The organism is Pseudomonas sp. UW4, assembly GCF_000316175.1.
GTDB lineage: Bacteria > Pseudomonadota > Gammaproteobacteria > Pseudomonadales > Pseudomonadaceae > Aquipseudomonas > Aquipseudomonas laurylsulfatiphila.
In genome coordinates this window covers 1,258,014-1,371,720 of record NC_019670.1, presented here as the reverse complement: position 1 = coordinate 1,371,720, position 113,707 = coordinate 1,258,014, and the positions used below count along the sequence as shown (strand labels likewise).

General features: G+C 59.7%; 106 protein-coding genes and 2 tRNA genes (2 of these 108 only partly in view). 48 read left to right on the top strand and 60 right to left on the bottom strand.

Annotated elements, in window-relative coordinates:
• A protein-coding gene (locus tag PPUTUW4_RS05960; RefSeq protein WP_015093817.1) for an OmpA family protein crosses the window boundary here: on the bottom strand, positions 1-309 show its 5' portion. The gene continues 381 nt to the left of window position 1, outside the view; the window shows 309 of its 690 coding nt (coding positions 1-309); the start codon lies at positions 307-309; its stop codon lies off the left edge, out of view.
• A gap of 189 nt (positions 310-498) precedes the next feature.
• Here PPUTUW4_RS05960 and PPUTUW4_RS05955 point away from each other — a divergent pair, with 189 nt between their 5' ends.
• The 4 genes from PPUTUW4_RS05955 (at position 499) to PPUTUW4_RS05940 (ending at position 2,268) form a co-directional block, all read left to right on the top strand.
• The gene (locus PPUTUW4_RS05955; protein ID WP_007971634.1) at positions 499-996 is read left to right on the top strand and encodes a DUF6231 family protein; all 498 of its coding nucleotides are present in this window, start codon (positions 499-501) and stop codon (positions 994-996) included.
• Positions 997-1,000: 4 nt separating this feature from the next.
• A complete protein-coding gene (locus tag PPUTUW4_RS05950) occupies positions 1,001-1,477 on the top strand; it encodes a YchJ family protein (protein ID WP_015093816.1) in 477 nt (158 codons plus the stop codon).
• Between the two features lie 87 nt (positions 1,478-1,564).
• On the top strand, positions 1,565-2,059 hold the full coding sequence (locus PPUTUW4_RS05945; protein ID WP_015093815.1) for an LEA type 2 family protein: 495 nt from the start codon (positions 1,565-1,567) through the stop codon (positions 2,057-2,059).
• Entirely contained in the window at positions 2,056-2,268 is a 213-nt protein-coding gene (locus PPUTUW4_RS05940) for an SEC-C metal-binding domain-containing protein (protein ID WP_015093814.1), read from the top strand. Before PPUTUW4_RS05945 ends, PPUTUW4_RS05940 begins: the two co-directional genes overlap by 4 nt.
• Positions 2,269-2,439: 171 nt before the next feature.
• Here PPUTUW4_RS05940 and PPUTUW4_RS05935 read toward each other — a convergent pair whose 3' ends face one another.
• Positions 2,440-2,997 carry a cysteine hydrolase family protein gene (locus tag PPUTUW4_RS05935; protein WP_015093813.1) on the bottom strand — a complete coding sequence of 186 codons (558 nt, stop codon included), beginning with the start codon at positions 2,995-2,997 and terminating at the stop codon, positions 2,440-2,442.
• A gap of 235 nt (positions 2,998-3,232) precedes the next feature.
• Here PPUTUW4_RS05935 and PPUTUW4_RS05930 point away from each other — a divergent pair, with 235 nt between their 5' ends.
• The 6 genes from PPUTUW4_RS05930 (at position 3,233) to PPUTUW4_RS05905 (ending at position 10,288) form a co-directional block, all read left to right on the top strand.
• Positions 3,233-5,683 carry a penicillin acylase family protein gene (locus tag PPUTUW4_RS05930; RefSeq protein ID WP_015093812.1) on the top strand — a complete coding sequence of 817 codons (2,451 nt, stop codon included), beginning with the start codon at positions 3,233-3,235 and terminating at the stop codon, positions 5,681-5,683.
• A gap of 407 nt (positions 5,684-6,090) precedes the next feature.
• Positions 6,091-6,873, top strand: a complete 783-nt coding sequence (locus PPUTUW4_RS05925; RefSeq protein WP_015093811.1) for a transporter substrate-binding domain-containing protein — start codon at positions 6,091-6,093, stop codon at positions 6,871-6,873.
• Positions 6,874-6,929: 56 nt separating this feature from the next.
• Positions 6,930-7,658: an ABC transporter permease gene (locus PPUTUW4_RS05920; protein ID WP_015093810.1), complete on the top strand. Its 729-nt coding sequence runs from the start codon at positions 6,930-6,932 to the stop codon at positions 7,656-7,658.
• Complete coding sequence (locus PPUTUW4_RS05915) at positions 7,655-8,365, top strand: ABC transporter permease (RefSeq protein ID WP_015093809.1); 711 nt, start codon at positions 7,655-7,657, stop codon at positions 8,363-8,365. The genes PPUTUW4_RS05920 and PPUTUW4_RS05915 overlap by 4 nt, the downstream gene beginning before the upstream one ends.
• A 26-nt stretch (positions 8,366-8,391) precedes the next feature.
• Positions 8,392-9,510 (top strand): succinylglutamate desuccinylase/aspartoacylase family protein, encoded by a 1,119-nt coding sequence (locus PPUTUW4_RS05910; RefSeq protein WP_015093808.1) that lies wholly within the window; start codon positions 8,392-8,394, stop codon positions 9,508-9,510.
• Positions 9,511-9,523: 13 nt separating this feature from the next.
• Positions 9,524-10,288, top strand: coding sequence for an ATP-binding cassette domain-containing protein (locus tag PPUTUW4_RS05905; protein ID WP_015093807.1), 765 nt, complete (start codon positions 9,524-9,526; stop codon positions 10,286-10,288).
• A 131-nt stretch (positions 10,289-10,419) separates the two neighbouring features.
• Here the strand turns inward: PPUTUW4_RS05905 and PPUTUW4_RS05900 are convergent, their stop codons facing one another.
• Both PPUTUW4_RS05900 and dcd read right to left on the bottom strand, forming a co-directional pair.
• A complete protein-coding gene (locus PPUTUW4_RS05900; protein ID WP_015093806.1) occupies positions 10,420-10,629 on the bottom strand; it encodes a hypothetical protein in 210 nt (69 codons plus the stop codon).
• Between the two features lie 107 nt (positions 10,630-10,736).
• The gene (gene dcd, locus PPUTUW4_RS05895) at positions 10,737-11,303 is read right to left on the bottom strand and encodes a dCTP deaminase (RefSeq protein WP_007940589.1); all 567 of its coding nucleotides are present in this window, start codon (positions 11,301-11,303) and stop codon (positions 10,737-10,739) included.
• A 353-nt stretch (positions 11,304-11,656) separates the two neighbouring features.
• Here dcd and PPUTUW4_RS05890 point away from each other — a divergent pair, with 353 nt between their 5' ends.
• A complete protein-coding gene (locus PPUTUW4_RS05890; protein WP_002554837.1) occupies positions 11,657-11,866 on the top strand; it encodes a cold-shock protein in 210 nt (69 codons plus the stop codon).
• Between the two features lie 137 nt (positions 11,867-12,003).
• On the opposite strand, the gene PPUTUW4_RS05885 is transcribed toward PPUTUW4_RS05890, so the two are convergent.
• Positions 12,004-13,011 carry a DUF481 domain-containing protein gene (locus PPUTUW4_RS05885; protein WP_015093805.1) on the bottom strand — a complete coding sequence of 336 codons (1,008 nt, stop codon included), beginning with the start codon at positions 13,009-13,011 and terminating at the stop codon, positions 12,004-12,006.
• A 163-nt stretch (positions 13,012-13,174) separates the two neighbouring features.
• Here PPUTUW4_RS05885 and PPUTUW4_RS05880 point away from each other — a divergent pair, with 163 nt between their 5' ends.
• The 4 genes from PPUTUW4_RS05880 to PPUTUW4_RS05865 all read left to right on the top strand — a co-directional run bounded on the left by PPUTUW4_RS05880 (position 13,175) and on the right by PPUTUW4_RS05865 (position 17,964).
• Positions 13,175-13,528, top strand: a complete 354-nt coding sequence (locus PPUTUW4_RS05880; protein ID WP_007971652.1) for an MGMT family protein — start codon at positions 13,175-13,177, stop codon at positions 13,526-13,528.
• Between the two features lie 44 nt (positions 13,529-13,572).
• The gene (locus PPUTUW4_RS05875) at positions 13,573-15,132 is read left to right on the top strand and encodes an AmpG family muropeptide MFS transporter (protein WP_015093804.1); all 1,560 of its coding nucleotides are present in this window, start codon (positions 13,573-13,575) and stop codon (positions 15,130-15,132) included.
• Between the two features lie 143 nt (positions 15,133-15,275).
• Positions 15,276-16,991 carry a proline--tRNA ligase gene (locus PPUTUW4_RS05870; RefSeq protein ID WP_015093803.1) on the top strand — a complete coding sequence of 572 codons (1,716 nt, stop codon included), beginning with the start codon at positions 15,276-15,278 and terminating at the stop codon, positions 16,989-16,991.
• Between the two features lie 19 nt (positions 16,992-17,010).
• A complete protein-coding gene (locus PPUTUW4_RS05865; protein ID WP_015093802.1) occupies positions 17,011-17,964 on the top strand; it encodes a hypothetical protein in 954 nt (317 codons plus the stop codon).
• 110 nt (positions 17,965-18,074) lie between these two features.
• Here the strand turns inward: PPUTUW4_RS05865 and dinB are convergent, their stop codons facing one another.
• Positions 18,075-19,136: a DNA polymerase IV gene (dinB, locus tag PPUTUW4_RS05860; protein WP_015093801.1), complete on the bottom strand. Its 1,062-nt coding sequence runs from the start codon at positions 19,134-19,136 to the stop codon at positions 18,075-18,077.
• Positions 19,137-19,437: 301 nt separating this feature from the next.
• Between dinB and PPUTUW4_RS05855 the strand changes: the two genes are divergently transcribed.
• The 4 genes from PPUTUW4_RS05855 to PPUTUW4_RS05840 all read left to right on the top strand — a co-directional run bounded on the left by PPUTUW4_RS05855 (position 19,438) and on the right by PPUTUW4_RS05840 (position 24,038).
• Positions 19,438-19,514: transfer RNA gene (locus PPUTUW4_RS05855), tRNA-Met, on the top strand.
• Between the two features lie 232 nt (positions 19,515-19,746).
• Positions 19,747-19,823, top strand: a tRNA-Met gene (locus PPUTUW4_RS05850).
• 277 nt (positions 19,824-20,100) lie between these two features.
• The gene (gene mprF / locus PPUTUW4_RS05845; protein WP_015093800.1) at positions 20,101-22,743 is read left to right on the top strand and encodes a bifunctional lysylphosphatidylglycerol flippase/synthetase MprF; all 2,643 of its coding nucleotides are present in this window, start codon (positions 20,101-20,103) and stop codon (positions 22,741-22,743) included.
• Positions 22,743-24,038 carry an AcvB/VirJ family lysyl-phosphatidylglycerol hydrolase gene (locus PPUTUW4_RS05840; protein WP_015093799.1) on the top strand — a complete coding sequence of 432 codons (1,296 nt, stop codon included), beginning with the start codon at positions 22,743-22,745 and terminating at the stop codon, positions 24,036-24,038. Before mprF ends, PPUTUW4_RS05840 begins: the two co-directional genes overlap by 1 nt.
• 246 nt (positions 24,039-24,284) lie before the next feature.
• Here PPUTUW4_RS05840 and PPUTUW4_RS05835 read toward each other — a convergent pair whose 3' ends face one another.
• Complete coding sequence (locus PPUTUW4_RS05835) at positions 24,285-26,186, bottom strand: KUP/HAK/KT family potassium transporter (RefSeq protein WP_015093798.1); 1,902 nt, start codon at positions 26,184-26,186, stop codon at positions 24,285-24,287.
• 292 nt (positions 26,187-26,478) lie between these two features.
• Here PPUTUW4_RS05835 and rimO point away from each other — a divergent pair, with 292 nt between their 5' ends.
• The 6 genes from rimO (at position 26,479) to tsaA (ending at position 31,710) form a co-directional block, all read left to right on the top strand.
• Positions 26,479-27,816 (top strand): 30S ribosomal protein S12 methylthiotransferase RimO, encoded by a 1,338-nt coding sequence (gene rimO / locus PPUTUW4_RS05830; protein ID WP_015093797.1) that lies wholly within the window; start codon positions 26,479-26,481, stop codon positions 27,814-27,816.
• 112 nt (positions 27,817-27,928) lie between these two features.
• The gene (locus PPUTUW4_RS05825) at positions 27,929-28,402 is read left to right on the top strand and encodes a GNAT family N-acetyltransferase (RefSeq protein ID WP_015093796.1); all 474 of its coding nucleotides are present in this window, start codon (positions 27,929-27,931) and stop codon (positions 28,400-28,402) included.
• Positions 28,403-28,593: 191 nt separating this feature from the next.
• Positions 28,594-29,304, top strand: coding sequence for an rRNA pseudouridine synthase (locus PPUTUW4_RS05820; RefSeq protein ID WP_007971163.1), 711 nt, complete (start codon positions 28,594-28,596; stop codon positions 29,302-29,304).
• A 76-nt stretch (positions 29,305-29,380) separates the two neighbouring features.
• Positions 29,381-29,851, top strand: coding sequence for a DUF1456 family protein (locus PPUTUW4_RS05815; protein ID WP_015093795.1), 471 nt, complete (start codon positions 29,381-29,383; stop codon positions 29,849-29,851).
• Positions 29,852-30,055: 204 nt separating this feature from the next.
• On the top strand, positions 30,056-30,826 hold the full coding sequence (locus tag PPUTUW4_RS05810) for an SDR family oxidoreductase (protein ID WP_015093794.1): 771 nt from the start codon (positions 30,056-30,058) through the stop codon (positions 30,824-30,826).
• A 185-nt stretch (positions 30,827-31,011) separates the two neighbouring features.
• Positions 31,012-31,710 carry a tRNA (N6-threonylcarbamoyladenosine(37)-N6)-methyltransferase TrmO gene (gene tsaA / locus PPUTUW4_RS05805; protein WP_015093793.1) on the top strand — a complete coding sequence of 233 codons (699 nt, stop codon included), beginning with the start codon at positions 31,012-31,014 and terminating at the stop codon, positions 31,708-31,710.
• Between the two features lie 184 nt (positions 31,711-31,894).
• Here tsaA and fpr read toward each other — a convergent pair whose 3' ends face one another.
• Positions 31,895-32,674 (bottom strand): ferredoxin-NADP reductase, encoded by a 780-nt coding sequence (gene fpr, locus PPUTUW4_RS05800; RefSeq protein WP_003443014.1) that lies wholly within the window; start codon positions 32,672-32,674, stop codon positions 31,895-31,897.
• A gap of 145 nt (positions 32,675-32,819) precedes the next feature.
• Between fpr and PPUTUW4_RS05795 the strand changes: the two genes are divergently transcribed.
• Entirely contained in the window at positions 32,820-33,746 is a 927-nt protein-coding gene (locus PPUTUW4_RS05795; protein WP_015093792.1) for a LysR family transcriptional regulator, read from the top strand.
• Here the strand turns inward: PPUTUW4_RS05795 and PPUTUW4_RS05790 are convergent.
• From PPUTUW4_RS05790 to PPUTUW4_RS05780, 3 genes are all read right to left on the bottom strand, one after another.
• Entirely contained in the window at positions 33,743-34,105 is a 363-nt protein-coding gene (locus tag PPUTUW4_RS05790; RefSeq protein WP_015093791.1) for a diacylglycerol kinase, read from the bottom strand. The two genes, PPUTUW4_RS05795 and PPUTUW4_RS05790, sit on opposite strands and share 4 nt — an antisense overlap.
• A 76-nt stretch (positions 34,106-34,181) precedes the next feature.
• Positions 34,182-34,832 carry a response regulator transcription factor ErdR gene (erdR, locus tag PPUTUW4_RS05785; RefSeq protein WP_007971156.1) on the bottom strand — a complete coding sequence of 217 codons (651 nt, stop codon included), beginning with the start codon at positions 34,830-34,832 and terminating at the stop codon, positions 34,182-34,184.
• A gap of 220 nt (positions 34,833-35,052) precedes the next feature.
• Positions 35,053-35,811, bottom strand: a complete 759-nt coding sequence (locus tag PPUTUW4_RS05780) for a tRNA-uridine aminocarboxypropyltransferase (protein WP_015093790.1) — start codon at positions 35,809-35,811, stop codon at positions 35,053-35,055.
• A gap of 188 nt (positions 35,812-35,999) precedes the next feature.
• Here PPUTUW4_RS05780 and PPUTUW4_RS05775 point away from each other — a divergent pair, with 188 nt between their 5' ends.
• Positions 36,000-36,422 (top strand): quorum-sensing-regulated virulence factor family protein, encoded by a 423-nt coding sequence (locus PPUTUW4_RS05775; protein WP_007971154.1) that lies wholly within the window; start codon positions 36,000-36,002, stop codon positions 36,420-36,422.
• Here the strand turns inward: PPUTUW4_RS05775 and PPUTUW4_RS05770 are convergent, their stop codons facing one another.
• Positions 36,423-36,617: a hypothetical protein gene (locus PPUTUW4_RS05770; RefSeq protein ID WP_015093789.1), complete on the bottom strand. Its 195-nt coding sequence runs from the start codon at positions 36,615-36,617 to the stop codon at positions 36,423-36,425.
• Positions 36,618-37,103: 486 nt separating this feature from the next.
• On the opposite strand from PPUTUW4_RS05770, the gene PPUTUW4_RS05765 reads away from it, so the two are divergent.
• A complete protein-coding gene (locus tag PPUTUW4_RS05765; RefSeq protein ID WP_015093788.1) occupies positions 37,104-38,222 on the top strand; it encodes a TIGR00730 family Rossman fold protein in 1,119 nt (372 codons plus the stop codon).
• A gap of 44 nt (positions 38,223-38,266) precedes the next feature.
• Here PPUTUW4_RS05765 and recX read toward each other — a convergent pair whose 3' ends face one another.
• From recX to PPUTUW4_RS05740, 5 genes are all read right to left on the bottom strand, one after another.
• Positions 38,267-38,734, bottom strand: a complete 468-nt coding sequence (recX, locus tag PPUTUW4_RS05760; protein WP_015093787.1) for a recombination regulator RecX — start codon at positions 38,732-38,734, stop codon at positions 38,267-38,269.
• Positions 38,735-38,742: 8 nt separating this feature from the next.
• Positions 38,743-39,801 (bottom strand): recombinase RecA, encoded by a 1,059-nt coding sequence (recA, locus tag PPUTUW4_RS05755; protein ID WP_007971148.1) that lies wholly within the window; start codon positions 39,799-39,801, stop codon positions 38,743-38,745.
• Between the two features lie 83 nt (positions 39,802-39,884).
• Positions 39,885-40,385 carry a CinA family protein gene (locus PPUTUW4_RS05750; RefSeq protein WP_015093786.1) on the bottom strand — a complete coding sequence of 167 codons (501 nt, stop codon included), beginning with the start codon at positions 40,383-40,385 and terminating at the stop codon, positions 39,885-39,887.
• Positions 40,386-40,501: 116 nt separating this feature from the next.
• Positions 40,502-40,843: a phage holin family protein gene (locus tag PPUTUW4_RS05745; RefSeq protein ID WP_015093785.1), complete on the bottom strand. Its 342-nt coding sequence runs from the start codon at positions 40,841-40,843 to the stop codon at positions 40,502-40,504.
• A gap of 174 nt (positions 40,844-41,017) precedes the next feature.
• Positions 41,018-41,761 (bottom strand): XRE family transcriptional regulator, encoded by a 744-nt coding sequence (locus PPUTUW4_RS05740; RefSeq protein ID WP_083884609.1) that lies wholly within the window; start codon positions 41,759-41,761, stop codon positions 41,018-41,020.
• 201 nt (positions 41,762-41,962) lie between these two features.
• Here PPUTUW4_RS05740 and mutS point away from each other — a divergent pair, with 201 nt between their 5' ends.
• Together mutS and fdxA are read left to right on the top strand one after the other, a co-directional pair.
• Positions 41,963-44,542 (top strand): DNA mismatch repair protein MutS, encoded by a 2,580-nt coding sequence (gene mutS, locus PPUTUW4_RS05735; RefSeq protein WP_015093783.1) that lies wholly within the window; start codon positions 41,963-41,965, stop codon positions 44,540-44,542.
• A gap of 142 nt (positions 44,543-44,684) precedes the next feature.
• Positions 44,685-45,008, top strand: a complete 324-nt coding sequence (gene fdxA / locus PPUTUW4_RS05730; protein WP_007970729.1) for a ferredoxin FdxA — start codon at positions 44,685-44,687, stop codon at positions 45,006-45,008.
• 471 nt (positions 45,009-45,479) lie between these two features.
• Here fdxA and rpoS read toward each other — a convergent pair whose 3' ends face one another.
• The 8 genes from rpoS to PPUTUW4_RS05690 all read right to left on the bottom strand — a co-directional run bounded on the left by rpoS (position 45,480) and on the right by PPUTUW4_RS05690 (position 52,615).
• Positions 45,480-46,487 carry an RNA polymerase sigma factor RpoS gene (rpoS, locus tag PPUTUW4_RS05725; RefSeq protein WP_007990225.1) on the bottom strand — a complete coding sequence of 336 codons (1,008 nt, stop codon included), beginning with the start codon at positions 46,485-46,487 and terminating at the stop codon, positions 45,480-45,482.
• A 105-nt stretch (positions 46,488-46,592) separates the two neighbouring features.
• Positions 46,593-47,450 carry a peptidoglycan DD-metalloendopeptidase family protein gene (locus PPUTUW4_RS27795; RefSeq protein ID WP_015093782.1) on the bottom strand — a complete coding sequence of 286 codons (858 nt, stop codon included), beginning with the start codon at positions 47,448-47,450 and terminating at the stop codon, positions 46,593-46,595.
• 211 nt (positions 47,451-47,661) lie between these two features.
• The gene (locus PPUTUW4_RS05715; RefSeq protein WP_172435346.1) at positions 47,662-48,297 is read right to left on the bottom strand and encodes a protein-L-isoaspartate(D-aspartate) O-methyltransferase; all 636 of its coding nucleotides are present in this window, start codon (positions 48,295-48,297) and stop codon (positions 47,662-47,664) included.
• Between the two features lie 41 nt (positions 48,298-48,338).
• Complete coding sequence (surE, locus tag PPUTUW4_RS05710) at positions 48,339-49,088, bottom strand: 5'/3'-nucleotidase SurE (RefSeq protein WP_015093781.1); 750 nt, start codon at positions 49,086-49,088, stop codon at positions 48,339-48,341.
• The gene (gene truD, locus PPUTUW4_RS05705) at positions 49,076-50,134 is read right to left on the bottom strand and encodes a tRNA pseudouridine(13) synthase TruD (RefSeq protein ID WP_015093780.1); all 1,059 of its coding nucleotides are present in this window, start codon (positions 50,132-50,134) and stop codon (positions 49,076-49,078) included. The genes surE and truD overlap by 13 nt, the downstream gene beginning before the upstream one ends.
• Positions 50,131-50,604 (bottom strand): 2-C-methyl-D-erythritol 2,4-cyclodiphosphate synthase, encoded by a 474-nt coding sequence (gene ispF, locus PPUTUW4_RS05700; RefSeq protein WP_015093779.1) that lies wholly within the window; start codon positions 50,602-50,604, stop codon positions 50,131-50,133. The genes truD and ispF overlap by 4 nt, the downstream gene beginning before the upstream one ends.
• 44 nt (positions 50,605-50,648) lie before the next feature.
• Complete coding sequence (fghA, locus tag PPUTUW4_RS05695) at positions 50,649-51,494, bottom strand: S-formylglutathione hydrolase (RefSeq protein ID WP_015093778.1); 846 nt, start codon at positions 51,492-51,494, stop codon at positions 50,649-50,651.
• 8 nt (positions 51,495-51,502) lie between these two features.
• Positions 51,503-52,615, bottom strand: a complete 1,113-nt coding sequence (locus PPUTUW4_RS05690) for an S-(hydroxymethyl)glutathione dehydrogenase/class III alcohol dehydrogenase (RefSeq protein ID WP_015093777.1) — start codon at positions 52,613-52,615, stop codon at positions 51,503-51,505.
• Between the two features lie 107 nt (positions 52,616-52,722).
• Here PPUTUW4_RS05690 and PPUTUW4_RS05685 point away from each other — a divergent pair, with 107 nt between their 5' ends.
• Positions 52,723-53,619 carry a LysR substrate-binding domain-containing protein gene (locus PPUTUW4_RS05685; protein WP_015093776.1) on the top strand — a complete coding sequence of 299 codons (897 nt, stop codon included), beginning with the start codon at positions 52,723-52,725 and terminating at the stop codon, positions 53,617-53,619.
• Positions 53,620-53,795: 176 nt separating this feature from the next.
• Here the strand turns inward: PPUTUW4_RS05685 and ispD are convergent, their stop codons facing one another.
• The 23 genes from ispD to rpsB form a co-directional block, all read right to left on the bottom strand.
• Positions 53,796-54,503, bottom strand: a complete 708-nt coding sequence (ispD, locus tag PPUTUW4_RS05680) for a 2-C-methyl-D-erythritol 4-phosphate cytidylyltransferase (protein WP_015093775.1) — start codon at positions 54,501-54,503, stop codon at positions 53,796-53,798.
• Positions 54,500-54,778, bottom strand: a complete 279-nt coding sequence (ftsB, locus tag PPUTUW4_RS05675; protein WP_007970710.1) for a cell division protein FtsB — start codon at positions 54,776-54,778, stop codon at positions 54,500-54,502. The genes ispD and ftsB overlap by 4 nt, the downstream gene beginning before the upstream one ends.
• Before the next feature lie 171 nt (positions 54,779-54,949).
• Entirely contained in the window at positions 54,950-56,239 is a 1,290-nt protein-coding gene (eno, locus tag PPUTUW4_RS05670) for a phosphopyruvate hydratase (RefSeq protein ID WP_015093774.1), read from the bottom strand.
• A gap of 156 nt (positions 56,240-56,395) precedes the next feature.
• Positions 56,396-57,241, bottom strand: coding sequence for a 3-deoxy-8-phosphooctulonate synthase (gene kdsA / locus PPUTUW4_RS05665; protein WP_015093773.1), 846 nt, complete (start codon positions 57,239-57,241; stop codon positions 56,396-56,398).
• A 5-nt stretch (positions 57,242-57,246) separates the two neighbouring features.
• Complete coding sequence (locus PPUTUW4_RS05660; RefSeq protein WP_007970707.1) at positions 57,247-58,878, bottom strand: CTP synthase; 1,632 nt, start codon at positions 58,876-58,878, stop codon at positions 57,247-57,249.
• A gap of 274 nt (positions 58,879-59,152) precedes the next feature.
• Positions 59,153-60,481: a tRNA lysidine(34) synthetase TilS gene (gene tilS, locus PPUTUW4_RS05655; RefSeq protein ID WP_015093772.1), complete on the bottom strand. Its 1,329-nt coding sequence runs from the start codon at positions 60,479-60,481 to the stop codon at positions 59,153-59,155.
• Positions 60,482-60,612: 131 nt separating this feature from the next.
• Positions 60,613-61,560 carry an acetyl-CoA carboxylase carboxyltransferase subunit alpha gene (locus PPUTUW4_RS05650; RefSeq protein ID WP_007978369.1) on the bottom strand — a complete coding sequence of 316 codons (948 nt, stop codon included), beginning with the start codon at positions 61,558-61,560 and terminating at the stop codon, positions 60,613-60,615.
• Between the two features lie 139 nt (positions 61,561-61,699).
• Positions 61,700-65,221, bottom strand: a complete 3,522-nt coding sequence (gene dnaE / locus PPUTUW4_RS05645; protein WP_015093771.1) for a DNA polymerase III subunit alpha — start codon at positions 65,219-65,221, stop codon at positions 61,700-61,702.
• Positions 65,222-65,298: 77 nt separating this feature from the next.
• Entirely contained in the window at positions 65,299-65,925 is a 627-nt protein-coding gene (rnhB, locus tag PPUTUW4_RS05640) for a ribonuclease HII (protein WP_007978371.1), read from the bottom strand.
• An 11-nt stretch (positions 65,926-65,936) separates the two neighbouring features.
• Positions 65,937-67,067, bottom strand: coding sequence for a lipid-A-disaccharide synthase (lpxB, locus tag PPUTUW4_RS05635; protein ID WP_015093770.1), 1,131 nt, complete (start codon positions 67,065-67,067; stop codon positions 65,937-65,939).
• A gap of 2 nt (positions 67,068-67,069) precedes the next feature.
• A complete protein-coding gene (gene lpxA, locus PPUTUW4_RS05630; RefSeq protein WP_007978373.1) occupies positions 67,070-67,846 on the bottom strand; it encodes an acyl-ACP--UDP-N-acetylglucosamine O-acyltransferase in 777 nt (258 codons plus the stop codon).
• On the bottom strand, positions 67,843-68,283 hold the full coding sequence (gene fabZ, locus PPUTUW4_RS05625; protein WP_007978374.1) for a 3-hydroxyacyl-ACP dehydratase FabZ: 441 nt from the start codon (positions 68,281-68,283) through the stop codon (positions 67,843-67,845). Before fabZ ends, lpxA begins: the two co-directional genes overlap by 4 nt.
• Before the next feature lie 108 nt (positions 68,284-68,391).
• Positions 68,392-69,447 carry a UDP-3-O-(3-hydroxymyristoyl)glucosamine N-acyltransferase gene (gene lpxD / locus PPUTUW4_RS05620; RefSeq protein ID WP_015093769.1) on the bottom strand — a complete coding sequence of 352 codons (1,056 nt, stop codon included), beginning with the start codon at positions 69,445-69,447 and terminating at the stop codon, positions 68,392-68,394.
• Positions 69,448-69,450: 3 nt separating this feature from the next.
• Positions 69,451-69,954, bottom strand: coding sequence for an OmpH family outer membrane protein (locus PPUTUW4_RS05615; protein WP_015093768.1), 504 nt, complete (start codon positions 69,952-69,954; stop codon positions 69,451-69,453).
• A gap of 45 nt (positions 69,955-69,999) precedes the next feature.
• Positions 70,000-72,375, bottom strand: a complete 2,376-nt coding sequence (gene bamA, locus PPUTUW4_RS05610) for an outer membrane protein assembly factor BamA (RefSeq protein WP_015093767.1) — start codon at positions 72,373-72,375, stop codon at positions 70,000-70,002.
• Between the two features lie 72 nt (positions 72,376-72,447).
• Positions 72,448-73,800 carry a sigma E protease regulator RseP gene (gene rseP, locus PPUTUW4_RS05605; RefSeq protein WP_015093766.1) on the bottom strand — a complete coding sequence of 451 codons (1,353 nt, stop codon included), beginning with the start codon at positions 73,798-73,800 and terminating at the stop codon, positions 72,448-72,450.
• Between the two features lie 53 nt (positions 73,801-73,853).
• Positions 73,854-75,044: a 1-deoxy-D-xylulose-5-phosphate reductoisomerase gene (gene ispC / locus PPUTUW4_RS05600; protein ID WP_015093765.1), complete on the bottom strand. Its 1,191-nt coding sequence runs from the start codon at positions 75,042-75,044 to the stop codon at positions 73,854-73,856.
• Complete coding sequence (locus PPUTUW4_RS05595; RefSeq protein ID WP_015093764.1) at positions 75,041-75,847, bottom strand: phosphatidate cytidylyltransferase; 807 nt, start codon at positions 75,845-75,847, stop codon at positions 75,041-75,043. The genes ispC and PPUTUW4_RS05595 overlap by 4 nt, the downstream gene beginning before the upstream one ends.
• On the bottom strand, positions 75,847-76,602 hold the full coding sequence (uppS, locus tag PPUTUW4_RS05590) for a polyprenyl diphosphate synthase (protein ID WP_015093763.1): 756 nt from the start codon (positions 76,600-76,602) through the stop codon (positions 75,847-75,849). Before uppS ends, PPUTUW4_RS05595 begins: the two co-directional genes overlap by 1 nt.
• 13 nt (positions 76,603-76,615) lie before the next feature.
• A complete protein-coding gene (gene frr / locus PPUTUW4_RS05585; RefSeq protein ID WP_007978385.1) occupies positions 76,616-77,173 on the bottom strand; it encodes a ribosome recycling factor in 558 nt (185 codons plus the stop codon).
• Positions 77,170-77,913, bottom strand: a complete 744-nt coding sequence (gene pyrH / locus PPUTUW4_RS05580) for a UMP kinase (RefSeq protein WP_003222124.1) — start codon at positions 77,911-77,913, stop codon at positions 77,170-77,172. Before pyrH ends, frr begins: the two co-directional genes overlap by 4 nt.
• A gap of 209 nt (positions 77,914-78,122) precedes the next feature.
• Entirely contained in the window at positions 78,123-78,986 is an 864-nt protein-coding gene (gene tsf / locus PPUTUW4_RS05575) for a translation elongation factor Ts (protein ID WP_015093762.1), read from the bottom strand.
• A gap of 189 nt (positions 78,987-79,175) precedes the next feature.
• Positions 79,176-79,913, bottom strand: coding sequence for a 30S ribosomal protein S2 (gene rpsB, locus PPUTUW4_RS05570; RefSeq protein ID WP_007978390.1), 738 nt, complete (start codon positions 79,911-79,913; stop codon positions 79,176-79,178).
• Positions 79,914-80,206: 293 nt separating this feature from the next.
• Here rpsB and map point away from each other — a divergent pair, with 293 nt between their 5' ends.
• The 4 genes from map (at position 80,207) to PPUTUW4_RS05550 (ending at position 86,055) form a co-directional block, all read left to right on the top strand.
• Positions 80,207-81,067: a type I methionyl aminopeptidase gene (gene map / locus PPUTUW4_RS05565; protein ID WP_302470070.1), complete on the top strand. Its 861-nt coding sequence runs from the start codon at positions 80,207-80,209 to the stop codon at positions 81,065-81,067.
• A 41-nt stretch (positions 81,068-81,108) separates the two neighbouring features.
• Entirely contained in the window at positions 81,109-83,811 is a 2,703-nt protein-coding gene (locus PPUTUW4_RS05560) for a [protein-PII] uridylyltransferase (protein WP_015093760.1), read from the top strand.
• A gap of 158 nt (positions 83,812-83,969) precedes the next feature.
• Positions 83,970-85,169 (top strand): succinyldiaminopimelate transaminase, encoded by a 1,200-nt coding sequence (dapC, locus tag PPUTUW4_RS05555; RefSeq protein ID WP_015093759.1) that lies wholly within the window; start codon positions 83,970-83,972, stop codon positions 85,167-85,169.
• A gap of 154 nt (positions 85,170-85,323) precedes the next feature.
• The gene (locus tag PPUTUW4_RS05550) at positions 85,324-86,055 is read left to right on the top strand and encodes a M12 family metallopeptidase (RefSeq protein WP_015093758.1); all 732 of its coding nucleotides are present in this window, start codon (positions 85,324-85,326) and stop codon (positions 86,053-86,055) included.
• A 45-nt stretch (positions 86,056-86,100) separates the two neighbouring features.
• Here the strand turns inward: PPUTUW4_RS05550 and PPUTUW4_RS05545 are convergent, their stop codons facing one another.
• Complete coding sequence (locus PPUTUW4_RS05545) at positions 86,101-87,732, bottom strand: Na+/H+ antiporter (RefSeq protein ID WP_015093757.1); 1,632 nt, start codon at positions 87,730-87,732, stop codon at positions 86,101-86,103.
• Between the two features lie 318 nt (positions 87,733-88,050).
• Here PPUTUW4_RS05545 and PPUTUW4_RS05540 point away from each other — a divergent pair, with 318 nt between their 5' ends.
• The 4 genes from PPUTUW4_RS05540 to PPUTUW4_RS05525 all read left to right on the top strand — a co-directional run bounded on the left by PPUTUW4_RS05540 (position 88,051) and on the right by PPUTUW4_RS05525 (position 91,226).
• The gene (locus PPUTUW4_RS05540) at positions 88,051-88,413 is read left to right on the top strand and encodes an ArsC family reductase (protein ID WP_007978403.1); all 363 of its coding nucleotides are present in this window, start codon (positions 88,051-88,053) and stop codon (positions 88,411-88,413) included.
• Between the two features lie 32 nt (positions 88,414-88,445).
• Positions 88,446-89,480 carry a 2,3,4,5-tetrahydropyridine-2,6-dicarboxylate N-succinyltransferase gene (gene dapD / locus PPUTUW4_RS05535; RefSeq protein ID WP_015093756.1) on the top strand — a complete coding sequence of 345 codons (1,035 nt, stop codon included), beginning with the start codon at positions 88,446-88,448 and terminating at the stop codon, positions 89,478-89,480.
• 139 nt (positions 89,481-89,619) lie between these two features.
• Entirely contained in the window at positions 89,620-90,825 is a 1,206-nt protein-coding gene (locus PPUTUW4_RS05530) for a cysteine desulfurase (RefSeq protein ID WP_015093755.1), read from the top strand.
• Positions 90,822-91,226, top strand: a complete 405-nt coding sequence (locus PPUTUW4_RS05525) for a SufE family protein (RefSeq protein WP_015093754.1) — start codon at positions 90,822-90,824, stop codon at positions 91,224-91,226. Before PPUTUW4_RS05530 ends, PPUTUW4_RS05525 begins: the two co-directional genes overlap by 4 nt.
• Before the next feature lie 118 nt (positions 91,227-91,344).
• Here PPUTUW4_RS05525 and tcdA read toward each other — a convergent pair whose 3' ends face one another.
• A complete protein-coding gene (gene tcdA / locus PPUTUW4_RS05520) occupies positions 91,345-92,163 on the bottom strand; it encodes a tRNA cyclic N6-threonylcarbamoyladenosine(37) synthase TcdA (protein WP_015093753.1) in 819 nt (272 codons plus the stop codon).
• A 209-nt stretch (positions 92,164-92,372) separates the two neighbouring features.
• Here tcdA and PPUTUW4_RS05515 point away from each other — a divergent pair, with 209 nt between their 5' ends.
• From PPUTUW4_RS05515 to PPUTUW4_RS05500, 4 genes are all read left to right on the top strand, one after another.
• On the top strand, positions 92,373-94,964 hold the full coding sequence (locus PPUTUW4_RS05515; RefSeq protein WP_015093752.1) for a glycosyltransferase: 2,592 nt from the start codon (positions 92,373-92,375) through the stop codon (positions 94,962-94,964).
• 239 nt (positions 94,965-95,203) lie between these two features.
• Positions 95,204-96,355, top strand: a complete 1,152-nt coding sequence (gene dapE, locus PPUTUW4_RS05510) for a succinyl-diaminopimelate desuccinylase (protein ID WP_015093751.1) — start codon at positions 95,204-95,206, stop codon at positions 96,353-96,355.
• Positions 96,355-97,164, top strand: a complete 810-nt coding sequence (locus PPUTUW4_RS05505; protein WP_015093750.1) for a putative RNA methyltransferase — start codon at positions 96,355-96,357, stop codon at positions 97,162-97,164. The genes dapE and PPUTUW4_RS05505 overlap by 1 nt, the downstream gene beginning before the upstream one ends.
• Positions 97,165-97,248: 84 nt before the next feature.
• On the top strand, positions 97,249-97,626 hold the full coding sequence (locus PPUTUW4_RS05500; protein ID WP_015093749.1) for a hypothetical protein: 378 nt from the start codon (positions 97,249-97,251) through the stop codon (positions 97,624-97,626).
• 125 nt (positions 97,627-97,751) lie between these two features.
• Here the strand turns inward: PPUTUW4_RS05500 and PPUTUW4_RS05495 are convergent, their stop codons facing one another.
• Positions 97,752-97,961, bottom strand: coding sequence for a cold-shock protein (locus tag PPUTUW4_RS05495; RefSeq protein ID WP_007954750.1), 210 nt, complete (start codon positions 97,959-97,961; stop codon positions 97,752-97,754).
• A gap of 236 nt (positions 97,962-98,197) precedes the next feature.
• Here PPUTUW4_RS05495 and plsB point away from each other — a divergent pair, with 236 nt between their 5' ends.
• Genes plsB through PPUTUW4_RS05480 form a run of 3 tightly spaced genes read left to right on the top strand, consistent with a single transcriptional unit; the run spans position 98,198 to position 101,871 of the window.
• Entirely contained in the window at positions 98,198-100,699 is a 2,502-nt protein-coding gene (gene plsB / locus PPUTUW4_RS05490; protein WP_015093748.1) for a glycerol-3-phosphate 1-O-acyltransferase PlsB, read from the top strand.
• Between the two features lie 54 nt (positions 100,700-100,753).
• A complete protein-coding gene (locus PPUTUW4_RS05485; RefSeq protein WP_015093747.1) occupies positions 100,754-101,152 on the top strand; it encodes a YbaY family lipoprotein in 399 nt (132 codons plus the stop codon).
• A 29-nt stretch (positions 101,153-101,181) separates the two neighbouring features.
• Positions 101,182-101,871: a DUF4197 domain-containing protein gene (locus PPUTUW4_RS05480; protein ID WP_015093746.1), complete on the top strand. Its 690-nt coding sequence runs from the start codon at positions 101,182-101,184 to the stop codon at positions 101,869-101,871.
• 50 nt (positions 101,872-101,921) lie between these two features.
• Here PPUTUW4_RS05480 and PPUTUW4_RS05475 read toward each other — a convergent pair whose 3' ends face one another.
• The 4 genes from PPUTUW4_RS05475 to PPUTUW4_RS05460 all read right to left on the bottom strand — a co-directional run bounded on the left by PPUTUW4_RS05475 (position 101,922) and on the right by PPUTUW4_RS05460 (position 108,505).
• Positions 101,922-103,268 carry a Fic family protein gene (locus tag PPUTUW4_RS05475; RefSeq protein ID WP_015093745.1) on the bottom strand — a complete coding sequence of 449 codons (1,347 nt, stop codon included), beginning with the start codon at positions 103,266-103,268 and terminating at the stop codon, positions 101,922-101,924.
• Between the two features lie 144 nt (positions 103,269-103,412).
• Positions 103,413-103,694, bottom strand: coding sequence for a DUF6124 family protein (locus PPUTUW4_RS05470; RefSeq protein ID WP_015093744.1), 282 nt, complete (start codon positions 103,692-103,694; stop codon positions 103,413-103,415).
• Positions 103,695-104,332: 638 nt separating this feature from the next.
• On the bottom strand, positions 104,333-107,398 hold the full coding sequence (locus PPUTUW4_RS05465; RefSeq protein ID WP_015093743.1) for an efflux RND transporter permease subunit: 3,066 nt from the start codon (positions 107,396-107,398) through the stop codon (positions 104,333-104,335).
• Positions 107,399-107,404: 6 nt separating this feature from the next.
• Positions 107,405-108,505 carry an efflux RND transporter periplasmic adaptor subunit gene (locus tag PPUTUW4_RS05460; RefSeq protein WP_015093742.1) on the bottom strand — a complete coding sequence of 367 codons (1,101 nt, stop codon included), beginning with the start codon at positions 108,503-108,505 and terminating at the stop codon, positions 107,405-107,407.
• Between the two features lie 93 nt (positions 108,506-108,598).
• Between PPUTUW4_RS05460 and PPUTUW4_RS05455 the strand changes: the two genes are divergently transcribed.
• Complete coding sequence (locus tag PPUTUW4_RS05455; protein WP_015093741.1) at positions 108,599-109,237, top strand: TetR/AcrR family transcriptional regulator; 639 nt, start codon at positions 108,599-108,601, stop codon at positions 109,235-109,237.
• Positions 109,238-109,375: 138 nt separating this feature from the next.
• Here the strand turns inward: PPUTUW4_RS05455 and PPUTUW4_RS05450 are convergent, their stop codons facing one another.
• Positions 109,376-110,155, bottom strand: coding sequence for a class I SAM-dependent methyltransferase (locus PPUTUW4_RS05450; RefSeq protein ID WP_177325109.1), 780 nt, complete (start codon positions 110,153-110,155; stop codon positions 109,376-109,378).
• Positions 110,156-110,251: 96 nt separating this feature from the next.
• On the opposite strand from PPUTUW4_RS05450, the gene PPUTUW4_RS05445 reads away from it, so the two are divergent.
• Positions 110,252-110,872, top strand: a complete 621-nt coding sequence (locus PPUTUW4_RS05445) for a hypothetical protein (RefSeq protein WP_015093739.1) — start codon at positions 110,252-110,254, stop codon at positions 110,870-110,872.
• Between the two features lie 3 nt (positions 110,873-110,875).
• Here the strand turns inward: PPUTUW4_RS05445 and PPUTUW4_RS05440 are convergent, their stop codons facing one another.
• The 4 genes from PPUTUW4_RS05440 to tsaB form a co-directional block, all read right to left on the bottom strand.
• Positions 110,876-111,697, bottom strand: coding sequence for an isocitrate lyase/phosphoenolpyruvate mutase family protein (locus tag PPUTUW4_RS05440; protein WP_015093738.1), 822 nt, complete (start codon positions 111,695-111,697; stop codon positions 110,876-110,878).
• Positions 111,698-111,732: 35 nt separating this feature from the next.
• Positions 111,733-112,593: a DUF72 domain-containing protein gene (locus PPUTUW4_RS05435; RefSeq protein WP_015093737.1), complete on the bottom strand. Its 861-nt coding sequence runs from the start codon at positions 112,591-112,593 to the stop codon at positions 111,733-111,735.
• Positions 112,593-112,898, bottom strand: coding sequence for a hypothetical protein (locus PPUTUW4_RS05430; protein WP_015093736.1), 306 nt, complete (start codon positions 112,896-112,898; stop codon positions 112,593-112,595). The genes PPUTUW4_RS05435 and PPUTUW4_RS05430 overlap by 1 nt, the downstream gene beginning before the upstream one ends.
• Positions 112,899-113,131: 233 nt before the next feature.
• Positions 113,132-113,707: the 3' portion of a tRNA (adenosine(37)-N6)-threonylcarbamoyltransferase complex dimerization subunit type 1 TsaB gene (gene tsaB / locus PPUTUW4_RS05425; RefSeq protein WP_015093735.1), read on the bottom strand. The gene runs 99 nt beyond the window's last position; 576 of the gene's 675 nt are visible here — the last part of the coding sequence; the start codon falls outside the window, past its right edge; its stop codon occupies positions 113,132-113,134.

Sequence of the window (113,707 nt, the reverse complement as noted above, 5' to 3'; positions counted from 1 at the left end):
TGGTGGTGGGCAACCGTTGGCATCGACCTGAACGCCTTTAGGCGTGCCCGGGCACTTGTCGCGACTATCCGGCACACCGTCACCGTCTTCGTCGCCATCACCGTGCACCCAGCAATAAGCCGCTGCCGTACCGCCGACGAGCAGAGCACCATACCCTGCCCATGCCGAGCTTTCGGTCGCACCGAGGCCCGCACCCACGACACCACCAACCGCCGCACAGGTCGGCCAGTCGGTTTTCTGCAAACCTGCGCAACCAGTCAACACACTGGTTAGCAGAACCAAGGGTAATGCTGTCCGAACTATGCTCATCTAGTTTTCTCCTGAAGGATCGGCTTAGAACCGATTCAGGTAGTAAAGACCCGAGTATTAATCTCCGCCAGCAATAGGCCATGCTGTTTATTAAGGCATTAACGGCAGCTTGGCGCATTTGTCGCCAAGCCGCTCTAGGCCCGAACGGCCGGGCAGGCTAGTCTTGGCAGATCTGATTGAGGATCTTCGATGATTGCAGGTATTTCTTCACGCACGCCGCAGCAGGCACTGGCCGCTTTACTTGACCGATATGCCCCCGCGCGCCTGTTGTTGATCGGCGCCAGCGAATTCCCGGCACTGGAAGCATTCAAACTCGCGCACCCGGACAGCTGCGTGGCTTTCGCGGCCCCGGGCCCATTGCCCGACGAGTTGGCGGCCCGCCGATTCGACCTGGCCCTGGTGGTCGATTGCCTGGAGCATTTGCCCAAGCGCGACGGCCTGAACCTGTTGGGCGGCATCCGCAACCTCAACGCCAGCCGCATCGCCGTGCTGGCGGATCTGCCGGCCTGTGGCTGGCAGGAAACCGACTTTTTCTCCCTGGCCCTGCAAGCCAGCGAACGCTTCCAGCGGGACGAACAGGTCTTGACCCTGTTTACCTACGATCTGCTTGAATACAAACAAGTCCCCGACTGGCTCAACTCGCGCTTCTGGGCCAATCCGGAAAACTTCGGGAAATACTGGTGGTAAAGCAATGAGTACATCCATTTGCCCTTGCGGCAGCGGCACCCTGCTAGATGCCTGCTGCGGTCACTACCATGCCGGACACCCGGCGCCGTGCGCCGAAGCCTTGATGCGCTCGCGCTACAGCGCCTACGTGCTGGGGTTGGTCGACTATCTGGTGGCCACCACCCTGCCCGCCCAACAGGCCGGCCTGGACCGTCAATCGATCAGTGACTGGAGTGCGCAAAGTACGTGGCTGGGCCTTGAGGTGGAAAGCTCCGAAGTGCTGGGTGGCCAGCCTGAACACGCTTTCGTGACCTTCACCGCGCGGTGGCACGACAGTAGTGGCGAGCACAGCCATCGAGAGCGCTCATCCTTCGTACAGAACACCGGGCGCTGGTATTTCATCGACCCGACCGTGCCACTCAAACTCGGGCGCAATGACCCCTGCCCGTGTGCCAGTGGACAGAAGTTCAAGAAATGCTGCGCGGGTTACTTCAGCAGCTAGTCCATGGAATGACTGCCCACCACGCAGGAGCTGTCGAAGGCTGCGATCCTTTGGGTCTAGACTGGGACTCAAGGGAGAAACTCCACGATGATCATCCGCCGCTGCGCACGCTGTCTGCTTACCCTGTTCCTGACATTGGGACTTGGCGGCTGTGCGTCGTGGTTCGACGACGACTTGCCGGACCCCGAGGTCCATCTGGTGAAGGTCGAAGTGGTCAGCGCCAAACTGCTGGAACAGAAATTCCTCCTGCATTTTCGCATCGACAACCCCAACGACAGCGACCTGACGGTGCGCAGTCTGGAGTACCGCGTTCACCTGGGTGACATACTGCTGGCCGACGGCGAGTACGAACACTGGTTCACCATCAGCCCCAGGCACAGTGCCTACTTCAAGGTGCCGATCCGCACAAACCTGTGGTCCAAGGTCCGGGATCTGGCCAAACTGCTGAAAAAATCCGACCAACCCATTCCCTATCGTCTGGAAGGTGAACTGGAAACCGGTATATTCATCGCCCACTACGTGCACCTGGCGCGCAATGGCGTGATAATCGCCGCCGATTTAATTCCGGAGCAACACCGATGACCCAGCAACCCCATGTCCACGGCCCTGACTGCAACCACGATCACGATCATGACCATCACCACCATGATCACGACCACGGCCATGTCCACGGCCCGAACTGTGGCCACGCTCACCAGGAACCGGTGCGCAATGCCCTGAAAGACGTCGGCCGCAACGATCCGTGCCCATGCGGCAACGGCAAGAAATTCAAGAAGTGCCACGGCGCTTGATACTTCGGGCGAAGACTTGCTTCGCCTGTTGAATCGTCTTCGCGAGCAGACCTGTGCTGTGAATGCAGTTCCCTTGTGGGAGCGGGCTTGCTCGCGAAAGCGGTGTGTCAGGCAAAAACGATGTTGAAGCTGAGGCCCTCTTCGCGAGCAAGCCCGCTCCCACAATAGTTGTCAGTCATCCATCAGAAGGGTGGCAGCGCTGACCACCGTCGCATACTCGCCATGCAGATTCCCCAGCGACATCGCATGCACCTCTTCGGCACTATGGGCATGGCCAAAAAAGTCAGCCTTGTCGAAGGTAAAGCACGCATCCTCGGCCACCCAGGTATCAAACCCCAGGTTGCCCGCGGTGCGCGCCGTAGACTCCACCGAGTTGTGGGTCGCGACACCCACAATGATCAACTGCCCGATCCCCGCCTCGCGCAACTGCATCTCCAGCCCCGTCGAACAAAACGCATCCGGCACCTGCTTCTGGATCAAGCGTTCACCGGCCATCGGCGCGAACCGCTCCTGAAACTCCACTCCCGACTGCTGCGGCCAGAACACCGAGTCCTCCGAGCGGGACAGGTGCTGCACATGGATCACCGGCCGAGCGGTGCGTCGCCAATGCCCGAGCATTTCCAGCATGCGCTCTTCGGCCTGAGGATTATTCCTGCGGCCAAGCCTGGGGTGAAGGATGCCTTTTTGTTGATCGATGATGATCAGTGCCGCGTTTGCCTTGAGCTCCATGCCGGTTTTTCTCCCAGGATTGTTGACCGTGTCGCACTTCAACATCACCGGTTACGGCTGACAAGCCACCCTTGAGAGTCAAAAGATCGCAGCCTTCGGCAGCTCCTACCGGGATACGCCGATCTTTGACAAATCCCGAAATAACCTTGTACCCCGCTTGCGCGGCCACCTCCCGCTCACTAACGTAGCGCCTTTATTGCGCCCCACCGCCTCTACCCCCCGCAGGAGCTTTGCCATGGCCTCGCCAGCCCTTACTCATTTTCTACCCCGGTTCGGCGTTGCCGCAGCAGTGGCGGGCGTCTTGAGCCTGACCGGTTGTCAGAACTTCAACGCCCAGGACACCCTCCCGCCGACCTCCGGCGTGCAGCCGCTCAAGGGCCTGGCGCAGAACGTTTCGGTGCGCCGCAATGCCATGGGCATGCCGCTGATCGAAAGCAACAGCTTCCACGACGCGCTGTTCACCCTCGGTTACGTGCATGCCAGCGACCGCATTACGCAGATGGTCACCCTGCGCCTGCTGGCCCAGGGTCGATTGGCCGAGATGCACGGTGCAGACCTGCTCGATGCCGACCGTTACATGCGGGCGGTCAACCTGAAGAAAAGTGCCGGCGAGTTGTACAAGGCCTCTTCGCCGCGCCTCAAGCGTTTCTTCGAAGTCTATGCGCGGGGTGTCAACGCCTACCTTTTCCGCTACCGCGACAAGCTGCCGGCGGACCTCGCGGCCACCGGCTACCAGCCTGAATATTGGCAGCCGGAAGATTCGGCGCTGATTTTCTGCCTGTTGAACTTCAGCCAGTCGACCAACCTGCCGGAAGAGATTTCCTCGCTGGTACTGGCCCAGACCGTCACCACCGACAAACTGGCGTGGCTGACGCCGTCCGCCCCCGATGAAAAACTGCCGGTCGCCGAGAGCGAAAAACTCCAGGGCCTCAAGCTCAACGGGCAAGTACCGGGCCTGGCCGTACTCAGCAAAGCCACGGGACAACTGTCGGACCTGAACCTGCTGGGCGCCACCTCGTCGAACAACTGGGCCATCGCCGCGCAACGCAGCCGCAGCGGCAAGAGCCTGTTGGCCAGCGACAGTCACGGCCCGCTGGGCGTGCCTTCATTGTTCAGTTACGTGCAGATTCGCGCGCCGAAGTATCAGGCGTCCGGCGTGACCGTCGCGGGCCTGCCGATGGTGCTCGGTGGTTTCAATGGCAAAGTGGCGTGGAGCATGGCGTCCGTGATGGGCGACAACCAGGACCTGTTCCTGGAGAAGATCAAGCGCCAGGGCAACGGACTTGCCTACGAAAACGCCGGGAAGTGGCAGCCGGCGATCGTGCGCAACGAAACCTATTTCGTCAAAGGCCAGCGGCCGATTCGCGAAGCGGTGTACGAAACCCGCCATGGCCCGCTGCTCAACAGCGCCCAGGGCACCACGCTGGTCAATGGTTTCGGCCTGGCCTTGCAGATGCCGAACTTCACCGACGACAAGACCCTGGACGCGTTCTTCGACCTGTCCCGCGCCCAGAGCGCCGAGAGAGCATCGGATGCCAGCCGCGAAATCCGCGCCATCGCACTGAACCTGGTGTTTGCCGACGCCAGCCACATCGGCTGGCAGGTCACCGGCCGCTACCCGAACCGCCGCGAAGGCGAAGGCCTGCTGCCCTCGCCGGGTTGGGAAGGTCGATATGACTGGGACGGTTATGCCGACCCGATGCTGCACCCGTACGACCAGGACCCGGCCCAAGGCTGGCTCGGCACCGCCAATCAGCGGGTCATCCCCCATGGCTACGGCATGCAGCTGTCCAATTCCTGGGCCGCTCCGGAGCGCGGCGAGCGTCTGGCCGAACTGGCCGGCGCAGGCAAACACGACAGCCGCAGCCTGATCGCCATGCAGTACGACCAGACCACGACCTTCGCTGCCAAGCTGAAAAAAATGTTCGAAACGCCAGGCATGGCCCAGCCGCTCAAACAAGCCATCGACGCCTTGCCGACGGCCGATCGCGCCAAGGCACACGAAGCCTACAGCCGCTTGATGGCGTTCGATGGCAAGCTCAGCCCGACTTCCACCGATGCGGCCATCTACGAACTGTTCCTGCAGGAAAGCACCCGGCAGATCTTTCTCGACGAACTGGGTCCGGAAAGCAGTCCGGCGTGGAAGGCCTTTGTCGCCGATGGCAAGTTGTCCTACGCAGCCCAGGCCGATCACTTGCTCGGGCGTGAGGACAGCCCGTTCTGGGATGACGTGCGCACCGCACACAAAGAAGACAAACCGGCCATCCTCGCGCGTAGCCTCGCTGCAGCGATCAGCGCAGGCGACAGCCAGTTGGGCGGCGATCACAAAGCCTGGCAGTGGGGCAAACTGCACCGCTATGAATGGAAGAACGGCAGCGGCCAGACGGTACGCGGTCCGCTGCCGGCCGGTGGCGATCACACCACACTCAACACCGCCGCGTTCGCCTGGGGCCAGGACTTCAACACCACGCTGGCGCCCGCCATGCGCTTTATCGTCGACTTCGGCCAGTCCGAACCGCTGATGGCGCAGAACGGTACCGGTCAGTCCGGCAACCCGGCCAGTGCGAACTACCTCAACAGCATCGAACCCTGGCTCAAGGGCCAGTACATGAGCCTGCCGATGCAACCGCAGAACTTCGACAACGCCTATGGCAAGAATCGACTGACACTGACACCCGGCAAGTAACGCTGAACCCTGTGGGAGCAGGCTTGCTCGCTCCCACACTGGTTTTCATCCACTCATAAAGCCCGATAGTACTTCTCGCCCCGCGCCAACCTCATAGCTGACAAGTCACCGAGTCGACCTTTGGCCTGCCGATCTACCGCTGGCAACCCCAGGGTACAGGTGCTTGCAAATCTGCTCAGCTACCCCTCTATTCATCCTCAAATATTTTTCTTTTTGAGTCGCACTGGTGCAGCCATTTCCCTGCGCCCGTTTTCGTGCATAAATCTGTCTCCGGTTATTTCCAGACACCTTTTAAAACGCTTGTTCGGCACTCTGGTTCGGAAATTGCTACTTTCAACATGTCTTACGCTTTCCAGTAACAATAATTCTGCGCCACAAGCGCTCATATTGGTTTTAGGGATTGAATAATGAAAAAAGCATTGCTGACCCTTTCTGCACTGGCATTGTGCATGGCTGCTGGCTCCGCCATGGCGAAAGAATACAAAGAACTGCGTTTCGGCGTTGACCCTTCCTACGCACCGTTCGAGTCGAAAGCGGCCGATGGCAGCCTGGTAGGCTTCGACATCGATCTGGGGAACGCGATCTGCGCCGAACTGAAGGTCAAGTGCAAGTGGGTCGAAAGTGACTTCGATGGCATGATCCCTGGCCTCAAAGCCAACAAATTCGACGGCGTGATCTCGTCGATGACCGTTACCGAAGCCCGTGAAAAAGTCATCGACTTCTCCAGCGAGCTGTTCTCCGGCCCAACCGCTTATGTGTTCAAGAAAGGCTCCGGCCTGACCGAGGACGTCGCTTCGCTGAAGGGCAAAACCGTAGGCTACGAGCAAGGCACCATCCAGGAAGCCTACGCCAAAGCCGTTCTCGACAAGGCCGGCGTAAAAACCCAGGCCTATCAGAATCAGGATCAGGTGTATTCCGACCTGACTTCCGGCCGTCTCGACGCAGCGATCCAGGACATGCTGCAAGCCGAACTGGGTTTCTTGAAGTCACCAAAAGGTGAAGGCTACGAAGTCAGCAAGCCAGTCGACAGCGAACTGCTGCCAGCCAAAACCGCGATCGGCATTAAGAAAGGTAACACCGAGCTGAAAGCACTTTTGGATAAAGGTATCAAAGCGTTACACGATGATGGCACCTACGCCACCATTCAGAAGAAACACTTTGGCGATCTGAATCTGTACAGCGGCAAATAATGCCCGGCGCCCATCTTGCGATGGGCGCTTTTTTCATCCGATCAGGTTGCTGATTTATGTTCGAAAACCTATTAGAAAATCTGGGGCTCTCTGCCTTCAGCCTCAAGGGCTTCGGTCCGCTGCTGATGCAAGGCACCTGGATGACGATCAAGTTGTCGGCGTTATCGCTGTTGGTGGCCGTGTTGCTCGGGCTGCTCGGCGCCAGTGCCAAGCTGTCAAAAGTCAAACTGATGCGCGTGCCTGCCCAGTTCTACACCACCCTCATTCGCGGCGTTCCGGACCTGGTCCTGATGCTGTTGATCTTCTACAGCCTGCAAACCTGGCTGACCTCCTTTACCGATTACATGGAATGGGAATACATCGAGATCAACCCGTTCAGTGCCGGGGTCATTACCCTGGGCTTCATTTACGGTGCGTATTTCACCGAAACCTTCCGTGGCGCGATCCTCGCCGTCCCACGGGGTCAGGTTGAAGCGGCCACCGCCTATGGCCTCAAGCGCGGCCAGCGTTTCTGGATCGTGGTGTTCCCGCAAATGATGCGTTATGCCCTGCCGGGTATCGGCAATAACTGGATGGTGATGCTCAAGGCCACCGCCCTGGTGTCGATCATCGGCCTCGCCGACCTGGTCAAGGCTGCCCAGGACGCCGGTAAAAGCACCTATCAGCTGTTTTACTTCCTGGTGCTTGCCGCATTGATCTACCTGGTGATCACCAGCGCGTCCAACTTCATCCTGCGCTGGCTTGAGCGTCGTTACTCCGCCGGTACCCGGGAGGCCGTACGATGATCGAACTTCTGCAGGAGTACTGGAAACCCTTTCTCTATAGCGACGGCAACAACATCACTGGCCTGGCCATGACGATGTGGCTGCTCAGCGCGTCGATCCTCATCGGTTTTATCGTGTCGATCCCGCTGTCCATCGCCCGTGTATCGCCGAACTTCTACATCCGTTGGCCGGTGCAGTTCTATACCTACCTGTTCCGTGGCACGCCGCTCTATATCCAGTTGCTGATCTGTTACACGGGGATCTACAGCCTGGCCGCCATTCGGGCCCAGCCAGTACTGGACGCATTCTTTCGCGATGCGATGAACTGCACGATCCTGGCCTTTGCCCTGAACACCTGCGCCTACACCACGGAGATTTTCGCCGGGGCAATCCGCAGCATGGCTCACGGTGAAGTGGAAGCGGCCAAGGCTTACGGCCTGACAGGCTGGAAGCTGTATGCCTACGTGATCATGCCGTCGGCCCTGCGTCGCTCGTTGCCGTACTACAGCAACGAAGTGATTCTGATGCTGCACTCGACCACCGTGGCCTTCACCGCAACCATCCCCGACGTCCTGAAAGTCGCGCGGGACGCCAACTCGGCGACATTCCTGACCTTCCAGTCATTCGGCATCGCCGCGCTGATCTACCTGACCGTCACTTTTGCGCTGGTCGGCCTGTTCCGCCTTGCCGAACGCCGATGGCTGGCCTTCCTCGGGCCGACCCACTAGGTCTCAATCTGCTTCAGGAACAACAGATGCGCCACCAGAAACATGACCTGCTGGCCCCGCTGCCGGGGACCGCACGACAGATCCACAGTTTTCACTTCGGCCCACAACCGGCCAACGGCAAGATCTACATCCAGGCCTCTCTGCACGCCGACGAAATGCCCGGCATGCTGGTGGCCTGGCACCTCAAGCAACGCCTGGCAGAGCTGGAAGCCGCCGGTCGCCTGCGCAGCGAAATCGTGCTCGTGCCCATCGCCAACCCGGTGGGCCTGGAACAGGTGCTGATGGATGTACCACTGGGCCGCTACGAGCTGGAAAGCGGCCAGAACTTCAACCGCTGGTTCCTCGACCTCAGTGAAGAGGTCGGCAACGCGATCGAGGGCAAGCTCGGTGACGATCCGCAGCGCAACCAGCAACTGATCCGCAGCAGCCTGCGCGAAGCGCTGGCCCGACAGACTGCCGACACCCAATTGCAATCCCAGCGCCTGACCCTGCAACGACTGGCCTGCGACGCCGACATGGTGCTCGACCTGCATTGCGACTTCGAAGCGGTCGCGCATCTGTACACCACCCCGGAGGCCTGGCCGCAGGTCGAACCGCTGGCCCGTTACATCGGCGCCGAAGCCAGCCTGCTGGCGACGGACTCTGGCGGCCAGTCGTTCGATGAATGCTTCACCCTGCTGTGGTGGCAGTTGAAAGAGCGCTTCGGCGAACACTTCGACATTCCACCGGGCAGTTTTTCGGTGACCGTCGAATTGCGCGGTCAGGGCGACGTCAATCATCCGCTGGCGAACCGTGATTGCCAGGCACTGATCGATTACCTGATCCATTACGGCGCAATCGCCGGCGAATCCGCCCCCCTGCCCGACCTGCCCTATCCGGCGACACCGCTGGCCGGTGTAGAACCGGTAGCCACGCCTGCTGGCGGGCTGCTGGTGTTCACCGCACTGCCGGGGCAATACCTGGAAGCGGGGCAACTGATCGCCGAGGTCATTGATCCGATCAACGACCGCGTCACTCCCGTTCACTGCTCCGCCGCCGGGCTGATGTACGCCCGCTCGCTGCGCCGCATGGCCACTGCCGGCATGGTGATCGCCCACGTCGCGGGCACCGAAGCCTATCGCAGCGGCTATCTACTTTCGCCTTGAGGATGCACGCCCCATGTACAAATTGACCATCGAAGGCCTGCATAAAAGCTATGGCGACCATGAAGTCCTCAAAGGTGTTTCGCTCAAGGCCAGCACCGGCGACGTCATCAGCCTGATCGGTGCCAGTGGCTCGGGTAAAAGTACCTTTCTGCGTTGCATCAACTTCCTGGAACAACCCAACGACGGCGCCATGAGCCTCGACGGGCAGAACATCCGCATGATCAAGGATCGCCACGGCATGCACGTGGCCGATGCCGATGAACTGCAGCGGATTCGCACCCGCCTGGCCATGGTGTTCCAGCACTTCAACCTGTGGAGCCACATGACGGTGCTGGAAAACATCACCATGGCGCCGCGCCGGGTGCTGGGCTGCGACAGGAAAGAAGCCGAGGACCGCGCCCGGCGCTACCTCGACAAGGTAGGGCTGGCCTCCCGTGTGGCGGACCAGTACCCGGCGTTCCTGTCCGGCGGCCAGCAACAACGGGTGGCGATTGCCCGCGCACTGGCCATGGAACCGGAAGTCATGCTGTTCGACGAACCGACCTCGGCGCTGGACCCGGAACTGGTGGGCGAAGTGCTCAAGGTGATCCAGGGCCTGGCCGAAGAAGGCCGAACCATGATCATGGTGACCCACGAAATGAGCTTTGCCCGCAAGGTATCGAGCCAGGTACTGTTTCTGCACCAGGGTCTGGTGGAGGAAGAAGGCGCGCCGGAAGACGTGCTGGGCAATCCGAAAAGCGAGCGGTTGAAGCAGTTCCTCAGTGGCAACCTGAAGTAACGTCTACAGAAAAACCTGTGGGAGCGGGCTTGCTCGCGAAGACGGAGTATCAGTGGCATTCATGCCGCCTGACACACCGCTTTCGCGAGCAAGCCCGCTCCCACTTTTTTTGATCTATAGCGTCTGAACTATCAGACAACAGGCGCGGGCGGTGGCTCATCCGGCAAAGTAGGTTCGCCAGGTTCCATCGGCTGTTCATTCGGGGTATCAGGATCAGGCTGGCCGGGGATGCCCCCTGCCATGCTGACGGGCGGATGTGCCAACAAGGACCAGGCCAGAACGCCAACCTGATTGGGTTCAAGCCTTGCCAGTTCGGCACTGATTCGCGGATCGATCTTCATTCGGCACTCCTGGGCGATGGCCCGACCCGCCTTGCGCGGATCGGAACAGTACACTCCATAGAGTGTACCCCCGCCCAGGAATTCCCGACATTTGTCAGACGGTTGACTCAGGTGCGCGGCAGGGTCACGCCACGCTGGCCCTGATACTTGCCGCCACGGTCCTTGTAGGACACTTCACACTCTTCGTCCGACTCAAGGAACAGCATCTGCGCCACGCCTTCGTTGGCGTAGATTTTCGCCGGCAGATTGGTGGTGTTGGAGAACTCCAGGGTCACGTGACCTTCCCACTCAGGCTCGAGCGGCGTGACGTTGACGATGATGCCGCAGCGCGCGTAAGTGCTTTTACCCAGGCAAATGGTCAATACATTGCGCGGAATGCGGAAGTATTCGACGGTGCTGGCCAGGGCAAAGGAATTCGGCGGAATGATGCACACGTCGCTGTGGATGTCGACGAAACTGCCGGCATCGAAGTTCTTCGGGTCGACGATGGCCGAATTGATGTTGGTGAACACCTTGAAATGATTGGTGCAACGCACGTCGTAGCCGTAGCTCGACACGCCATAGGAGATCACACGGCTATCGTCGCTGCCGCGCATCTGGCGCTCGACGAAAGGCTCGATCATGCCGTGTTCCTGCGCCATGCGGCGAATCCACTTGTCCGATTTGATGCTCATGGCGGGTGTCCTGAATTGCGAGGTCGAAAAATTCTGTCCGGCATCTTACCGGGCGCGCCGCCGGGTTCAAAGTCCGGGGTGCAATTCTCACTGAACAGGCAGGAATTACGCGCATTGGCGACGAACCGTCACACCGCCGATCCTTAAAACAGAGAAACCTTCGCAAGAAGCATTGGCACGTCCCGGAAAAAGGGTTAAGGTGGCGTCACTGTGCTGCTTGTGTCACTGAGAATCTCTACACGATATGTTGAATTTCGATCCAACCATCTACAAGAATTTTTCCTGCTCTTTGCACTCAGTCTCGGCCAGGGTTCTTCCTGAGTCGCAGTTATCTTTGTTCAAGGAGTTACACCATGTCTAATCGCCAAACCGGTACCGTTAAGTGGTTCAACGATGAAAAAGGCTTCGGCTTCATCACCCCACAATCCGGTGACGACCTGTTCGTTCACTTCAAAGCTATCCAGTCCGACGGCTTCAAAAGCCTGAAAGAAGGCCAACAGGTTTCTTTCATCGCTACCCGCGGTCAGAAAGGCATGCAAGCTGAAGAAGTTCAAGTTATCTAACTTGTACTTGCTTTAGTAAAAAGCCCCGCCCTCAACAGCGGGGCTTTTTTGTGCCTGTGTGTTTTTCACAGGTAAAAAAAGATCGCAGCCTGCGGCGGCTCCTACAGAGCTGCCGCAGGCTGCGATCTTTTAACGTCTTACCAGGTCACGCCAAACCCTGCGGTGTAGCGCGTCTTGTCCAGATCCGCATCGTCAGTGCCACTGATGATGTCCCGCTCCGCCTTCAGGTTCAGCGAAGCCCAGTCAGTCACCTTGTAGCGCAACCCCATCTCGGCATCGAGTGCGTAGTCGGCCACACCCGACAGCGGCTTGGCGACCTCACCATTGGTGAAGAACTCGACACGCTTGCCGATCAGGTAGCGGTTGTAGTCCCAGGTCATGGCCAGGGCGTAGAAGTTTTCCTTGCTGCCATCGGAGAAATCATAGTCCGTGCGGTTGACCAGCGAGCCCAGGGAGAATGCCCCGAGCTCGTTATCCCAGAACTGATAGCCGGGACCCGTGCCAACGGTGCGTTGGCGGGAAAGGTCTTCGACCTTGTCGCGCTTGTACACCAGGCGCCCCTGCCAGAACCATTGCTCGGTCAGGAACCGGTCGATGGAGTACTCGGCCCGCCAGTTGTCCGTGGTCACCACGTCGTCCTGGAACTCGCGGTTGTATTCGCCTTCGGCGGTATGCCGCCAGCGACCGTGGCGCGCACTGGTCTTGAAATCGATGTCGTAGTCATCGGTATCGTTTTCCGCCCGCTGATAATCCAGCGCGACATCGACATTGCCTTTCCACACCAGATCCTCGACCACCGGTTTTGGTTTGAGAATCTGCTGAATGCTCGCCAGTTCGACCGTCTTCGGTGCCTCGCCGTTGGCCAGCGTGACCTTGCCGGCGTCCGCCGCTTTCAGCGACCTGGCTTTCTCGCCCGCGTAGGCATCCTGCTTGACCAGCAACTCCTGATCGCTGTCCAGGGTCTTGACCTGCTTCCAGTCGATCGTCACCGCACCGGCATACTCGGTCTGGATCAGCAGCTTGCCGCCATCGAACAGCGTAATCTTGCCACTGAGCTTGTCACCGTTGTTCAACCACACGGTATCGGCTAGCAAGGGAGTGGAGGCGCCAAGGACAGCGAGACATAGCAGGGATCTGGACAACATAAGCAAAATACAGGCTCGGGATTGCGAAAAAAATCGGCATTATCCGCAGGAATAAGGCCCTGACAAGGACTGACCCGGCTATTTCTGTTGAGTTCATTTCTCAAGCGCCCGTACAGGAATTACTCTACAGACGGTAAAGCAGACTTCTTCAGGACTGACGGACGTGACCGATCCAACCGATGAACCCGAGAGCGCAGCGCAAATCCGACGCACGGCGCTGTATCTGACTCTGGCGCAAGTTCCCGAGGGCAAAGTCGTCAGCTATGGCCAGCTGGCCGAGCTTGCAGGGTTGGGTCGCGCCGCTCGCTGGGTAGGCCGCACACTCAGCCAATTGCCGAGCGACAGCAAACTGCCCTGGCACCGCGTTCTGGGCGCAAACGGGCGTATAAGCCTGCCGGTCGGCAGCCCTTCAGGTGATGAGCAGCGCGCACGATTACGCATGGAGGGCATCAGTGTCCTGAATAATCGTGTTGATATTCAGCGCCATGGCTGGCGTCCGGTAGAGCACAGCGGTTAGAGTGCGCGCTTTGTTTCCGTATTTCTTGAGGCAGACTCCAGCCCATGCCCCGTAAAACCTGGCGCGCCGCGCTCGCCGCTTATGCCAGCCCCTCGACACTCGTGCTGTTGCTGCTTGGCTTCGCCGCCGGCCTGCCCTACATGCTGGTGTTTTCGACACTTTCGGTCTGGCTCCGTGAAGCCGGCGTGGCGCGTGAAACCATTGGCTATGCAAGCCTGATCGGCCTGGCCTATGCCTTCAAATGGGTCTGGTCGCCCCTGCTCGACCAATGGCGACTGCCTTTGCTCGGCAAACTCGGCCGACGACGATCCTGGCTCGTATTGTCCCAGGCACTGGTCATCCTGGGGCTGATCGGGATGGGTTTCTGCGACCCGCAAAAACATCTGTCCTGGCTGATCGCCATTGCCGTGGTCGTCGCTTTCGCATCAGCGACGCAAGACATTGCAGTAGACGCCTACCGCCTGGAAATCGCCGAAGACAATCGCCAGGCCGCCCTGGCCGCCAGCTACATGTCCGGTTACCGGGTCGCTGCGCTGCTGGCCACCGCAGGCGCGCTGTACTTCGCCGAAGGCTTTGGCTCCACCGGCTTCAACTACAAGCATTCGGCCTGGGCCGGCACTTACATCCTGTTCGGCGCACTGATGGTCCCGGCACTGCTGACGTCCCTGTTCATGCGCGAACCACCCGTGCCGTTGCGAACGCAACTGCAGGCCGGACGCTACAGCTTCATGCATCAACTGGCCTCGGTGTTCGTACTGATCATTTTGCTGGTGTCCGTGCCAGCCATGTTCACCCAGCTCTACAACACCGACTTCGCCAGCGTACTGTTCGAAGGTGTGAGCCTGCTCGACCTGCTGCTCGAAGACCGCGCACTCCTGAGGGCCATCCTCTACATCACGTTCACCGCCATGTGCCTCTCGGCCATGGGCCGGCGCGGCCTGGCGCCGGTGCTGACGCCGGTCAACGACTTCATCCTGCGATACCGCTGGCAAGCGTTGCTGCTCCTCGGCCTGATCGCCACCTATCGGATGTCCGATACGGTCATGGGCGTGATGGCCAACGTGTTCTACATCGACCAGGGCTTCACCAAGGACCAGATCGCCAGCGTGAGCAAAATCTTCGGCCTGATCATGACCCTGGTCGGCGCCGGCATGGGCGGCCTGCTGATCGTGCGTTTCGGCATCCTGCCAATCCTGTTCATCGGCGGCATCGCATCCGCGGCGACCAACATCCTGTTCCTGATGCTTGCCGACATGGGCCCCAACCTGAACATGCTGGTACTGACCATCTCCCTGGACAACTTCAGTTCAGGCCTGGCCACCTCGGCCTTCGTGGCCTACCTGTCGAGCCTGACCAACCTCAAGTTCTCCGCCACCCAGTACGCCTTGCTCAGCTCGATCATGCTGTTGCTGCCACGACTGATCGGCGGCTACTCCGGGGTCATGGTGGAGAAATTCGGTTATCACGATTTCTTCCTGATTACCGCCCTGCTGGGCGTCCCGACCCTGCTGTTGATCGCCTTGCACTGGTTCCAGGAGAACCGCCGCGCAGGCCCGACACCCACCCCGGAACCGGTGCAGACCCCGGTCGCCGAAGAATCGTAGGTTTTTTCTGCAGGAAGAATCGCGGAGGGCCGAGTGAATCGCGCCCTCCTGCCACACCACCGACCGCACGCCTGTACGCCAGCGGATCTCGCCCGTACAATGCTCCGTCATTTCTCGTCATCAGCAATCGATAACGGCCAACCATGCGCACCAGTCAATTTTTGCTCGCCACACAAAAAGAAACGCCTTCCGACGCGGTCGTGATCAGCCACCAGCTGATGCTGCGCGCCGGCATGATCCGCAAGCTTGCCTCGGGCCTGTACACCTGGCTGCCGATGGGCTTGCGGGTAATGCGCAAGGTCGAAGCCGTCGTTCGTGAAGAAATGAACGCCGCCGGCTCTCTCGAAGTGTTGATGCCGAGCACGCAACCGGCCGAGCTGTGGCAGGAATCCGGGCGCTGGGAGGAGTACGGCCCTGAATTGCTGCGCTTCAAGGATCGCCACGGCCGCGACTTCTGCGCCGGCCCGACCCACGAAGAAGTCATCACCGATCTGATGCGCAACGAGTTGAGCAGCTACAAGCAGCTGCCGATCAACCTGTACCAGATCCAGACCAAATTCCGTGACGAAATCCGCCCACGCTTCGGCTTGATGCGCGGCCGCGAATTCATCATGAAGGACGCCTACTCGTTCCACGCTGACCAGGCTTCGCTGCAGGTCACCTACGACCGCATGCACCAGGCCTACTGCAACGTGTTCACCCGTCTGGGCCTGAAGTTCCGCCCTGTTGAAGCCGACAACGGCTCCATCGGCGGTGCCGGTTCCCACGAGTTCCACGTGCTGGCCGAGTCCGGTGAAGACGACATCGTGTTCAGCAACGGCTCCGACTACGCCGCGAACATCGAGAAAGCCGAAGCCGTGCCACGGGAAACCTCGCGCGCCGCTGCGACCGAACAACTGCGCCTGGTCGACACCCCGAACGCGAAGACCATTGCGCAACTGGTCGAAGGCTTCAACCTGCCGATCGAGAAAACCATCAAGACCCTCGTGGTGCACGCCGAAGAGAAAGGCAAGCTGATTGCCCTGATCATCCGTGGCGACCATGAGCTGAACGAAATCAAGGCCGCCAACCAGCCAGGCGTGGCCAGCCCTCTGGTCATGGCCTCGGAAAGCGAACTGCGCGAAGCCATTGGCGCCGGCGCCGGTTCCCTCGGCCCGTTGAACCTGCCACTGCCGATCATCATCGACCGCTCGGTCGAACTGATGAGCGACTTCGGCATCGGTGCCAACATCGACGACAAACACTACTTCGGCGTGAACTGGGAGCGCGACTTGCCTGTTCCGACCGTTGCCGACCTGCGCAACGTAGTTTCCGGAGACCCGAGCCCTGACGGCAAAGGCACCCTGGAAATCAAGCGCGGCATCGAAGTCGGGCACATCTTCCAGCTGGGCAACAAGTACAGCAAAGCGATGAAGTGCGAAGTACTGGGCGAGAACGGCAAGCCGGTCACCCTGGAAATGGGCTGCTACGGCATTGGCGTGTCTCGCGTGGTGGCGGCTGCCATCGAGCAGAACAACGACGAAAACGGGATCATCTGGAGCGACACGCTCGCGCCGTTCCAGATTGCCCTGGTGCCGCTGCGCTACGAAACCGAGCAGGTTCGCGAAGCCACCGACAAGCTGTACGCGGAACTGACCGCTGCCGGCTTCGAAGTGCTGCTGGACGACCGTGACAAGAAAACCAGCCCGGGCATCAAGTTCGCGGACATGGAACTGATCGGCATTCCACACCGGATCGTGGTCAGCGACCGCGGCCTGGCCGAAGGCAACCTGGAATACAAGAGCCGTACCGAGGCCGACGCAAAAGCGCTGCCGGTCGCCGACGTGCTGTCCTTCCTTCAGGCCCGCATCCGCCGCTGATAGCAGATATAGAGACGTCATGTTCAAGCGAAACACCTTAGGCCTCGGTGGTGCCGCCCTGTGCGGCACCCTGCTGGTCAGCGGCTGTGCCAATCACATGTCACAACGCAGCGAGCACGAGGAACGGGTCGAGCGCAAACTGCTCGATCACAGCCTGCAGATCGATGTCGGTGAGCCCAAGGTGCTTGAGCTGCCGCAACGGCGAGTGAAAATCCACGAGCAGAAGACTTTCGAAGTCACCGAGTACGAAGTCACGCGTCACTATGACCGCTATACACCGTACCAACCCTGGCGGGAGATCTACGAAATCCCGCTGGGCGCGGTGGCCGTGGTGGCGGGTGTCGGTGCCAACGTGGTCAATGTGTTCGCCCTCGGCAATCTGCCGGACAGCGTGACCAGGGACTGGCTGAGCTACGGTTTCGCCGGGCTCAACCCGTTCATGAACGTGCAGTCCCATGGCCGCGCGCAGCAGAACCTGGCCGGCATTGATGAAGTCCAGCGCGACAAACGCACGGAGTACTCAAGCCTGCCCTGGAGCGAGCGCCCGGTCGAGGTCAAGGCTGGCAAGGAAATCTTCGAACTGACCACCGACAAAAATGGCGTATTGCGCCTTAATCTGCTGGATAACCCGTTCGCCGAACATGACATCAATCATCTGAGCCGCTTGCTGATTCGTGTTGAGGCTGCCCAGGACAACGTGCACGCCGATTCCACCCTGGCCGTCAGCAGCACCTTGCGCAGCAAGCTCTATGAGGCCCACGGGCTGATTTATGACGATCTCGAAGGCGACGAAGTCAGCCAGTGGGTCCACCGGGTCAAACGCCTGTCGGAGCTGGGTCTTGAAGAAGAAGCCAGTGAGCTGGAACAGAGCCTGATCGAGCTGACGCGCAACGATCCAGAATTGCAGACCGAGTTCCTGAAGTCGCTGGCCCGCAATGGCGAGCGACTGGTGGCGAATCCGGGACTGAACTAAGAGCCAAAAAGCTTCGCGAGCAGGCTCGCTCCCACATTGGATTTGTGAACACTCAAATCCCCTGTGGGAGCGAGCCTGCTCGCGAAGAGGCCCGCAAATTCACCACCCAACTACCGCTCAAACAACTCCATCTGCTCGAACCCGCCCCGCAAGTCCTCCAGGCGCACACCGACCCCCAACAACCGCACCGCTTTACCGCCGCGATTGAAGGCCTGGGTCAACATCAACTGATAACTCCCCAGATCCCGCCCTGCCCCGGCCTGCTCCAATGTCGTCTGCGTGAAGTCGTGAAATTTCACTTTGACGAATGGTTTACCCGGACGATAACTGCTGTCGATTCGCGCCATGCGACCGGCCAGGGTCTCCAGCAGCTCGGGTAACTTATCCAGGCAACTCTTCAGGTCCGGCAGGTCAACGTCGTAGGTATTTTCGACACTGATTGACTGACGACGACTGTCGTTGTGCACCACACGTTCATCAATCCCACGGGCCAGGCTCCAGAGTCGCTCACCAAAGCTGCCGAACTCTCGCACCAGCGCCAACTTGTCCCACTCGCGCAATTGCAGGCAATCAGTGATTCCCAGCTTGCCAAGTTTGTCGGCGGTGACTTTGCCGACTCCGTGCAGCTTGCTCACCGGCAAGCCACTGACAAAGTCCTCGACCTGGTCCGGTGTGATGACGAACAGCCCGTTGGGCTTTTTCCAGTCACTGGCGATCTTGGCCAGAAACTTGTTCGGCGCCACGCCCGCCGACACGGTGATGTGCAACTGATTGGAGACCCGACGCCGGATGTCCTGGGCAATTCGCGTTGCACTGCCAGCGAAATGCGCGCTGTCCGACACATCGAGGTACGCCTCGTCGAGCGAGAGCGGCTCGATGATCTCGGTGTAATCGCGAAAAATCGTGTGGATTTCCCTGGAGGCTTCTCGATAGGCATCCATGCGTGGCTTGACGATGGTCAGGTCGGGGCACAGCTTCAAGGCATGCCCCGAGGACATCGCCGAACGCACCCCGTACGCCCGCGCCTCGTAATTGCAGGTCGCGATCACTCCGCGCCGGTCCGCCGAGCCGCCCACCGCCAATGGCTTGCCGGCCAGACGCGGGTCGTCACGCATCTCAATGGCGGCGTAGAAACAGTCACAATCGACGTGGATGATCTTTCGCTGGGTCATGGCAAAGCAGAGTTCATGGCAAGGAAAAGGCGTGTTGGTGTGACGGACATCCAGTATCTCACCGACACCTGTATATAGCACCAGTAGTCTGAATGTTCTTTTTGACGCGTGGGAAATGTCGTTGGTAAATTTATTTTCTCAATCAGAAAAACATTCCCGATAGAGCTGCAGGCCTTGCCCCGCCTGCCTCACAGGCTGACCAATCCGCTCATCGGCAAGCTAACCGATTGAAGATGAACAGGTTTTATCTGAATTGAAGGTTGACACCCCGGCGTTTCTCTATAGAATGCCGACACACAGACGCGGGATGGAGCAGTCTGGTAGCTCGTCGGGCTCATAACCCGAAGGTCGTCGGTTCAAATCCGGCTCCCGCAACCAAACATCAAAAAAGGCTACTCGAAAGAGTGGCCTTTTTTGTGCGCGCCTGTTTTGTAGCGCCCTGCGTCAAACCAAGGTCTTGACACTCAGCGACGCCAAAACTGGAAATCGTTCTAATTCCGAAACTTAGGCCATCGCTGCGTCCGTTTGCCGCAATTCAACGTTTATTTGACCTGCTTCAGGATTAACGGTTGACACCCCGGCGTATCTCTATAGAATGCCGCCACACAGACGCGGGATGGAGCAGTCTGGTAGCTCGTCGGGCTCATAACCCGAAGGTCGTCGGTTCAAATCCGGCTCCCGCAACCAAACATCAAAAAGGCTACTCGAAAGAGTGGCCTTTTTTGTATCTGTTGAAAAAGTCCTTTCGCAACAATGATCTGTCACTGTGCAGCAAGCCGTTTGAGGCCATCCATGCGCCGGGTTCAGACTATGCTCAATCGCAGACTGAAGCCCTCACGACTGATGTCGCGCCGTCCCCGCCGCCCGGTGACAGGCATTAATATTTGTGATTATTTTTTTCTACAGGGATTGGTAACTTGGCTGGATACCCCCATCCTGTCGCGCACAATCCAAGAGGTGATTGATGCGCGCCAACTCGTCTGATTCACAAGACACTGTCACAGCGACACAACCGATCAAGGCTGAGCGTTTGCGCCTGCTTGATCGATTGAGCAAATACCGCCAACCCATTGGCCTGGCGATCACCCTGCTGTTGTTCGCGATCGCGTTGATTGCCTGTCGCCACCTGCTGAGCGAGCTCGACCTTTACGCGCTGCACGACTCGATCCTCGAAGTTCCGAAACCTGCCTTGATGGGCGCTCTGGGCGCAACCGTGGTGGGCTTCATCATTCTGCTCGGCTACGAATGGTCGGCCAGCCGCTATGCCGGGGTGAGCCTGGCACCGCGCGAGTTGGCGCTGGGTGGCTTCACAGCCTTTGCCATCGGCAACGCTATCGGCCTTTCAATGTTGTCGGGCGGCTCGGTTCGCTATCGCCTCTATGCCCGCCATGGCCTGGGAGCGGCTGAAGTCGCCCGCATGACGCTGTTCGCCAGCCTCTCGCTGGGTTGCGCCCTGCCGCCGCTGGCCGCCCTGGCGACGCTCAGCGACCTGCCTGCCGCGGCCACCGCCCTGGGACTCTCCGAGACAATGCTTGGCGTAGTGGCGAGCGCCGTGCTCATGTTGTTTTCGGTGCTGGCCATCGGCATCTACCGTCGCCGGCTGCCGGAACAGCCTTACCCGGACAACCTGCTGGTCAGGATCGGGCGCCGCACCCTGCGCCTTCCCGGGACTCGCCTGACGTTCCTGCAATTGATCATCACCGCCCTTGACGTTGCCGCCGCCGCAACGGTGCTCTATCTGCTGCTGCCGGAAACGCCGCCCTTTGGTGCGTTCCTTCTGGTGTACCTGCTGGCTTTGGCTGCCGGTGTGCTCAGCCATGTGCCGGGCGGTGTCGGGGTGTTCGAGGCGATCTTGCTGGCGGCCTTTTCCGACACCCTGGGTGCTGCGCCACTGGCGGCCGCCCTGCTGCTCTATCGCCTGATCTACGTGGTCCTGCCCTTGCTGGTGGCCTGCCTGCTGTTGCTGGTCAACGAAGGTCAGCGCCTGTTCCAGACCCGCCAGACATTGCGCGCGGCCTCAGGCCTGGCGGCGCCGATACTGGCAGTGCTGGTGTTTCTGTCCGGTGTGGTCCTGCTGTTCTCCGGCGTCACCCCGGAAATCGACACCCGCCTGGAACACATCGGCTTTCTGATCCCCCATCGACTGGTCGACGCTTCGCACTTCGGCGCCAGCCTGGTCGGCGTGCTTTGCCTGTTGCTGGCCCAGGGCCTGCGCCGCCGGTTGTCAGCCGCGTGGATGTTGACCACCATCCTGTTGCTGGTCGGCGCCCTGCTCTCGCTGCTCAAAGGTTTCGACTGGGAAGAAGCCAGCCTGATGGTGCTGACGGCGAGCCTGCTCGGGGTATTCCGCCGCTCGTTCTACCGCCCCAGTCGCCTGACCGAAGTACCGTTCTCGCCGCTGTACCTGGTGGCCAGCCTGTGCGTGCTCGGGGCGTCGATCTGGTTGCTGCTGTTCGCCTATCAGGACGTTCCGTACAGCCATCAACTCTGGTGGCAATTCACGCTGGACGCCGATGCCCCTCGCGGACTGCGTTCGCTGCTCGGGGCCGCCGTGCTTCTGGTAGTGGTATCGCTGACCTGGTTGCTGCGCACCGCGCGCCCGGTCATTCACCTGCCGACACCCGAGGAGCTGGAGCGCGCCAGCAAGATCCTCATGGCCTCCGCGCAACCCGATGGCGGCCTGGCCCTGACCGGTGACAAGGCGCTGCTGTTCCACCCCAACGATGAGGCATTCCTGATGTACGCCCGTCGCGGCCGCAGCCTGGTGGCGCTGTATGACCCGATCGGCCCGGGCCAGCAACGGGCGGAAATGATCTGGCAGTTCCGCGACCTGTGCGATATCCACCACGCCCGCCCCGTGTTCTATCAGGTACGCGCGGAAAACCTGCCGTACTACATGGACATCGGCCTGACCGCGATCAAGCTCGGCGAAGAAGCCCGGGTCGATCTCAAGCGTTTTGATCTCGAAGCCAAGGGCAAGGAGATGAAGGACCTGCGCTACACCTGGAACCGTGGCACCCGTGACGGCCTGTCGCTGGAGATCTTCGAGCCGGGCCAGGCGCCGATGGATGAACTCAAGGTGATTTCCGATGCCTGGCTGACCGGCAAGAACGTCCGCGAGAAAGGCTTTTCGCTGGGCCGCTTCAGCGATGACTACCTCAAGTATTTCCGCATTGCGGTGATTCGCTTCGAAGGACGCCCGGTCGCGTTCGCCAACTTGCTCGAGACCTACGGCCACGACCTGGCCAGCCTCGACCTGATGCGCGCGCACCCGGACGCGCCGAAGCTGACCATGGAATTCATGATGGTCGGCCTGATTCAACATTATAAAAACCATGGATACGCGCGTTTCAGCCTGGGCATGGTGCCGTTGTCGGGGTTGCAACCCCGTCGCGGCGCGCCATTGACCCAGCGCCTGGGCTCGATGGTATTCCGCCGTGGAGAGCAGCTGTACAACTTCCAGGGCTTGCGCCGCTTCAAAGACAAGTTCCAGCCTGATTGGGAACCCCGTTATATGGCCGTGCCCGCCGGACTCGATCCGCTGGTTGCGCTGGCCGACACTGCCGCCCTGATCGCGGGTGGCTTGACCGGATTGGTGAAACGCTGATGATTCAACGCTCCTTGCGGTATGTTTTGGGCACACTGGTGATAGTGGCCCTGATTCTCGCTGGCGGTTTCTGGTACCTGAAACGCCCGGCACCGGAACCGACCCTCGAATGGCTGACCCCGACCGACGGTGCGGCGATGACCCGTGTCATCCCCGGCACCACGCCGCGCGCCCAGGTGCTGGTGGCGGTCAACGAAGACCAGAAACTCAGCGACAAACAATTGATGACCCTGAGCCGCAGTGGCTCGGCGCAGATTGTCCAGGTGATCCTGCCCAAGGACTGCCTGCTGCAAAGTCGCGCCCTGCAATCGGGCCTGAGGGAACTCGAAGGCCCGGCGACCCTGGTCAGCGGCATCGGCCCGGGTGCCGTGCTGGCCTGGCGCTGGTTGTCCGAGCAAAAAAATGACAAGGCCCAGGCCGTCTCGGTCGACCTGGCCCTGGAAAAGGGTGGCTGCACTCACCTGCTGCCCAAAAGCGCTGCCCACGGTCACTGGCTGGTCGCGTGGAACGACAACCCGGACGACACCAGTGCCGGCTTCGTGCGTGATCAGCCTAACGCCGAAACCAGCATCAGCGACTACGACATCAACCTGCCGCAAGTACTGAACAACGAACTGCGCAAGATCCTCGTCGGCGGCGACAAAGCCGCTGGCGGCCTGCAGATTCCGGTGGTCGAAGTGCCAGCCGGCCAGGCCAGGGACACCGTGACCCTGTTCCTGTCCGGTGACGGCGGCTGGCGCGACCTCGACCGCGACGTGGCGGGCGAGATGGCCAAGATCGGCTACCCGGTGGTCGGCATCGACACCCTGCGCTACTACTGGCAGCACAAGAGCCCTGAGCAAAGCGCGCTGGACCTGACCGAACTGATGCAGCACTACCGGCAGAAATGGGGCACCAAGCGTTTCATCCTGACCGGCTATTCGTTCGGTGCCGATGTTCTGCCAGCAATCTATAACCGCCTGGCCGAAGCGGAACAGCAGCGCGTCGACGCGATCATCCTGCTTGCCTTCGCCCGCACCGGCAGCTTCGAAATCGAAGTCGAAGGCTGGCTCGGCAACGCCGGCAAGGAAGCCGCCACCGGCCCGGAAATGGCCAAGCTGCCAGCCGCCAAAGTGGTGTGCATCTACGGAGAAGAAGAAACCGACGAGAGTGGCTGCACCGACAAGACGGCGGTGGGCGAAGCCATCAAGCTGCCTGGCGGCCACCACTTCGACGAGAACTACCCGGCGCTGGCCAAGCGTCTGGTGGAGGTGATCGAGAAGCGGCAGGTGAAGGAAACGGCGGCTGCAGAGTGATCTGACAGCCAGCAAAATAGCCCTCGTTACCTCACGGTAGCGGGGGCTTTTTCATTCTTGCGTGCACCATACATCCCCTGTGGGAGCGAGCTTGCTCGCGATAGCGGTAGATCAGTCAGCATTTCTGTTGAATGTGGCACCGCCATCGCGAGCAAGCTCGCTCCCACAGAGGTTCTGAAGTATCCAGCGACCGTCCACAAAAAAGCCCCCGTTGCCTTGCGGCAGCGGGGGCTTTTTGTGGGGCGCTTACATCTCCACCTGAGTACCCAACTCAATCACCCGGTTCAGCGGCAGATTGAAGAAGCGCAAATTGCCATTGGCGTTCTGCAGCATGAAGGCGAACAACGCCTCACGCCAGCGGGCCATGCCTTCGAGTTTGGAGGCAATGACCGTCTCGCGGCTGAGGAAGTAGGTGGTGCGCATCGGGCTGAAATCCAGGTCATCGAGATGACACAGCTTCAGCGCTTGCGGCACATCCGGCTCGTCGACGAAGCCAAAGTGCAGGATCACCCGGAAGAAACCCTCGCCGTAGGAATCGACCTCGAAACGCCGTGATGCCGGCACCCGCGGGATGTCTTCGTACACCACCGTCAGCAGCACCACTTGCTCATGCAGCACCTGATTATGCAGCAGGTTGTGTAGCAGCGCATGAGGCACGGCGTCCGGGCGTGCGGTCAGGAACACGGCGGTGCCCTGGACGCGATGCGGTGGTTGCACGGCGATGCTGCTGATGAAGATCGGCAGCGGCAAGCCGCCCTCGTCGAGACGATCAACCAGCAATTGCTTGCCGCGTTTCCAGGTGGTCATCAGCACAAACAGCACGATACCGGCGATCACCGGGAACGCCCCGCCCTGAATGATTTTCGGCACGTTGGCAGCGAAGTACAGACTGTCCACCAAGAGGAACCCGAGCAACAGCGGAACCGCCAGGACCGGCGGCCATTTCCACAGCAGCAATATCACCGCCGACACCAGGATTGTGGTCATCAGCATCGTGCCCGTCACGGCCACGCCGTAAGCCGCAGCCAGCGCGCCGGAGGACTCGAAGCCCAGCACCAACAGGATGACGCCGACCATCAGCGCCCAGTTCACCGCGCCGATGTAGATCTGGCCTTGTTCGGCACTGGAGGTGTGCTGAATGTGCATGCGCGGTATGTAACCGAGCTGAATCGCCTGACGAGTCAGGGAGAACGCACCGGAAATCACCGCCTGAGAAGCAATCACCGTGGCCAGGGTCGACAACCCCACCAACGGAATCAGGGCCCAGCTTGGAGCCAGCAGGTAGAACGGGTTGCGAGCGGCTTCCGGATCACCGAGCAGCAACGCGCCTTGGCCGAAGTAGTTCAGCATTAGTGCCGGCAGCACGAGGAGGAACCACGCGCGCGCGATCGGCTTGCGGCCGAAGTGGCCCATGTCGGCGTACAGCGCTTCGGCACCGGTCAGTGCCAGCACCACCGCGCCGAGAATCGCCACGCCCATGCCCGGGTGAACGATGAAGAAACGCACACCCCAGATCGGGTTCATCGCTTGCAACACTTCCGGGTGCTGCAAGATGCCATAGACGCCCAGCGCCCCCAGCACGACAAACCAGGTCACCATGATCGGCCCGAACAGAATGCCGATCCGCGCGGTGCCGTGACGTTGAATCAGGAACAGCGCCACCAGCACGACCAACGACAGCGGCACCACCCAATGGTCGATACCGTCAAACGCCAGCCCCAGCCCCTCAATCGCCGAAAGAACGGAAATCGCCGGAGTGATCATGCTGTCGCCATAAAACAGCGCCGCGCCGATCAGCCCGCAGACCACCAGCAACGTGCGCAACTTCGGATGCCCGGCCGCAGCCCGCCGAGCAAGGGCGGTCAAGGCCATGATCCCGCCTTCGCCCTGGTTGTCGGCACGCAGCACGAACAGCACGTATTTGATCGAAACGACCCAGATCAACGACCAGAAGATCAGCGCCAGAATCCCGAAGACTCCATCATGGTTGACCGGAACCCCATAGTGCCCGGCGAAAACCTCTTTGAGGGTATACAGCGGGCTCGTGCCGATATCGCCATAAACCACACCGACCGCCGCGACCAGCATGCCGATCGGTTTTGCCGCCGAATGCTCAGCGCCCGCCGCCTGACTACTTGCCTGCCCCATCCAAAACTCCTACTACTCAGACCCGGACTTCTTATAAGAAGCACTATGCTTTGCCGTGCAGCATGCGCCGTTTTACTAACTGTTACAGACGTTTTGTTGACTGTAAAAAACCAGTAAAGCGTAACGGCGCGAAGCATAGCGCAGCACTCGTCGTATTTCCCTGCATAAAGCTGGTCAAGTGAGCGACTCATCGCTAGAATTGCGCACTTTTTGATCAGAGGCGCAGTTCAAGCGCCCGTCCGTCGGTTTTGCCCTGCCCGGCAAGCGGCGTCACAAAATACCGAGGTTAGACATGTCCACCACTCCTGCGCCGGCCAATCCAAAGGTTGGCTTCGTATCCCTGGGTTGCCCCAAAGCACTGGTCGACTCCGAGCGCATCCTTACCCAGCTGCGCATGGAAGGCTATGACGTCGTGTCCACCTACCAGGACGCCGACGTCGTGGTGGTCAACACCTGCGGCTTCATCGATTCGGCCAAGGCGGAGTCCCTGGAAGTGATCGGCGAAGCCATCAAGGAAAACGGCAAGGTCATCGTGACCGGCTGCATGGGCGTCGAAGAAGGCAACATTCGCGACGTACACCCAAGCGTGCTGGCCGTGACCGGTCCGCAGCAGTACGAGCAAGTGGTCAACGCCGTGCACGAAGTCGTGCCGCCGCGCCAGGACCACAACCCGCTGATCGACCTGGTGCCGCCACAAGGCATCAAGCTGACTCCGCGCCACTACGCCTACCTGAAGATTTCCGAAGGCTGCAACCACAGCTGCAGCTTCTGCATCATCCCGTCGATGCGCGGCAAACTGGTCAGCCGTCCGGTGGGCGACGTGCTCGACGAGGCCCAGCGCCTGGTCAAGTCCGGCGTCAAGGAGCTGCTGGTGATCTCCCAGGACACCAGCGCCTACGGCGTCGACGTGAAATACCGCACCGGTTTCTGGAACGGCGCGCCGGTGAAAACCCGCATGACCGAACTCTGCGAAGCCCTGAGCACCCTCGGCGTCTGGGTTCGCCTGCACTACGTTTACCCGTACCCGCACGTTGACGAACTGATCCCGCTGATGGCCGCCGGCAAGATCCTGCCGTACCTGGACATCCCGTTCCAGCACGCCAGCCCGAAGGTGTTGAAGTCGATGAAGCGCCCGGCCTTCGAAGACAAGACCCTGGCACGCATCAAGAACTGGCGCGAAATCTGCCCGGACCTGATCATCCGTTCGACCTTCATCGTCGGTTTCCCGGGCGAAACCGAAGAGGACTTCCAGTACCTGCTGAACTGGCTGACCGAAGCCCAGCTCGACCGCGTCGGCTGCTTCCAGTACTCGCCGGTTGAAGGCGCACCGGCCAATGACCTGGACCTGGAAATCGTCCCCGACGACGTCAAGCAGGACCGTTGGGAGCGCTTCATGGCGCACCAGCAGGCCATCAGCTCGGCGCGCCTGCAAATGCGCATCGGCCGCGAGATCGAAGTGCTGGTCGATGAAGTCGACGAGCAAGGCGCCGTGGGCCGCTGCTTCTTCGATGCCCCGGAAATCGATGGCAACGTATTCATCGACAACGGCAGCAACCTCAAGCCAGGCGACAAGGTCTGGTGCAAGGTGACCGACGCCGACGAATACGATCTGTGGGCTGAACAGATCTAATCGCAAAAAATACAAAAAGCCCCGCTCTCTTGACGAGATGCGGGGCTTTTTTACGACTATCGTTTGCACATGGAAGGATTCCTATCAACCACTGCATAAGAGGCAGACGGGCATGCGTCAGCATTCGGTCATCCACACGCCGAAACTCGGCGACTACGAAGAATTGACCCGGGTCTGGGAGGCCTCGGTGCGCGCCACCCACGACTTCCTGCCCGACAGCTACATCAAACTGCTGAAAAACCTTGTGCTGACCCGCTACCTCGACTCGGTGATGCTGATCTGCACCAAGGATTCGAGCCAGCGCATCACCGGATTCGCCGGCGTCGCGGCCGGCAAGATCGAAATGCTCTTCATCGACCCCGACCATCGCGGCCAGGGCCTGGGCAAGAAATTGTTGCGTTATGCCCTGGAACACCTGAACGCCGATGAACTGGACGTCAACGAACAGAACCCGCAAGCCCTCGGCTTTTACTTCAAACAGGGTTTCGAGGTCATCGGTCGCTCGGAAGTCGATGGCATGGGCCAGCCGTATCCGTTGTTGCATATGCGTATGCGTCAACACCACAAACGTTCACAGCACGGCTGACACAAACACTAACCAGATGTGGGAGCGAGCCTGCTCGCGAAGGCGGTGTGTCAGACACCATTGATGTCAGCTGACAGATTGCATTCGCGAGCAGGCTCGCTCCCACAAAAAGCCTCACTGCGTAAATGGAACCGGGATTAACCGGCGCCAGGCAGGTACAATGCCCACCCCCTTTTTGTTACGGCCCTGACATGACTGACCCGATTCGTCTCTCCAAACGCCTCATCGAACTCGTCGGCTGTTCCCGTCGGGAGGCTGAGCTGTTCATCGAGGGCGGCTGGGTCACCGTCGACGGCGTGGTCATCGACGAGCCGCAATTCAAGGTCGACACCCAGAAAGTCGAGCTTGATCCAGAAGCCAAGGCCACCGCGCCGGAACCGGTGACCCTGCTGCTCAACGTGCCGGCCGGCATGGACGCAGACACCGCCATGGCCACCCTCGGCGCCGAGACCCTGAGCGAAGAACACCGCTACGGCAAGCGCCCCTTGCGTGGGCACTTCCTGCGACTGACCGCCAGCACCGACCTGCAGGCCAACGCCAGCGGGCTGCTGGTGTTCACCCAGGACTGGAAAATCCTGCGCAAACTCACCGCCGACTCCAGCAAGATCGAGCAAGAGTATGTGGTCGAGGTTGAAGGCGAGATGGTGGCTCACGGCCTCAACCGTCTGAACCATGGCCTGACCTACAAGGGCAAGGAATTGCCGGCGGTCAAGGCCAGCTGGCAGAACGAAAACCGCCTGCGCTTTGCCATGAAGAACCCGCAACCGGGCATCATCGCCCTGCTGTGCCAGGCCGTCGGCCTGAAGGTCGTCGCCATCCGCCGCATCCGCATCGGCGGCGTGTCCATCGGCAAAGTGCCCGTGGGGCAATGGCGCTACTTGTCCGGCAAAGAGAAGTTCTAAGGCTTTGCGCACCGCCACACTTTTCGGTGCTGCTGTTTTCGGCGGCACCCATAGCTGAATTATCAGGACTGCACACATGATTCATAACGACGTATTGCGCAGCGTGCGCTACATGCTCGACATCAGCGACAAGAAAGTCATCGAGATCATCAAGCTCGGCGGCCTGGACGTGCCCCTGGCAGACCTGGTGACCTATCTCGACAAGAAAGAGGAAGACGAGGAAGGCTTTGTACGCTGCCCCGACGAAGTCATGGCACATTTCCTCGACGGCCTGGTGATCTTCAAGCGCGGCAAGGACGAAAGCCGTCCGCCGCAGCCGATCGAAGTGCCGGTGACCAACAACATCATCCTGAAAAAGCTGCGGGTCGCGTTCGAGCTGAAAGAAGACGACATGCACGCGATCCTCAAGGCTGCCGAGTTCCCGGTGTCCAAGCCTGAGCTGAGCGCGCTGTTCCGCAAGTTCGGCCACACCAACTATCGACCGTGCGGCGACCAGTTGCTGCGCAATTTCCTCAAGGGGCTGACCCTGCGCGTTCGTCCGCAGTAAATCACTGCGCCCCCTGTAGGAGCTGCCGCAGGCTGCGATCTTTTGATCTTTGTTTTTAAAAATCAAAAGATCGCAGCCTGCGGCAGCTCCTACAAGGGTGATTCAGGGCTTGGCCGTATGGCCATTCATTCCGCGCAAAAATAGTGGCTCCGTTTCGAACGGCTGACGACTAGGGTGTAAAGACCTAAGCCCTCAGGATTCGCCATGCATCCCTACTTTTCCCTGCAAGGCCGCACCGCCCTGGTGACCGGCGGCACCCGTGGTATCGGCAAGATGATCGCCAAGGCCTACATCGAGGCGGGCGCCACCGTGTACGTCTGCGCCCGCGACGCCGAAGCCTGCCGGCAAACCGCCGACGAACTCGGAGCGCTTGGACACTGCCACGCCATGGTGGCCAACCTCGCCACCGAAGAGGGCGTCCTGCAACTGGCCACACGCCTGGGCGAGCAGATTTCCCAACTGGACATCCTGGTGAACAATGCCGGCACCACCTGGGGTGCACCACTGGAGAGCTACCCGATCAAGGGCTGGGAAAAAGTCATGCAGCTCAACGTGACATCGGTATTCAACTGTATCCAGCAATTGCTCCCCCTGCTGCGCAAGGCCGGTTCAGCGCAAAATCCCGCGCGGATCATCAATATTGGTTCGGTGGCCGGGATTTCATCATTCGGCGAACAGGCGTATGCCTACGGGCCGAGCAAGGCGGCGCTGCATCAACTGTCGAGGATTCTGGCGCGCGAACTGGTAAGCCAGCACATCAATGTCAATGTGATCGCCCCGGGTCGCTTTCCGAGCAAGATGACCCGGCACATTGGCAATGATGAACAGGCATTGGCTGAGGATTCGGCGCTGATTCCAATGAAGCGTTGGGGCCGCGAGGAAGAGATGGCGGCGCTGGCGATCAGTCTGGCGAGCACGGCCGGAGCCTATATGACCGGGAACATCATTCCGTTGGATGGCGGGTTCAGTCTGTAGATCGGCGGCGTGCCCATCGCGGGCAAGCCACGCTCCCACAAGGTTCTCTAGCGCACACAAAACTTGTATACGCCTGGGATCCCTGTGGGAGCGGGCTTGCCCGCGATGACGGAATGACAGGCACCGCCTAAGCAATGGTTGATCGGGTTATCATGCCCACCCTCTTCCCGCCTCGACCCCAAACCATGACCTACAGCGTTTCCCCCATCGGCTTCGTACGCTCCTGCTTCAAGGAGAAGTTCGCCATTCCGCGCCAGCCACAACTGGCCCCGGCTGCCCGTGGGGTACTGGAACTGGTGGCTCCGTTCGATCAAGGGGATGCAGTGCAGGGCCTGGAGCAGGTCAGCCACGTGTGGCTGCTGTTCCTGTTCCACCAGGCCCTGGAAGAAAAGCCTCGCCTGAAGGTCCGCCCCCCTCGCCTCGGCGGCAATAAATCCATGGGCGTGTTTGCCACCCGCGCCACCCACCGCCCCAATGGCATCGGGCAATCGGTGGTGAAACTGGACAGGGTCGAAGCCAACCGCCTGTGGATCTCGGGCATCGATTTGCTTGATGGCACGCCGATTCTCGATATCAAGCCCTACGTACCCTACGCCGACATCGTCGATACAGCCGCCAACAGCATCGCCAGCGCTGCGCCGCAGCTGATTCCCGTGCAGTGGACGGACTCAGCACTGCTGCAGGCTCACGAGCATGCCCGGCGCCTTGATGAGCCTTTGGTTGAGCTGATCGAGCAATGCCTGGCGCAAGACCCACGCCCGGCCTATCAAACGCCGGCACCCGAGCGGGAATACGGCGCGCAGTTCTGGGATCTGGATGTGCGCTGGCATTACCCGACACCGGAGCTGATCCGCGTCCTGGAAGTCATTCCTGCAAAGGGCTGAACGCCGGAAACGAATAAGCCCGCATGACCTTCCCAAGTCATGCGGGCTTTTCAGATGCGCTGCAAATCTACTGTAGGAGCGAGCCTGCTCGCGAAAAACCTGAGGACGCCGCTGGGTATCAAGCTTCCCGCGTTATCGTTGACCTCCATCGCGAGCAGGCTCGCTCCTACAACGTGACCTGCGGTCACTTCTCTACGAACGCACGCTCGATCAGGTAGTCACCCGGCTCGCGCATGCGCGGCGAAACCTTCAGGCCAAAGCTGTTCAGCACTTCGCTGGTCTCGTCGAGCATGCTCGGGCTGCCACACAGCATGGCGCGGTCGTCCTGCGGGTTGATCGGGGGCAGACCGATGTCGCTGAACAGCTTGCCGCTGCGCATCAGGTCGGTCAGGCGGCCTTCGTTCTCGAACGGCTCGCGGGTCACGGTCGGGTAGTAGATCAACTTGTCACGCAGGGCTTCGCCGAAGAATTCGTTCTGCGGCAAGTGCTCGGTGATGAACTCGCGGTAAGCGACTTCGTTGACGTAACGCACGCCGTGGCACAGGATCACTTTTTCGAAACGCTCGTAGGTTTCCGGGTCCTGGATGACGCTCATGAACGGCGCCAGACCGGTACCGGTGCTGAGCAGGTACAAATGTTTGCCTGGCTTCAAGTCATCCAGCACCAGCGTGCCGGTAGGCTTCTTGCTGATGATGATCTCGTCGCCTTCCTTCAGATGCTGCAACTGCGAAGTCAGCGGACCATCAGGCACCTTGATGCTGAAGAACTCGAGATGCTCTTCCCAGTTCGGGCTGGCAATCGAGTAAGCGCGCATAAGCGGGCGGCCGTTGGGCTGTTGCAGGCCGATCATCACGAACTGACCGTTCTCGAAGCGCAGGCCCGGATCACGGGTGCACTTGAAGCTGAACAGAGTGTCGTTCCAGTGGTGAACACTGAGGACACGCTCGTGGTTCATGTTGCTCATGTACGTGGGACTCCTGGAGATTGGTCTGCGCGTGTTCGGTGTGCTCTGCAAGAAAGCCAGCTCTGCGCAATTGCATCGCATTCTAAAGGCAGAGACAATATCTGTTAAATGGATTATTAAGATAAGGGTTATCGGTTATATCGATATGCGATTTACTCTCCGTCAACTTCAAGTATTCGTCGCCGTCGCCCAGCAGGAAAGCGTGTCCCGTGCTGCGGGCCTGCTCAACCTCTCGCAATCGGCGGCGAGCACCTCGATCACCGAACTGGAGCGCCAGTGCAGCTGCCAACTGTTCGACCGCGCCGGCAAACGGCTGAGCCTGAACGCCCTCGGCAAACAACTATTGCCGCAAGCTGTCGCCCTGCTGGACCAGGCCAAGGAAATCGAAGACCTGCTCAACGGCAAGTCCGGTTTCGGCTCGCTGGCCGTGGGCGCGACCCTGACCATCGGCAATTACCTGGCCACCCTGCTGATCGGCAGCTTCATGCAGCGCCATCCGGAAAGCCAGGTGAAGCTGCATGTGCAGAACACTGCCAACATTGTGCAGCAGGTGGCCCACTATGAAATTGACCTGGGTCTGATCGAAGGCGACTGCAGTCACCCGGACATCGAAGTGCAAAGCTGGGTCGAGGACGAACTGGTGGTGTTCTGCGCCCCTCAGCATCCGCTGGCCCAGCGCGGCACGGCCACCATGGACGAGTTGAGCCACGAAGCCTGGATCTTGCGCGAACAGGGTTCCGGCACACGGTTGACCTTCGATCAAGCCATGCGTCATCACCGTTCTTCCTTGAATATCCGCCTGGAGCTTGAGCACACCGAAGCGATCAAGCGCGCGGTGGAATCAGGTTTGGGGATTGGCTGCATTTCCCGGCTGGCTTTGCGTGACGCATTTCGCCGCGGCAGCCTGGTGCCTGTCGAAACGCCGGATCTGGATCTGGCGCGACAGTTTTATTTCATCTGGCATAAACAGAAATATCAGACCTCGGCGATGCGCGAATTCCTCGATCTGTGCCGCGCCTTCACCGCCGGGGTTCAGCGCAGCGACGAGATCGTGCTACCGACGATCGCTTAGAGCAGGATGACCGCCCACACCAGGGCAATCATGCTCAATGCCACGAACTGGGCGGCACTGCCCATGTCCTTGGCATTCTTGGACAGCGGGTGCCGCTCAAGGGAAATGCGGTCGATGGCCGCTTCCACGGCCGAATTGAGCAACTCGACGATCAACGCCAACAGGCATACCGCGATCAACAACGCCTGTTCGACCCGGCTGACATTCAGGAAGAACGACAAGGGAATCAGGATGACGTTGAGCAATACCAGTTGCCGAAAGGCGGCTTCGCCGGTGAAGGCTGCGCGCAGGCCGTCCAGCGAATACCCGGAGGCATTGAGAATACGTTTCAGACCGGTCTGGCCTTTGAAAGGTGACATAGAGTAGGCAACTGACAAAAAAGGAAGTGGGAAAGCTAGTTCAACCAAAGTCAAAAAAGCGTGAAGTTGCCAGCCTTTAATGGCTGGAAGTTGACTCAAGTTGTTGCAAGAGCAGCGCAGCCTGGGTCCGGGTCCGCACATTCAGTTTACGGAAAATCGCGGTCACGTGCGCCTTGATAGTCGCCTCGGAAACACTCAACTCGTAGGCGATCTGCTTGTTCAGCAAGCCTTCGCAGACCATGGTCAGCACGCGGAATTGCTGCGGTGTCAGACTGGCAAGGCCTTCGCTGGCCGCCTTGGCCTCTGCCGAAACGCTGACCGCTTCGAACGCCTGCGGTGGCCAGAACACATCGCCATCGAGGACCGCACGCACGGCTTTCTGGATCACACTCAAGTCGCTGGATTTGGGAATGAAACCACTGGCGCCGAATTCACGGGACTTGACCATGATGGTCGGCTCTTCCTGGGCCGAGACCATGACCACCGGAATCTGCGGGTACTGACCGCGCAGCAGGACCAGCCCGGAAAAACCGTAGGCCCCCGGCATGTTCAGGTCCAGCAGTACCAGATCCCAGTCGGACTTTTCCGTCAGGCGGACTTCCAGTTCGGCAATGCTCGCCACCTCCACCAGACGGACATCCGGGCCAAGGCCCAGGGTCAACGCTTGATGCAAGGCACTACGAAACAGTGGGTGGTCATCGGCAATCAGGATTTCGTATGTGGCCATTTTTCAAATGATCCTGTTTTTTTTATGGGACGCCCGATGCATTCGGACCTCGCCAAAGCACCTCAAGGCACAGCCATGGAGCTGCACTGACCAGGCACATTCAACGCAAGAAACGCCATTACGAACGCTGGCCGCACCCTGATCGGCGCCAAGCATGCCCAGCGAAGCCGGGGTGGTCAAGCAGCATGCCCGGTACAGTTTATTGCAGTATGAGCGACAATCAGCCCACCCATGGAGTGACCGACTGGACATAGGCCATCAACTCGGCATGCGCCGGGGTCGAAACGTTCATGTCCAACTGATGTTTGGCGTCGAGGTAATGCTGGCTGAACACATCAAAGTAAGCATCCAGCGCCGAGGCTGCGTCGACATCGCCCGCAAGGTCGAGACACAGCGCCGCCACTTCCGCCGTGCACAGATGCTCGCTGCGGGTCGAGCGGCGCAACCGGTAGCGCGAGAGTTTTTCGGGCAGCAGGCTGAGGATCGGCAATCGATCGAAATAGGGACTCTTGCGAAAGATCTTTCGCGCCTCGGTCCAGGTCGCGTCCAACAGAATGAACAACGGACGCTTCGCGCCATCGACATCCACACTGTTTGTCACCCGCTCAGGCTCGACATACTCACCGGGAAACACCAGGTAGGGCTGCCATTGCGGGTCGGACAACAGCGCCAGCAACTTCGGATCGACCTCCGTACGGGACCAGATGAAGGCATGGTTGTCAGGGACCACATCGGCGATCAGCCAACCGGTGTTGCTCGGTTTGAACACTTCCTTGTTGGTCATGATCAGGCACACGCCGGAGCGGGTCGCGACCTGCGGACGCCATGCGCACAGGCAGTGGCTCTCGATCACCCGGCAGTCACGGCAACGCGGCGCACGCCAGCCGCGGGCCTGAATCGGCTTGATGCCTTCCTCCTCACGCTGATCGCGCAAGCGGGCTACGGCATTCAAAGCAAAGCGCGTGGGGGTAGTGCTCATAGCGGGCAACGCCCACAGAGAAGGGAACTCGACACGAAAAACACTCGACAGGGTAAAAAGTGCCAGCAGTTTACCAGACCGCCCGGTGCAAGCCTGTACCGTCCAGCCCGCCTCCCCTATAATTCGCCGCCACTGAACGCACAGTCACGTGACGGGTCAACCCCCCATCACTGAACCAGGAGAGTTTCATGCTGCGCCTTATCGTTCCTACCGCGGCCATTTTGCTGGCGTCGTCCCTCAATGCCCAGGCTGCGTCTTTGAAAGACACGGAACTGAACAAAATGCTGCAAAACGTCGCCACCCAGAGCAGCGTCGGCACTCCTCGAGCGATCAACGAAGACATACTCGATCAAGGCTACACCGTTGAAGGCAAACAGCTGATCAACCACCTGAGTGTGCAGAGCAGCCACGCCGACAAGATGCGTGCAGACCCGAAGGCGGTGTACTTCCAGTTGGGCGCTTCTGTCTGCAGAAACGAAGGGTTTCGCAAGCTGATGGCCAAGGGCGCGATCATGCGTTACGACTTCACCGAGGTGAAGACCAACCGTCCGGTTGGCTCCGCAAGCTTCCAGGAATCGGATTGCCTGCAACCGGCCAAGAAGAAAAAGTAATCACCGGGAATTGGCGCGCCGCTGTTCATCTTCGGCGCGCAATTCTGCCAGCAGCGCCTGCAAGTAACGCGAACGGCGTTCGCCGCCACGCAAACGCCGGCAGCACTCCTCTTCGAGGCTCAAATGATTGGCCTCGGCTGATGACTTCAACAATCGATACAGTTGCGTATCGACCTCCAGAACGACTCTGGCCATGGTTTCCCGCCTCCCTGCACTTCACTCATGTTTGAGTTTGAGCGATTAAATCCTTGAACTGCATATACCGTGCGTCCTGCCGTTGACGCAAAGTTGTCGTGCGGCACCTGTAACTTAGTAAATCAGAGTGCGGCACACGTGACGCCTGTTCAGACGAGCGGTGAAACCACCTTGCAAATCGTCAATAAGCGGTTGCCAGCAAAGACGTTGTGGCGCAATGATCAATCAGCGCAAATCGTTGTGAACGTCTAGATTTCAGGTGTCCACCTTCACTTTTTCAGGGCTGGAAAGGGGCTGGCCGTCGCTTGTCGTGTTATGCGATTGTTTCTTTCATCCAAGGGAAAAACAGAACCTGTTTGGATGATCCGATGCCTTTCGGATCAAGTAGATCGCCCAGGCATGGGCCTGGGCAGACAGCGATACATGAAGTGTCGTGGCGCGACGTACGTTGTCGGGCCGAAGGTTCTGTGCAGAAGGAGAAGTTGAATGCCTTACCAACCGAATGACCTCCTGAGCCGTCATTTTGAAGAAAGCGGCCACGACCTCCTCAGCAAGGTCGAAGAACAACTCAAGCTGATTTCACCCAACAGCCCGAATATCCCGATCTACCGTGACATGATCCTGACCGTGCTGCGCATGGCCCAGGAAGACCACAACCGCTGGAACGCCAAAATCACCCTGCAAGCCCTGCGCGAACTGGAACAGGCCTTCCGCGTGCTCGAACAATTCAAGGGACGACGCAAGGTCACTGTTTTCGGCTCGGCCCGTACCCCCATGGAACATCCCCTCTACAGGATGGCCCGGGAACTCGGCGCCGCTCTGGCGCGCTCGGACATGATGGTCATTACCGGCGCCGGTGGCGGCATCATGGCCGCCGCCCACGAGGGAGCCGGCCTGACACACAGCCTGGGGTTCAACATCACCCTGCCCTTCGAGCAGCATGCCAACCCCACTGTCGACGGCACGACCAACCTGCTGCCCTTCCATTTTTTCTTCACCCGCAAGCTGTTCTTCGTCAAGGAAGCCGATGCCCTGGTGCTGTGCCCGGGCGGCTTTGGCACGCTGGATGAAGCCCTGGAAGTGCTGACGCTGATTCAGACCGGCAAGAGCCCATTGGTGCCCGTGGTGCTGCTCGACGCGCCGGGCGGTAAATTCTGGCAAGGCGCACTGGACTTCATTCACCAGCAACTGGAGGAAAACCACTACATCCTGCCCACTGACATGAAGCTGGTGAGACTGGTCTACAACGTCGAAGAAGCGGTAGAGCACATCAACCAGTTCTACGGCAACTTCCACTCCAGTCGCTGGCTCAAGCATCAGTTCCTGATTCGCATGAATCACTCACTCAACGACCAGGCACTCGAATACATGCAGGAGGCTTTCGCCGACCTGTGCCTGAGTGATCATTTCCATCAGCACACTTACAGCGGTGAAGAACACGACGAAGCCGAATTCAGCCATCTGGCGCGACTGGTCTTCAACTTCAACGCCCGCAATCATGGCCGCCTGCGCGAACTTGTGGACTACATCAACCTGCCGGAAAACTGGGCACAATCAAAATCCCAGGCACAACAACGCACGCGGGAGTCGTCAAAGGTTACGTAAGGCATAAAAAACGGCCCGCTATCGAAATAGCGGGCCGTTTCAGTTCAATCGTCCATCCCTCGACCGCTGAACAGGCGGTTGATCATTTCCATGGAGTATCCCCGATACGCCAGGAACCTGCCTTGTTTGGCGCGCTCCCGGACATCTGCCGGCAATTGCCCGGAGAATTTACGTCGCCAGGTATCGGCCAGTTGCTCCTGCCAGTCGATACCGCTCTCACGCAGGGCTAGTTCAATATCGGTGCGCTGCAGGCCGCGCTGGCTCAATTCTTCACGAATGCGTAAAGGGCCATAACCGGAACGGGCGCGGAAGGAAACAAAACTTTCGAGGTAACGGGTTTCAGACAACAACCCCTCTTCCGTCAACCGGTCGAGTGCTGTTTCGATCATTTCAGGGAGGGCGCCGCGCTGACGCAGTTTACGCGTCAGCTCGACTCGACCGTGCTCGCGTCGTGCGAGCAGGTCCATTGCGGTTCGCCGCACCGCGACGAGTGTATCGAGTACGGCGGTCATCGCTTCGATCAGATATCAGCGTCAACCAGGTCGTCTTCGGTCTCTTTGACCGCAGAAGCTTTGGCGTCTGCTACAGATGCCGGGGACAGGAGCTTGTCACGCAGTTGCTTCTCCAGCTTTGCCGCGACTTCCGGGTTGTCCGCCAGGAACTTGGCCGAGTTGGCCTTGCCCTGACCGATCTTGGTGCCTTCATAGGCATACCAGGCGCCGGACTTCTCAACGAAACCGTGCAGAACACCCAGGTCGATCATCTCACCGTTGAGGTAGATGCCCTTGCCGTAAAGAATCTGGAACTCGGCCTGACGGAACGGCGAAGCCACCTTGTTCTTCACAACCTTGACGCGGGTTTCGCTACCAACGACTTCATCACCTTCCTTCACCGCGCCAGTACGACGGATGTCCAGACGAACCGATGCGTAGAACTTCAGAGCGTTACCACCGGTGGTGGTTTCCGGGCTACCGAACATCACGCCGATTTTCATGCGGATCTGGTTGATGAAGATCACCAGGCAGTTGGCGTTCTTGATGTTACCGGTGATTTTACGCAGTGCCTGGGACATCAGGCGAGCTTGCAGGCCCACGTGCATGTCACCCATTTCGCCTTCGATTTCAGCCTTTGGCACCAGGGCGGCCACGGAGTCGACGATGATCACGTCAACCGCGTTGGAACGCACCAGCATGTCGGTGATTTCCAGGGCCTGCTCGCCGGTGTCCGGCTGGGAAACCAGCAGGTCGTCGACGTTGACGCCCAGCTTGCCGGCGTACTCAGGATCGAGGGCGTGTTCGGCGTCGACGAATGCGCAGGTCGCGCCGGCTTTTTGAGCCTGGGCGATCACGGACAAGGTCAGCGTGGTTTTACCGGAAGATTCAGGACCGTAGATTTCAACAATACGGCCTTTTGGCAGACCGCCGATGCCGAGAGCAATGTCCAGACCCAGAGAGCCAGTGGAAATGGCCGGGATCGCCTGACGGTCCTGATCGCCCATACGCATTACGGCACCCTTGCCGAATTGACGTTCGATCTGACCCAGGGCCGCAGCCAAGGCTTTCTTCTTGTTGTCGTCCATTAAAGTCCTCACGTAATCAATAAGGCCTGACGGCCAACACCTGTATAAGTAGCCAGTATTATTCCACAGCGATTCCGGATCGCCTACCCCTGATTTGAGATTTCTGCCGCGGCATAGCGCAGCAGCCCCTCTAGCGCGGCCTTCACCGTTTGTCGGCGCACCTCGTCGCGGTCACCGGCGAAGTGTTGCAACTCGCTGAACACTCGCTCGCCCACCCCCCAGGCCAGCCAAACCGTCCCCACCGGCTTGCTCGGCGAACCACCGTCCGGCCCGGCTACGCCACTGACCGCCACGGAAAAATACGCACGACTTTTCTCCTGCGCGCCCCTGGCCATCGCCTCGACCACCTCGCGACTGACCGCCCCCACCGTGGTGAACAACTCCACAGGAACATCCAGTTGCAGGTTCTTCTGCAGATTGGAGTAGGTGACATAACCGGCCTCGAACCACGCCGAGCTGCCGGGAATACGGGTGATCGCCTCGGCGATCCCGCCTCCGGTGCAGGACTCGGCCGTGGAAACGTGGGCATTGAGAACCTGCAATTGCCTGCCAAGGTCAGCGGCGAGTTGGGTGATTACTTTCACGGTCATCTCCTGATGGGCGGGATGGGTTAACCGTACACCAGCAGACCGCACTTGCAAGCGACTGGGGCGATCAAAATGTAAAGAACCAGAGGCTCTGGAAAAGGCCTGCCGAGGATTCAATCTTCGACGTCGCCGGATGGAACTTGACTGATGCCCATGCGCTTGGCCGCCCAACGCTCATACAAACCCAAAACCACGTCAGTCCCGGCCATCGCCGCCAAACAACCGCCTGCACAAGCAGCCCAAATGGAAATATTGGCGGCGTGCAGCAACATGATGACCGAGGCGCCGCAGATCATGCTGGAGCCAGACCGCAGGCTCAGGCGCCGGATAAGGGGCCAGCCACGAACGCCCTCTTTATCGGCACGCCACATTTCACCGGTAACGCCACCGAGTATTGGCAGGCTGATGACCAGCCAAAGAGGCATGTCCAGCAACGCATATTGCTCAGTGGTCATTTCATGCCTCCTTGAGTGAACGGTCATTCCGTGTTCTTGAATGGATAGGCAACAAGACTATGCATTTATGCATATTCAGTCAATGCGTAAACGCATACAAGGAGACAATCCGATGCTTTCAGCAAACGAAAAAAACCCGCTCGGGAAGCGGGTTTCATCTGAACGCAGGGGGTGTTAGCGGGCGTACATGCCCCACCAGAAGACATGTCCGAGGATAACAATCGGCTCCTCCTGGATGTCCTGAAAGGTGTAATCCTCGTCCGGGTGTTCATCACGATTAAAGCTGCGCAGGCGAATCCCGGTCGGCAGGCGATACAGCTGCTTCACCCGCAATTGGCCGTTGTGATTGATTGCATAAAGGTCGCCGTCAACGATATCGCCAATGCCGCACTTGCCGGCATTCACGCCGACAGTGGCGCCATCGCGCAGTACTGGCAGCATGCTGTTGCCACGCACCGTCACGCATTTCGCCTGATCGAACTGCACACCATTGTGGCGCAGACTACGCTTCCCAAAGCGCAGGCTAGAGCGCTCGCTTTCCTCGATGACGAATCTTCCCGATCCTGCTGCCAATTCAACCTCACGAAGAAAGGGGACCGATACCTCGTCGTCATCGACAGGGGTATCGTCGTCCCACAGGCTGATATCCTTGAGTTCCGAATGCACAGGAGCGCGCCCGGCAATGGTCGCGGGCGCGACGTCCGCGCGACCGCGCAACTGGTCGGTGCTCACGGAAAAATAGTCGGCAATTCTCGAAATGTGCCGATCCGAAGGATCGACGATCTTCCCGCTGAGAATACGCGAGAGCGTGGATTGAGGTACGCCGGTACGACGGTGAAGCTCCGTGGGGGAGATCCCGTGCTGATCGAGCAATGCCCTTAAGACAGTAGATACGTTGCGTTTGTGCATAACGCGCATAGTGCTGGTTATTTTCGCAGAAGACAAATGCCCAATTGCATAATCGATGCATGACCTGTTTTTTGCATCGTAAAAGAGGTCACCCGGCCGCGATGCCTGCGTCGGGTAGAGCGCCCATGGTAACCTTGCGCCCATCGCGGAAAAGCCTGGCCGTTGCCCCGCTTTTGCCCCACCTCTTTCAACGAGCTTCCTGACAATCCGATGAATAAAGCCGTCTCCGACCTGTCTTCCCACACCCCCATGATGCAGCAGTACTGGCGCCTGAAAAACCAGCACCCGGACCAGCTGATGTTCTACCGCATGGGCGACTTCTACGAGATCTTCTATGAAGACGCGAAGAAGGCAGCCAAGTTGCTGGACATCACCCTGACCGCCCGCGGACAGTCGGCGGGGCAGGCGATTCCGATGTGCGGGATTCCTTACCATGCCGCCGAGGGTTACCTGGCAAAACTGGTGAAGCTTGGCGAATCGGTGGTGATCTGCGAGCAGGTCGGTGACCCGGCCACCAGCAAAGGGCCCGTGGAGCGGCAGGTGGTGCGCATCATCACGCCGGGGACGGTGAGTGACGAGGCGCTGCTGGATGAGCGTCGAGATAACCTGATCGCTGCCGTTCTGGGTGACGAGCGCCTGTTCGGTCTGGCGGTGCTGGACATCACCAGTGGCAACTTCAGCGTGCTGGAAATCAAGGGGTGGGAAAATCTGCTGGCGGAGCTGGAGCGGGTCAACCCGGTGGAGCTGCTGATCCCGGATGACTGGCCCAAGGATCTGCCGGCAGAAAAACGCCGCGGTGTGCGTCGCCGTGCGCCATGGGATTTCGAGCGCGATTCAGCGCTCAAAAGCCTGTGCCAGCAATTCTCGACCCAGGATCTCAAGGGCTTTGGCTGCGAAAACCTGACCCTGGCCATCGGCGCCGCCGGTTGCCTGCTGGCCTACGCCAAGGAAACCCAGCGCACCGCCCTGCCCCATTTGCGCAGCCTGCGTCATGAGCGCCTCGACGACACCGTGGTGCTCGATGGCGCCAGCCGTCGCAACCTGGAGCTCGACACCAACCTGGCCGGCGGCCGCGACAACACCCTGCAATCGGTGGTGGACCGTTGCCAGACCGCCATGGGCAGCCGCCTGCTGACCCGCTGGCTGAATCGCCCGTTACGCGATTTGACGGTGCTGTTGGCGCGCCAGAGCTCGATCACCTGCCTGCTCGACGGCTACCGCTTCGAAAGACTGCAACCGCAGCTCAAGGAAATCGGCGACATCGAGCGGATTCTTGCGCGGATCGGCCTGCGCAACGCCCGCCCGCGCGACCTCGCCCGCTTGCGTGACGCCCTCGGCGCACTGCCCGAACTACAAGTGGCAATGACGGAGCTTGAAGCCCCGCACCTCCAGCAACTCGCCAGCATCACCAGCACCTACCCGGAGCTGGCGGCACTGCTGGAGAAGGCCATCATCGACAACCCGCCCGCGGTCATTCGTGACGGTGGTGTACTGAAAACCGGCTACGACAGCGAACTCGACGAACTGCAATCGCTCAGCGAAAACGCCGGACAATTCCTGATCGACCTCGAGGCACGGGAAAAGGCCCGCACCGGCCTGTCGCACCTGAAGGTCGGTTACAACCGCATTCACGGTTACTTCATCGAGCTGCCAAGCAAGCAGGCTGAGTCGGCACCGGCCGACTATATTCGCCGCCAGACGCTCAAAGGCGCCGAGCGTTTCATTACGCCGGAACTCAAGGCGTTCGAAGACAAAGCATTGTCAGCCAAGAGCCGCGCCCTGGCCCGCGAGAAGATGCTGTACGAAGCACTGCTCGAAGACCTGATCGCCCAACTTCCACCCTTGCAGGACACCGCCGGCGCCCTGGCCGAACTGGACGTCTTGAGCAACCTGGCCGAGCGTGCACTGAACCTCGACCTGAACTGCCCGCGCTTCGTCAGTGAGCCGTGCATGCGCATCAGCCAGGGCCGCCATCCGGTGGTCGAGCAAGTGCTCACCACGCCGTTCGTGGCCAACGACCTGAGCCTGGACGACAACACCCGCATGCTGGTGATCACCGGCCCGAACATGGGCGGTAAATCCACCTACATGCGTCAAACCGCTCTGATTGTGCTGCTGGCGCATATCGGCAGCTTCGTGCCGGCGGCCAGTTGCGAATTGTCGCTCGTCGACCGCATCTTCACCCGGATCGGTTCCAGCGATGACCTGGCTGGCGGGCGCTCGACCTTCATGGTGGAAATGAGCGAAACCGCGAACATCCTGCACAACGCCACCGAGCGCAGCCTGGTGTTGATGGACGAAGTCGGGCGCGGCACCAGCACCTTCGATGGCCTGTCGCTGGCCTGGGCGGCGGCCGAACGCCTGGCGCATCTGCGTGCCTACACGCTGTTCGCCACCCACTACTTCGAACTGACCGTCCTGCCGGAGGCCCAGCCGCTGGTGGCCAACGTGCACCTCAATGCCACCGAGCACAATGAACGCATCGTGTTCCTGCACCACGTGCTGCCCGGCCCGGCCAGCCAGAGTTACGGCCTGGCGGTCGCGCAGCTGGCGGGCGTACCAAGTGAGGTGATCACCCGTGCCCGCGAGCATTTGAGCCGCCTGGAAGACACCGCACTGCCCCATGAGTCGCCAGCACCTGCCAAAGGTAAACCGGCGGTTCCACAGCAAAGCGACCTGTTTGCCAGCCTGCCACACCCGGTGCTGGAGGAACTGGCCAAGCTCGATCTGGACGACATGACACCACGTCGTGCTCTCGAAATGCTCTATACACTGAAGACACGGATCTAACGCAGCGGCTTGCAAGCTGTTAGAATCTCGCGCGGTTTGGGATGCTGCTGGCTAATAGCCTGGCCAGCAGACTATCGCTCCCAAACCTGGCGACCCCTACGAGAAGGGGCGCAGCAAGCCGCGCCTGAGGAGAAAATTAGAAATGACCTTCGTCGTCACCGACAACTGCATCAAGTGCAAGTACACCGACTGCGTAGAAGTCTGTCCGGTGGACTGCTTTTACGAAGGCCCGAATTTCCTGGTGATTCACCCGGATGAGTGCATCGATTGCGCGCTGTGCGAACCTGAATGCCCTGCCGTGGCTATCTTCTCCGAAGATGAGGTTCCGGCCGGCATGGAGAACTTCATCGAGCTGAACGCTGAACTGGCCGATATCTGGCCGAACATCACCGAACGCAAGGATCCAATGCCCGATTCCGCAGAATGGGATGGCAAGCCAGGCAAGATCGCAGACCTCGAACGCTGATTACCCCCGCGTTCGCGAAAAAGGCCCCACAAGGGCCTTTTTGCTTTTCTGCAGGCAAAAAAAGGGGCGGTTTAACCCGCCCACATTTTTTCCCTATTCCCTGTGTTCCTTTTCATCATCCTGATGAATCGCGTCCTGCGATTTCCCTATCCCTCATCCTTGAAGGACGTGTCTGTCCGTCGACACGACCTCAATACTAGAGTGTTCCCCCGCGGGATCAATCACCCCTTGGCGCGAAGCCCAGCTGTCACACGTTATTAATAATAAAAAATAGCCATATAAATCAAAAAGATAAAAACGAGAAGCGTTCAGCATGGACGATTGCCAGGGTGTAAAAATAACGAACACTTACGCAAGTGTAAGCCTGGGCTTACAGCACAAAACCGAAATCCCGAGGGGATTCGGTCTACTGGTCAGGCAATAAAAAACCCCGAGCCAGTCGGGGTTTTTCATGCCATCGCAGTGAGTGCCTTATTGGAACAGCGACTCGCTCGACAGACCATTTTTTTCCAGTATCTCGCGCAGCCGCTTCAAGCCTTCCACCTGAATCTGCCGGACCCTCTCGCGGGTCAGGCCGATTTCCAGGCCGACGTCTTCAAGGGTGCTGCTTTCATGACCGCGCAGGCCGAAGCGGCGTACAACCACTTCGCGTTGCTTGTCGGTCAGTTCCGAGAGCCATTGATCGATGCTCTGGGACAGGTCGTCGTCCTGCAACAGTTCGCATGGATCGGTCGGGCGGTCGTCAGTCAGGGTGTCGAGCAGGGTTTTATCCGAATCCGGCCCCAGCGAGACGTCAACGGAGGAAACACGCTCGTTAAGGCCGAGCATACGCTTGACCTCTCCCACCGGTTTTTCCAGCAGGTTGGCGATTTCTTCGGGTGAGGGTTCATGGTCGAGTTTTTGCGTCAGTTCCCGCGCAGCCCGCAGGTACACATTCAGCTCTTTGACTACATGGATCGGCAGCCGGATGGTCCGGGTCTGATTCATGATTGCACGTTCGATGGTCTGGCGAATCCACCAGGTCGCGTAGGTCGAGAAACGGAAACCGCGTTCCGGATCGAACTTCTCCACCGCCCGGATCAAACCGAGGTTGCCCTCTTCAATCAGGTCCAGTAGCGACAGCCCACGATTGACATAGCGTCGGGCGATTTTCACCACCAGTCGCAGGTTGCTTTCGATCATGCGCTTGCGCCCGGCCGGATCGCCACTTTGCGACAGGCGCGCAAAATGAACTTCTTCTTCGGGTGATAGGAGGGGAGAAAAACCAATTTCATTGAGATACAGCTGCGTGGCATCGAGTGCCCGCGTGTAGTCAATGTACTTGTGTTGTTTCAACGATGCGGAGTGTTTGGATTTGGCACGAACGGAAGGTGGAGCCGCCCCTTCATCATTCGACATCGAATCCGTATCAATGCTGCTCTCCATCAGGAGAACCTCATCGTCGATGTCAAACTCCGGCACTTCTTTACTGAGAGCCATTGTTATAGTCCTTTGGTGAGTTCGACCTCAAGCTCAAGCGGCGCCTCTCTCCCTGGCAACGCTGGAGCCTGTCCCCTCTACGCGACGGAACAGGCTGGTAAGCGATCAACGACGTGGCAGGAATTGCAGCGGATCTACAGGTTTACCCTGGCGGCGAATCTCAAAATGCAGTTTCACCCGGTCTGTACCCGTTGACCCCATTTCGGCAATTGTCTGTCCGACCTTGACCTGCTGCCCCTCCCGAACCAACAGCCTGCGGTTATGTCCGTAGGCACTAACGTAGGTTTCACTGTGCTTGATGATCACTAATTCGCCGTAGCCCCTTAAGCCACTCCCGGCATATACCACCGTCCCATCAGACGCAGCTAAAACAGGCTGTCCCAAATCTCCGGCGATATCAATTCCTTTATTCAAACTACCGTTTGAAGAGAATTTTCCAATCAGAATGCCATTAGATGGCCATCCCCAGCCGGTCGGGGCTGGCCCCGGAGGAGGTAACGGAGCGGGGGCAGGTTTGTTCGCGACGGACGGTACAACTGTCGTTGTGCTGGTAGTCGTACCGTTTGCCGAACGACGGATGACCGTGGTTTTACTCGACGACGAAGGCGTTGAACTGGACGAACTGACCACCGCCGTCGACGTTGAACCGGTACGACCATCAAAGCGAATCGTCTGACCCGGACGGATGGTGTAGGGCGCGGGAATATTGTTTCGGGCCGCAAGGGCCTTGTAGTCCCAGCCGTAACGGAAAGCAATGGAAAACAGGGTGTCCTTGGGACGCACCACGTATTGCCCGGTGGTCACGGCTGGACGCTGAGCCGCCGCATTGTTGCGGTCCACGACACGAACATCACTGGATTTGTTGCTGGAACAACCGACCAGCAATGTACTCAATACAAGGCCAGTCACCAGGCGCTGAAAGCTCGTTTTACTCATACGCTGCGCAATGACTGTGAGACTCACCCGCCGCTCCCTCTGTGGTGGCTGAAAATGTTAAATACCGGAGTCCGGCATGAACTGTCGCAAGTATAACGGGCCGTGCACGCTTTACCTTTAATGTGGCGAATCGCTGTCGCGCACACGTTTGCTGCCTGAAGATGAATCCCGTTGAAACAATCGATGCCGCTGTAAGACAAAGGCAATCGAAGAGAATTCAGCGCGCCGAAACAAATGCTCAGGCCAATGGCCCATTGAGCAATGGCACGAAGCGCACAGCTCCCAGAACATGCCTGGAAAAACCTTGTTCCTCGCGGATGATCAGCATCAATTGCTGGACTTCGCCGGCCCCGACCGGGATCACCATTCGGCCTCCCGGTGCCAACTGGTCAAGCAATGCCTGGGGCACGTCAGTCGCCACGGCGGTGACGATAATCCCGTTGTACGGCGCCAGTGCCGGCCAGCCTTCCCAACCATCGCCCCAGCGGAACACCACGTTGCGCAGGTTCAGTTCGACCAGACGTTCCTTTGCCCGATCCTGCAGAACCTTGATGCGCTCGACCGAGAACACACGCTCGACCAGTTGCGACAGCACTGCCGTCTGATAACCCGACCCGGTGCCGATTTCCAGCACCTTGTCGAGGGGACCGGCCTCCAGCAGCAGCTCGCTCATGCGCGCCACCATATAAGGCTGGGAGATGGTCTGGTTGTTGCCAATCGGCAGCGCGGTGTCTTCATAGGCACGGTGCGCCAGCGCTTCATCGACGAACAGGTGACGCGGGGTCCGGCGAATGACCTCCAGCACCCTCGCGTTGGAGATACCTTCTTCATACAGGCGCTGGATGAGCCGCTCCCGGGTTCGCTGGGAGGTCATGCCGATGCCGCGACGCAGCATATCGTCTTGTTCGCGACCCATCAGCGCAGCCCCTCCAGCCAGCCGTCCAGACTTCTGAAGGCATCATTGAAGGTGCGATCCAGTTGCAGCGGCGTGATCGACACATAACCCTGCATCACTGCATGGAAATCGGTACCCGGGCCACCGTCCTCGGCATCCCCGGCCGCGGCGATCCAGTAACCGGACTTGCCCCGCGGATCTACCACTTTAATCGGTGCCGCAGCACGGGCGCGATGGCCCAGGCGGGTCAACTGGATACCGCGGATGCGATCGAGCGGCAAATTCGGAATATTCACGTTCAGTACCGTACGCGGTGGCAGATCCAGGTCAGCATGGGCTTCAACCAGTTTGCGCGCGAAATGGGCAGCTGTGGGAAGGTTCTCTACCTGGCGTGAGACCAGCGAAAAGGCAAACGAAGGGTGTTTCAGGAAACGCCCCTCAAGGGCCGCCGCCACCGTGCCGGAATACAGGACATCGTCCCCCAGGTTCGCGCCCAGGTTGATACCGGAAACCACCATGTCCGCTTCGCGCTCCAGCAGGCCGTTGAGGCCCAGGTGCACACAATCGGTTGGTGTGCCATTGAGGCTGATAAAGCCGTTGGCCAGGGTTTGCGGGTGCAACGGACGGTCGAGCGTCAGCGAACTGCTGGCGCCGCTTTTGTCCTGGTCCGGGGCGATAACCACGCACTCGGTGTAATCCGCCAGCGCAGCATAAAGCGCGGCGAGACCGGGTGCTGTTACCCCATCGTCGTTAGAAATCAGAATACGCATGGGCTGTCCGTCTGCCCCACCGGCACCAGATCAACAAGCTCACGCACCAATACGGTGGCGAAGCATCCGGCCGGCAGGACGAATTCCAGTTGCAGAATGTCAGGCGAGGGATAATGCCACGTCAAACCGCCAATGGGCAGCCGCAGGATGCGACGTTCGTGGCTCATACCGGCGTTGATCAGCCAATCACGCAAATCCGCTTCGCGTGCGGCGATGGCCTGCTCCAGTTCATGGACACCCCCCGTGGCCGGCGAGTCACCTTCGCCCCACTGCGGACCGGTCGGGTGCAGATCGAGAATCGCCAGGCGCGGGTCGCTGCACTCGGCTTCGCCTGCCGGGAAAAAGCTGCGGCTGTCAGTAAACGCCAGTAGATCGCCCACCTGGGCACGCTGCCAGGTGCCGTCGGCGACACGTGCGGCCAATACCTGGTTGAACAGAAAACTGCGCGCCGTGGAGAGCAGCCGCGAGCGCACGTTGCGCTGCTCCGGCAAGGCCTTGCGTGCGGCCCAGGCGCGAGCATCGACGACGTTGCCGCCGTCATGGCCGAAACGCTGGGCACCGAAATAGTTGGGGATGCCTTGCTTGGCGATCAGTTGCAGACGCTCTTCAAGCGCAGGCTTGTCACCGGCGAACTGCGTCAGGCGCAAGGTGAAGCCGTTGGCCGAGTGCGCGCCACGTTGCAGCTTGCGCTTGTGGCGGGCGGTCTTGAGGATCTTCAGCGTATCGTTTTCCGCGGCTGTCAGATCAGGGTCGGCCTTGCCCGGCAGCTGCACGCTGAACCACTGGCGAGTCAACGCCTGACGGTCCTTGAGCCCGGCATAACTGACGGTACGCAACGGCACACCCGCAGCCTTGGCAATCCGGCGCGCCGCTTCTTCAGTATTCAGGCCGCGCTTTTCCACCCATATCCACAGGTGTTCGCCTTCGCCACTGAGGGGAATGTCGAGGACTTCGTCGACCTGGAAGTCTTCCGCGATCGCCTTGAGGACCGCCGTGCCGAGGGCCTCACCGTAAGCCCGAGGGCCGAGCAATTGCAGTTCGTTCATGCGCGCAGCAACAAGGCAACGGAGTGCACGGCAATGCCTTCTTCGCGACCGACAAAGCCGAGCTTTTCGGTGGTGGTAGCTTTCACGTTCACTTGATCCAACTCTACTTGAAGATCCGCGGCAATCAGCGCGCGCATCGATTCGATATGCGAGGCCATTTTCGGCGCCTGGGCGACGATGGTGTTGTCGACGTTGCCGACTTTCCAGCCCTTGGCATGGACCAGTGCGACGACGTGACGCAACAGCGCACGGCTGTCGGCGCCCTTGAATTGCGGGTCGGTATCCGGGAAATGCTTGCCGATGTCACCCAGCGCCGCAGCGCCGAGCAAGGCATCGCTCAAGGCGTGCAAGAGGACGTCACCGTCTGAGTGGGCGAGCAGCCCGAAGCTGTGTGCAATGCGCACACCGCCCAGAGTGATGAAATCGCCTTCAGCGAAACGGTGCACATCATAGCCGTGGCCAATACGCATAAAAAAAACGCCCCGATTTTTGTCAGGGCGTGATTCTACCTGCATTAGCCAACCAGAGCATGCGCGTGATGCCGCAAGTGCTCATCGATGAAACTGGCGATGAAGAAATAGCTGTGGTCATAGCCCGGTTGCAGGCGCAACGTCAGCGGATGACCGGCCAGTTTGGTCGCCTGCTGCAAGGCTTCCGGCTTGAGCTGGGTGGCGAGAAAATCGTCGCGATCTCCCTGGTCGACCAGCAGCGGCAGCTTTTCATCGGCCTCGACAATCAACGCGCAGGCATCCCATTCACGCCATTTCGAACGGTCCTCTCCCAGGTAGCGGGAGAAGGCTTTGTGCCCCCACGGGCAATCCATCGGATTGTTGATGGGCGAGAACGCCGATACCGAACGATAACGCCCCGGGTTGCGCAAAGCACAGACCAGCGCGCCGTGGCCGCCCATGGAATGGCCGCTGATACCGCGCTTGTCCGACGCCGGGAAATGGGCTTCAACCAATGTCGGCAATTCCTGCACAACGTAGTCATGCATCCGATAGTGTCGCGACCAGGGTTCCTGGGTGGCGTTCAGGTAAAACCCGGCGCCGAGGCCGAAGTCCCAGGCACCATCCGGATCGCCCGGCACATCAGGACCGCGAGGGCTGGTGTCCGGTGCGACGATGATCAGCCCCAACTCGGCGGCCATGCGCATGGCGCCGGCCTTCTGCATGAAGTTCTCGTCGGTGCAGGTCAGGCCGGACAACCAGTACAACACCGGCAGCTTGCCGCCCTGCTCCGCCTGCGGCGGCAGATAGACGGCGAACACCATGTCGCAGCCAAGCACGTCAGAGCGATGGCGATAGCGCTTGTGCCAGCCGCCGAAGCTTTTCTGGCAGGATATGTTTTCCAGGCTCATGACAGACCTCAGAAATGAATGACGGAGCGGATGCTTTTTCCTTCATGCATCAGGTCAAACGCTTTGTTGATATCTTCCAGGCCCATGGTGTGGGTGATGAAGGTATCCAGCGGAATCTCACCGGTCTCGGCCATTTCCACATAGCTTGGCAACTCGGTACGGCCACGCACACCGCCGAACGCCGAACCGCGCCAGACGCGACCGGTGACCAGCTGGAACGGACGGGTGGAGATTTCCTGACCAGCACCGGCAACACCGATGATGACCGACTCGCCCCAACCCTTGTGGCAGCACTCCAGTGCCGCGCGCATCAGTTGCACATTGCCGATGCACTCGAAGGAAAAGTCGACGCCACCGTCGGTCATGTCGACGATGACTTCCTGGATCGGACGATCGAAGTCTTTAGGGTTCACGCAATCGGTTGCACCCAGCTGTTTGGCGATCTCGAACTTCGCCGGGTTGATGTCGATGGCGATGATGCGGGCAGCCTTGGCTTTGACCGCGCCAATCACAGCCGACAGACCGATGCCGCCGAGGCCGAAAATGGCCACGGTATCACCCGGTTTTACCTTGGCGGTGTTGAGCACGGCGCCGATACCGGTAGTGACACCGCAGCCCAGCAGGCAGACTTTTTCCAGTGGCGCTTCCTTGGCGATTTTCGCAACGGAAATCTCCGGAAGCACGGTGTACTCGGAGAAGGTCGAAGTGCCCATGTAGTGGAAAATCGTTTCGCCCTTGTAGGAAAAACGCGAAGTGCCGTCCGGCATCAAACCTTTGCCCTGGGTCGCGCGAATCGCCTGGCAGAGGTTGGTCTTGCCCGACAGGCAGAATTTGCACTGGCGGCATTCCGGGGTGTACAGCGGGATCACATGGTCGCCTACCGCCACGGAGGTCACACCCTCGCCGATGGCTTCAACGATCGCCCCGCCTTCGTGACCGAGGATCGACGGGAAGATGCCTTCCGGATCAGCACCGGACAAGGTGTAGGCATCGGTATGACAGACACCGGAGGCCACCACGCGCAGCAAGACTTCGCCGGCCTTGGGCATGGCGACATCGACTTCAACGATTTCGAGGGGCTTCTTGGCCTCGAAGGCAACGGCGGCGCGCGACTTGATCATGATGACTCTCCAGTGAATAAAAACGAGACAAGGAGTGTAATACATGGCCAACCGATGAATAATCGACGTAAATGCAAAATATTATTGCCACACAGGGATAATCATCGATGTCCGAAAACCGCTGGGAAGGGATCGACGAGTTTGTCGCTGTCGCCGAGTGCAACCAGTTCACCGCTGCGGCGGAACGCCTTGGGGTTTCTTCCTCCCATATCAGTCGACAAATCGTACGCCTCGAAGAGCGCCTGCAAACCCGTTTGCTCTACCGCAGTACCCGCCGGGTCGCGCTGACCGAGGCCGGGCAAACTTTCCTGCAGCATTGCCAACGCTTGCAGGACGGCCGCGAAGAGGCACTGCGCGCGGTGGGTGACTTGACCAGCGAGCCCAAAGGCATGCTGCGCATGACGTGCGCCGTGGCTTACGGTGAACGCTTCATCGTGCCGTTGGTGACCCGTTTCATGGGGCTGTATCCGCAACTGCGCATCGATATCGAATTGACCAATCGGCAACTCGACCTGGTACATGATGGCCTCGATCTGGCGATCCGCCTCGGGCGCTTGCAGGATTCACGGCTGGTTGCCACCCGCCTCGCGCCACGGCGCATGTTTCTCTGCGCATCACCCTCCTATATTGAGCGCTACGGCCGGCCGCACAGCCTGTCGGAACTCAGTCGCCACAACTGCCTTATCGGCAGTTCGGATCTCTGGCAACTGGAGCAGAACGGGCGGGAATTTTCCCAGCGAGTCCAGGGAAATTGGCGCTGCAATAGTGGGCAAGCCGTACTGGACGCGGCGCTACAGGGCGTGGGGTTGTGTCAGCTGCCGGACTATTACGTGCTCGAGCATTTGAAGAGCGGCGCATTGATTTCGTTGTTGGAGGCGCATCAACCACCGAACACCGCGGTTTGGGCGCTTTATCCACAACAACGGCATTTGTCGCCGAAGGTAAGAAAACTGGTGGACTACCTGAAGGAAGGGTTGGCCGAACGGCCGGAGTATCGGGGTTAGAACCACCAGTGTTTCTCAGTGACAGATTGGCTGACTGAACCGGCGCTTTCGCGAGCAAGCCCGCTCCCACAGGGGAACAGTCTTGCTCACAAAAATTGCGGGCACATTGGTCAAATGTGGGAGCGGGCTTGCTCGCGAAAGGCGCGACGCGGTCTCAAAGTTGATTGCCGCACAACTTAGTGACGATTAGCCCAACGCTGCCTCAACCATTCAAGATCTTCGGGACGCGTCACCTTGAGGTTATCGGACCGCCCTTCGATCAGCCGTGGTGCCGAACCGGCCCACTCCATGGCCGAAGCTTCGTCGGTAATAACGGCATCCGCCACCAGGCTGTCAGCCAACGCCCGATGCAATGCCCCAAGGCGAAACATCTGCGGCGTGTAGGCCTGCCAGATCACACTGCGATCCACAGTTTCGAGTACACGACCGTGTTTGTCGACCCGCTTGAGCGTATCCCGTGCCGGAACCGCCAGCAGTCCGCCGACAGGGTCGTCAGCCAGTTCAGCCAACAACTTGTCCAGGTCGTCACGACTGAGGTTCGGCCGTGCGGCATCGTGAACCAGTACCCAATCCTCATCATCGGCACCCTGCGCGTGCAAATGCAGCAAGGCATTGAGCACCGATCCGGAACGTTCGGAGCCGCCCTCGACCCGGGCAATACGCGGGTCACTGGCACACGCCAGATTCGGCCAATAAGGATCGTCGACAGCAAGACTGACCACCAGGCCTTTCAGGCAAGGATGATCAAGGAAACAGCCGAGGCTGTGTTCGAGAATAGTGCGCCCGCCCAGTTGCAAGTATTGCTTGGGACGGTCCGCGGCCATACGGGCACCGACGCCCGCGGCAGGAATCACGGCCCAGAAGGCCGGTAACGTCTGGCTCATTGCGCCAACTGGTAAAGGGTTTCACCGTCCTTGACCATGCCCAGTTCATGGCGAGCCCGTTCTTCAACGGTCTCCATGCCCTTTTTCAACTCACTGACTTCGGCGTCCATTACCCGATTGCGCTCCAGCAATGCCTGGTTCTCAGCTTGCTGATCCGCGATCTGCTGCGTCAACTCGGCCACTTGCGCCAGACTGCCGTTTCCCACCCACAGGCGGTACTGCAAGCCAGCCAGCAACAAAAGCAGAATGAGGAACAACCAATTGGGACTGCGCATCGAATATCAGGTATCCAGTGAAAAAAGACAGCCATGCCAAACGTGAAGCTTCTGATAGCACGAAGCCTGGAAGAACCAGGCTTGTGCTTATAAGCCATCAGATTAGTGGCAAAAACGTCGCTGTAGCGATTTTTCCGACACAATCCGGTGTCTTTTTTACCATGTACTTACTCAGCCGCGGAATTCGCCGCGACCGTTGTACTTGGCCTTGCCGTTCAACTGCTCTTCGATACGCAGCAGTTGGTTGTACTTGGAAACGCGGTCGGAACGGCACAGGGAGCCAGTCTTGATCTGGCCAGCCGAGGTGCCCACTGCCAGGTCGGCAATGGTCGAATCTTCGGTTTCGCCGGAGCGGTGCGAGATCACGGCGGTGTAGCCGGCAGCCTTGGCCATCTGGATGGCTTCCAGGGTTTCGGTCAGGGTGCCGATCTGGTTGAACTTGATCAGGATCGAGTTGGCGATCTTCTTGTCGATGCCTTCTTTCAGGATCTTGGTGTTGGTTACGAACAGATCGTCGCCTACCAGTTGGGTCTTCTCGCCGATCTTGTCGGTGAGGATCTTCCAGCCAGCCCAATCGGACTCGTCCAGGCCATCTTCGATGGAGATGATCGGGTAACGTTCGGTCAGGCCTTTGAGGTAGTCAGCGAAACCTTCGGCGGTGAACACCTGGCCTTCGCCGGACAGGTTGTACTTGCCGTCTTCGTAGAATTCGCTGGCCGCGCAGTCCAGGGCCAGGGTCACGTCGGTGCCCAGCTTGTAACCGGCATTGGCCACGGCTTCGGAGATCACTTTCAAAGCGTCTTCGTTGGAAGCCAGGTTCGGCGCGAAACCACCTTCGTCACCGACGGCAGTGCTCAGGCCACGGGCCTTCAGTACGGCTTTGAGGTGGTGGAAAATCTCGGTGCCCATGCGCAAACCTTCCGAGAAAGACTTGGCGCCAACCGGCTGAACCATGAATTCCTGGATGTCGACGTTGTTATCGGCGTGCTCGCCGCCGTTGATGATGTTCATCATCGGAACCGGCATCGAGTAGACACCCGGGGTGCCGTTCAGGTTGGCGATGTGAGCGTACAGCGGCAGGTCCTGGTCCTGTGCGGCGGCCTTGGCGGCAGCCAGGGAAACGGCGAGGATCGCGTTGGCGCCCAGGGAACCTTTGTTTTCAGTACCGTCGAGCTTGATCATTGCCAGATCGAGCGCTTTCTGGTCGCTTGGGTCCATGCCTTTCAACAGGTCCTTGATCGGACCATTGATGTTGGCTACGGCCTTCAGAACACCCTTGCCCAGGTAACGGCTCTTGTCGCCATCACGCAGCTCGAGCGCTTCACGCGAGCCAGTGGAAGCACCGGACGGCGCGCAGGCGCTGCCGATGATGCCGTTATCGAGAAGCACATCCGCTTCCACGGTGGGATTGCCACGGGAGTCGAGAACTTCACGACCTTTGATGTCGACGATTTTAGCCATTGTTGTAAACACTCCAAAGTTGACGAAAACGACGCAGCTGTAGGAAATCTTTGGTCGTCGGCAAGCGAGGTGCAGCGGGCAGTCTTGCAGACGAAAAGGCTCAGGCTCGAGGGCCTGAGCGTTAAATCGTGCGGTACTTTACCGGAGAATTGAGGATTACGCGGTTTCTACCGTCGGAAAACTCTTCACCAGTTCGTCCAGGGCTTTGAGCTGGGCCAGGAATGGCTCCAGTTTGTCCAGGCGCAAGGCGCAAGGACCGTCACATTTGGCGTTGTCCGGATCCGGGTGGGCTTCCAGGAACAGTCCGGCCAGCGACTGGCTCATGCCGGCCTTCGCTAGGTCGGTGACCTGGGCGCGACGACCGCCGGCGGAATCGGAGCGACCGCCAGGCATTTGCAGCGCATGGGTCACGTCGAAGAACACCGGATATTCGAACTGCTTCATGATGCCGAAGCCGAGCATGTCGACGACCAGGTTGTTGTAGCCGAAGCTCGAACCACGCTCGCAGAGAATCAACTGATCATTACCCGCTTCCACGCACTTGTTCAGGATGTGCTTCATTTCCTGGGGGGCGAGGAACTGGGCTTTCTTGATGTTGATCACGGCGCCCGTTTTGGCCATCGCGACCACGAGGTCGGTCTGGCGCGACAGGAAGGCCGGCAACTGGATGATGTCGCAGACTTCAGCGACGACCGCGGCCTGGTCAGGCTCGTGGACGTCGGTGATGATCGGCACGCCGAAGGCTTGCTTGATGTCCTGGAAGATACGCATGCCTTCTTCCAGGCCAGGACCACGATAGGAGGTCACAGAAGACCGGTTGGCCTTGTCGAAACTGGCCTTGAACACGTAAGGGATACCGAGCTTTTCGGTGACCTTCACATACTCTTCGCAAACCTGCATGGCCATGTCACGGCTTTCCAGCACGTTCATGCCGCCGAACAGCACCATGGGTTTGTCGTTGGCAATCTCGATGTCGCCGACGCGGATGATCTTCTGTGCCATCGGGGTTACGCCTTCTTCTGGTGTTGAGCCAACGCGGCCTTGACGAAACCGCTGAACAGCGGATGACCGTCGCGTGGCGTCGAGGTGAACTCAGGGTGGAACTGGCAAGCGACGAACCATGGATGATCCGGTGCTTCAACCACTTCAACCAGTGCGCCATCCCCGGAACGACCGGAGATTTTCAAACCGGCTTCCATGATTTGCGGCAGCAGGTTGTTGTTCACTTCGTAGCGATGACGGTGACGCTCGACGATCACGTCCTTGCCATAGCAACCATGAACCAGGGAACCTGGCTCCAGCAGGCAATCCTGCGCGCCCAGGCGCATGGTGCCGCCCAGATCGGAAGCTTCGGTACGGGTTTCGACCGCGCCGGTGGCATCTTCCCACTCGGTGATCAGGCCCACGACCGGGTGGCCGCTTGCACGATCGAACTCGGTGGAGTTGGCGTCTTTCCAGCCCATCACGTTACGGGCGAACTCGATTACGGCCACTTGCATGCCCAGGCAGATGCCCAGGTACGGAACCTTGTTTTCGCGAGCGTATTGAACGGCAGTGATCTTGCCTTCAACGCCACGCAGACCGAAGCCGCCAGGCACCAGGATCGCGTCGACGCCTTCCAGCAGCGCAGTGCCCTGGTTCTCGATGTCTTCGGAATCGATGTAGCGCAGGTTGACCTTGGTACGGTTGCTGATGCCGGCGTGACTCATCGCTTCGATCAGCGACTTGTAGGCGTCCAGCAGCTCCATGTACTTGCCGACCATGGCGATGGTGACTTCGTGCTCAGGGTTGAGCTTGGCGTCGACCACGGCTTCCCACTCGGACAGATCGGCACCGCCGCATTGCAGGCCGAAGCGCTCGACGACGAAATCGTCCAGGCCCTGAGAGTGCAGGATACCCGGGATCTTGTAGATGGTATCGGCGTCTTCCAGCGCAATCACCGCACGTTCTTCAACGTTGGTGAACTGCGCGATCTTGCGACGCGACGACACATCGATCGGGTGGTCGGAGCGGCAGACCAGCACGTCTGGTTGCAGGCCGATGGAACGCAGTTCCTTCACCGAGTGCTGGGTTGGCTTGGTCTTGGTTTCACCGGCAGTGGCGATGTACGGCACCAGTGTCAGGTGCATCAGCATCGCGCGCTTGGCGCCGACTTCGAAACGCAGTTGGCGGATCGCCTCGAGGAACGGTTGCGACTCGATGTCACCCACGGTGCCACCGATCTCGACCATGGCCACGTCAGCGTCGCCGGCACCCTTGATGATGCGGCGCTTGATTTCGTCGGTGATGTGCGGGATCACCTGGATGGTTGCACCCAGGTAGTCACCACGGCGCTCTTTGCGCAGCACGTGTTCGTAGACACGGCCGGTGGTGAAGTTGTTGTTCTGGGTCATGGTCGTGCGGATGAACCGCTCGTAGTGGCCCAGGTCCAGGTCGGTCTCGGCGCCGTCGTGGGTGACGAACACTTCACCGTGCTGGAACGGGCTCATGGTGCCCGGGTCGACGTTGATGTACGGGTCCAGCTTCAGCATGGTGACCTTAAGTCCCCGCGCCTCCAGGATGGCCGCCAATGATGCCGATGCAATGCCTTTCCCCAATGAAGAAACAACACCGCCCGTGACGAATATGTAGCGCGTCATGAAAAACCCTAGAAGTCTGCGTTAAAGCGGTCCGAGCCGCCGGGGAAAGCGAAGGAAGGCCGAAGCCCCCGATCACCTGCATTAATCACAGTGCACCTTTCAAAAAAACCGCCGCGTTGGGACAGACCGGGAAATGAATCACCGGTTCGTTGCTCGCTACACATTTTTTGGAATCGCCCAGCAAAGACTGCTTGGTAATCGGCAACTCCTGCAATTCAGGCGAATCCACAGAAGTTGTATCAAGAAGGGAGCGTAGTCTACCGGAAAGCCCCTTTCAGCTCAAACCTTGATCTTCGTTCTGTGGCTGCCAATGCAAATGCCAGTTACCGATCGCACCGCCATCGAGCCCATTGAGGTTCGCTACCGCCAGCAATTGCCCGTCTTTGTAGAGCAGCGGCAATCTGCCGCGCACGAAGGACGGTACAGCGCTTTCATTGAGCAAACGTTTCAGGTCCCGATGGCCGCGGCCTGGCAAAGCCATGACCTCTCCCCCTTCACGATAGCGGATCTGTAACGGGCCATCGGGGATTTGTCCGGTGAGCGACAGCGTGCCGTTGTCCGGAGTTACCAGCGGTGAACGCGGGTCCTGCCACACTCCGGCGACAGGCAGAGGGCGCAACCAGCGGCCGGACAACCACCAGATCCGCCCGCCAGCCCGCTGCAGCTCGCCATCGGCCAGCCGCCACACCGGGCAGGCATCGCCGCTGGCGTCGCGCAAATCCTGCCAGCCCGACCAATGGTCAGTGTCCGGCAGGCGGGTCAGCGGTTCGAGCCAATGACTCAAGGCATTGCGCTGCCGGGCGTCGGAGAGTTGCGCAAGCGACGCCAGCTCAAGGGATCGCAAGCCCAGCCAGGCGAATTCACTGACAGAGTTGGCGTTACGCAAATCCATGTCTGCCAGTTCTTCGAGCAACCCCTGCGCCTCGGTCAGATGCGCCGCGCTGCGGGCCATGGTTGCCACCGCTTGTGGCCAGCGCCGGGTCAATGCGGGGAAGACTTGATGCCGCAGGTAGTTGCGCGAGTACTGCCGATCTTCGTTTGAAGGGTCTTCGATCCAGCTCAAGCCATGCTCGTTGGCATAGGCCTCCAGTTCAGCCCGCGTGACGTCGAGCAATGGCCTCAGCAGATGGCCCTTGCCCAACGAGCGCTGACGCGGCATACCCGACAGCCCGCGCACGCCGGCCCCACGCAACAAACGGAACAGCAAGGTTTCCGCCTGATCGTCGCGGTGCTGGGCTGTCAGCAGCACGTCACCGGGCCTAGTCACTTCGGTGAACGCGTGATAACGCGCGTCCCGCGCCGCACGCTCCAGACTGGCACCGGGCTGCACCTGCACCCGAACGATCTGCAACGGGACGCCCAGCGCAGCGCACACAGAACGACAATGTTCCGGCCACGCATCGGCCACAGCTTGAAGGCCGTGATGAACATGGATGGCGCACAGCGCCGGCAGGGATTCGGTTTTTGCGAGATGTGCAAGGAGGTGCAGCAGGACGGTGGAGTCCAGGCCGCCGGAGAAGGCGATGTGCCAAGCCGGAGCGTTACGCCACGGTTTCAGATTCAGCAAAAGCCTGGAAGGCAAGTCAATCGCGGGCCGATCCATATCTCTCCCTTTGCACAAATCAAATGTGGGAGCGGGCTTGCTCGCGAAGGCGGCTGAACATTCAACACATCAGTTGATTGTTATACCGCTTTCGCGAGCAAGCCCGCTCCCACATTCAAGCCGAGGTCAGATCAGAGGCCGTAGCTCATCAGACGATCGTAACGGCGCTTGAGCAGCGCGTCGTTGTCGAACTTCTTCAGCATCGCCAGTTGCGAGCTCAGCTCGGCGCGAATCGATGCAGCGGCAGCAGCCGGGTCACGGTGCGCGCCGCCCAATGGCTCGCCAATCACCTTGTCCACGATGCCCAGGCCCTTGAGGCGCTCGGCGGTGATGCCCATCGCTTCTGCGGCATCCGGTGCCTTCTCGGCGGTTTTCCACAGAATCGAAGCGCAACCTTCCGGCGAAATCACCGCGTAAGTCGAGTATTGCAGCATGTTCAACTGGTCGCAGACACCGATTGCCAATGCACCACCGGAACCACCCTCACCGATCACGGTAGCGATGATTGGGGTTTTCAGGCGCGCCATGACCCGCAGGTTCCAGGCAATCGCTTCGCTCTGGTTGCGCTCTTCAGCGTCGATGCCAGGGTAGGCGCCCGGGGTGTCGATGAAGGTCAGGATCGGCATCTTGAAACGCTCGGCCATTTCCATCAGGCGGCAAGCCTTGCGGTAGCCTTCCGGACGCGGCATGCCGAAGTTGCGGCGAACCTTCTCGCGCACTTCACGGCCCTTCTGGTGGCCGATAACCATGACCGGCTTGTCGTCCAGACGGGCGATGCCGCCAACGATGGCCGCGTCGTCGGAGAAGTGACGATCACCGTGCAGTTCGTCGAACTCGGTGAAGATGTGTTCGATGTAGTCCAGGGTATATGGACGTTTCGGGTGACGTGCCAGGCGTGCGATCTGCCAGCTGGTCAGCTTGCCGAAAATGTCTTCGGTCAGCGTTTTGCTCTTGTCCTGCAGGCGGGAAATCTCATCGCCGATATTCAGCGAATTGTCATTACCGACCAAGCGCAACTCTTCGATCTTGGCTTGCAGGTCGGCGATCGGCTGTTCGAAATCTAGAAAATTCGGGTTCATAGGCGTCCGTCTTGGGTCGAGTCCCAAGGGATCTTGGGCCGGCCGGTTGTCTATTCGCGCCCTACCTTAAGGGACAGGCGCGTTGAGGTCGAGATTAAAAATTCAGGTCTGGGTCAGGGCAATCTGATAGCACTGACCGTCAACGGTATTGGAGGAAGACGTTGTCTCGCCCGAACTGGTCACGCAGGGCTTGAATCAACGCATCCGCCGGATCGATCCGCCAGCCCTCGCCGAACTGCAACAAGGCCTTCGCATCAGGGCTGGTGTAGTCCATGGTGATCGGACATGCACCGCGGTGACGCTTCAACAGTTCGCCCAACCAGCGTAGCTGATCGCCCTTGAGATCCTTGGCATGCAACTTCAGGCGCAGGCTTTCGGCCAGGTTGGTGCGCGCATCTTCCATGCTCATCACCCGCTTGACCCGCAATTTCAGGCCTCCGGAGAAGTCGTCGTTGCTGACCTCGCCTTCGACCACCACCATCGCGTCGGTCTGCAACAATGATTGCGCCGAATGGAACGCCTCGGAAAACAGCGAGGCCTCGATCCGTCCGGAGCGGTCGTCGAGGGTGATGAACCCCATCTTGTCGCCCTTTTTGTTCTTCATCACCCGCAAGGCGATGATCATCCCGGCAACGGTCTGGGTATCACGCGCAGGTTTCAGATCGATGATGCGCTGGCGGGCAAAGCGACGGATTTCACCTTCATACTCGTCAATCGGGTGACCGGTCAGGTACAGGCCGAGGGTATCTTTTTCCCCTTTCAGGCGCTCCTTGAGGGTCAGCTCCTTGGCCTTGCGGTGATTGGCGTAGACGTCGGCGTCTTCTTCGACAAACAGACCGCCGAACAGGTCCGAGTGACCGCTGTCCTGGGTCCGCGCGGTCTGTTCGGCCGCCTTGATCGCTTCTTCCATGGCCGTCAGCAGCACCGCGCGATTGCGGTCGATGTTGGCCTGGTAGGCTTTCTGCTCATCGTGGAAGTACGGCCCGAGGCGATCCAGGGCACCGCTGCGGATCAAGCCGTCGAGGGTGCGCTTGTTGATGCGCTTGAGGTCGACCCGGGCACAGAAATCGAACAGATCCTTGAACGGCCCGGCCAGACGCGCTTCGGTGATGGCCTCGACCGGCCCCTCACCCACGCCCTTGATGGCCCCCAGGCCGTAGATGATCCGGCCTTCGTCGTTCACCGTGAACTTGAATTCGGAGGTATTTACGTCCGGCGCGTCGAGACGCAGCTTCATGGTCCGCACTTCTTCGATCAAGGTCACGACCTTGTCGGTGTTGTGCATATCCGCCGAGAGTACCGCGGCCATGAACGGCGCCGGGTAGTGCGCCTTCAGCCACGCGGTCTGGTACGACACCAGGCCATAGGCGGCGGAGTGGGACTTGTTGAAGCCGTAACCGGCGAACTTTTCCACCAGGTCGAAAATGTTACCGGCCAGGTCCGCGTCGATGTTGTTGGTGGCGCAACCTTCAATGAAACCGCCGCGCTGCTTGGCCATTTCCTCGGGTTTTTTCTTACCCATGGCGCGACGCAGCATGTCCGCACCACCGAGGGTGTAACCGGCCATGACCTGGGCAATCTGCATCACCTGTTCCTGATACAGGATGATGCCGTAGGTCGGTGCCAGTACGGGCTTGAGGCCTTCGTACTGGTAGTCCGAGTGCGGATACGCCAGCTCGGCGCGACCGTGCTTGCGGTTGATGAAGTCGTCCACCATGCCCGATTGCAGCGGACCCGGACGGAACAGGGCCACCAGTGCGATCAAGTCTTCCAGGCAGTCGGGCTTGAGCTTTTTGATCAGCTCTTTCATGCCCCGGGATTCAAGCTGGAACACCGCCGTGGTTTCGGCTTTTTGCAGCAAGGTGTAGGTCGGTTTGTCGTCCAGCGGGATGAACGCGATATCCAGCGGCGGCTCGTTGACCTTGGCGCGGTCGCGGTTGATGGTTTTCAGCGCCCAATCGATGATCGTCAGGGTCCGCAAACCGAGGAAGTCGAACTTCACCAGGCCGGCCGCTTCAACGTCGTCCTTGTCGAACTGGGTTACCAGACCATCGCCCGCTTCGTCGCAGTAGATCGGCGAGAAGTCGGTCAGTTTGGTCGGGGCGATCACCACACCACCGGCGTGCTTGCCGACGTTACGCACAACGCCTTCAAGCTTGCGGGCCATCTCCCAGATTTCCGCGGCTTCTTCATCGACCTTGATGAAGTCGCGCAGGATCTCTTCCTGTTCGTAGGCCTTTTCCAGGGTCATGCCGACTTCGAACGGGATCATCTTCGACAGACGGTCCGCCAGGCCATAGGACTTGCCCTGCACCCGCGCCACGTCGCGGACCACAGCCTTGGCGGCCATGGAACCAAAAGTGATGATCTGGCTTACCGCGTTGCGGCCGTATTTCTCGGCCACGTAGTCGATCACCCGATCGCGACCGTCCATGCAGAAGTCGACGTCGAAGTCGGGCATCGATACCCGTTCCGGATTGAGGAAACGCTCGAACAGCAGGTCATATTCCAGCGGGTCGAGGTCGGTGATCTTCTGCACATAGGCCACCAGCGATCCGGCACCCGACCCACGGCCAGGACCTACCGGTACGCCGTTGTTCTTGGCCCACTGGATAAAGTCCATCACGATCAGGAAGTAACCGGGGAAGCCCATCTGGATGATGATATCCAGCTCGAAATTCAGCCGGTCGACATAGACCTGACGCTTGGCTTCATAGTCTTCGGTGGTGTCCTTGGGCAGCAGGACGGCAAGGCGCTCTTCCAGGCCATCGAAGGACACCTTGCGGAAGTACTCGTCGATGGTCATGCCATCGGGGATCGGGAAGTTGGGCAGGAAGTGCGTACCCAGCTTCACTTCGATGTTGCAACGCTTGGCGATCTCGACGGTGTTTTCCAGCGCCTCGGGAATGTCGCTGAACAGCTCGGCCATTTCCTCGGCGCTTTTGAGGTACTGCTGATCGCTGTAGTTCTTCGAACGCCGCGGATCGTCGAGGGCACGGCCCTCACCGATGCAGACGCGGGTTTCGTGGGCGGCGAAGTCTTCCTGCTTGATGAAACGCACGTCGTTGGTCGCCACCAGCGGCGCACCGAGCTTCTCGGCCAGGGCCACGGCGCCGTGCAACTGCTCTTCATCGTTGGGGCGGTTGGTACGCTGGATCTCCAGGTAGAAACGATCCGGAAACACATCCATCCATTCGCGGGCCAGGGTTTCGGCCTCCGCGTGGTTGCCGCTGAGCATGGCCTGGCCGATCTCGCCCTCTTTGGCCGCCGACAACATGATCAAGCCGGCGCTGGCTTCAGCGACCCATTCGCGCTCGATGATGATTGCGCCATTGCGCTGACCTTCGATAAAGCCGCGGGAAATCAGTTCGGTGAGGTTGCGATAGCCTTCAGCGTTCATCACCAGCAGGCTGATCCGGCTCAGCGGGTTGTCCGGATCCTTGTTCGACAGCCACAGGTCGGCGCCGCAGATCGGCTTGATCCCGGCACCCATGGCGTTTTTATAGAATTTGACCAGGGAACACATGTTGTTCTGGTCGGTGACCGCCACGGCAGGCATGTTCATGCCGACCAGGGTCTTGACCAGCGGCTTGATCCGCACCAGACCGTCGACCAGGGAGTATTCAGTGTGCAGGCGTAGGTGAACGAATGAAGCCGGCATAGTGATCCTGTCTGAGAACGTAAAGACAACAAGGCCCGGATTGTACCGGGCCTTGGTAAAAAAAATCAGCCTTGCGACTAACTCTCGATGAGACTTTCCCGCGCCTCATACGCCAGCCGCACCGGGGCAAACGAACGCCGGTGAATCGGGGTCGGGCCAAGACGGGCGAGTGCTTCCAGATGAACGGGGGTCGGGTAACCTTTATGCCCGCCGATGCCGTAACCCGGGTAGATCAACTCGAACGCGGCCATTTCGCGATCGCGACTGACCTTGGCCAGAATCGATGCGGCGGCGATGGCTGGAACCTTGCTATCGCCTTTGACCACGGCTTCGGAACGCATCGGCAGTTTCGGGCAGCGGTTGCCGTCGATCATCGCCAGTTTCGGCTGAATATGCAGCCCGGCGACCGCACGCTGCATGGCCAGCATGGTGGCGTGGAGGATATTCAGTTCGTCGATTTCCTCGACTTCGGCGCGAGCGATGCACCAGCTCAGGGCTTTTTCGCAGATTTCGTCGTAGAGCTTTTCGCGACGGGCCTCGGTGAGTTTCTTGGAGTCGTTCAGGCCGAGGATCGGGCGGTTCGGATCAAGAATCACCGCCGCCGTCACTACCGCGCCACAGAGCGGGCCGCGACCGACTTCATCGACGCCGGCAACCAACTCTTCGACTTCAGCGACCAAGGTAAAGTCCAGCCCCATCTGCATGTTCGTTTTACTCATTCTACTTGGCCGATCAGGTTCAGCACGGCGTCCGCCGCCTGGTTGGAGGCATCCAGACGCAGGGTCCGGTGAATCTCGTCAAAGCCACGGGTCTGCTCTTCCCCACCCTCGATCAAGGGTGACAGGGTCTGGGCCAGCGCTTCGACCGTAGCATCGTCCTGCAACAACTCGGGCACCAACAGACGCTGAGCCAACAGGTTCGGCAAAGAAATGTAGGGGCTTTTCACCATGCGCTTGAGTATCCAGAACGTCAGCGGCGCCAGGCGATAGGCGACCACCATCGGCCGCTTGTACAGCAATGCTTCGAGCGTCGCGGTACCGGAGGCAATCAACACCGCATCGCACGCTGCCAGGGCCAGATGCGACTGTCCGTCGAGCAGCGTCAGCGGCAGATCGCGACCAGCCAACAGTTCTTCAAGCTGTGCGCGACGCTGTGCACTGGCGCAAGGCATGACAAACCGCACACCCGGGCGCAACGCCCGCAGGCGCTGCGCGGTATCGAGAAACAACGCACCTAGCCGGCCAACTTCACCGCCACGGCTGCCTGGCATCAACGCCACCAGCGGCCCGTCAGGCAAACCGAGCTCGGCCCGCGCAGCCGCGCGATCGGCTTCGAGTGGAATGGCATCGGCCAAGGTATGACCGACAAACCGCACCGGCACGCCTTTCTCTTCATAGAACCTGGCTTCGAACGGGAACAGCGTGAGCATCAGGTCGCAGCCTTCGCGAATCTTCAGCACGCGCTTCTGCCGCCAGGCCCAAACCGACGGACTGACGTAATGCACGGTCTTGATACCGGCCTGACGCAGTTTGAGTTCGATATTGAGGTTGAAGTCCGGCGCATCGATACCGATGAACACATCGGGTTTCGCGGAGATCAGGTCGGCGACCAGCTTCTTGCGCCGCGCGAGCAACTCGCGCAACCGGCCCAGCACTTCCACCAGGCCCATGACGGACAGACGCTCCATCGGGAAATACGAGGTCAGGCCTTCAGCCTGCATCAACGGACCACCGACACCGATGAACTCGACCGCCGGGTGGCGAGCCTTGAGCGCGCGCATGAGGCCCGCACCCAGAATGTCACCGGAAGCCTCACCCGCTACCAGCGCAATACGCAGATTGGCCATGGTTAGCGGGTGATGCCGCGGGTCGAAGACTGAATGGAGTCACGGAACACCGCCACTTCCGGATACTGGGCGGACGGCTCTGCCAGTTCGGCGAGCGCCTGCTCCACGGTCAGGCCCTGGCGGTACACCACCTTGTAGGCACGACGCAGCGCGTGGATCGCATCTTCGCTGAAACCCCGACGGCGCATGCCCTCGAAGTTCATGCTGCGGGCTTCGGCAGGGTTGCCAAACACCGTGACGTAGGCTGGAACATCCTTGCCGATCGCCGTCCCCATGCCGGAAAAGCTGTGGGCGCCAATGTGGCAATACTGGTGAACCAGGGTAAAACCGGAGAGGATCGCCCAGTCTTCCACATGCACATGGCCCGCCAGTGCGGTGTTGTTCACCAGGATGCAGTGGTTGCCAATCACGCTGTCGTGGCCGATGTGGGCATAGGCCATGATCAGGTTGTGATCGCCCAGGGTCGTTTCCGAACGATCCTGGATGGTGCCGCGGTGGATCGTCACGCCTTCACGAATGACGTTGTGATCACCAATCACCAGGCGGGTTTCCTCGCCCTTGTACTTCAGGTCAGGCGTGTCCTCACCCACCGAGGAAAACTGGTAGATGCGATTGTGCTTGCCGATTCGGGTCGGGCCCTTGAGGATCACGTGCGGCCCGATGACTGTCCCCTCGCCGATTTCCACACCTGCGCCGACGATCGACCACGGGCCGACCTCGACGCCGTCAGCCAGAATGGCTGTCGGATCGATGATTGCACGAGGGTCAATCAAACTCATAGTTTGCGTTCCGCGCAGATGATTTCAGCGGAGCAGACCGGCTTGCCATCGACCGAAGCCTGGCATTCGAATTTCCAGATCTGACGCTTGCAGCTGATGAACTTGGCTTCAAGGATCAACTGATCGCCTGGCAGAACCGGCTGGCGGAAGCGCAGCTTGTCGGAACCGACGAAGTAATAGAGGGTGCCGTCGGCCGGTTTCACGTCGAGCATCTTGAAACCAAGGATCCCGGCAGCCTGAGCCATGGCTTCGATGATCAATACGCCCGGCATGATTGGATGCGCGGGGAAGTGACCATTGAAGAACGGTTCGTTGATGCTGACATTCTTGTAGGCGCGAATGCGCTTGCCTTCAACATCCAGCTCCACTACCCGGTCCACCAGCAGGAACGGGTAACGGTGAGGCAGGTATTCGCGAATCTCGTTGATGTCCATCATTTCGGGGGGAAGCCTATGTAAAGATTGGGAGCGCGCGACTGACGCACGTTCCGCTAGCAAATCAAGGAGGCAGTCTAGCGGCTGTGCACACTTGATATGGAAATGGTATCAGCCATCTGATGAAGCATTACCGTCAGGGGTCACTTCCCCTACTTGCTTTTCCAGCTGTCGCAGGCGCCGCGCGATGTCATCGAGCTGACGGATGCGAGCCGCGCTTTTGCGCCATTCGGCTGCTGGCTGCATGGCCGTACCGGAAGAATAGGAACCCTTTTCGGTAATCGAGTGGGTCACCATGGTCATCCCGGTGATGAAAACGTTATCGCAAATTTCGATATGCCCCACCAGCCCTACACCGCCAGCGAGCATGCAATGCTTGCCGATTTTGGTGCTGCCGGAGATCCCGACGCAGGCCGCCATGGCGGTGTGATCACCGACCTGAACGTTGTGGGCGATCTGGATCTGGTTGTCGAGTTTCACACCATTGCCGAGAATGGTATCGGCCAATGCACCGCGATCAATAGCGGTATTCACGCCAATTTCGACATCGTCACCGACCAGCACACCACCAATCTGGGCAATTTTCTGCCAGACACCTTTCTCATTGGCAAAACCGAAGCCTTCACCGCCGAGCACGGCCCCCGACTGAATGACCACACGCTTGCCGATGCGCACGTCGTGGTACAGCGTGACCCGCGGGGCCAGCCAGCCGTCTTCGCCGATTTCGCAACGGGCACCGATGAAGCAATGCGCACCGATGGTCACGCCGGCAGCAATTCGTGCCGCGCTTTCGATCACCGCAAAAGCACCAATACTCGCAGCCGGGTCAACCACCGCGTCCTCGGCCACAACGGCTGTCGGGTGAATACCGGCAGCCGCTTTCGGCTTTGGATCAAACAGGTGGGAAACACGCGCGTAGGCCAGATACGGATCAGGCACCACTAGCGCATTACCGGCAAAACCTTCGGCATCAGCAGCCTTCAGCAACAGTGCTGCGGCCCGGCTGTCCGCCAGGTACTTACGGTATTGAGGGTTTGCGAGAAAGCTCAACTGAGCTGGGCCAGCCTCCTGCAAGGTGGCTAGCCCAGTAATTTCTCTCTCCGGGTCGCCACGTAGCGTGGCGCCGAGGAACTCGGCCAGCTGGCCGAGCTTAATGGTCACGGTCATGGATTACTTCAGCTGATTCATGCGCTCGATAACCTGGCGAGTGATGTCGTACTGAGGCTTGACATCAATCACTGCGCCACGCTCGAAGACCAGGTCAAAAGCACCTTTCTTGATGACTTCTTCCACAGCGCTGTCCAGTTTCGGCTTGAGCTGCTTCAGCATTTCACGGTCGGCAACGGCTTTGGCTTCGTTCAGCTCCTTGGACTGGAACTGGAAGTCACGGGCCTTTTGCTTGAATTCAAGCTCCAGACGCTCGCGCTCGCCCTGCTGCATTTTGTCGCCACCGGCCATCAGGCGGTCCTGAATACCCTTGGCGCTGGTTTCCAGCGTCTTGAGCTTGGTCAGCTGAGGACCGAACTTCTTCTCGGCATCCACGGCGTATTTCTTGGCCGCGTCGGACTCCAGCAGAGCCATCTGATAGTTCAGAACTGCAATTTTCATGTCGGCAAATGCCGGACCAGCGACCAATACGCTGGCCAGGAGAACCAATTGAGTCAACTTACGCACGATGCACTCCTACAAAATTCATTGTCGTTATCTTGGGTCAGACGCTTAGAACGTCTGGCCGAGGGAAAATTGGAACACTTGAGTCTCGGCGTCATCCGGTTTCTTGACCGGCATGGCCAATGCGAAACTCAAAGGACCCAGTGCAGTGACCCACGTCACACCTACACCAACAGAACTGGCCATATTGCTCAGGCTAATGTCGTTGCACTTGGTGTCGGACTTCGTGCCATCAGCATTTGTGGTATCCGAGCACGACGAATCGAACACGTTACCCACATCCCAGAATACCGAGGTACGCAGGGAGCGTTGATCTTTGACGAACGGCAGCGGGAACAGAACTTCCACACCGCCCTGGATCAGGACGTTACCACCGAACGGCAGTGGATCCTGGTCCGGGTCGAACGCTGTACCAGGGTTCTTGCCGGTACTTGGCGTACTGCGAGGACCCAGGGTGCTGTCCTTGAAGCCGCGTACCGAGTTGAAACCACCAGCATAGTAGTTTTCATAGAATGGCAAGCCGTCGGTCGAACCGTAACCATCGCCATAACCCAACTCGGTGTGCAGGCGCATGGTGTAGTTCTCGCTCAATGGCTGGAACAACTGGCCACGGTAGTCGAGCTTGAAGAACGACAGGTCACTGCCTGGAATCGTGGATTCCAGCACCAGGCTCTGGGAATGACCACGGGTAGCGAGCACGCCCTTGTTCAGGGTGGACTCGGACCAACCGGCCGAAGCCTTGAAGTTCAGGTACTTGTCGCCTTCCTTGTTAACGAAGTCGAAGATCTCGTCAACGGTGTAAACGCCTGTCTTGATTTCGTCTTGTTGCGCATTCAGGCCGAAGGTCAGACGCGATGTCTCGCTGATTGGATAACCGACACTGACACCGGCACCCAGGCTGTCTACGGCGTAGCTGGCGACGTCAGTATCGAGGTCATCGTAGTCAGTCGTGCGGTAGAAGGCGTTGTAACCCAGGCTCACGCCATCGGCGGTCCAGTAGGGGTCGACGAAACCGAAGTTGTAGCGGGTCTGGTATTCGCTTTTGGTCAATCCGACGCTGACCTTGTTACCGGTACCCAGGAAGTTGTTCTGGGTGATCGAACCACCGAGAATCAGACCGGCGCTCTGGGCGAAACCGACGCTGGCGGTAATCGAACCGGAGGCTTGCTCTTCAACGCTGTAGTTGACGTCCACCTGGTCATCGACACCCGGTACGGCCGGGGTTTCGACGTTGACTTCCTTGAAGAAGCCCAGACGCTCCAGACGGGTCTTGGATTGATCGATCAGGTAGGTCGAAGCCCAGCCGCCTTCCATCTGACGCATTTCACGACGCAGCACTTCGTCTTCGGACTTGGTGTTGCCACGGAAGTTGATGCGATTCACGTAGGCACGCTTGCCCGGATCGACCGCGAACAGGATGTCCACGGTGTGATCTTCATCGTGCGGCTGAGGCACGCCGTTGACGTTGGCGAAGGTGTAGCCTTCGTTACCCAGGCGACGGGTGATCAGTTCGGAAGTGGTGGTCATCAGCTTGCGCGAGAACACCTGGCCTTTTTGCACCAGCAACAGGGACTTGATCTGGTCTTCAGGGACTTTCAGGTCGCCGCTGAGCTTGACGTCACGAACGGTGTATTTCTCGCCTTCGTTGACGTTGACGGTGATGTAGACGTGTTTCTTGTCCGGCGTAATGGAAACCTGGGTCGAAGCGATATCCATGTTGATATAGCCACGGTCCAGGTAGTAGGAACGCAGACGCTCCAGGTCACCGGACAGTTTTTCACGGGCGTACTTGTCATCGTTCTTGAAGAACGACAACCAGTTGGTGGTCTTGAGTTCGAAAAGGTCGATCAGGTCTTCATCGGGGAAGACCGTGTTGCCCACCACGTTGATGTGCTGGATAGCCGCAACGGTACCTTCGTTGATGTTGACCTTCAGGCCAACGCGGTTACGCGGCTGCGGCACCACTTCGGTGTCGACGGTAGCCGAGTAGCGACCCTGGGCGACGTATTGGCGCTGCAGTTCGTTACGCACACCTTCAAGGGTGGCACGCTGGAAGATCTCGCCTTCGGCCAGACCGGATTGCTTGAGGCCTTTCATCAGGTCTTCGGTAGAGATCGCCTTGTTGCCTTCGATCTCGATACTGGCGACCGACGGGCGCTCGACTACCGTGATGACCAGGACGTTGCCATCGCGGCCCAGCTGGATATCTTGAAAGAAACCGGTTTTGAACAACGCACGAGTGGATTCCACCAGGCGACGATCATCCGCCTGTTCACCGACGTTCAACGGCAAAGCACCAAAGACGCTACCCGCGGAGACCCGCTGGAGGCCATTGACGCGAATATCAGAGATAGTGAAGGACTCGGCGTGAACTTCGGCGATCATCAATACGGTGAGAACCGCAGTTAGCAGCAGACGTTTCATGAAGTCCTTTCTTATTCCAACTGGCAATAAACAAACTGCCGCAAAATGCGGCAGATTCGCAATTCAGCGACGTTACAGACGACCCAGATCATTAACCAGAGCGAGCAACATCACTCCGATCACCAAACTGATGCCGATCTGTATCCCCCAACCTTGCACCCGATCCGACAAGGGACGACCACGCGCCCACTCGATCAGATAAAACAACAAATGCCCCCCATCCAGCACAGGAATGGGCAGCAAATTCAGAACTCCCAGGCTAATACTCAGATAAGCAAGGAAATTCAGGAAATCAGCAACACCCGACTGGGCCGAAGCGCCCGCCACTTTAGCAATGGTTATCGGTCCACTCAAGTTTTTTACCGAGAGCTCGCCGAACAACATTTTCTTCAGTGAATCGAGGGTCAGCACGCTCATGGTCCAGGTGCGCCGAGCCCCCTCGCCAATCGCTGCCAATGGTCCATAACTGACCTCGCGGAGCATCTCCGGCGGCCAATCGACAGCCTTCACCCCTGCCCCCAGGTAGCCGTTGGGTGACTTGCTCTCGCCGCGAGCGGCAAGCGTCACCGGGACGTCGATTTGAGCACCGTCTCGCTCGACCCGCAGCATGATTTTGGTATCAGGATGCATACGGACGGTATCGACGACTTGCTGCCAATCATCCAGCGCACGACCATCGAGCGCCAGCAACCGGTCACCGGTCTTCAGGCCGGCAGCCTGGGCCGGCCCCTTTGGATCAAGTTCGGCCAGAACAGGCGGCAATGCCGGGCGCCACGGGCGAATCCCCAACGAATGAATGGGGTCGGGTTCGTCAGCGCCTTTGAGCCATTTATCCAACGCAAGTTCACGTGGCGAATCGGTCGTCGAGCCTTGCTCGCGAACCAGCACCTGCAATGAGCCGCTTTCGCCCAGACGACGAACCAGTTGCAGATTCACCTCCGCCCAGCCGGAAGTCAGCTCACCATCAATGGCCACGATTTCCTGGCCGGGACTCAAACCCGCCTTGGCCGCGATGCTGCCAGACTCGACAGCCCCGATGACCGGACGCACCTGCTCGCTGCCGAGCATTGCCAGCCCCCAGAAGAACACCAATGCCAGCAGGAAGTTGGCGATCGGCCCCGCCGCTACAATGGCAATGCGCTGACGAACGGATTTACGATTGAAGGATTGATCAAGCTGATCGGACGGCACTTCGCCTTCGCGCTCGTCGAGCATTTTCACGTAGCCGCCCAACGGGATGGCGGCAACGACGAATTCGGTGCCCTGCTTGTCGTGCCAACGCAGCAAAGGCGTGCCGAAGCCTACGGAGAAGCGCAGCACCTTGACCCCACAGCGACGCGCGACCCAGAAGTGGCCGAACTCGTGGAAGGTGACCAGCACACCCAGAGCGACCAGGGTGCCGACAATCATATAGAGCGCGCTCATCTACTTTCTCCGCAATCCTATTCGCTGCTGCCTGGGTGGACTATCTACAGCATTTACCGGCCGTGACGGCTCAACCATTGTCCGGCCAGCAATCGCGCTTTCGCGTCTGCCGTGAACACTGCCTCGAGATCATCCACTGCCACGACGGGCTCCAGACTCAGTACTTCCTCGATGATACTCGCGATTTCCGGGTAACGAACCCGCTCGTCGAGAAATGCCGCCACCGCCACTTCATTTGCCGCATTGAGCATGGCTGGCGCGCTATTACCCGCCTCGGCCGCCTGACGCGCCAGACGCAAACAAGGGAAACGTTCTTCATCGGGCGCCTGGAAGTCCAGCCGTGCAATGGCAAACAGATCCAGCGGCGCCACACCCGAATCGATCCGCTCCGGCCAGGCCAGAGCATTGGCGATGGGCGTGCGCATGTCCGGATTACCCAGCTGCGCCAAGACAGAACCATCGACGTAGTCAACCAGCGAATGGATCACACTTTGCGGGTGAATCACCACCTCGACCTGGGATGGCCTGGCATCGAACAGCCAGCAGGCTTCGATCAGCTCAAGCCCTTTGTTCATCATGCTGGCCGAGTCCACGGAAATCTTTCGCCCCATGGACCAGTTCGGATGCGCACACGCCTGTTCAGGTGAAACATGCGCCAATTCAGCCAGTGGTGTCTGACGGAACGGACCGCCGGAAGCCGTCAGCAAAATCCGGCGTACGCCGACTGCCTCGAGGCCACGGGCATAATCGTGCGGCATGCACTGGAAAATGGCGTTGTGCTCGCTATCGATCGGCAGCAATACCGAACCACTCTTGCGCACCGCCTGCATGAACAGCGCGCCGGACATCACCAGCGCTTCTTTATTGGCCAGGAGGATCTTCTTGCCCGCCTCGACCGCCGCCAGCGTCGGGCGCAATCCCGCCGCACCGACGATGGCCGCCATGACCGTATCGACTTCCGGATCGGAAGCGACCTGACACAAACCTTCTTCACCCACCAGAACACGGGTTGAAAGACCCGCCGCGCGCAAATCATCCTGCAAGGTGCGGGCAGCCGCGACCTCAGGCACTACGGCAAATCGCGGGATATGGCGCACGCAGAGCGCCAGCAATTCACTCAAGCGAGTGAAGCCACTCAAGGCAAAGACCTGGTAACGATCAGGATGACGAGCGACGACGTCGAGCGTACTCAGGCCAATCGAACCGGTTGCCCCCAGAACGGTAATCTGTTGCGGGCGGCTCATGGTGCCGCCATCCACAACAGCACGGCGAACACCGGAATGGCCGCTGTCAGGCTGTCGATACGATCCAGCACACCACCGTGCCCCGGAAGCAGATTGCTGCTGTCCTTGATCCCGGACTGACGCTTGAACATGCTTTCAGTGAGATCGCCCACCACCGAAATGAACACGATCAGCGCAGCACAGATCAGTCCTTTGAACAGCTGCGCCACCGTCCAGTCGCGCACCAGAGCAACGAGCGTGGTAATGACCAGGCTCAGCGCCAGACCACCGTACACGCCCTCCCAGCTTTTGCCCGGACTGACCTGCGGCGCGAGTTTACGCTTGCCGAAAGCACGACCGGAGAAGTAGGCACCGATATCGGCACCCCAGACCAGCACCATCACCGCCATGATCAGCCAGTTACCCAGCGGGTACTGCTTGATCTGCACCAGCCCCTGCCAGGCCGGCAGGAGAATCAACAGGCCGATCACCAGCTTGGTCGCCGCACTGGACCAATGCTCGCTCGAACGCGGATAGGTCAGTACCAGATACGTCGCCACCGCCCACCACAGCACCGAAGCGCCCAATACCCAAGGCGCCAGCCCGGGCAGGATGTACATGACGAACAGCATCAAGGCGACCACAGCAGCAAAACCGACGCGGAACGCTTGACCGGCGAAACCCGCCAGACGCGCCCATTCCCATGCACCAAGGGTAACTACCAGCCCGATGAAGAGTGCAAAACCGGAACCCTCAAGCAGGAAAAACCCGCACAGGGCAATCGGCAGCAGGATCAGCGCGGTGATGATTCGTTGTTTAAGCATTAAACCCGGGCTCCAGCCTCGACCTGCTCGCTCGTTTTACCGAAGCGGCGCTGGCGGGAAGCGTAATCGGCCAGCGCATTGCGCATGGCATCGTGTTTGAAGTCCGGCCAGAACAGGTCGGAGAAATACAGCTCGGCATAGGCCAGTTGCCAGAGCAGGAAATTACTGATGCGATGCTCGCCACCGGTACGAATACACAAGTCAGGCAACGGCAGGTCGCCTGTGACCAGGCAGGTCTGCAGCAGATCAGGCGTGATGTCTTCCGGACGCAAGTGTCCGGCCTGAACCTCTCGTGCCAGTCGTTGCGCCGCTTGCGCGATATCCCACTGACCGCCGTAATTGGCGGCGATCTGCAGGACAAAACGATTGGCGCCAACCGTCATGGCCTCGGCTTCGCGCATGGCAGCCTGCAGCTCGGGATGAAAGCGCGAGCGGTCACCAATGATGCGCAGGCTGATGTTGTTGTCGTTGAGGCGCTTGGCCTCACGACGTAGCGCCCTGAAGAACAGATCCATCAAAGCGCTGACCTCATCGGCCGGACGCTGCCAGTTCTCACTGGAGAAGGCGAACAGGGTCAGCACTTCGACCTTGGCCTCGGCACAGACCTCAATGACCGCACGTACCGCATCCACGCCCGCTTTATGCCCGGCGACACCTGGCATAAAGCGTTTTTTTGCCCAGCGATTATTACCATCCATGATGATCGCGACATGGCGCGGCACCGCGGACGGTGCAGTCTGTTTAGTCTTATCCATGAAAACGCGACTCTTATACGGCCATCAGGTCTTTTTCTTTCTCCGCCAACTTAGCGTCGATTTCAGCTACGAACTTCTTGGTCAGATCGTCGATCTCGCCAGTGGCGCGACGTTCTTCGTCTTCGCTGATTTCCTTTTCCTTGACCAGATCCTTCAGCGAGCTGTTCGCATCGCGACGGATGTTGCGCACGGCAACACGGGCATCTTCAGCCACATCGCGAGCCTGCTTGGTGAAACCGCGACGGGTTTCTTCGGTCAGGGCCGGCATGCTGATCAGCAGCAGCTCACCAAGGTTGGTCGGGTTCAGGTTCAGACCTGCACTGCCGATCGCCTTGTCGACAGCACCCAGCATGTTGCGCTCGAAGGCAACGACTTGCAGGGTACGGGCGTCTTTGACGGTGATGTTGGCCACTTGCTTGATCGGGGTGTCGGAACCGTAGTACGGCACCATCACGCCTTCCAGAATGCTCGGGTGCGCTTGACCGGTACGAATGCGGCCGAAGTTGTGCGCCAGCGATTCCACGGACTTCTGCATGCGCTCTTTAGCGTCTTTCTTGATTTCGTTGATCATTGTTGGCCTTCCTCGATCAGGGTTCCTTCAGCGCCGCCATGTACGATGTTCAGCAGAGCGCCGGGCTTGTTCATGTTAAATACGCGTAGCGGCATCTTGTGGTCGCGGCACAGGCAAATGGCCGTCAGATCCATAACACCCAGCTTGCGATCCAGCACTTCATCGTAAGTCAGATGATCGAACTTCTCGGCATGCGGGTCTTTGAACGGGTCAGCGGTGTAGACGCCATCGACCTTGGTCGCCTTGAGCACGACATCGGCATCGATCTCGATTGCACGCAGGCAGGCAGCCGAATCCGTCGTAAAGAACGGGTTGCCGGTACCGGCCGCGAAAATCACCACGTCCTTGGAGTTCAAGTGGCGCATGGCCTTGCGGCGATCATAGTGATCGGTCACACCAACCATGGAAATAGCGGACATCACGATGGCCGAGATGTTGGCGCGCTCAAGGGCGTCGCGCATGGCCAGGGCGTTCATCACAGTGGCCAGCATGCCCATGTGGTCGCCGGTCACCCGATCCATGCCAGCTTTGCTCAGCGCTTCACCGCGGAACAGGTTGCCACCACCGATAACCAGACCGACCTGAACACCGATGCCGACCAGCTGGCCAACTTCCAATGCCATGCGATCCAGAACTTTCGGATCGATCCCGAACTCTTCCGAGCCCATCAGGGCCTCGCCGCTGAGCTTGAGTAGAATGCGTTTATAGCGAGCCTGATAACCACTGCCCTGCTGAGCCATTGCGAATCTCTCCTGCGGCGTATTTTAAAAATTCTTTGCGAGCTGTTTACAGCTGGCGTTCACTCTAGCTTGGCGCTGCTTCAGCGCCATCGGAACATGGCTTTGTAAGCCAGTTCCAAATGGAAACCAATAAAAATTGGTGCCCCATCTGAAAAGAGGCTGCGCGCGTGAGCGGGCAGCCTCTTCTGGGCGACAGTTAAAAAACCGTCTTATTGCTTGGCAGCAGCCAGCTGGGCAGCAACTTCTTCTGCGAAGTTGTCCACTGGCTTCTCGATGCCTTCGCCTACTTTGAAGTAGGTGAAGGAAACGATTTCAGCGCCGGCTTTCTTGGCCAGAGCACCTACGGTGACTTCCGGGTTCATGACGAAAGCTTGCTCGACCAGGCTGGCTTCAGCCAGGAACTTGGTGATACGACCAGCGATCATCTTCTCGACGATTTCAGCCGGCTTGCCTTTCATCTTGTCTTCGTTCAAAGACAGGAAAACGGCTTTTTCGCGCTCGATGGCTTCTGGCGAAACCTGCGATGGCAGCAGGAACTCAGGGTTGCTTGCAGCCACGTGCATGGCGATCTCTTTGGCCAGCTGAACATCGCCGCCCTTGAGAACAACAGCAACACCGATCTTGTTACCGTGCAGGTAGGTGCCGACAACGTCGCCCTCTACACGCACCAGGCGACGGATGTTGACGTTTTCGCCAACTTTGGCAACCAGTGCTTCACGAGCCGATTCCTGAGCGGCGATCAGCGGAGCTGCGTCGGTCAGTTTTTCGTCGAAGGCTTTCTCTACGCTGGCAGCAACGAAGTTCTTGAAGTCGTCTTGCAGGGCCAGGAAGTCGGTCTGCGAGTTGACTTCCAGCAGCACGGCTGCCTTGTCGTCGGCCTTGATGGCGATAGCGCCTTCAGCGGCAACGTTGCCGGCTTTCTTGGCGGCCTTGATGGCGCCCGAAGCACGCATGTCATCAATGGCTTTCTCGATGTCGCCGCCAGCCTTGGTCAAGGCCTTTTTGCAGTCCATCATGCCTTCGCCAGTACGCTCGCGCAGTTCTTTGACCAACGCTGCAGTAATCTCTGCCATTTCAAAATCCTCTTGGATAGGTTTTCAACCATTCCACCCGATCGAACGGGCGATCAATTCTTCCCGAACCACCCTTGTTAGCTGCCGCACATTACAGATAGAGCAGTGGGCGCCGACAAATGGTTTTCGAGGTGGCAAAAAGGGGGCCAAGCCCCCTTTTTGCTTACTGAGTCAACGCCAAGGCGTCAATTACTCAGCTGCTGCTACCGGAGCTTCTTCAACGAAAACTTCGGTGCCGCCGGCAACGTTGTTGCGGCCACGGATCACAGCGTCAGCCATCGAACCCATGTACAGCTGGATAGCGCGGATTGCGTCATCGTTGCCTGGGATGATGTAGTCAACGCCTTCCGGGCTGCTGTTGGTATCGACTACGCCGATAACCGGGATACCCAGCTTGTTGGCTTCGGTGATCGCGATGCGCTCGTGATCAACGTCGATAACGAACAGAGCGTCTGGCAGACCGCCCATGTCCTTGATACCACCCAGGGAACGATCCAGCTTTTCCAGGTCACGAGTGCGCATCAGCGCTTCTTTCTTGGTCAGCTTGGCGAAAGTACCGTCTTCGGCTTGAACTTCAAGGTCACGCAGACGCTTGATGGAAGCACGGATGGTTTTGAAGTTGGTCAGCATGCCGCCCAACCAGCGGTGATCGACGTACGGCGAGCCGCAACGTGCTGCTTCTTCAGCAACGATCTTGCCAGCGGAACGCTTGGTGCCGACGAACAGAATCTTGTTTTTGCCCTGGGCCAGACGCTCTACGAAAGTCAGAGCTTCGTTGAACATTGGCAGGGTTTTTTCAAGGTTGATGATGTGGATCTTGTTACGCGCGCCGAAAATGTACTTGCCCATTTTCGGGTTCCAGTAACGGGTCTGGTGACCGAAGTGCACACCGGCCTTCAGCATATCGCGCATGTTGACTTGGGACATGATAGTTCCTTAATAAGTCGGGTTTGGCCTCCACGTATCCCAATGACCAACCAGCAGCATCAGCTGAAGGCACCCAGGTCATCGTGTCGACACGTGTGTGGATTTAGGCTTTTCGGGACATCCCCGGAAAGCGGCGCATTTTATATCACAAGGCAGGGCAAAACGGAACCCGGATTCTGAAATCCTGGCGAGCGCTTTGCGCCATCCCTTGGAATCCACCAAGAATGCACCATTCTATAGAGAGAAGCGATGCACACAGGCGCAGATTTGCGCTGATCGTCTGGTAGAATCGTATTTTTCAGGGCTGCGAAGACCCATCGCGCAATGCCCTTTCCGTTCAGAAAGCGCCGCCTGGCGCAGAGAGAGCCCGTATGACCGTCACCCTCAAAACTCCCGAGGATATCGCCAAAATGCGTATCGCCGGCAAACTGGCCGCCGATGTGCTGGAAATGATTGCCGAACATGTCAAGCCGGGCGTTACCACCGATCAACTGAACCAGATCTGCCACGACTACATCGTCAATGAGCAGAAAGCCATCCCTGCCCCGCTCAACTACAAGGGCTATCCAAAGTCGATCTGCACGTCGATCAACCATGTGGTCTGCCACGGCATCCCGAACGACAAGCCGCTCAAAGACGGCGATACACTGAACATCGACGTCACCGTCATCAAGGACGGCTACCACGGCGACACCAGCCGGATGTTCCACGTCGGCACCGTGCCGGTCTGGGCCGAGCGCCTGTCCCAGGTGACCCAGGAATGCATGTACAAGGCGATTGAAATCGTCAAGCCCGGCTGCCGCCTGGGCGATATCGGTGAAATCATCCAGAAGCACGCTGAAAAGAACGGATTCTCGGTGGTTCGCGAATTCTGCGGCCACGGTATCGGCAAGGTGTTCCACGAAGAGCCGCAGATCCTGCACTACGGCCGCGCTGGCACCGGCATGGAACTCAAGGCCGGCATGACCTTCACCATCGAGCCGATGATCAACCAGGGCCGTGCCGACACCAAGGTTCTGGGCGACGGCTGGACCGCGATCACCAAGGACCGCAAGCTCTCGGCACAGTGGGAACACACCCTGCTGGTGACCGAAACCGGTTACGAGATCTTCACCCTGCGCAGCGATGACACCATCCCTCGCGTTTCGGCCTGATCTCGCCAGCGTATCTCGCCTATAGAAAGGAAAGCCAATCGATGCCGCAGGTGGACCCCGAACTCTTCGACCGTGGCCAGTTCCAGGCTGAACTGGCCCTGAAGGCAAGCCCGATCGCGGCCTTCAAGAAGGCGATCCGCCAGGCCCGCGAGGTGCTCGACGCACGCTTTCGCAATGGCCGGGACATTCGTCGACTGATCGAGGATCGCGCCTGGTTCGTCGACAACATCCTGCAAAAGGCCTGGGAACAGTTCAGCTGGAGCGAGGACGCCGACATCGCGCTGGTCGCGGTCGGCGGCTACGGCCGCGGTGAATTGCACCCTTATTCCGACATCGATTTGCTGATCCTGCTGGACAGCGCGGACCACGAAGTTTTCCGCGATTCGATCGAACGCTTTCTGACACTGTTGTGGGACATCGGCCTGGAGGTCGGTCAGAGCGTTCGCTCGGTCGACGAATGCGCCGTCGAGGCCCGCGCCGACCTGACGGTCGTCACCAACCTGATGGAAAGCCGCACCATCGCCGGCCCCGAGCGTTTGCGCCAGCGCATGCTGGACGTCACCAGCACCGGGCACATGTGGCCAAGCAAGGACTTCTTTCTGGCCAAGCGTGCCGAACAAAAGGCCCGGCACCACAAGTACAACGACACCGAATACAATCTGGAACCCAACGTCAAGGGCTCGCCCGGCGGCCTGCGGGATATCCAGACGATTCTGTGGGTGGCCCGTCGCGAGTACGGCACCCTGAACCTGAGGGCACTGGCCGGCGAAGGCTTCCTGGTCGAGAGTGAAAACGCCCTGCTGGCCTCTTCCCAGGAATTCCTGTGGAAAGTTCGCTATGCCCTGCACATGCTCGCCGGTCGCGCCGAAGACCGCCTGCTGTTCGATCACCAGCGCACCATTGCCGGGCTGCTGGGCTTCAAAGGCGACGACGCCAAGCAAGCCATCGAAAATTTCATGCAGCAGTATTACCGGGTGGTGATGAGCATCGCCCAGCTCAGCGACCTGATCATCCAGCACTTCGAGGAAGTCATCCTCGCACCGGAAGACGAGGCACCACCGCAGCCGATCAACTCGCGCTTCCAGTTGCATGATGGCTATATCGAAGCACGCAACCACAACGTATTCCGCCGCACGCCGTTCGCCATGCTGGAAATTTTCGTATTGATGGCCCAGCAGCCGGAAATCAAGGGCGTGCGCGCCGACACCATTCGCATGCTGCGGGAAAGCCGTCACCTGATCGACGACGACTTCCGCAACGATATTCGCAACACCAGCCTGTTTATCGAGCTGTTCAAGTGCAAGATCGGTATCCACCGCAACCTGCGACGAATGAACCGCTACGGCATCCTGGGTCGTTATCTGCCCGAATTCGGCTTTATCGTCGGGCAGATGCAGCATGACCTGTTCCACATCTATACGGTCGATGCCCATACCCTGAACCTGATCAAGCACCTGCGTAAGCTGCAGTACACTCAGGTGTCGGAAAAATTCCCGCTGGCCAGCAAGCTCATGGGTAAGTTACCCAAACCCGAGCTGATCTACATGGCCGGCCTGTACCACGATATCGGCAAAGGCCGCCATGGCGACCACTCGGACATCGGCGCGGTCGACGCCGAAGCGTTTTGCCAGCGCCATCAACTGCCATTGTGGGACAGCCGCCTGATCGTGTGGCTGGTGCAAAACCATCTGGTGATGTCGACCACCGCCCAGCGCAAGGACCTTTCCGACCCGCAGGTGATCCACGACTTCGCACAGATCGTCGGCGACGAAACCCGCCTTGACTACCTGTATGTGCTGACCGTCGCCGACATCAACGCCACCAACCCGACGCTGTGGAATTCCTGGCGCGCCAGCCTGCTGCGCCAGCTCTACACCGAAACCAAGCGTGCCCTGCGTCGCGGCCTGGAGAATCCGGTGGATCGCGAAGAGCAGATCCGCCAGACCCAGAGCGCCGCCCTGGACATTCTGGTACGCGGCGGCACCGACCCGGACGATGTCGAGCAGCTGTGGGCGCAGTTGGGTGATGACTATTTCCTGCGCCATACCGCCGGCGATGTGGCCTGGCACAGCGACGCGATCCTCCAGCAACCGGCCGATGGCGGGCCGCTGGTGCTGATCAAGGAGACTACCCAGCGCGAGTTCGAAGGCGGGACCCAGATTTTCATCTACGCCCCCGACCAGCACGACTTCTTCGCCGTGACCGTGGCCGCGATGGACCAGCTCAACCTGAACATCCATGACGCCCGGGTCATCACCTCCAGCAGCCAGTTCACCCTCGACACCTACATTGTGCTCGACACCGACGGCGACTCGATTGGCGACAACCCGGCACGGGTCAAACAGATCCGCGACGGCCTTACCGAGGCCCTGCGCAACCCGGACAACTACCCGACCATCATCCAGCGCCGGGTACCGCGCCAGCTCAAGCATTTCGCCTTTGCACCACAGGTAACGATCCATAACGACGCCCAGCGGCAGGTGACGGTGCTGGAACTCACGGCACCCGACCGCCCGGGCCTGCTGGCGCGGATCGGCACGATTTTCCTGGAGTTCGATCTGTCGCTGCAAAACGCCAAGATCGCCACCCTCGGCGAGCGCGTGGAAGACGTGTTCTTCATCACCGACGCCCACAATCAGCCGCTGTCCGACCCGCTGCTGTGCAGCCGCCTGCAGGATGCGATCGTCGAACAACTGAGCGTCAACCAGGAACCCGATATCAAACTAACGCGCATCAGCATCTGACTTAACAACGGCCCGCCTTTTGTAGGAGCGAGCTTGCTCGCGATGAACTCAAATACGCCGCGTTATTCTGGCAAGAACGCGTTATCGTTGACGACCATCGCGAGCAAGCTCGCTCCTACAGGGACCAGCGCCGCTCCAACACCGAACGAGATTTATCGATGAACAACGCTCTGTCCCAGCTCCAGCCTTACCCGTTCGAAAAACTCCGCGCCTTGCTCGGCAGCGTCACGCCCAACCCGGACAAGCGCCCTATTGCACTGTCCATTGGCGAGCCCAAACACCGCTCGCCAAGCTTCGTCGCCGAAGCGCTGGCCAGCAATCTCGATCAGATGGCCGTGTACCCGACCACCCTCGGCATCCCGGCCCTGCGCGAAGCCATCGCCGCCTGGTGCGAACGTCGCTTCGATGTCCCCAAAGGCTGGATCGATCCGGCGCGCAACGTGCTGCCGGTCAACGGCACCCGCGAGGCACTGTTCGCCTTCACCCAGACCGTGGTCAACCGTGGCGATGACGCACTGGTGGTCAGCCCGAACCCGTTCTACCAGATCTACGAAGGCGCGGCGTTCCTCGCCGGGGCCAAGCCGCATTACCTGCCGTGCCTGGACGAAAACGGCTTCAATCCGGATTTCGACGCCGTTTCGCCGGACATCTGGAAACGCTGCCAGATCCTGTTCCTGTGCTCGCCAGGCAACCCGACCGGCGCATTGATTCCGGTCGAGACCCTGAAAAAGCTGATCGCCCTGGCCGATGAGCATGACTTCGTGATTGCCGCGGACGAGTGCTACAGCGAACTCTACTTCGACGAACAAACGCCGCCGCCAGGCCTGCTCAGCGCCTGCGCAGAACTGGGGCGCAAGGACTTCAAGCGCTGCGTGGTGTTCCACAGCCTGTCCAAGCGCTCGAACCTGCCAGGCCTGCGTTCGGGTTTTGTCGCCGGCGACGCCGACATTCTCAAAGGCTTCCTGCTTTACCGCACCTACCACGGCTGCGCGATGCCGGTTCAAACCCAACTGGCCAGCGTTGCTGCGTGGAATGACGAAGTGCATGTGCGCGCCAACCGTGCGTTGTATCGCGAGAAGTTCGATGCAGTACTGGAAATCCTCAGCCCGGTGCTGGACGTACAGCGTCCGGATGGCAGTTTCTACCTGTGGCCGAATGTGGCCGGTGACGATGCAGCGTTCTGCCGCGACCTGTTCGAGCAGGAGCATGTGACCGTGGTGCCGGGCTCTTACCTGTCGCGGGATGTCGATGGCGTCAATCCGGGCGCCGGGCGCGTGCGCATGGCGCTGGTTGCGCCGTTGGCTGAGTGTGTCGAGGCTGCCGAACGAATCCGTGCATTTATTACGAGAAACCAGTAAGCGCTCCAAGCCTGCACCGTGCAACGCGGTGCAGGCCATGCTTAGTTATCGCAACATCCCCTAACAGGCAGCAACTTTACCCACAACAGTACGACAACTAATCTCCAAGCTGAATCAACCGATTCAACTAAAAAACATGACAAGGAGATAGTCAATGTCTCATTCACACCCCTGCAAAGTTATCGAACCAGCAGACATACAAGCCTCTTATGACGCCGCCATTAATGAAAACCCTGACAATGCCAACATTGCGACCACTGGAAGTCGAAAAAAAAGAGGAGTAGCAACTCACTCCAAATTTTGGGCTAACCAGAGGACACTCAAAGTAGCATTTCTCAACCCGCCGTCCGACACACATCGTGAGGCCGCCATAAAAGCCATCATGCTATGGCAACCGTCTATCAACTTGAATCTGGAGTTTGTCAGCGGCTCCGAGGGTGACATTCGGATCACCATGGAAGCCCCCTTAAACTACTCAGCTATCGGCACCGACGCCACGCTGCGCGGCCCTGGCGAAAACACCATGAACATTGGCACCGCTCCCGACCATCCTTGGTTTGAAGCTGCGGTATTGCACGAATTCGGCCATGCACTCGGCATGGAGCATGAACATCAACATCCAAAAGCTAATATCCCGTGGAACAAACCTGCGGTATATGAGCACTACTGGACCGCTTTTCAATGGAGCAAGGAGGAAGTTGATCACAATCTGTTTAGATTGCTGGAAACAGCAACTGCTCGAACCACTGCTTATGATCCAACCTCAATAATGCATTACCCCATACCCAACGAACTGACAATCGGGGATTGGGCGGTATATAAAAATACAACAATAAGCCAAAACGATCGCCGACTAATGCGCAAAGCATATCCAAAGCCAGATTAAGACATCAATTATCACTCAGCGTAAACCAAACAACGAACCTCTTTATTATTTCACCGCTCCCAACTTGGCTTCACTCAAATCCAGCTCCCCCAACACCTCACGCAATACGTCATCGCCAATCTGGTGCTGACGACTGAGGCTGTACAACTCCAGGCGCTGTGCCCGCAGCGCCTTCAAACGTAGACGCCGCTCCAGCAAGTCCATCTGAAAGGCCAGGGCCTGGGCTTCGACTGAATCGTTGAACACCTCCAACTGGTGCCGGTACTCGGACATGATCCGCGCCTTGAGTTCGGCCGCCAGCGCGGACTGGGCGGCGTCCTGCGGGTTGATTTCTTCTGTCTCAAGCGCATGAATGGCCGCTTCGGCGGTCTTGCGCCAGGCGTCGCGCACTTCGTTGCGGCGCTTGTCGTCCGGGCTGGCTTCGATGCCGCGCAACAACAGTGGCAGCGCGATGCAGGCCGCAATCAACGACAGCAGAATCACCCCGGCAGCGATGAATATCAGCAGATCGCGCTCGGGAAACGCACTATCCCCCATGAGCATCGGCACCGACATTACCCCCGCCAGCGTCACGGCCCCACGCACGCCACCGACAGTCAGCAACCAGCAGGAACGCGCGCTTGGCACCCGGGTTATCTCAGCCTTGCCACGCCAACGCCGCACAAAAATGGACAGCCGCCAGATGCTTTGCACCCAGACGAACCGCAAAACCAGCAGCACCAGGAAAATCACCACCACATCCAGCCCGCGATACAATAACGTCGGCCATAGCGAGGTTTCGTGACTGGCCACCGCCTTGATGATGTTTGGCAACTGCAGGCCCAACAGCAGGAAAATCAAGCCGTTGAAGGCGAATTCCAGCAATGACCAGACACTGCGATTGAGCAGGCGCGTGTTGGTCTGGCGCGGCAGCAGATCGAGCCAGCTCTGCATCATCCCCGCCGCCACCGCCGAGAGGATGCCCGACACCTCCATGCGCTCGGCCAGCACATAGGCCGCAAACGGCAGCAACAACATGAACACCACGTGCGTCGCGGGGTCGTCCCAGCCGCGCGCGATCATCCACGCCCGCAGACGGCCAACCAGCCAGCTCAAGGCCACCCCGACGGCCAGCCCGCCGACGGCGACCAGCACGAACGTCAGGCTGGCATTGGCCAGTGAGAACACACCGGTTACCGCCGCGACCAAGGCAAACTTGAACGTCACCAGGCCCGAGGCGTCGTTCATCAGTGCCTCACCCTGCAAGATGTGCATCAATGGCGTGGGCAGTCGATTGCGGGAGATCGCCGACACCGCCACCGCATCCGTCGGCGACAGTACCGCCGCCAAGGCAAACGCCACCGGCAACGGCACACTAGGTAGCAGCCAATGAATGAAATAGCCGGCGCCAACCACGATAAACAACACCAGGCCCACCGCCAGGGCCAGGATCGGTCCGCGCAGGTGCCAGAGTTCGCGCTTGGGCATGCGCCAACCGTCGGAGAACAGTAGCGGCGGCAGGAACAGAAACAGGAACAACTCGGGATCCAGGGCCACATGCAATCCCAGAGTCGGCCACGCAAGCAATGCCCCTGCGGCGATTTGCACCAGCGGCAACGGCAGCGGGATCACCCGTCCGATCAGGCGCGAAACGCCCACCAGCATCAACAGAATCAGGACGGTGTAGGCGGTTTGCATAAAGCGTGGTTCCCGGACAATCGACAGCATTGAAGTGCCATATTAGCTGCTTAGACTGGCTGGGGGCCCTTGCACCAATGTCGCACGGCTGAACCACAACCCCCTTGTAGGAGCGAGCTCGCTCGCGATGGTCGTTCACGATTACGCTGACTGCCTGATACCCCGCGGCGCTCTCAGGCTCATCGCGAGCAAGCTCGCTCCTACAAGGGATTTATGGAATGACAAAAATACAAACCCGACCACAGCCGCCGCGAAACCGTCCGGCCATGGCATAATCCTCCACCTTTTATTTCCAGCACCTGCAAAGGGGGCAATTCCTTGACCGTTTCAAGCAAAACGTTGCACCTTTTCGGCATCAAAGCCTGCGACACCATGAAAAAGGCGCGCACCTGGCTCGATGAACACGCTGTCAGCTATGACTTTCATGATTACAAAGCGGTCGGTATCGACCGTGAACACCTGACCCAATGGTGCAGCGAGCACGGCTGGGAAGTGGTGTTAAACCGTGCAGGCACGACCTTTCGCAAGCTCGACGACGAACGCAAAGCCGATCTCGACCAGACGAAAGCCATCGAACTGATGCTCGCACAACCCTCGATGATCAAGCGCCCGGTGCTCGATCTCGGTGACCGAACCCTGATTGGCTTCAAGCCAGATATCTACGCGGCCGCGCTCAAGTAAGCAGCCCGTTCAATTTTGTTAGAGGTATTCACATGTCCACTACCCTGTTCAGCCTGGCCTTCGGCGTCGGCACTCAAAACCGTCAAGGCGCATGGCTGGAAGTGTTCTACGCCGCCCCGGTTCTCAAGCCATCGGCTGAAGTCGTCGCCGCTATCGCACCGATCCTGGGCTACACCGAAGGCAATCAGGCCATCGCATTCAGCACCGCACAGGCCTCGCAACTGGCCGAAGCCCTCAAAGGCGTCGACGCTGCCCAGGCTGCCCTGCTGACCCGACTGGCCGAGAGCCACAAGCCGCTGGTCGCCACCCTGCTGGCTGAAGACGCCCAGCTGTCGTCCACCCCGGAGGCCTACCTCAAGCTGCACCTGCTGAGCCATCGCCTGGTCAAGCCTCACGGCCTGAACCTGGCCGGGATCTTCCCGCTGCTGCCGAATGTGGCCTGGACCAGCCAGGGCGCTGTCGACCTGAGCGAACTGGCCGAACTGCAACTCGAAGCCCGCCTGCGCGGCGAGTTGCTGGAAGTGTTCTCGGTGGACAAGTTCCCGAAAATGACCGACTACGTGGTTCCGGCTGGCGTGCGTATCGCTGACGCTGCGCGTCTGCGCCTGGGCGCTTACGTGGGCGAAGGCACCACCGTGATGCACGAAGGTTTCATCAACTTCAACGCCGGCACCGAAGGCCCGGGCATGATCGAAGGCCGCGTATCCGCTGGCGTATTCGTCGGCAAGGGTTCGGACCTGGGCGGCGGCTGCTCGACCATGGGCACCCTGTCGGGCGGCGGCAACATCGTGATCAAGGTCGGCGAAGGCTGCCTGATCGGCGCCAACGCCGGTATCGGTATCCCGTTGGGCGACCGCAACACCGTCGAGTCGGGCCTGTACGTGACCGCCGGTACGAAAGTCGCGCTGCTGGACGAGAACAATCAACTGGTCAAAGTGGTCAAGGCCCGTGAACTGGCCGGCCAGCCGGACCTGCTGTTCCGTCGCAATTCGGAGACCGGTGCCGTGGAATGCAAAACCCACAAATCGGCCATCGAGTTGAACGAAGCGCTGCACGCTCACAACTAAGCGTCACCTGTACCTGTAGGAGCGAGCCTGCTCGCGATGATCAAATGAACGACACGGGCTGTCTGGTACCCCGCGTTATCGTTGAGGTCCATCGCGAGCAGGCTCGCTCCTACAGGGGTCAGGCGTACAGGCGAACAACATGCTGATTCTCTCTCCCTGGCGCGCCGACTTTCCGGCCATCGCCGCCCTGCAGCGGCAAGGCCAGACCTATCTGGACAACGCCGCCACCACGCAAAAACCCCAAGCCCTGCTGGACGCCCTGGCGCACTACTACGCCAATGGCGCGGCCAACGTGCATCGGGCGCAACACTTGCCCGGCGCCCACGCCACCCAGGCGTTCGAGGACAGCCGTCGCAAAGCCGCGCAATGGCTCAATGCTGGCGATTGCGGGCAGATCATCTTTACCCACGGCGCGACGTCCGCGCTGAATCTCCTGGCCTATGGCCTGGAACACCTTTTCAATCCGGGCGACGAAATTGTCATCAGCGCCCTGGAGCATCACGCCAACCTTTTGCCGTGGCAGCAACTGGCGCACCGTCGCGAGCTGAAGCTGGTGATCCTGCCGCTGGACGCCGACGGCGTGATCGACCTTGAAGCCGCCGCCGGTTTGATCGGCCCACGCACGCGTCTGTTGGCCGTCAGTCAGCTGTCCAACGTGATTGGCGCGTGGCAGCCGCTGCCTCAATTGCTGGCGCTGGCCAAGGCGCACAATGCCCTGACCGTGATCGATGGCGCCCAGGGCGTGGTCCATGGCCGCCACGACGTGCAAGCATTGGGCTGCGATTTTTATGTCTTCTCCAGCCACAAGCTCTACGGTCCCGATGGCCTGGGCGTGCTGTTCGGGCGCAATACTGCGCTGCAACAGCTGCGTCCCTGGCAGTTCGGCGGTGAAATGGTGCTCGATGCCAATTATCACGACGCCCGCTTTCGCCCGGCACCTCTGGGCTTCGAGGCCGGGACGCCGCCGATTGCCAGTGTGATCGGCCTGGGAGCGACCCTGGATTACCTCGCCGGGCTTGATCAGGACGCCGTGTCCGCCCATGAAGCGGCGCTGCATGCCTGTCTGCTCAAGGGGCTTGAGGCACGTCACGGCATCCGCTTGCTGGGCAGGCCGCAAGTGGCACTGGCCAGTTTTACCGTCGAGGGTGTGCATAACTCTGACCTCGCGCACTTGCTGACTGAGCAAGGGATTGCAGTGCGCGCTGGCCATCACTGCGCCATGCCGTTGCTCAAACGCTTTGAACTGGCGGGGGCGATTCGGGTGTCGTTGGCGCTGTACAACGACTCCGAAGACCTGGAACGGTTTTTTGAAGCCCTGGATCAGGCCCTGGAGCTGCTGCGATGAACCTGCCTGCCGATGCCGTGACCGCACTCGATACCTTTGGCAAAGCTGCCAGCTGGGAACAACGCGCACGCCTGCTGATGCAATGGGGCGAGCGCCTGCCTGCCTTGAGTGATGCGCAGATGTGCGACGCCAACCGGGTGCACGGTTGTGAAAGTCAGGTGTGGCTGGTGGGCGAATTGCGCGACGGCCATTGGCAGTTCAGCGCCAACAGCGATGCACGGTTGATTCGCGGGTTGGTGGCGTTGCTGCTGGCGCGGGTCAACGGCTTGTCGGCGGCTCAATTGCAGCAGGTGGATTTGCCGGACTGGTTCAATCAGCTGGGATTGGGGCGGCAGTTGTCCCAGTCTCGTAGCAATGGCCTCAATGCCGTACTTCAGCGAATGAATGAGTTGGCCGGTTAATCGCCTTCGCGAGCAAGCCCGCTCCCACATTGGATTTCGGTCGTACACAAAAACTGTACTCTCTGAACATCGAATGTGGGAGCGGGCTTGCTCGCGAAGAGGCCATCAGTAGCAACACTTAAATCTGAGGTTTGACCCGCTCCGCCGGCCGCCGCACTCCGGCCACGATCTTGTCCACAGCCTTGGTCGCCGCGACCATGCCGAAGGTCGCCGTCACCATCATCACCGCGCCAAACCCGCCGGCGCAGTCGAGCTTCACGCCATCACCGACAAAACTCTTCTGCAGGCAAATGCTGCCGTCCGGTTTCGGATAACGCAGCTGCTCGGTGGAAAACACGCACGGCACGCTGTAATGGCGGGTCACGGTGCGTGAGAATCCGTAGTCGCGGCGCAGCGTGGAGCGCACTTTCGACGCCAGCGGGTCGTTGAACGTGCGATTCAGATCGCAGACCTGAATCAAGGTCGGGTCGATCTGCCCGCCCGCGCCGCCGGTGGTGATGATCTGGATCTTGCGACGCTTGCACCAGGCGATCAGCGCAGCCTTGGCGTTGACGCTGTCGATGCAGTCGATCACGCAGTCGATGTTCGGCGTGATGTACTCGGCCATGGTGTCGCGGGTGACGAAGTCCGGCACCGCGTGCACCGTGCAGTCCGGGTTGATCCCGCGCAGACGCTCGGCCATCACCTCGACCTTGGGTTTGCCGACGGTACTGTCCAGCGCGTGCAACTGACGGTTGGCGTTGCTGACGCAGACGTCGTCCAGATCGAACAGCGAAATCTCGCCCACGCCACAACGGGCCATGGCTTCCGCCGCCCAGGAACCGACACCACCGACGCCGACAATCGCCACATGGGCTGCGCGCAGGCGTTCAAGGCCTTCGATGCCATACAAACGGGCAATGCCGGCAAAACGCGGATCTTCAGTACTCATGACCATTACCCCAAAAACCGGCGGGCATTATATGGCGATATGAAGACAAAATCAGTTACATGAAAAATAGAAAGAACTTTAACGAAATCAGATTGCCCAACGTCCGGCAATTCCCTGTCCGCTGCAGGACCAGAGAATGCCCGGTGTAGGATGCGCGCCCATTGGCGACGGCCAACCGTTCCTCCGTTCCACAGTCTTTGGAACCCGAAATAGCTATGTCATCGCGTAAATTTGGACTCAACCTGGTCGTGGTGCTCGCCATCGCGGCCTTGTTTACCGGCTTCTGGGCGCTGATCAACCGCCCGGTCACCGCCCCCAACTGGCCTGAACAGATCTCCGGCTTCTCGTACTCGCCATTCCAGCAGGGCCAGTTCCCGCAGAAAGACCAGTACCCGACCGACGATCAAATGCGTCGCGACCTGGAGATCATGAGCAAGCTGACGGATAACATCCGCATCTACTCGGTCGATGGCACCCTGCAAGACATTCCGAAACTGGCGGAAGAATTCGGCTTGCGGGTGACACTGGGGATCTGGATCAGTCCGGACCAGGAACGCAACGAACGGGAAATTACCCGCGCCATCGAAATCGCCAACTCTTCGCGCAGCGTGGTTCGTGTGGTGGTCGGCAACGAAGCGATCTTCCGCAAGGAAATCACCGCCGCCGAACTGAGCGTGATGCTCGATCGTGTCCGTGCCGCCGTGAAGGTGCCGGTGACCACGTCCGAGCAATGGCACGTCTGGGAAGAACACCCGGAACTGGCCAAGCACGTCGACCTGATCGCAGCCCACGTCCTGCCTTACTGGGAATTCATCCCGATGGACAAGGCCGGGCAGTTCGTCCTCGACCGCGCCCGCGACCTGAAAAAGATGTTCCCGAAAAAGCCGCTGCTGCTGTCCGAAGTGGGCTGGCCGAGCAACGGCCGCATGCGCGGCGGCGCCGATGCTTCGCCCGCAGACCAGGCAATCTACCTGCGAACCCTGGTCAACAAGCTCAATCGCCAGGGCTTCAACTACTTCGTGATCGAAGCGTTTGACCAGCCGTGGAAAGTCAGCGACGAAGGTTCCGTTGGCGCCTACTGGGGCGTATTCAACGCCGCGCGCCAGCAGAAGTTCAACTTCGAAGGCCCGGTGGTGGCGATTCCGCAGTGGCGCGTGTTGGCCATCGGTTCGGTGGTATTGGCGCTGTTGTCGCTGACCCTGCTGATGATCGACGGCTCGGCCCTGCGCCAGCGTGGTCGCACCTTCCTGACCTTCATTGCGTTCCTCTGTGGTTCGGTGCTGGTGTGGATCGGCTACGACTACAGCCAGCAGTACAGCACCTGGTTCAGCCTGACAGTGGGTTTCCTGCTTGCCCTCGGTGCGCTCGGGGTGTTCATCGTGCTGCTGACCGAAGCCCATGAACTGGCCGAAGCGGTGTGGGTGCACAAGCGCCGCCGAGAGTTCCTGCCGGTGGAAGGCGATTCCAGCTACCGCCCGAAAGTGTCGATTCACGTGCCCTGCTACAACGAACCGCCGGAGATGGTCAAACAAACCCTCAACGCCCTGGCCAATCTCGACTATCCGGATTTCGAAGTCCTGATCATCGACAACAACACCAAGGACCCGGCGGTCTGGGAACCGGTGCGCGACTACTGCGCCACCCTCGGCCCGCGCTTCAAGTTCTTCCACGTGGCACCGCTGGCCGGCTTCAAGGGTGGCGCACTGAACTACCTGATTCCGCACACCGCCAAGGACGCCGAAGTGATTGCCGTGATCGACTCCGACTACTGCGTCGACCGCAACTGGCTCAAGCACATGGTGCCGCATTTCGCCGACCCGAAAATCGCCGTGGTGCAGTCGCCACAGGATTACCGCGATCAGAACGAAAGCACCTTCAAGAAGCTCTGCTACGCGGAATACAAAGGTTTCTTCCATATCGGCATGGTCACCCGCAACGACCGCGATGCGATCATCCAGCACGGCACCATGACCATGACCCGCCGTTCGGTGCTCGAAGAGCTGGGCTGGGCCGACTGGTGCATCTGTGAAGACGCCGAGTTGGGCCTGCGCGTATTCGAGAAAGGCCTGTCGGCGGCGTACTACCACACCAGCTACGGCAAAGGCCTGATGCCCGATACCTTCATCGACTTCAAGAAACAGCGTTTCCGCTGGGCCTACGGAGCGATTCAGATCATCAAGCGCCACACCGCCAGCCTGCTGCGCGGCAAGGGCACCGAGCTGACCCGCGGCCAGCGTTACCACTTCCTCGCAGGCTGGTTGCCATGGGTGGCGGACGGCATGAACATCTTCTTCACCGTCGGTGCGCTGTTGTGGTCGGCGGCAATGATCATCGTGCCGCAACGGGTCGATCCGCCGCTGCTGATCTTCGCAATCCCGCCGTTGGCGCTGTTCGTATTCAAGGTCGCCAAGATCATCTTCCTCTACCGTCGTGCGGTCGGGGTGAACTTGAAGGATGCCTTCTGCGCGGCGCTGGCCGGTCTGGCGTTGTCCCACACCATCGCCAAAGCGGTGCTGTACGGCTTCTTCACCAGCAGCATTCCGTTCTTCCGCACACCGAAAAATGCCGACAACCATGGCTTCTGGGTCGCGATTTCCGAAGCGCGCGAAGAGTTGTTCATCATGCTGCTGTTGTGGAGCGCGGCGTTGGGGATTTATCTGGTCAACGGCATGCCGAGCAACGATATGCGCTTCTGGGTCACCATGCTGTTGGTGCAGTCGCTACCGTATCTGGCGGCGCTGATCATGGCGTTCCTGTCGTCGCTGCCGAAACCGGCCGCCGAGCCTGAAACGGCACCTGTCGTCTAAATCTTTGCGGATGCACTAAACGGCGGCCAATGGTCGCCGTTTTGCTTTAAGATAACCGCCATTTTGCGGGGCTTGGCGTGTCGCGGTTTGCCGATCGAACCCAATACCTGTGGGAGCGGGCTTGCTCGCGAATGCGTTGTAACAGTTGAGGCGTATGTTGACTGACACACCGCTTTCGCGAGCAAGCCCGCTCCCACATTAAAAGCCAAAGCCCATATTCCATGATTCCGGAGTTTTCCATGACGGCCCACGCCGACCTTTCGCCGACCCTTCAACTCGCCATCGACCTGATCCGCCGTCCGTCCGTGACGCCGGTCGACGCCGATTGCCAGAAGCAGATGATGCAGCGCCTGGGCGATGCCGGTTTCACCCTGGAACCGATGCGCATCGAAGATGTGGATAACTTCTGGGCCACCCACGGCCAGGACGACGGTCCGGTGCTGTGCTTCGCCGGCCACACCGACGTGGTCCCGACCGGCCCGGTGTCAGCCTGGCAGATCGAACCGTTCAACGCGCTGATCGACGAACACGGCATGCTCTGCGGCCGTGGCGCTGCCGACATGAAAGGCAGTCTCGCCGCCATGACCGTCGCGTCCGAGCGTTTTGTCGCCGACTACCCGAATCACAAGGGCAAAGTCGCGTTCCTGATCACCAGCGATGAAGAAGGTCCGGCGCACCACGGCACCAAGGCAGTGGTCGAACGCCTCGCCGCGCGCAAGGAGCGCCTGGACTGGTGCATCGTCGGCGAACCGTCGAGCACCACCCTGGTGGGTGACGTGGTCAAGAACGGCCGTCGCGGCTCCCTCGGCGCCAAGCTGACCGTGCGCGGCGTGCAAGGTCACGTGGCTTACCCGCACCTGGCGAAGAACCCGATCCACCTCGCCGCTCCGGCCCTGGCAGAACTGGCCGCCGAGCATTGGGACCACGGCAACGATTTCTTCCCGCCGACCAGTTTCCAGATCTCCAACGTCAACTCCGGCACCGGTGCGACCAACGTCATCCCGGGTGACCTGGTGGCGGTGTTCAACTTCCGTTTCTCCACCGAGTCCACGGTCGAAGGCCTGCAGAAGCGCGTCGCCGACATCCTCGACAAGCATGGCCTGGACTGGCACGTCGACTGGGCCTTGTCCGGCCTGCCGTTCCTCACCGAGCCAGGCGCGCTGCTGGACGCGGTGTCGTCGAGCATCAAGGACATCACCGGTCGCGACACCAAGGCGTCCACCAGCGGCGGTACCTCCGACGGGCGCTTCATCGCGACCATGGGCACGCAAGTGGTTGAGCTGGGCCCGGTCAACGCGACCATCCACCAGGTCAACGAGCGCGTGCTGGCAGCCGACCTCGATGTGCTGACCGAAATCTACTACCAGACCCTGATCAAGTTGCTCGCCTGATGCTTGCCTGCCCAATCTGCAGCGCACCGCTCAACGCGGTGGACAACGGTGTGGTCTGCCCCGCCGGGCATCGGTTCGACCGTGCGCGCCAGGGTTACCTGAACCTGCTGCCGGTGCAGCACAAGAACAGCCGCGACCCCGGGGATAACCAGGCGATGGTCGAAGCCCGCCGTGACTTCCTGAATGCCGGGCACTATGCGCCGGTGGCCAGGCGTCTGGCGGAGCTGGCCGCCCGCTATGCGCCGCAGCGCTGGCTGGACATCGGTTGTGGCGAGGGCTACTACACCGCGCAGATCGCCGAGGCGCTGCCGGATGCCGAGGGTTATGCCCTGGACATCTCCCGCGAAGCGGTCAAACGCGCCTGCAAACGCAACCCGCAGCTCACCTGGTTGATTGCCAGCATGGCGCGGGTGCCGTTGGCTTCCGGCAGTTGCCAGTTCCTCGCCAGCGTCTTCAGCCCGCTGGATTGGGAAGAGGCCAAGCGCCTGCTGAGCGTCGGCGGCGGCCTGATGAAAGTCGGGCCGACCAGCGGCCACCTGATGGAATTGCGCGAGCGGCTGTACGATGAGGTCCGCGAGTACATCGACGACAAGCACCTGGACCTGGTACCGGAAGGCATGGCGCTGGCGCACAGCGAAACCCTGGAATTCAAGCTGACACTCGCCAACGGTCAGGACCGGGCGAACCTGCTGGCCATGACGCCCCACGGCTGGCGCGCCAGTGCCGAACGCCGTGCTGCCGTTATCGAGCAGGCCGAGCCGTTCGAGGTCACCGTGTCGATGCGCTACGATTATTTCGTTCTTCAATAACTTCAAACATTTTTGGTCTTGGGCAACGGCTCAAGGCCGGCTAAATCCGCGAATGGATTTTTCAGACCCGCAGTGAGGACATCCATGCGCCAGCCCGATATCGAGATTTACCTGAAAGACGCCGACGTCGATCACAAAGCCATTGCCGCCTGGCTGGGCGCGGCACTTGGCCCGTGTTCGGATTGGGTCCAGAAGGGCCAGACCTACAAGTGCAAGGCCGGCACCGTGCCGGTGACCTGGCTGCCAAAAGCGGTCGGCAAGTGGAACAGCCTGTACCTGGAAAGCGACCAGACCCCATGGGACGACGACATCGCCTGCGCCCGCGCCGCATTTGCCGCGCTGAACGTCGAAGTGCGTTGCGCACCGGGCACCTGGGTCGAGGAAGAAGGTGAAGAGACGGCGGACCGCTGGATTCGCATCAGCGCCGATGGTGAAGAAGAGATCACCTGGAAAACCGCTTAATAGCCAACAACACCGATCAAATGTGGGAGCGGGCTTGCTCGCGAATGCGGTGGATCAGCCGGCATCAACTGCGACTGGCACACCGCATTCGCGAGCAAGCCCGCTCCCACAATGGTTTTGCGTGATTACAGACCTACAACATCCTCAGCCTGCAACCCCTTCTGCCCTTCGACCACCGCATATTCAACCTGCTGGCCTTCGGTCAGTGAGCGGTGCCCCTCGCCACGAATCGCGCGGTAGTGCACGAACACGTCCACCCCGTCCTCGCGCTGAATGAAGCCGTAGCCCTTGGCGTCGTTGAACCACTTCACGTTGCCGGTTTCGCGTGTTGCCATTTGTTCATACTCCCTTTTTATTATTGATCGGGCTTTTCGCAGGAAAGCCTCGGGAACGTCAGCCTGCGCATACCGGTCCCATGAGGGCAACGGCGACAGAGCGCCGAGTATATGACAGACGCTGAAACTCTCAATAGCAGTTTACTTCGCCGCTTTTTTGCCGATTTTCGACGAATCCGGCACACTACGCAGCGCCCGAGCAAACGCTTGGTTTCATTCACTCATGCAGAAGCCGTATGACCCGTTCCCCGTTCCGCCGTCTTGTGTTTGGCACCCTGCGCCGACTGTTGTACCTCTGGGTTCGCTCGGAGACGATCAACCAGTCGTCGTTCACCCTCAACCTCGACCGCAGTCGTCCGGTGTTCTACGTCCTGCAAAACCCATCGCTGACCGACCTTGCCGTGGTCGACACCGAGTGCAGCAAGGCCGGCTTGCCGCGCCCCGTGCTGCCGGTATCGGTGGGCAACCTGCTGGAACCGGCCGCGTTCTTCTACCTGACGCCGGACCCGGACTGGCTCGGCCGCCAGGACAAACGCGGCGCGCCGCCAACCTTGACCCGCCTGGTCAGCGCCCTGAGCCAGAACGCTGCCGAAGACGCGCAGATCATTCCGGTCAGCGTGTTCTGGGGCCAGTCGCCGGACAGCGAAAACAGCCCGTGGAAACTCCTGTTCGCCGATAGCTGGGCGGTGACCGGGCGTCTGCGTCGCTTGTTGAGCATCATCGTACTGGGGCGCAAGACCCGCGTGCAGTTCTCCGCGCCGATCCACCTGCGCGAACTGATCGAACACAACAAGGGCCACGAGCGCACCGTGCGCATGGCCCAGCGCATCCTGCGGGTACACTTTCGCAACCTGAAGGCGGCGGTGATCGGCCCGGACATTTCCCACCGTCGCAACCTGGTCAAGGGCCTGCTGAACCAGCCGCAGGTCAGACAAGCGATCCTCGACGAAGCCGAACGCGAGAACATTTCGCCGGAAAAAGCCAAGGCCCAGGCCCTGCGCTATGGCAACGAAATCGCCTCGGACTACACCTACACAGCCATCCGTTTTATGGAAGTGGTACTGAGCTGGTTCTGGAACAAGATCTACGACGGCATCAAGGTCAACCACATCGAAGGCGTGCAGAAGGTCGCCCAGGGTCACGAAGTGATCTACGTACCCTGCCACCGCAGCCACATCGATTATCTGCTGCTGTCCTACCTGCTGTTCCGCAACGGCCTGACCCCGCCGCACATCGCCGCCGGGATCAACCTGAACATGCCGGTGATCGGCGGCCTGCTGCGCCGTGGCGGCGCGTTCTTCATGCGCCGGACGTTCAAGGGCAACCCGCTGTACACCTCGGTGTTCAACGAATACCTGCACACCCTGTTCACCAAGGGCTTCCCGGTGGAGTATTTCGTCGAGGGTGGCCGTTCGCGCACCGGGCGCATGCTGCAACCGAAGACCGGGATGCTCGCGATCACCCTGCGCAGCTTCCTGCGTTCGTCGCGCATGCCCATTGTCTTCGTGCCGGTGTACATCGGCTACGAGCGCGTACTGGAAGGCCGGACCTACCTCGGCGAATTGCGCGGTGCGGCCAAGAAGAAAGAATCGATCTTCGACATCTTCAAAGTCATCGGCGCACTCAAGCAGCGCTTCGGCCAGGTCGCGGTGAACTTCGGCGAGCCGATCAAACTCGCGGAATTTCTCGACAACGAACAGCCGGACTGGCGCCAACAGGAACTCGGCCCGCAGTTCAGACCCGCCTGGCTCAACGAGACCACCAACCGCCTCGGCGAGAAGGTCGCGCGGCATCTGAACGAAGCGGCGGCGATCAACCCGGTCAACCTCGTCGCCCTGGCGCTGCTGTCCACCAGCCGCCTGGCCCTGGACGACCGCGCCATGGCACGGGTGCTCGACCTGTATCTGGCGCTGCTGCGCAAGGTGCCGTACTCGCCGCACACCACCCTGCCGGAAGGTGACGGCCGGGCGCTGATCGAGCACGTGAAGGACATGGACCTGCTGTCCGAGCAGAGCGATGCCCTGGGCAAGATTCTGTATCTGGACGAACAGAACGCCGTCCTGATGACCTACTACCGCAACAACGTATTGCACATCTTCGCCCTGCCGGCACTGCTGGCGAGCTTCTTCCAGAGTGCCTCGCGCATGAGTCGCGAACAGATCCTGCGCTACACCCGCGCGCTGTACCCGTACCTGCAAGCGGAGCTGTTCATTCGCTGGTCGCTGGACGAACTGGATGCGGTGATCGATCAATGGCTGGAGGCGTTCGTCGAGCAAGGCCTGCTGCGCTTCGAGAACGATGTGTACCTGCGCCCGGCGCCAAGCTCACGGCATTTCGTGTTGCTGACGCTGCTGTCGAAAAGCATCGCCCAGACCCTGCAGCGCTTCTACATGACCGTGTCCCTGCTGCTCAACAGCGGCCAGAACAGCATCAGCGCCGAAGAACTGGAAGACCTGTGCACGGTCATGGCCCAGCGCCTGTCGATCCTCCATGGCCTGAACGCCCCGGAGTTCTTCGACAAGAGCCTGTTTCGCCACTTCATCCAGACCCTGCTCGACCTCGAAGTGCTCAAGCGCGACGAAGCGGGCAAGTTGAGCTACCACGAACTGCTCGGCGAGCTGGCCGAAGGCGCGGCCAAACGGGTGTTGCCGGCGGAGATCCGTTTGTCGATCCGGCAGGTGGCGTTGCATCGCAGTGAAGATGCGGCGGATCAAGCGGTCCCAGCGCCACAGGCCTGATGCAAAACCTGTGGGAGAGAGCAGGCTCGCTCCCACATTAATTGGAGATTGCTGATGAAAAAACTGACTCTTCTGGCCGCTGCCACCCTGCTCAGCGCTTGCCAATCGACTTCCCCGAGCGACAAGGCGAGCCTCGACGGCGAAGTCTTCTACCTGCAACGCAGCGCTCTGCCGCCCACAGCTACCCTGAGCGTGAGCTTGCAGGACGTGTCTCTGGCCGACGCACCGGCCATTGTCCTCGACGAACAGAACGGCCCGGTCAAAGGCCAGGTGCCACTGCCGTTTCATCTGAGTTACGATCCGGCGCAGGTCAAACCAGGCCATCGCTACTCGGTCAGCGCGCGCATCGAAGTCGACGGAAAGCTGATGTTCATCACCACCGAACACCATGCCGTACGTCTTGATGGCAAGGACCCGCAACCACTGAAAATCCGCGTCGACGCCGTTCGCTAACTCTCTCTTTTTTGAACAAGGAAGCTGCCATGCTCCGCCCTACCCTTCGTTTTGCCGGCCTGTGCGCAGGATTGATGATCTGTGCCAACGCCCTGGCGCTATCCCTCAGCGACCTGTCGCAGAAAGACGCCACCGGCGGGCTCAAGGACGCACTGACTCAAGGCGCGCAACTGGCCGTGAAACAACTCGGCACCCCGGGCGGCTTCAGCGACAACCCGGAAGTAAAAATCGAACTGCCGGGCAAACTGGGCAAGGTCGCCAGCAAAATGAAACAGTTCGGCATGGGAGACCAGGTCGATGAACTGGAAGCCAGCATGAACAAAGCGGCCGAAACCGCCGTGACCCAGGCCCAGCCAATCCTCGTCGATGCCGTGAAGAAAATGACCGTGGAAGACGCCAAGGGCATCCTCAGCGGCGGCAACGACTCGGCCACCCAATACCTCAACAAGACCAGCCGCGAACAGATCCGCGCCAAGTTCCTGCCGATCGTCAAGCAAGCCACCGACAAGGTGGGCCTGGCCCAGCAGTACAACTCGTTCGCCGGACAAGCGGCGACCATGGGCGTATTGGACGCGAAGAACGCCAACGTCGAAAACTACGTCACCGAGCAGGCGTTGAATGGCTTGTTCGAAATGATCGGCAAACAGGAAGAAACCATCCGCCAGAACCCGGCGGCTGCGGCGACCAGTTTGGCGAAGAAGGTGTTTGGCACGCTCTAAGCCACAACACAAAACCCTGTGGGAGTGGGCCTGCTCGCTCCCACATTGGTTCAGGTCACGGAGGCAGGTCGTAGAAAAAACACCCACTCCTGTCCCATCTTCCGTTTCTCAAATAACTTCAACTCGACCAGCCCATTCAATGTGGCTGATGCCGTGTTGTAAGAGCACCCCAGGTTTTCCTTCACATTGACCGCAGTAAACTCCTTTGCCATTCCGCTCTTGGCCACTTGAAACACGGCCCGCTGATTCTCAGTGAGTTGCTCGAGAAAACCACTTTCCCGCAACCATCGATCAAAGCACTCGGCATCAACCAGACTTTTCCGATACGCCTCGGTAAAACTGCCCACGGCACGCAGCACCACCGAACACTGGAAATCGACGAAATACGTCAGATCCAGATCATCCGCCTCGGTATCCAGGTATGAGTGCCCGTACTTCACCGGTGCATTGCGTAACAAGACGCTGATCGCGATATAGCGGAACGCCGAGAAGTCATTCTTGAACATGAACCAGTAAAACAGCGCCCGCGCGACCCGACCGTTGCCGTCACGAAAAGGATGTTCATAACCCAGGGCAAAATGCAGAGCGATGCCTTTGATCAAAGGATGAAGGTAATCCGCTTGATGGAAGTTGTTATGGGAATGGTTGATCCATTGCGCCAGCTTCTGCAAACGCAACCCAATACCTGCTGCTGGCGGCGGCGTATGAACGGTGTTGCCCTCGCCATCCTGCACCACGACATCATCACGGCTTCTGAACACCCCCGGCGAATACTGCGGATCATCGATGCCCTCGACGCCAACGCGGTGCATCGCCGCGATCAACTCAATGCTCAGAGGCTCGTAGCGCTGCTCCCAGGCGAAGTTCATCATCTTGAAATTACCGATGACCATTCGCTCGTCCGGCGTACGCGGCAGGCGATGACGCTTGAGCATATCCTTGGCCACACGTGTCGTGGTTGCCGCGCCTTCGAGCTGGCTGCTACTGATGGCTTCATCTTCAATCAGGTCATTGAGCAGATAGCTGAAGTGCGCACGCTCGCCGATCTGGCTGGTCATGTACTCCAGCATGGCCGTAGTGGTTTGCCGGTCTACCGCGGAAATAGCCTTTTGCGCCAGCGGCGTCAGCACGAATTGCAGCCACCGCACCGGATCACCCAATGGCAAAAGGCTCGAATACTGCGCCGTCCGGGCTTTCTTGACCAAGGCCCAGCACAAATTGGAATCCAGACCCGGCGCCCAGCGATAGCGCAACGCATCGAATGGCAGATAACGCCCCTGATCGTCCAGGGGCTTGAGCAGAGCCAAGTAATCCGAGAGGCGTTCCTTGTGAGGCGACTGCCCTAGCCGATCAAACACCGGGTCGGTCCGTCCCCGCAACTTGGGTGGATTTTTCATACGCACTGTCTCAAACATTCACGAAACCGGGTTTGGAGTACAACACCTGGGCTCTTGAGCCTCAATATCAGACGGGTCTGAGATAAATGTAGGAACAATGAAGGCCCGCTGATTGGTAAAGGTTCAGCGGGCTTCTTCCTATTGCTATTGCTGCTGATCCAACTGATCGAGGACGCGGTTCACTGATAACTGCGCCAAGACAATCATCTGCTTAATGCCGAGTGCCAGATTGCAGGTTGGGCCGGTCAGGATGGACGACAGTTCGGTTGCCATTACATTGGCTGAGGCGAGGGTTTCGTAGGCATGGACCAGCAAGGTTTCGGAGTCGACGCCTGGGTGGATGGTGAAAATTGGGCAGGGGCGGTTTGAAATTCTCGTTTGTTTCTCGGATTCAGAGGCAGAGTAATCAGGACTGTCTTTGATCATTGCGAAGCTCCCAAAGTAGGCGCCTAACGACTATTCGCGGGCTTGCAGTCCCGGTCGCTGAATTGGCAGCGACGGACAAAGGCTAGAGATCCTGCTTCTGACGGGCAAGCTGAAAGTCTTGTGGGAATGGTCTGAATGGTTGGCTTGGGCGATAAACGTGGTTGACTGTCAGGACGCCTTCGCGGGCAAGCCCGCTCCCACAATTTGACCGAGTACATCTGAAAGAAATTGGTCGGCTGTCAGGCCGTCTTCGCGAGCAGGCTCGCTCCCACAGAAGAGCAAAGGCAGATCGGCGTACACCTTCGCTCTTCACCACTCAACAGGCCGAGCGTTAGCTCGCCTGCCGCTCTTGATCTTGATCCACCCGCCCCCTCGGCAGGCTGAGCGCAGGTGTTCATCCGGGGATGGGCGCGCAGCGCCGTTCGACGCAGTCGAACTCATTGCATGTAGGTCGAAGCGAAGCCGACCGGAGGGCAATGCCCCCGGATGAATGCCGGAGCGAAGGAAACCCGAGCCTCAGCGAGGGGCCGTACGTAAGGGGCGAGAACCTTTGGTTCCTTTGGGGCGTTTGCCAAAGGGACTCGCCGTAAGGGCGAAACCGCCAGCCGCCGCTACCGAAGAAATGGATATGCCCCCGATCAAACAGGCTCCTTCCTGACCCGAAACCAGGCCGCATACAACGCCGGCAAAAACAGCAGCGTCAACGCCGTGGCCACAATCAGCCCCCCCATGATCGCCACCGCCATCGGCCCAAAGAACACACTGCGCGACAACGGAATCATCGCCAGAACAGCCGCAAGTGCCGTCAACACAATCGGCCGGAACCGCCGCACCGTCGCCTCGATGATCGCCTGCCAGGGCTTCAACCCGGCAGCAATGTCCTGCTCGATCTGATCCACCAGAATCACCGAGTTACGCATGATCATCCCCGACAAGGCGATAGTCCCCAGCATCGCCACGAAACCGAACGGCTGGCGGAACACCAACAGAAACAGCGTCACCCCGATCAACCCCAGCGGCGCCGTCAGAAACACCATCGCCGTGCGCGAGAAACTGCGCAGTTGCAGCATCAGCAAAGTCAACACCACCACAATGAACAACGGCACGCCGGCCTTCACCGAGTTCTGCCCACGCGCCGAATCTTCAACGGTGCCGCCGACATCCAGCAAATAGCCGTCAGGCAGTTCGGCGCGAATCGGATCGAGGGTCGGCATGATTTGCTGCACCAGTGTCGCCGGTTGCTGCTTGTCATAAATGTCGGCGCGAACCGTCACGTTAGGCTGGCGGTTGCGGTGCCAGATGATGCCCTCTTCGAAGCCGTACTCCAGGGTCGCGATCTGCGACAACGCGACGCTGCGACCGTTATCGGTCGGCACCGCCAGGCTCGGCAGCAATGACAGCTCGGTGCGTTCATGCACGGTGCCGCGCAACAGGATCTCGATCAACTCGTTGTCTTCACGGTACTGGCTGACGCTGGAACCGGTGAGGGAGCTTTGCAGGAACTTCGACAGGTTGGCCGTGCTCACGCCCAGCGCCCGCGCGCGATCCTGATCAATGTTCAGGTACACCACCTTGCTCGGTTCTTCCCAGTCCAGATGGACGTTGACCACATGCGGGTTCTCGCGAACCTTGGCCGCGACTTTGCGCGCCAGCGCCCGCACCTCCTCGATGTGCTCCCCGGTCACGCGGAACTGTACCGGGTAGCCAACCGGCGGACCGTTTTCCAGACGCGTGACCCGCGAGCGTAGAGCGGGGAATTGCTCGTTGAGGGTTGAGATCAACCAGGTGCGCAGGGCTTCCCGTTCTTCGATGGTTTTCGCCAGGACGACAAACTGGGCGAAGCTCGCCGCCGGCAGTTGCTGATCCAGCGGCAGGTAAAAACGCGGCGAACCGGTGCCGACGTAGGCCACGTAGTTGTCGATCCCCGCCTTGTCCTTGAGCAGCGCTTCAAGGCGTTTGACCTCGTCGGCGGTGTTGCTCAGCGAAGCACCTTCGGCCAGCTTCAGGTCGACCATCAACTCCAGGCGACCCGATGCCGGGAAGAATTGCTGCGGTACAAACTTGAACAGCACAATGGATGCGATGAACAACACCACAGTCGCAGCGATCACGGTTTTGCGCCAGCGCACGCACCACTCCACCAGACGCCGGACGCGCTGATAGAACGGCGTGCCATAGGGATCGGGTTGGCCGGCACCGTGCTTGGCGGCGTGAATTTTCGCCAGGTCCGGCAGGAGTTTTTCCCCGAGATACGGCACGAAAACCACCGCGGCCACCCACGACGCCAACAGCGCGATGGTGACCACCTCGAAGATCGAACGGGTGTATTCGCCAGTGCCCGATTGCGCCGTGGCAATCGGCAGGAAGCCGGCCGCGGTGATCAGCGTACCGGTGAGCATCGGGAACGCAGTGCTGGTCCAGGCGTAACTCGCGGCTTTGACCCGGTCGAACCCCTGCTCCATTTTGATCGCCATCATTTCCACGGCGATGATCGCGTCGTCCACCAGCAACCCCAAGGCCAGTACCAATGCACCGAGAGAGATCTTGTGCAGGCCGATGCCCAGGTAATACATGCTGGCAAACGTCATCGCCAGCACCAGCGGAATCGCCAGGGCCACCACCATGCCAGTGCGCACGCCGAGGGAGAAGAAGCTCACCAGCAACACGATGGCCAGCGCCTCGACCAGCACTTGCACGAACTCGCCAACCCCGGTTTTCACCGCCGCCGGCTGGTCGGAGACTTTGCGCAGCTCCATACCAGCCGGGAGGTTTTTCTGGATGCGGGCGAATTCGACTTCCAGTGCCTTGCCCAGCACCAGAATGTCACCGCCGTCCTTCATCGCCACCGCCAGGCCGATGGCGTCTTGCGCCATGAAGCGCATGCGCGGCGCCGGCGGATCATTGAAACCACGCCGCACATCGGCTACATCGGAGATGCGGAAGGTGCGATCACCGACGCGGATCGGGAAGTTCTTGATCTCGTCGACCGTCTGGAAATTCCCCGTCACCCGTAGCTGCAATCGCTCGCTGCTGGTTTCGAAGAAACCTGCCGTGGACACCGCGTTCTGCTCTTCAAGGGCTTGCTGGACAGCCGCCAGCGGCAAGCCGAGGGTGGCGAGCTTGACGTTGGAGAGTTCGATCCAGACTTTTTCGTCCTGCAACCCCAGCAGTTCGACCTTGCCCACATCCTTGACCCGTTGCAGCTGGATCTGGATGCGGTCGGCGTAATCCTTGAGCACGGCGTAGTCGAAGCCCTCGCCGGTCAAGGCGTAGATGTTGCCGAACGTGGTACCGAATTCATCGTTGAAGAACGGCCCCTGAATCCCCGGCGGCAGGGTATGACGGATGTCGCTGACTTTCTTGCGTACCTGATACCAGAGCTCCGGGATCTCTGCCGAGTGCATGGAATCACGCGCAATGAAGGTGACCTGGGATTCCCCGGGCCGCGAGAACGAAACAATGCGCTCGTACTCGCCGGTTTCCATCAGCTTTTTTTCGATGCGTTCAGTGACCTGGCGCGAAACTTCCTCGGCAGTCGCGCCCGGCCAGTTGGTGCGAATCACCATGGCCTTGAAGGTGAACGGCGGGTCTTCACTCTGGCCGAGTTTGGTGTAGGAAAGTGCACCGACGATGGCCAGCAACAGCATCAGGAACAGTACGATCTGGCGATTACGCAGCGCCCATTCGGAAACGTTGAAGCGCATCAGGGCTTACTCCTTGTTCGCCAGATTGACCACGCGATTGGAGCGATCCACCGGGCGCACCTGCTGCCCTTCGAGAAGCACATGGACGCCGGCGGCCACGACCCAGTCGCTGGCGTTGAGTCCCTCGAGCACCGGTACGGTTTTCTCACCGAAGGCACCCACTCGCACCGGGGTTTTCTTCAAGGTGTTGTTGGCGCTGACGACCCAGACATAGGTCACTCCGTTTTCTGCCGTCAACGCCGACAGCGGAACGGACAGAGTCACCACGTCGGCGGCCTGCACGAACACCCGGGCGCTCTGGCCCAGCTCCACCGGCACCTTGCCGGAGGTGAAGGCGATGCGCGCCGCGAAGGTGCGGGACTTTGGATCAGCGGCTGGCGACAGCTCACGGATGCGCCCTTCGAAACGCTGGCCGGGTTGGGTCCAGAGCTCCACTGCCACCGGTTCACCGACCTTGAAGCGGCCGAAGTTCTGCTCCGGCAGGCTGATCAACACTTCACGCTCGCCATCGGTCGCCAGTGTGAACACCGTTTGCCCCGCGGCCACGACTTGCCCGACTTCAACCAGCCGCTTGGCCACGACGCCGTCCTGCGGCGCACGCAGCACGGCGTAGCTGGCCTGGTTATTGGAAACGTTGAATTCGGCCTTGATTTGCTTGAGGCGCGCTTCGCCGGAGCGGTAGAGGTTTTCGTGATTGTCGTACTGCGAGCGGCTGACCAGCTGACGCTCCATCAGGGTTTTGTAGCGATCACGCTCGGCACGCACCATGCTCAGATTGGCTTCAGCTGCAGCGACCTGGGCCCGGGTGGCCTCCAGTTGCAGGCGCACGTCCTGAGGATCGAGCTCTGCCAAAGGTTGATCGGCCTTGACCCGCTGCCCTTCCTCGACCAGTCGTCGGCTGACTTTACCGCCGATACGGAACGCCAGGTCCGGCTCATAACGCGCACGGACTTCACCTGGATAACTTTCCATGGCCTGTGCCGAAGGCTCTGGCTGAACCACCATGGCCGGGCGCACGCTGACTGGCGGCACTTCGTCGGAGCCACACGCTGACAATAAAAAAGCCAGGGTGACTGGCAACGCGAGGGGCAAGGCATAGCGGAACATGGTGAAGGACCTTTCGCTAATGGTGCTTTGAATAATTATACTGAGCAGTATGTTATTAATAGCAAACTCACCAGTCCAGTAATAAAAGCGAATATGCCAAACAATCTTTCAGCACCCAATGGCCCAGGCAGACCCAAGGATCTGGTGAAACGCCAGGCCATTCTCGATGCGGCAAAAGTGCTGTTTCTGAGTAAGGGTTATGCCAATACCAGCATGGATGCCGTCGCAGCCGAGGCCGGTGTGTCGAAGCTGACGGTCTACAGCCACTTCAACGACAAGGAGACGCTGTTCTCCGCCGCCGTGGTGGCCAAGTGCGAGGAGCAGTTGCCCCCGCTGTTCTTCGAGTTGCCCGAAGGCGTGGCGGTGGAAACCGTGCTGCTGAACATCGCGCGCGGCTTTCATCAGCTGATCAACAGTGACGAATCAGTGAACCTGCACCGACTGATGATGACCCTGGGCAGCCAGGACCCGAAACTCGCGCAAATCTTCTTTGAGGCGGGCCCGGAGCGCATGCTGCATGGCATGGAACGCTTGCTGAGACGGATCGACGAAAGTGGCGTGCTGAGCATCGAAAAGCCGCACAACGCCGCCGAGCACTTCTTCTGCCTGCTCAAGGGCGCCGGGAATTTCCGCTTGCTGTATGGCTGCGGCGAGCCGCCGGTCGGCGAGGCCGCGGAGAGCCATGTGCGGGAAGTGGTGGGGTTGTTTATGCGGGCTTATCGGCCTCAGTGAGCCTGACAGCATTGCGTTGACTGTACCGACGCCTTCGCGGGCAAGCCCGCTCCCACAGGGTCCGAGGTGTACTCGAATTTTGAACCCGGCACAAAACCTGTGGGAGCGTGGCTTGCCCGCGATGAAGGCTACTCGGTCTTAAGGCTTCAAAGCTTTCTTCGGATAGATGTCATACCGACTGGACTTGCCATCCAGCGCATGACTCGGCTTCGGCCCGTCGATGCACGGCGCCTTGCGCGGGCGCTTGACCACCACCCGGTGGCTGGCCAGGGCCAACGCCGCTTCGAGCAAGGCCGGCGCATCCGGGTCATCGCCCACCAGCGGCCGGAACAGGCGCATTTCCTTCTTCACCAGCGCGGTTTTCTCACGGTGCGGGAACATAGGATCGAGGTAGATCACCTGCGGCGGTTCGCCCTCCCAATTGCGCATCACCTCGATCGAGTTGCCCTTGAGCAGCCGCATGCGCGCCACGATCGGCGCCACATCGAAATCTTCCGCGCCACGGGCCAGACCATCTTCCAGCAAGGCGCCAATCAGCGGCTGACGCTCGATGAGACTCATCTCGCAACCGAGGCTGGCCAGCACGAACGCGTCCTTGCCCAGCCCTGCCGTGGCATCCAGTACCCGCGGGCGCACGCCCTGGGCGACGCCAACAGCCTTGGCGATCATCTGCCCGCTGCCGCCGCCGTACAGACGGCGATGGGCCGCACCGCCCTCGACGAAGTCCACCCGCACCGGCCCCGGCGCGTCCGGCCCAAGCTGTTGCAACTGCAAACCCTGGTCACCCACCTGCAAGGCAAATTCGCCGTCCGACACCTGCATCGGCAAGCCCAGGCGCTCGGCCCACTGCTCGGCTTGTGGCTCGAAAGCCGCGTCCAGGGCCTGGACATGGATGCGGCAGGCCGCGGGTTGATCAATCATCGGAAAACACGCTCAAAAAATTAATGATCGGCAAAAACTGCCGATAACAAAACTATCGAGCATTTTGCCAGAGCTGAGCGTCGACCGAGAGAAATGTCAGACATTCAACCCACAATCACAGGCTTTATATCGCCCTACGGCAATTACAACCTGCGAAACACCCAGGCACTGAGCGGTGTCAGTCACATCTGGCAGGATTTCTTTGCCCGTGCGCTGGCCGATCAGTCGGGTGATGTGCTGCCTGAATCACTGAACTTCCCACCGGTCGATCTCGAAAGCCCGGTCGAGCCAACCGTCGGCAGCGAGCTGCTGGAACACATCGTTTCCCAGCGTGAGTGCGATGTCAAAGAGACCCTGGTTCGCCCGCCAGAGCCTCTGTTCCTGCCCATTGCCGAATTCGAAATGGACCTGGCCGACAAGCCATTTCCACCGTTCCCGGCGGATGAAGTCGTCGCCCAGCAAAAACAACAGGACTTCGACAGCGGCTGGGTTCGCCCGATCGTGCTCAACGCCGGCCAGCCACTGCCGGAAGCCGGGCCTGCCCCGAAACCACGTCCGCTGCACCTGCCGATTGCCGAATTCGAACTCGATCTGCTCGACAAGCCGTTCCCGCCGTTCTCTCCGGAAGAATTGGTGGAACAGCAGAAACAACTCGATTTCGACAATGGTTGGGCGCGCCCGATCATCCTGCAAAACCTGCGCATCGCCGCCTGACCCTCAGCCCTTGAAGAACTGATTGGCCTTCTGGTACGGCATCGACCGCGAAGTGAAGCCGAACGTGCCTGATGTCTGGATTTCTTCGGCGGCACGGAAGAATTCACCATAGGCCGCCAACGCCAGCGCCGAACCGACGCTGATGCGTTTGACGCCCATTTCAGCCAACTGCGCGACCGTCAGCTTCAAGCCGCCCGACATCAACACATTCACCGGTTTGGGCGCCACCGCGCGCACCACCGCCAGCACATCCTCGGCGTTGCGCAGACCGGGTGCGTAGAGCACATCGGCACCGGCCTCGGCGAATGCCTGCAAGCGGCGGATGGTGTCGGCCAGATCAGGATTGCCGTGCAGGAAGTTTTCGGCCCGGGCGGTCAATGTGAAGGGGAACGGCAAACTGCGAGCGGCAGCCACAGAGGCCTCGATGCGCGCCACCGCGTGGTCGAAGCAGTAGATGGGGCCTTCTTCGCGACCGGTGGCGTCTTCAATCGAACCTCCAACGGCTCCTGCCTCTGCCGCGCGCAAAATGCTTTTCGCGCAGTCGGCCGGGTTGTCGGCAAAGCCGTTTTCCAGGTCCACGGCAACCGGCAAGTCAGTGGCGGCGACAATCGCCTGAACGTTCATCAGGGTATCGTCGAGGCTCAAGCCGCCATCGGCACGCCCCTGGGAAAAGGCATAACCGGCACTGGTGGTCGCCAGCGCCTCGAAGCCGAGGCTGGCGAGTATCTTCGCTGAACCCGCATCCCACGGATTGGGAATCACAAAAGCGCCGGAGCGTTCGTGAAGGGCTTTGAACGCCTGGGCTCGAAGGGTTTGCGCATCCATGGGGCAGGCTCCTGAAGAGGGGGAAAGAATCCGCCTCAGAGCAAGCCAAGCTGCTCGGCGGCGGGTTCTCTGTATAGCTCAGGCAGCGCCGGCAAGCCAGGCAGACGCCGCATCAGCCTGGCGTGAAAACGCTGCGCCAGTTTCGCCGCCAGCAGGTTGTCGGCGGTGTGCAGGAAGATATACGGCGTTCGCCCTTCTTCGATCCACAGCGCGATTTTCTCGACCCAGGGCTCCAGGAACGGATCGTTGGCCTCAAGCACCGGATGGCCGATAAAACGCACCTGCGGACACTGCGTGAACGCTGCCGGACGCGGAGGCACCCGGGGCTTCTTCGATTGAGCGTGAAGCACTGACGGATCGGTCGATGTGCAACTGAACAACGCGCGGGGATCAAGACAGATGCGTTCAACACCGCGATCCAGCAGCAGACGATTGAGCATCCGCTCGCTGTCACCCTTGGCGAAGAAATCACCATGGCGTACTTCAACGGCCAGCGGGCGTTGCAGGGCATCGATAAATCCGGCCAGCTCGGGCAAGCGTTGGGGCGTGAAGTTTTTCGACAGCTGCAACCACAGTGGCGACACCCGATCACCCAGCGGAGTGAGCAATTGCAGGAAGGTTTCGGCGGCGGTCAGCTGTTCGCGCAAATCGCCACCGTGGCTGATCTCGCCGGGAAACTTGGCGGTAAAGCGAAAGTGCTGCGGCATGGTTTGGGCCCAACGCTGCACGGTGCTGGCAGCAGGGCTGGCGTAGAAGGTCGTGTTGCCTTCTACGGCATTGAATACCTGGCAATAGAGATCAAGAAACTCGGCGGACCTGGCGTGCGGCGGATACAGGTAATCGCGCCAGGCGTTCTCGCTCCAGGACGGGCAACCGAGGTAATACGGCAGCAACATCAGATGTACAGGTCAAGACCCAGCACATCCGTATCCCAATCGACGAAACCGGCGGTACTCAGGTAGCTGGCCAGCGCCGTCGCCACGCTTTTGCTCATGGCACGGTGGTAAATCATGTCTTGCTGACGGGCGGGAAGATTGCTCGGTTTTTGCGCAGAGGCTTTGGCGGCGCGGGCAGCCAACTGCTCTTCAGTCGGGAATTCCAGCTCGCCTTCGATATCAATGGCGTCGTCTTCCACCACACGGTCTTTGCGTGGCTTGCGCTTGATGGGGTAGGACTGAGAGGAAACGCCGTCGATACGCATACGTGCATACTCGGAATCAGTGATGGCAGTTTAGTGGCGCAAACCCCACTTCGCAAACCGCCGAGTGATAACTAGAACACATAAAAGGCAAAAGGTTTAAAAGCCGGGGTTAGAAAATGACGATTGGCTGCGTCCGATAGATCGCCATCGCGGGCAAGCCCGCTCCCACAGGGTTAGCGGTGATCCTGTGGGAGCGGGCTTGCCCGCGATTGAACCAACTCAATCCTGAAAATCTACCGTGCTTTGGGCGTCGCCACTTTGTCGCGCAGATAAACCGGCTGCGCCTCGTCGGCCACGATCGCCTCACCACGTTCCCAGGCGAACCGCGCCAGGGTCAGCAAATCTTCAGCGTGAGGCAGCATGCCTGCGTCCTGCCCAGTCAGGTTGACGGCGATACGCTCGCCATAACCCCAACCAGTGCCGGCGCCGAACCACTCGCCGCCGACATCGGCCGGCAATGCCGCGGACTCCGGCGGCAGTACCGCTTCGGCGCCCACCAGGCGCATCTCCCCGGCCGTTTCGCGGTAGCAACCCCAATACACTTCATCCATGCGCGCATCGATGGCAGCAGCGACCTGAGTGGCGCCGTGTTCGCGCAATGCACGTTGCGCCAGCACGGCCAGGTTCGACACCGGCAGCACCGGGCGATCCAGAGCAAACGCCAGGCCTTGCACCACGCCGATGGCGATGCGCACACCGGTGAAGGCTCCCGGGCCACGACCGAACGCAATGGCATCGACCGCTTGCAGGGTGGTGCCAGCATCGGCCAGCAATTGCTTGATCATCGGCAACAGCTTCTGCGCGTGCAG

Excerpts from the sequence above, each read along its gene's own strand:
- PPUTUW4_RS05955 (WP_007971634.1), top strand. The coding sequence starts at position 499 with ATGATTGCAGGTATTTCTTCACGCACGCCGCAGCAGGCACTGGCCGCT.
- PPUTUW4_RS05950 (WP_015093816.1), top strand. The coding sequence starts at position 1,001 with ATGAGTACATCCATTTGCCCTTGCGGCAGCGGCACCCTGCTAGATGCC.
- PPUTUW4_RS05945 (WP_015093815.1), top strand. The coding sequence starts at position 1,565 with ATGATCATCCGCCGCTGCGCACGCTGTCTGCTTACCCTGTTCCTGACA.
- PPUTUW4_RS05940 (WP_015093814.1), top strand. The coding sequence starts at position 2,056 with ATGACCCAGCAACCCCATGTCCACGGCCCTGACTGCAACCACGATCAC.
- PPUTUW4_RS05935 (WP_015093813.1), bottom strand. The coding sequence starts at position 2,997 with ATGGAGCTCAAGGCAAACGCGGCACTGATCATCATCGATCAACAAAAA.
- PPUTUW4_RS05930 (WP_015093812.1), top strand. The coding sequence starts at position 3,233 with ATGGCCTCGCCAGCCCTTACTCATTTTCTACCCCGGTTCGGCGTTGCC.
- PPUTUW4_RS05925 (WP_015093811.1), top strand. The coding sequence starts at position 6,091 with ATGAAAAAAGCATTGCTGACCCTTTCTGCACTGGCATTGTGCATGGCT.
- PPUTUW4_RS05920 (WP_015093810.1), top strand. The coding sequence starts at position 6,930 with ATGTTCGAAAACCTATTAGAAAATCTGGGGCTCTCTGCCTTCAGCCTC.
- PPUTUW4_RS05915 (WP_015093809.1), top strand. The coding sequence starts at position 7,655 with ATGATCGAACTTCTGCAGGAGTACTGGAAACCCTTTCTCTATAGCGAC.
- PPUTUW4_RS05910 (WP_015093808.1), top strand. The coding sequence starts at position 8,392 with ATGCGCCACCAGAAACATGACCTGCTGGCCCCGCTGCCGGGGACCGCA.
- PPUTUW4_RS05905 (WP_015093807.1), top strand. The coding sequence starts at position 9,524 with ATGTACAAATTGACCATCGAAGGCCTGCATAAAAGCTATGGCGACCAT.
- PPUTUW4_RS05900 (WP_015093806.1), bottom strand. The coding sequence starts at position 10,629 with ATGAAGATCGATCCGCGAATCAGTGCCGAACTGGCAAGGCTTGAACCC.
- dcd (WP_007940589.1), bottom strand. The coding sequence starts at position 11,303 with ATGAGCATCAAATCGGACAAGTGGATTCGCCGCATGGCGCAGGAACAC.
- PPUTUW4_RS05890 (WP_002554837.1), top strand. The coding sequence starts at position 11,657 with ATGTCTAATCGCCAAACCGGTACCGTTAAGTGGTTCAACGATGAAAAA.
- PPUTUW4_RS05885 (WP_015093805.1), bottom strand. The coding sequence starts at position 13,011 with ATGTTGTCCAGATCCCTGCTATGTCTCGCTGTCCTTGGCGCCTCCACT.
- PPUTUW4_RS05875 (WP_015093804.1), top strand. The coding sequence starts at position 13,573 with ATGCCCCGTAAAACCTGGCGCGCCGCGCTCGCCGCTTATGCCAGCCCC.
- PPUTUW4_RS05870 (WP_015093803.1), top strand. The coding sequence starts at position 15,276 with ATGCGCACCAGTCAATTTTTGCTCGCCACACAAAAAGAAACGCCTTCC.
- PPUTUW4_RS05865 (WP_015093802.1), top strand. The coding sequence starts at position 17,011 with ATGTTCAAGCGAAACACCTTAGGCCTCGGTGGTGCCGCCCTGTGCGGC.
- dinB (WP_015093801.1), bottom strand. The coding sequence starts at position 19,136 with ATGACCCAGCGAAAGATCATCCACGTCGATTGTGACTGTTTCTACGCC.
- mprF (WP_015093800.1), top strand. The coding sequence starts at position 20,101 with ATGCGCGCCAACTCGTCTGATTCACAAGACACTGTCACAGCGACACAA.
- PPUTUW4_RS05840 (WP_015093799.1), top strand. The coding sequence starts at position 22,743 with ATGATTCAACGCTCCTTGCGGTATGTTTTGGGCACACTGGTGATAGTG.
- PPUTUW4_RS05835 (WP_015093798.1), bottom strand. The coding sequence starts at position 26,186 with ATGGGGCAGGCAAGTAGTCAGGCGGCGGGCGCTGAGCATTCGGCGGCA.
- rimO (WP_015093797.1), top strand. The coding sequence starts at position 26,479 with ATGTCCACCACTCCTGCGCCGGCCAATCCAAAGGTTGGCTTCGTATCC.
- PPUTUW4_RS05825 (WP_015093796.1), top strand. The coding sequence starts at position 27,929 with ATGCGTCAGCATTCGGTCATCCACACGCCGAAACTCGGCGACTACGAA.
- PPUTUW4_RS05820 (WP_007971163.1), top strand. The coding sequence starts at position 28,594 with ATGACTGACCCGATTCGTCTCTCCAAACGCCTCATCGAACTCGTCGGC.
- PPUTUW4_RS05815 (WP_015093795.1), top strand. The coding sequence starts at position 29,381 with ATGATTCATAACGACGTATTGCGCAGCGTGCGCTACATGCTCGACATC.
- PPUTUW4_RS05810 (WP_015093794.1), top strand. The coding sequence starts at position 30,056 with ATGCATCCCTACTTTTCCCTGCAAGGCCGCACCGCCCTGGTGACCGGC.
- tsaA (WP_015093793.1), top strand. The coding sequence starts at position 31,012 with ATGACCTACAGCGTTTCCCCCATCGGCTTCGTACGCTCCTGCTTCAAG.
- fpr (WP_003443014.1), bottom strand. The coding sequence starts at position 32,674 with ATGAGCAACATGAACCACGAGCGTGTCCTCAGTGTTCACCACTGGAAC.
- PPUTUW4_RS05795 (WP_015093792.1), top strand. The coding sequence starts at position 32,820 with ATGCGATTTACTCTCCGTCAACTTCAAGTATTCGTCGCCGTCGCCCAG.
- PPUTUW4_RS05790 (WP_015093791.1), bottom strand. The coding sequence starts at position 34,105 with ATGTCACCTTTCAAAGGCCAGACCGGTCTGAAACGTATTCTCAATGCC.
- erdR (WP_007971156.1), bottom strand. The coding sequence starts at position 34,832 with ATGGCCACATACGAAATCCTGATTGCCGATGACCACCCACTGTTTCGT.
- PPUTUW4_RS05780 (WP_015093790.1), bottom strand. The coding sequence starts at position 35,811 with ATGAGCACTACCCCCACGCGCTTTGCTTTGAATGCCGTAGCCCGCTTG.
- PPUTUW4_RS05775 (WP_007971154.1), top strand. The coding sequence starts at position 36,000 with ATGCTGCGCCTTATCGTTCCTACCGCGGCCATTTTGCTGGCGTCGTCC.
- PPUTUW4_RS05770 (WP_015093789.1), bottom strand. The coding sequence starts at position 36,617 with ATGGCCAGAGTCGTTCTGGAGGTCGATACGCAACTGTATCGATTGTTG.
- PPUTUW4_RS05765 (WP_015093788.1), top strand. The coding sequence starts at position 37,104 with ATGCCTTACCAACCGAATGACCTCCTGAGCCGTCATTTTGAAGAAAGC.
- recX (WP_015093787.1), bottom strand. The coding sequence starts at position 38,734 with ATGACCGCCGTACTCGATACACTCGTCGCGGTGCGGCGAACCGCAATG.
- recA (WP_007971148.1), bottom strand. The coding sequence starts at position 39,801 with ATGGACGACAACAAGAAGAAAGCCTTGGCTGCGGCCCTGGGTCAGATC.
- PPUTUW4_RS05745 (WP_015093785.1), bottom strand. The coding sequence starts at position 40,843 with ATGACCACTGAGCAATATGCGTTGCTGGACATGCCTCTTTGGCTGGTC.
- PPUTUW4_RS05740 (WP_083884609.1), bottom strand. The coding sequence starts at position 41,761 with ATGCGCGTTATGCACAAACGCAACGTATCTACTGTCTTAAGGGCATTG.
- mutS (WP_015093783.1), top strand. The coding sequence starts at position 41,963 with ATGAATAAAGCCGTCTCCGACCTGTCTTCCCACACCCCCATGATGCAG.
- fdxA (WP_007970729.1), top strand. The coding sequence starts at position 44,685 with ATGACCTTCGTCGTCACCGACAACTGCATCAAGTGCAAGTACACCGAC.
- rpoS (WP_007990225.1), bottom strand. The coding sequence starts at position 46,487 with ATGGCTCTCAGTAAAGAAGTGCCGGAGTTTGACATCGACGATGAGGTT.
- PPUTUW4_RS05715 (WP_172435346.1), bottom strand. The coding sequence starts at position 48,297 with ATGACCTCCCAGCGAACCCGGGAGCGGCTCATCCAGCGCCTGTATGAA.
- surE (WP_015093781.1), bottom strand. The coding sequence starts at position 49,088 with ATGCGTATTCTGATTTCTAACGACGATGGGGTAACAGCACCCGGTCTC.
- truD (WP_015093780.1), bottom strand. The coding sequence starts at position 50,134 with ATGAACGAACTGCAATTGCTCGGCCCTCGGGCTTACGGTGAGGCCCTC.
- ispF (WP_015093779.1), bottom strand. The coding sequence starts at position 50,604 with ATGCGTATTGGCCACGGCTATGATGTGCACCGTTTCGCTGAAGGCGAT.
- fghA (WP_015093778.1), bottom strand. The coding sequence starts at position 51,494 with ATGAGCCTGGAAAACATATCCTGCCAGAAAAGCTTCGGCGGCTGGCAC.
- PPUTUW4_RS05690 (WP_015093777.1), bottom strand. The coding sequence starts at position 52,615 with ATGATCAAGTCGCGCGCCGCCGTTGCCTTCGAGGCCAAGAAGCCCCTC.
- PPUTUW4_RS05685 (WP_015093776.1), top strand. The coding sequence starts at position 52,723 with ATGTCCGAAAACCGCTGGGAAGGGATCGACGAGTTTGTCGCTGTCGCC.
- ispD (WP_015093775.1), bottom strand. The coding sequence starts at position 54,503 with ATGAGCCAGACGTTACCGGCCTTCTGGGCCGTGATTCCTGCCGCGGGC.
- ftsB (WP_007970710.1), bottom strand. The coding sequence starts at position 54,778 with ATGCGCAGTCCCAATTGGTTGTTCCTCATTCTGCTTTTGTTGCTGGCT.
- eno (WP_015093774.1), bottom strand. The coding sequence starts at position 56,239 with ATGGCTAAAATCGTCGACATCAAAGGTCGTGAAGTTCTCGACTCCCGT.
- kdsA (WP_015093773.1), bottom strand. The coding sequence starts at position 57,241 with ATGGCACAGAAGATCATCCGCGTCGGCGACATCGAGATTGCCAACGAC.
- PPUTUW4_RS05660 (WP_007970707.1), bottom strand. The coding sequence starts at position 58,878 with ATGACGCGCTACATATTCGTCACGGGCGGTGTTGTTTCTTCATTGGGG.
- tilS (WP_015093772.1), bottom strand. The coding sequence starts at position 60,481 with ATGGATCGGCCCGCGATTGACTTGCCTTCCAGGCTTTTGCTGAATCTG.
- PPUTUW4_RS05650 (WP_007978369.1), bottom strand. The coding sequence starts at position 61,560 with ATGAACCCGAATTTTCTAGATTTCGAACAGCCGATCGCCGACCTGCAA.
- dnaE (WP_015093771.1), bottom strand. The coding sequence starts at position 65,221 with ATGCCGGCTTCATTCGTTCACCTACGCCTGCACACTGAATACTCCCTG.
- rnhB (WP_007978371.1), bottom strand. The coding sequence starts at position 65,925 with ATGCAGATGGGGCTGGACTTTACCTTGGTCGCTGAAGTCGAAGAGTTG.
- lpxB (WP_015093770.1), bottom strand. The coding sequence starts at position 67,067 with ATGGCCAATCTGCGTATTGCGCTGGTAGCGGGTGAGGCTTCCGGTGAC.
- lpxA (WP_007978373.1), bottom strand. The coding sequence starts at position 67,846 with ATGAGTTTGATTGACCCTCGTGCAATCATCGATCCGACAGCCATTCTG.
- fabZ (WP_007978374.1), bottom strand. The coding sequence starts at position 68,283 with ATGATGGACATCAACGAGATTCGCGAATACCTGCCTCACCGTTACCCG.
- lpxD (WP_015093769.1), bottom strand. The coding sequence starts at position 69,447 with ATGACCGTGACCATTAAGCTCGGCCAGCTGGCCGAGTTCCTCGGCGCC.
- bamA (WP_015093767.1), bottom strand. The coding sequence starts at position 72,375 with ATGAAACGTCTGCTGCTAACTGCGGTTCTCACCGTATTGATGATCGCC.
- rseP (WP_015093766.1), bottom strand. The coding sequence starts at position 73,800 with ATGAGCGCGCTCTATATGATTGTCGGCACCCTGGTCGCTCTGGGTGTG.
- ispC (WP_015093765.1), bottom strand. The coding sequence starts at position 75,044 with ATGAGCCGCCCGCAACAGATTACCGTTCTGGGGGCAACCGGTTCGATT.
- PPUTUW4_RS05595 (WP_015093764.1), bottom strand. The coding sequence starts at position 75,847 with ATGCTTAAACAACGAATCATCACCGCGCTGATCCTGCTGCCGATTGCC.
- uppS (WP_015093763.1), bottom strand. The coding sequence starts at position 76,602 with ATGGATAAGACTAAACAGACTGCACCGTCCGCGGTGCCGCGCCATGTC.
- frr (WP_007978385.1), bottom strand. The coding sequence starts at position 77,173 with ATGATCAACGAAATCAAGAAAGACGCTAAAGAGCGCATGCAGAAGTCC.
- pyrH (WP_003222124.1), bottom strand. The coding sequence starts at position 77,913 with ATGGCTCAGCAGGGCAGTGGTTATCAGGCTCGCTATAAACGCATTCTA.
- tsf (WP_015093762.1), bottom strand. The coding sequence starts at position 78,986 with ATGGCAGAGATTACTGCAGCGTTGGTCAAAGAACTGCGCGAGCGTACT.
- rpsB (WP_007978390.1), bottom strand. The coding sequence starts at position 79,913 with ATGTCCCAAGTCAACATGCGCGATATGCTGAAGGCCGGTGTGCACTTC.
- PPUTUW4_RS05560 (WP_015093760.1), top strand. The coding sequence starts at position 81,109 with ATGCCGCAGGTGGACCCCGAACTCTTCGACCGTGGCCAGTTCCAGGCT.
- dapC (WP_015093759.1), top strand. The coding sequence starts at position 83,970 with ATGAACAACGCTCTGTCCCAGCTCCAGCCTTACCCGTTCGAAAAACTC.
- PPUTUW4_RS05550 (WP_015093758.1), top strand. The coding sequence starts at position 85,324 with ATGTCTCATTCACACCCCTGCAAAGTTATCGAACCAGCAGACATACAA.
- PPUTUW4_RS05545 (WP_015093757.1), bottom strand. The coding sequence starts at position 87,732 with ATGCAAACCGCCTACACCGTCCTGATTCTGTTGATGCTGGTGGGCGTT.
- dapD (WP_015093756.1), top strand. The coding sequence starts at position 88,446 with ATGTCCACTACCCTGTTCAGCCTGGCCTTCGGCGTCGGCACTCAAAAC.
- PPUTUW4_RS05530 (WP_015093755.1), top strand. The coding sequence starts at position 89,620 with ATGCTGATTCTCTCTCCCTGGCGCGCCGACTTTCCGGCCATCGCCGCC.
- PPUTUW4_RS05525 (WP_015093754.1), top strand. The coding sequence starts at position 90,822 with ATGAACCTGCCTGCCGATGCCGTGACCGCACTCGATACCTTTGGCAAA.
- tcdA (WP_015093753.1), bottom strand. The coding sequence starts at position 92,163 with ATGGTCATGAGTACTGAAGATCCGCGTTTTGCCGGCATTGCCCGTTTG.
- PPUTUW4_RS05515 (WP_015093752.1), top strand. The coding sequence starts at position 92,373 with ATGTCATCGCGTAAATTTGGACTCAACCTGGTCGTGGTGCTCGCCATC.
- dapE (WP_015093751.1), top strand. The coding sequence starts at position 95,204 with ATGACGGCCCACGCCGACCTTTCGCCGACCCTTCAACTCGCCATCGAC.
- PPUTUW4_RS05505 (WP_015093750.1), top strand. The coding sequence starts at position 96,355 with ATGCTTGCCTGCCCAATCTGCAGCGCACCGCTCAACGCGGTGGACAAC.
- PPUTUW4_RS05500 (WP_015093749.1), top strand. The coding sequence starts at position 97,249 with ATGCGCCAGCCCGATATCGAGATTTACCTGAAAGACGCCGACGTCGAT.
- PPUTUW4_RS05495 (WP_007954750.1), bottom strand. The coding sequence starts at position 97,961 with ATGGCAACACGCGAAACCGGCAACGTGAAGTGGTTCAACGACGCCAAG.
- plsB (WP_015093748.1), top strand. The coding sequence starts at position 98,198 with ATGACCCGTTCCCCGTTCCGCCGTCTTGTGTTTGGCACCCTGCGCCGA.
- PPUTUW4_RS05485 (WP_015093747.1), top strand. The coding sequence starts at position 100,754 with ATGAAAAAACTGACTCTTCTGGCCGCTGCCACCCTGCTCAGCGCTTGC.
- PPUTUW4_RS05480 (WP_015093746.1), top strand. The coding sequence starts at position 101,182 with ATGCTCCGCCCTACCCTTCGTTTTGCCGGCCTGTGCGCAGGATTGATG.
- PPUTUW4_RS05475 (WP_015093745.1), bottom strand. The coding sequence starts at position 103,268 with ATGAAAAATCCACCCAAGTTGCGGGGACGGACCGACCCGGTGTTTGAT.
- PPUTUW4_RS05470 (WP_015093744.1), bottom strand. The coding sequence starts at position 103,694 with ATGATCAAAGACAGTCCTGATTACTCTGCCTCTGAATCCGAGAAACAA.
- PPUTUW4_RS05465 (WP_015093743.1), bottom strand. The coding sequence starts at position 107,398 with ATGCGCTTCAACGTTTCCGAATGGGCGCTGCGTAATCGCCAGATCGTA.
- PPUTUW4_RS05460 (WP_015093742.1), bottom strand. The coding sequence starts at position 108,505 with ATGTTCCGCTATGCCTTGCCCCTCGCGTTGCCAGTCACCCTGGCTTTT.
- PPUTUW4_RS05455 (WP_015093741.1), top strand. The coding sequence starts at position 108,599 with ATGCCAAACAATCTTTCAGCACCCAATGGCCCAGGCAGACCCAAGGAT.
- PPUTUW4_RS05445 (WP_015093739.1), top strand. The coding sequence starts at position 110,252 with ATGTCAGACATTCAACCCACAATCACAGGCTTTATATCGCCCTACGGC.
- PPUTUW4_RS05440 (WP_015093738.1), bottom strand. The coding sequence starts at position 111,697 with ATGGATGCGCAAACCCTTCGAGCCCAGGCGTTCAAAGCCCTTCACGAA.
- PPUTUW4_RS05435 (WP_015093737.1), bottom strand. The coding sequence starts at position 112,593 with ATGTTGCTGCCGTATTACCTCGGTTGCCCGTCCTGGAGCGAGAACGCC.
- PPUTUW4_RS05430 (WP_015093736.1), bottom strand. The coding sequence starts at position 112,898 with ATGCGTATCGACGGCGTTTCCTCTCAGTCCTACCCCATCAAGCGCAAG.